Origin of the sequence: Cobetia sp. 5-25-4-2, from assembly GCF_013374075.1 — a bacterium.
In the GTDB taxonomy this organism is placed as follows: domain Bacteria; phylum Pseudomonadota; class Gammaproteobacteria; order Pseudomonadales; family Halomonadaceae; genus Cobetia; species Cobetia marina.
On sequence record NZ_BLWK01000002.1, the window covers coordinates 228,158 to 343,500 of the forward strand.

98 protein-coding genes and 5 tRNA genes (2 of these 103 running past the window's edge) are annotated in these 115,343 nt (G+C 63.1%); 42 read left to right on the forward strand and 61 right to left on the reverse strand.

Features of this window, described 5'->3' with window-relative positions; all coding sequences use genetic code 11:
• The 3 genes from HXS65_RS05855 to HXS65_RS05865 form a co-directional block, all read left to right on the forward strand.
• Positions 1-1,736, forward strand: partial view of a biotin carboxylase N-terminal domain-containing protein gene (locus HXS65_RS05855; protein WP_176493441.1) — the 3' portion only. Its footprint begins 526 nt before the window's first position; only the last 1,736 of its 2,262 coding nucleotides appear in the window; its start codon lies off the left edge, out of view; it ends in the stop codon at positions 1,734-1,736.
• A 6-nt stretch (positions 1,737-1,742) separates the two neighbouring features.
• Positions 1,743-2,654 carry a hydroxymethylglutaryl-CoA lyase gene (locus tag HXS65_RS05860; RefSeq protein WP_176493442.1) on the forward strand — a complete coding sequence of 304 codons (912 nt, stop codon included), beginning with the start codon at positions 1,743-1,745 and terminating at the stop codon, positions 2,652-2,654.
• A gap of 198 nt (positions 2,655-2,852) precedes the next feature.
• Positions 2,853-3,188 (forward strand): zinc ribbon domain-containing protein YjdM, encoded by a 336-nt coding sequence (locus HXS65_RS05865; protein ID WP_077374863.1) that lies wholly within the window; start codon positions 2,853-2,855, stop codon positions 3,186-3,188.
• Between the two features lie 164 nt (positions 3,189-3,352).
• Here HXS65_RS05865 and HXS65_RS05870 read toward each other — a convergent pair whose 3' ends face one another.
• Positions 3,353-3,718: a hypothetical protein gene (locus HXS65_RS05870; protein WP_077374866.1), complete on the reverse strand. Its 366-nt coding sequence runs from the start codon at positions 3,716-3,718 to the stop codon at positions 3,353-3,355.
• A gap of 467 nt (positions 3,719-4,185) precedes the next feature.
• On the opposite strand from HXS65_RS05870, the gene HXS65_RS05875 reads away from it, so the two are divergent.
• Positions 4,186-4,956, forward strand: a complete 771-nt coding sequence (locus HXS65_RS05875; protein ID WP_176493443.1) for an SDR family oxidoreductase — start codon at positions 4,186-4,188, stop codon at positions 4,954-4,956.
• Between the two features lie 129 nt (positions 4,957-5,085).
• On the opposite strand, the gene trxC is transcribed toward HXS65_RS05875, so the two are convergent.
• The 3 genes from trxC to HXS65_RS05890 all read right to left on the reverse strand — a co-directional run bounded on the left by trxC (position 5,086) and on the right by HXS65_RS05890 (position 8,550).
• Positions 5,086-5,523 (reverse strand): thioredoxin TrxC, encoded by a 438-nt coding sequence (trxC, locus tag HXS65_RS05880; RefSeq protein WP_136938735.1) that lies wholly within the window; start codon positions 5,521-5,523, stop codon positions 5,086-5,088.
• 256 nt (positions 5,524-5,779) lie between these two features.
• Entirely contained in the window at positions 5,780-6,751 is a 972-nt protein-coding gene (locus HXS65_RS05885; RefSeq protein WP_255304433.1) for a YeiH family protein, read from the reverse strand.
• Between the two features lie 155 nt (positions 6,752-6,906).
• On the reverse strand, positions 6,907-8,550 hold the full coding sequence (locus HXS65_RS05890; protein WP_176493444.1) for a GMC family oxidoreductase: 1,644 nt from the start codon (positions 8,548-8,550) through the stop codon (positions 6,907-6,909).
• A gap of 342 nt (positions 8,551-8,892) precedes the next feature.
• Between HXS65_RS05890 and HXS65_RS05895 the strand changes: the two genes are divergently transcribed.
• The 4 genes from HXS65_RS05895 to HXS65_RS05910 all read left to right on the forward strand — a co-directional run bounded on the left by HXS65_RS05895 (position 8,893) and on the right by HXS65_RS05910 (position 12,927).
• Complete coding sequence (locus HXS65_RS05895; RefSeq protein ID WP_170877391.1) at positions 8,893-10,119, forward strand: TRAP transporter substrate-binding protein; 1,227 nt, start codon at positions 8,893-8,895, stop codon at positions 10,117-10,119.
• Entirely contained in the window at positions 10,119-10,700 is a 582-nt protein-coding gene (locus HXS65_RS05900; protein WP_077374878.1) for a TRAP transporter small permease, read from the forward strand. The genes HXS65_RS05895 and HXS65_RS05900 overlap by 1 nt, the downstream gene beginning before the upstream one ends.
• 10 nt (positions 10,701-10,710) lie before the next feature.
• Complete coding sequence (locus HXS65_RS05905) at positions 10,711-11,988, forward strand: TRAP transporter large permease (protein WP_077374881.1); 1,278 nt, start codon at positions 10,711-10,713, stop codon at positions 11,986-11,988.
• A gap of 180 nt (positions 11,989-12,168) precedes the next feature.
• On the forward strand, positions 12,169-12,927 hold the full coding sequence (locus tag HXS65_RS05910) for an IclR family transcriptional regulator (protein ID WP_136938738.1): 759 nt from the start codon (positions 12,169-12,171) through the stop codon (positions 12,925-12,927).
• A 202-nt stretch (positions 12,928-13,129) separates the two neighbouring features.
• Here HXS65_RS05910 and HXS65_RS05915 read toward each other — a convergent pair whose 3' ends face one another.
• The 4 genes from HXS65_RS05915 to HXS65_RS05930 all read right to left on the reverse strand — a co-directional run bounded on the left by HXS65_RS05915 (position 13,130) and on the right by HXS65_RS05930 (position 16,744).
• Positions 13,130-13,606: a universal stress protein gene (locus HXS65_RS05915; protein ID WP_136938739.1), complete on the reverse strand. Its 477-nt coding sequence runs from the start codon at positions 13,604-13,606 to the stop codon at positions 13,130-13,132.
• 48 nt (positions 13,607-13,654) lie between these two features.
• A complete protein-coding gene (locus HXS65_RS05920) occupies positions 13,655-14,998 on the reverse strand; it encodes a TRAP transporter large permease (RefSeq protein WP_205632734.1) in 1,344 nt (447 codons plus the stop codon).
• Positions 14,995-15,561 (reverse strand): TRAP transporter small permease, encoded by a 567-nt coding sequence (locus HXS65_RS05925; RefSeq protein WP_077374890.1) that lies wholly within the window; start codon positions 15,559-15,561, stop codon positions 14,995-14,997. Before HXS65_RS05925 ends, HXS65_RS05920 begins: the two co-directional genes overlap by 4 nt.
• Before the next feature lie 118 nt (positions 15,562-15,679).
• Positions 15,680-16,744 carry a TRAP transporter substrate-binding protein gene (locus HXS65_RS05930; RefSeq protein WP_255303130.1) on the reverse strand — a complete coding sequence of 355 codons (1,065 nt, stop codon included), beginning with the start codon at positions 16,742-16,744 and terminating at the stop codon, positions 15,680-15,682.
• A 451-nt stretch (positions 16,745-17,195) separates the two neighbouring features.
• On the opposite strand from HXS65_RS05930, the gene HXS65_RS05935 reads away from it, so the two are divergent.
• A complete protein-coding gene (locus HXS65_RS05935) occupies positions 17,196-18,698 on the forward strand; it encodes a PLP-dependent aminotransferase family protein (RefSeq protein WP_176493445.1) in 1,503 nt (500 codons plus the stop codon).
• 118 nt (positions 18,699-18,816) lie between these two features.
• On the opposite strand, the gene HXS65_RS05940 is transcribed toward HXS65_RS05935, so the two are convergent.
• From HXS65_RS05940 to thiO, 3 genes are all read right to left on the reverse strand, one after another.
• Positions 18,817-20,280 carry an FAD-binding oxidoreductase gene (locus HXS65_RS05940; RefSeq protein WP_084208080.1) on the reverse strand — a complete coding sequence of 488 codons (1,464 nt, stop codon included), beginning with the start codon at positions 20,278-20,280 and terminating at the stop codon, positions 18,817-18,819.
• Between the two features lie 117 nt (positions 20,281-20,397).
• Positions 20,398-20,784, reverse strand: a complete 387-nt coding sequence (locus HXS65_RS05945) for a nuclear transport factor 2 family protein (RefSeq protein WP_077374898.1) — start codon at positions 20,782-20,784, stop codon at positions 20,398-20,400.
• 219 nt (positions 20,785-21,003) lie between these two features.
• The gene (gene thiO, locus HXS65_RS05950) at positions 21,004-22,143 is read right to left on the reverse strand and encodes a glycine oxidase ThiO (protein ID WP_176493446.1); all 1,140 of its coding nucleotides are present in this window, start codon (positions 22,141-22,143) and stop codon (positions 21,004-21,006) included.
• 194 nt (positions 22,144-22,337) lie between these two features.
• On the opposite strand from thiO, the gene HXS65_RS05955 reads away from it, so the two are divergent.
• The 3 genes from HXS65_RS05955 to HXS65_RS05965 all read left to right on the forward strand — a co-directional run bounded on the left by HXS65_RS05955 (position 22,338) and on the right by HXS65_RS05965 (position 27,354).
• Entirely contained in the window at positions 22,338-23,423 is a 1,086-nt protein-coding gene (locus HXS65_RS05955) for an AAA family ATPase (protein WP_255304434.1), read from the forward strand.
• On the forward strand, positions 23,420-25,189 hold the full coding sequence (locus tag HXS65_RS05960; protein ID WP_176493447.1) for a cobalt chelatase: 1,770 nt from the start codon (positions 23,420-23,422) through the stop codon (positions 25,187-25,189). Before HXS65_RS05955 ends, HXS65_RS05960 begins: the two co-directional genes overlap by 4 nt.
• 191 nt (positions 25,190-25,380) lie before the next feature.
• Positions 25,381-27,354 carry an ATP-binding protein gene (locus tag HXS65_RS05965; RefSeq protein WP_176493448.1) on the forward strand — a complete coding sequence of 658 codons (1,974 nt, stop codon included), beginning with the start codon at positions 25,381-25,383 and terminating at the stop codon, positions 27,352-27,354.
• Between the two features lie 140 nt (positions 27,355-27,494).
• On the opposite strand, the gene pta is transcribed toward HXS65_RS05965, so the two are convergent.
• Together pta and xsc are read right to left on the reverse strand one after the other, a co-directional pair.
• Positions 27,495-28,499 carry a phosphate acetyltransferase gene (pta, locus tag HXS65_RS05970; RefSeq protein ID WP_176493449.1) on the reverse strand — a complete coding sequence of 335 codons (1,005 nt, stop codon included), beginning with the start codon at positions 28,497-28,499 and terminating at the stop codon, positions 27,495-27,497.
• 153 nt (positions 28,500-28,652) lie between these two features.
• Positions 28,653-30,473 (reverse strand): sulfoacetaldehyde acetyltransferase, encoded by a 1,821-nt coding sequence (xsc, locus tag HXS65_RS05975; RefSeq protein WP_255304435.1) that lies wholly within the window; start codon positions 30,471-30,473, stop codon positions 28,653-28,655.
• 253 nt (positions 30,474-30,726) lie between these two features.
• Between xsc and HXS65_RS05980 the strand changes: the two genes are divergently transcribed.
• Positions 30,727-31,578 (forward strand): IclR family transcriptional regulator, encoded by an 852-nt coding sequence (locus HXS65_RS05980; protein WP_176493450.1) that lies wholly within the window; start codon positions 30,727-30,729, stop codon positions 31,576-31,578.
• 152 nt (positions 31,579-31,730) lie between these two features.
• Positions 31,731-32,615 carry a DMT family transporter gene (locus HXS65_RS05985; protein WP_176493451.1) on the forward strand — a complete coding sequence of 295 codons (885 nt, stop codon included), beginning with the start codon at positions 31,731-31,733 and terminating at the stop codon, positions 32,613-32,615.
• A gap of 136 nt (positions 32,616-32,751) precedes the next feature.
• Here HXS65_RS05985 and HXS65_RS05990 read toward each other — a convergent pair whose 3' ends face one another.
• The 5 genes from HXS65_RS05990 to HXS65_RS06010 form a co-directional block, all read right to left on the reverse strand.
• Positions 32,752-34,641, reverse strand: coding sequence for a dihydroxyacetone kinase subunit DhaK (locus HXS65_RS05990; protein ID WP_176493452.1), 1,890 nt, complete (start codon positions 34,639-34,641; stop codon positions 32,752-32,754).
• A gap of 253 nt (positions 34,642-34,894) precedes the next feature.
• The gene (locus HXS65_RS05995) at positions 34,895-36,082 is read right to left on the reverse strand and encodes a diguanylate cyclase domain-containing protein (protein WP_176493453.1); all 1,188 of its coding nucleotides are present in this window, start codon (positions 36,080-36,082) and stop codon (positions 34,895-34,897) included.
• A gap of 260 nt (positions 36,083-36,342) precedes the next feature.
• Positions 36,343-37,047 carry a glutathione S-transferase gene (locus tag HXS65_RS06000; protein ID WP_141392127.1) on the reverse strand — a complete coding sequence of 235 codons (705 nt, stop codon included), beginning with the start codon at positions 37,045-37,047 and terminating at the stop codon, positions 36,343-36,345.
• Positions 37,048-37,132: 85 nt separating this feature from the next.
• Positions 37,133-37,420, reverse strand: a complete 288-nt coding sequence (locus HXS65_RS06005) for an HlyU family transcriptional regulator (protein WP_307722815.1) — start codon at positions 37,418-37,420, stop codon at positions 37,133-37,135.
• Between the two features lie 356 nt (positions 37,421-37,776).
• Positions 37,777-39,039, reverse strand: a complete 1,263-nt coding sequence (locus HXS65_RS06010; protein WP_255303132.1) for an argininosuccinate synthase — start codon at positions 39,037-39,039, stop codon at positions 37,777-37,779.
• Between the two features lie 302 nt (positions 39,040-39,341).
• On the opposite strand from HXS65_RS06010, the gene rnt reads away from it, so the two are divergent.
• Positions 39,342-40,037, forward strand: coding sequence for a ribonuclease T (gene rnt / locus HXS65_RS06015; protein WP_077375652.1), 696 nt, complete (start codon positions 39,342-39,344; stop codon positions 40,035-40,037).
• 142 nt (positions 40,038-40,179) lie between these two features.
• Here rnt and grxD read toward each other — a convergent pair whose 3' ends face one another.
• A complete protein-coding gene (gene grxD / locus HXS65_RS06020; RefSeq protein WP_077374932.1) occupies positions 40,180-40,512 on the reverse strand; it encodes a Grx4 family monothiol glutaredoxin in 333 nt (110 codons plus the stop codon).
• Between the two features lie 350 nt (positions 40,513-40,862).
• Here grxD and argF point away from each other — a divergent pair, with 350 nt between their 5' ends.
• Both argF and HXS65_RS06030 read left to right on the forward strand, forming a co-directional pair.
• Positions 40,863-41,780 (forward strand): ornithine carbamoyltransferase, encoded by a 918-nt coding sequence (argF, locus tag HXS65_RS06025; protein WP_077374935.1) that lies wholly within the window; start codon positions 40,863-40,865, stop codon positions 41,778-41,780.
• A 149-nt stretch (positions 41,781-41,929) separates the two neighbouring features.
• Complete coding sequence (locus HXS65_RS06030; RefSeq protein WP_176493454.1) at positions 41,930-43,009, forward strand: ABC transporter ATP-binding protein; 1,080 nt, start codon at positions 41,930-41,932, stop codon at positions 43,007-43,009.
• Between the two features lie 181 nt (positions 43,010-43,190).
• Here the strand turns inward: HXS65_RS06030 and HXS65_RS06035 are convergent.
• Both HXS65_RS06035 and HXS65_RS06040 read right to left on the reverse strand, forming a co-directional pair.
• Positions 43,191-43,266, reverse strand: a tRNA-Ala gene (locus HXS65_RS06035).
• Between the two features lie 73 nt (positions 43,267-43,339).
• Positions 43,340-43,415: transfer RNA gene (locus tag HXS65_RS06040), tRNA-Ala, on the reverse strand.
• Between the two features lie 221 nt (positions 43,416-43,636).
• Between HXS65_RS06040 and uvrY the strand changes: the two genes are divergently transcribed.
• From uvrY to HXS65_RS06080, 8 genes are all read left to right on the forward strand, one after another.
• A complete protein-coding gene (gene uvrY, locus HXS65_RS06045; RefSeq protein WP_077374938.1) occupies positions 43,637-44,302 on the forward strand; it encodes a UvrY/SirA/GacA family response regulator transcription factor in 666 nt (221 codons plus the stop codon).
• Positions 44,303-44,689: 387 nt separating this feature from the next.
• Positions 44,690-46,642: an excinuclease ABC subunit UvrC gene (gene uvrC, locus HXS65_RS06050; RefSeq protein ID WP_077374942.1), complete on the forward strand. Its 1,953-nt coding sequence runs from the start codon at positions 44,690-44,692 to the stop codon at positions 46,640-46,642.
• 244 nt (positions 46,643-46,886) lie between these two features.
• Entirely contained in the window at positions 46,887-47,435 is a 549-nt protein-coding gene (gene pgsA, locus HXS65_RS06055) for a CDP-diacylglycerol--glycerol-3-phosphate 3-phosphatidyltransferase (protein ID WP_077374945.1), read from the forward strand.
• Between the two features lie 205 nt (positions 47,436-47,640).
• A tRNA-Gly gene (locus tag HXS65_RS06060) sits at positions 47,641-47,715 on the forward strand.
• 109 nt (positions 47,716-47,824) lie between these two features.
• Positions 47,825-47,898, forward strand: a tRNA-Cys gene (locus HXS65_RS06065).
• A 385-nt stretch (positions 47,899-48,283) separates the two neighbouring features.
• Positions 48,284-48,368, forward strand: a tRNA-Leu gene (locus HXS65_RS06070).
• Positions 48,369-48,683: 315 nt separating this feature from the next.
• Positions 48,684-49,514 (forward strand): formate/nitrite transporter family protein, encoded by an 831-nt coding sequence (locus tag HXS65_RS06075; protein ID WP_176493455.1) that lies wholly within the window; start codon positions 48,684-48,686, stop codon positions 49,512-49,514.
• 158 nt (positions 49,515-49,672) lie between these two features.
• On the forward strand, positions 49,673-50,104 hold the full coding sequence (locus HXS65_RS06080) for an STAS/SEC14 domain-containing protein (RefSeq protein ID WP_167592971.1): 432 nt from the start codon (positions 49,673-49,675) through the stop codon (positions 50,102-50,104).
• A 40-nt stretch (positions 50,105-50,144) separates the two neighbouring features.
• Here the strand turns inward: HXS65_RS06080 and HXS65_RS06085 are convergent, their stop codons facing one another.
• Complete coding sequence (locus tag HXS65_RS06085; protein WP_176493456.1) at positions 50,145-51,575, reverse strand: hypothetical protein; 1,431 nt, start codon at positions 51,573-51,575, stop codon at positions 50,145-50,147.
• A gap of 293 nt (positions 51,576-51,868) precedes the next feature.
• Here HXS65_RS06085 and HXS65_RS06090 point away from each other — a divergent pair, with 293 nt between their 5' ends.
• Both HXS65_RS06090 and HXS65_RS17655 read left to right on the forward strand, forming a co-directional pair.
• The gene (locus HXS65_RS06090) at positions 51,869-53,599 is read left to right on the forward strand and encodes a proline--tRNA ligase (protein WP_176493457.1); all 1,731 of its coding nucleotides are present in this window, start codon (positions 51,869-51,871) and stop codon (positions 53,597-53,599) included.
• Positions 53,600-53,763: 164 nt separating this feature from the next.
• Positions 53,764-54,633, forward strand: coding sequence for a lytic transglycosylase domain-containing protein (locus HXS65_RS17655; protein ID WP_308483174.1), 870 nt, complete (start codon positions 53,764-53,766; stop codon positions 54,631-54,633).
• A 121-nt stretch (positions 54,634-54,754) separates the two neighbouring features.
• On the opposite strand, the gene HXS65_RS06100 is transcribed toward HXS65_RS17655, so the two are convergent.
• The 4 genes from HXS65_RS06100 to HXS65_RS06115 all read right to left on the reverse strand — a co-directional run bounded on the left by HXS65_RS06100 (position 54,755) and on the right by HXS65_RS06115 (position 59,018).
• On the reverse strand, positions 54,755-56,314 hold the full coding sequence (locus HXS65_RS06100; RefSeq protein ID WP_077374959.1) for a phosphoenolpyruvate carboxykinase: 1,560 nt from the start codon (positions 56,312-56,314) through the stop codon (positions 54,755-54,757).
• 485 nt (positions 56,315-56,799) lie between these two features.
• A complete protein-coding gene (gene hslO / locus HXS65_RS06105; protein ID WP_176493583.1) occupies positions 56,800-57,726 on the reverse strand; it encodes an Hsp33 family molecular chaperone HslO in 927 nt (308 codons plus the stop codon).
• Between the two features lie 210 nt (positions 57,727-57,936).
• Complete coding sequence (locus tag HXS65_RS06110) at positions 57,937-58,329, reverse strand: RNA-binding S4 domain-containing protein (RefSeq protein WP_077374962.1); 393 nt, start codon at positions 58,327-58,329, stop codon at positions 57,937-57,939.
• Positions 58,329-59,018 (reverse strand): HAD-IA family hydrolase, encoded by a 690-nt coding sequence (locus tag HXS65_RS06115; RefSeq protein ID WP_077374965.1) that lies wholly within the window; start codon positions 59,016-59,018, stop codon positions 58,329-58,331. The genes HXS65_RS06110 and HXS65_RS06115 overlap by 1 nt, the downstream gene beginning before the upstream one ends.
• 215 nt (positions 59,019-59,233) lie before the next feature.
• Between HXS65_RS06115 and nudE the strand changes: the two genes are divergently transcribed.
• Positions 59,234-59,863: an ADP compounds hydrolase NudE gene (gene nudE / locus HXS65_RS06120; RefSeq protein WP_077374968.1), complete on the forward strand. Its 630-nt coding sequence runs from the start codon at positions 59,234-59,236 to the stop codon at positions 59,861-59,863.
• 170 nt (positions 59,864-60,033) lie between these two features.
• Here nudE and HXS65_RS06125 read toward each other — a convergent pair whose 3' ends face one another.
• Positions 60,034-60,393: a hypothetical protein gene (locus HXS65_RS06125; RefSeq protein WP_065392586.1), complete on the reverse strand. Its 360-nt coding sequence runs from the start codon at positions 60,391-60,393 to the stop codon at positions 60,034-60,036.
• A gap of 637 nt (positions 60,394-61,030) precedes the next feature.
• On the opposite strand from HXS65_RS06125, the gene HXS65_RS06130 reads away from it, so the two are divergent.
• From HXS65_RS06130 to HXS65_RS06135, 3 genes are all read left to right on the forward strand, one after another.
• Entirely contained in the window at positions 61,031-62,626 is a 1,596-nt protein-coding gene (locus HXS65_RS06130) for a helicase HerA-like domain-containing protein (protein ID WP_176493458.1), read from the forward strand.
• Between the two features lie 245 nt (positions 62,627-62,871).
• The gene (locus HXS65_RS17555) at positions 62,872-62,994 is read left to right on the forward strand and encodes a hypothetical protein (protein ID WP_255304436.1); all 123 of its coding nucleotides are present in this window, start codon (positions 62,872-62,874) and stop codon (positions 62,992-62,994) included.
• 281 nt (positions 62,995-63,275) lie between these two features.
• The gene (locus HXS65_RS06135; protein WP_084208060.1) at positions 63,276-64,841 is read left to right on the forward strand and encodes a sensor domain-containing diguanylate cyclase; all 1,566 of its coding nucleotides are present in this window, start codon (positions 63,276-63,278) and stop codon (positions 64,839-64,841) included.
• Positions 64,842-65,017: 176 nt separating this feature from the next.
• Here HXS65_RS06135 and ilvD read toward each other — a convergent pair whose 3' ends face one another.
• A complete protein-coding gene (gene ilvD / locus HXS65_RS06140; protein ID WP_136938759.1) occupies positions 65,018-66,862 on the reverse strand; it encodes a dihydroxy-acid dehydratase in 1,845 nt (614 codons plus the stop codon).
• Between the two features lie 402 nt (positions 66,863-67,264).
• Between ilvD and HXS65_RS06145 the strand changes: the two genes are divergently transcribed.
• Positions 67,265-67,606, forward strand: a complete 342-nt coding sequence (locus HXS65_RS06145; RefSeq protein WP_077374980.1) for a YegP family protein — start codon at positions 67,265-67,267, stop codon at positions 67,604-67,606.
• 119 nt (positions 67,607-67,725) lie between these two features.
• Here the strand turns inward: HXS65_RS06145 and lon are convergent, their stop codons facing one another.
• From lon to nrdR, 9 genes are all read right to left on the reverse strand, one after another.
• Positions 67,726-70,176, reverse strand: a complete 2,451-nt coding sequence (gene lon, locus HXS65_RS06150) for an endopeptidase La (protein WP_077374983.1) — start codon at positions 70,174-70,176, stop codon at positions 67,726-67,728.
• A 321-nt stretch (positions 70,177-70,497) separates the two neighbouring features.
• Positions 70,498-71,778 (reverse strand): DUF945 family protein, encoded by a 1,281-nt coding sequence (locus HXS65_RS06155; RefSeq protein WP_077374986.1) that lies wholly within the window; start codon positions 71,776-71,778, stop codon positions 70,498-70,500.
• Between the two features lie 65 nt (positions 71,779-71,843).
• Positions 71,844-72,317 carry a phosphatidylglycerophosphatase A gene (locus HXS65_RS06160; RefSeq protein WP_077374989.1) on the reverse strand — a complete coding sequence of 158 codons (474 nt, stop codon included), beginning with the start codon at positions 72,315-72,317 and terminating at the stop codon, positions 71,844-71,846.
• Positions 72,314-73,342 carry a thiamine-phosphate kinase gene (thiL, locus tag HXS65_RS06165; protein WP_176493459.1) on the reverse strand — a complete coding sequence of 343 codons (1,029 nt, stop codon included), beginning with the start codon at positions 73,340-73,342 and terminating at the stop codon, positions 72,314-72,316. The genes HXS65_RS06160 and thiL overlap by 4 nt, the downstream gene beginning before the upstream one ends.
• A gap of 1 nt (position 73,343) precedes the next feature.
• On the reverse strand, positions 73,344-73,859 hold the full coding sequence (gene nusB / locus HXS65_RS06170; protein WP_077374995.1) for a transcription antitermination factor NusB: 516 nt from the start codon (positions 73,857-73,859) through the stop codon (positions 73,344-73,346).
• A complete protein-coding gene (ribE, locus tag HXS65_RS06175) occupies positions 73,856-74,338 on the reverse strand; it encodes a 6,7-dimethyl-8-ribityllumazine synthase (RefSeq protein WP_043331374.1) in 483 nt (160 codons plus the stop codon). Before ribE ends, nusB begins: the two co-directional genes overlap by 4 nt.
• 111 nt (positions 74,339-74,449) lie before the next feature.
• Positions 74,450-75,598, reverse strand: a complete 1,149-nt coding sequence (gene ribBA, locus HXS65_RS06180) for a bifunctional 3,4-dihydroxy-2-butanone-4-phosphate synthase/GTP cyclohydrolase II (RefSeq protein WP_077374998.1) — start codon at positions 75,596-75,598, stop codon at positions 74,450-74,452.
• Between the two features lie 169 nt (positions 75,599-75,767).
• Positions 75,768-76,970 carry a bifunctional diaminohydroxyphosphoribosylaminopyrimidine deaminase/5-amino-6-(5-phosphoribosylamino)uracil reductase RibD gene (gene ribD / locus HXS65_RS06185; RefSeq protein WP_176493460.1) on the reverse strand — a complete coding sequence of 401 codons (1,203 nt, stop codon included), beginning with the start codon at positions 76,968-76,970 and terminating at the stop codon, positions 75,768-75,770.
• A gap of 77 nt (positions 76,971-77,047) precedes the next feature.
• A complete protein-coding gene (gene nrdR, locus HXS65_RS06190; RefSeq protein ID WP_077375003.1) occupies positions 77,048-77,536 on the reverse strand; it encodes a transcriptional regulator NrdR in 489 nt (162 codons plus the stop codon).
• Between the two features lie 306 nt (positions 77,537-77,842).
• Here nrdR and HXS65_RS06195 point away from each other — a divergent pair, with 306 nt between their 5' ends.
• Positions 77,843-78,091: a GlsB/YeaQ/YmgE family stress response membrane protein gene (locus HXS65_RS06195; protein WP_077375006.1), complete on the forward strand. Its 249-nt coding sequence runs from the start codon at positions 77,843-77,845 to the stop codon at positions 78,089-78,091.
• Positions 78,092-78,309: 218 nt separating this feature from the next.
• Entirely contained in the window at positions 78,310-80,184 is a 1,875-nt protein-coding gene (locus HXS65_RS06200; RefSeq protein WP_254696543.1) for a sugar phosphorylase, read from the forward strand.
• Between the two features lie 118 nt (positions 80,185-80,302).
• On the opposite strand, the gene HXS65_RS06205 is transcribed toward HXS65_RS06200, so the two are convergent.
• The 10 genes from HXS65_RS06205 to HXS65_RS06250 all read right to left on the reverse strand — a co-directional run bounded on the left by HXS65_RS06205 (position 80,303) and on the right by HXS65_RS06250 (position 92,734).
• Positions 80,303-81,514, reverse strand: coding sequence for a glycosyl transferase (locus HXS65_RS06205; RefSeq protein ID WP_077375009.1), 1,212 nt, complete (start codon positions 81,512-81,514; stop codon positions 80,303-80,305).
• Between the two features lie 41 nt (positions 81,515-81,555).
• Positions 81,556-82,452 (reverse strand): mannosyl-3-phosphoglycerate phosphatase, encoded by an 897-nt coding sequence (locus tag HXS65_RS06210; RefSeq protein WP_164850270.1) that lies wholly within the window; start codon positions 82,450-82,452, stop codon positions 81,556-81,558.
• Positions 82,453-82,755: 303 nt separating this feature from the next.
• Positions 82,756-84,057 (reverse strand): TRAP transporter large permease subunit, encoded by a 1,302-nt coding sequence (locus tag HXS65_RS06215; RefSeq protein ID WP_077375014.1) that lies wholly within the window; start codon positions 84,055-84,057, stop codon positions 82,756-82,758.
• Positions 84,057-84,698: a TRAP transporter small permease subunit gene (locus tag HXS65_RS06220; RefSeq protein ID WP_077375017.1), complete on the reverse strand. Its 642-nt coding sequence runs from the start codon at positions 84,696-84,698 to the stop codon at positions 84,057-84,059. The genes HXS65_RS06215 and HXS65_RS06220 overlap by 1 nt, the downstream gene beginning before the upstream one ends.
• Positions 84,699-84,853: 155 nt before the next feature.
• Positions 84,854-85,918, reverse strand: coding sequence for a TRAP transporter substrate-binding protein (locus HXS65_RS06225; protein ID WP_141392135.1), 1,065 nt, complete (start codon positions 85,916-85,918; stop codon positions 84,854-84,856).
• Between the two features lie 99 nt (positions 85,919-86,017).
• A complete protein-coding gene (locus tag HXS65_RS06230) occupies positions 86,018-86,905 on the reverse strand; it encodes a FadR/GntR family transcriptional regulator (RefSeq protein WP_084209624.1) in 888 nt (295 codons plus the stop codon).
• 221 nt (positions 86,906-87,126) lie between these two features.
• On the reverse strand, positions 87,127-87,420 hold the full coding sequence (locus tag HXS65_RS06235) for a DUF6506 family protein (RefSeq protein WP_084208052.1): 294 nt from the start codon (positions 87,418-87,420) through the stop codon (positions 87,127-87,129).
• Between the two features lie 252 nt (positions 87,421-87,672).
• Positions 87,673-88,935 (reverse strand): serine hydroxymethyltransferase, encoded by a 1,263-nt coding sequence (gene glyA / locus HXS65_RS06240; RefSeq protein ID WP_077375029.1) that lies wholly within the window; start codon positions 88,933-88,935, stop codon positions 87,673-87,675.
• A gap of 219 nt (positions 88,936-89,154) precedes the next feature.
• Complete coding sequence (locus tag HXS65_RS06245) at positions 89,155-91,878, reverse strand: ABC transporter permease (RefSeq protein WP_176493584.1); 2,724 nt, start codon at positions 91,876-91,878, stop codon at positions 89,155-89,157.
• Positions 91,879-91,921: 43 nt separating this feature from the next.
• Positions 91,922-92,734, reverse strand: coding sequence for an ABC transporter ATP-binding protein (locus HXS65_RS06250; RefSeq protein WP_176493461.1), 813 nt, complete (start codon positions 92,732-92,734; stop codon positions 91,922-91,924).
• Positions 92,735-92,826: 92 nt separating this feature from the next.
• Between HXS65_RS06250 and HXS65_RS06255 the strand changes: the two genes are divergently transcribed.
• Both HXS65_RS06255 and ppk2 read left to right on the forward strand, forming a co-directional pair.
• Positions 92,827-93,570: an arylesterase gene (locus HXS65_RS06255; protein WP_176493462.1), complete on the forward strand. Its 744-nt coding sequence runs from the start codon at positions 92,827-92,829 to the stop codon at positions 93,568-93,570.
• 219 nt (positions 93,571-93,789) lie between these two features.
• Positions 93,790-94,689, forward strand: coding sequence for a polyphosphate kinase 2 (ppk2, locus tag HXS65_RS06260; protein WP_176493463.1), 900 nt, complete (start codon positions 93,790-93,792; stop codon positions 94,687-94,689).
• 36 nt (positions 94,690-94,725) lie between these two features.
• On the opposite strand, the gene HXS65_RS06265 is transcribed toward ppk2, so the two are convergent.
• Positions 94,726-95,646: a DMT family transporter gene (locus tag HXS65_RS06265; RefSeq protein ID WP_084208049.1), complete on the reverse strand. Its 921-nt coding sequence runs from the start codon at positions 95,644-95,646 to the stop codon at positions 94,726-94,728.
• A gap of 139 nt (positions 95,647-95,785) precedes the next feature.
• Between HXS65_RS06265 and HXS65_RS06270 the strand changes: the two genes are divergently transcribed.
• Positions 95,786-96,805, forward strand: coding sequence for a zinc transporter ZntB (locus tag HXS65_RS06270; protein ID WP_077375044.1), 1,020 nt, complete (start codon positions 95,786-95,788; stop codon positions 96,803-96,805).
• Between the two features lie 18 nt (positions 96,806-96,823).
• On the opposite strand, the gene HXS65_RS06275 is transcribed toward HXS65_RS06270, so the two are convergent.
• A complete protein-coding gene (locus HXS65_RS06275; RefSeq protein WP_077375047.1) occupies positions 96,824-97,156 on the reverse strand; it encodes a SelT/SelW/SelH family protein in 333 nt (110 codons plus the stop codon).
• Between the two features lie 372 nt (positions 97,157-97,528).
• On the opposite strand from HXS65_RS06275, the gene HXS65_RS06280 reads away from it, so the two are divergent.
• The 5 genes from HXS65_RS06280 (at position 97,529) to HXS65_RS06300 (ending at position 103,449) form a co-directional block, all read left to right on the forward strand.
• On the forward strand, positions 97,529-98,830 hold the full coding sequence (locus HXS65_RS06280) for an MFS transporter (protein ID WP_176493585.1): 1,302 nt from the start codon (positions 97,529-97,531) through the stop codon (positions 98,828-98,830).
• A 219-nt stretch (positions 98,831-99,049) separates the two neighbouring features.
• Positions 99,050-99,490, forward strand: a complete 441-nt coding sequence (locus tag HXS65_RS06285) for a PAS domain-containing protein (protein ID WP_077375053.1) — start codon at positions 99,050-99,052, stop codon at positions 99,488-99,490.
• 244 nt (positions 99,491-99,734) lie between these two features.
• Positions 99,735-99,980, forward strand: coding sequence for a PA3496 family putative envelope integrity protein (locus tag HXS65_RS06290; RefSeq protein WP_077375056.1), 246 nt, complete (start codon positions 99,735-99,737; stop codon positions 99,978-99,980).
• A gap of 213 nt (positions 99,981-100,193) precedes the next feature.
• On the forward strand, positions 100,194-101,855 hold the full coding sequence (gene ettA / locus HXS65_RS06295) for an energy-dependent translational throttle protein EttA (protein WP_077375059.1): 1,662 nt from the start codon (positions 100,194-100,196) through the stop codon (positions 101,853-101,855).
• 217 nt (positions 101,856-102,072) lie between these two features.
• Positions 102,073-103,449, forward strand: a complete 1,377-nt coding sequence (locus tag HXS65_RS06300; RefSeq protein ID WP_127734649.1) for a DUF2254 domain-containing protein — start codon at positions 102,073-102,075, stop codon at positions 103,447-103,449.
• Between the two features lie 142 nt (positions 103,450-103,591).
• Here the strand turns inward: HXS65_RS06300 and HXS65_RS06305 are convergent, their stop codons facing one another.
• From HXS65_RS06305 to ispF, 12 genes are all read right to left on the reverse strand, one after another.
• Positions 103,592-103,753 (reverse strand): DUF1328 domain-containing protein, encoded by a 162-nt coding sequence (locus HXS65_RS06305; RefSeq protein ID WP_084208047.1) that lies wholly within the window; start codon positions 103,751-103,753, stop codon positions 103,592-103,594.
• Between the two features lie 471 nt (positions 103,754-104,224).
• Positions 104,225-104,608: a hypothetical protein gene (locus tag HXS65_RS06310; RefSeq protein WP_084208046.1), complete on the reverse strand. Its 384-nt coding sequence runs from the start codon at positions 104,606-104,608 to the stop codon at positions 104,225-104,227.
• 8 nt (positions 104,609-104,616) lie between these two features.
• Positions 104,617-105,534, reverse strand: coding sequence for an LpxL/LpxP family Kdo(2)-lipid IV(A) lauroyl/palmitoleoyl acyltransferase (gene lpxL / locus HXS65_RS06315; protein ID WP_077375072.1), 918 nt, complete (start codon positions 105,532-105,534; stop codon positions 104,617-104,619).
• Positions 105,535-105,594: 60 nt separating this feature from the next.
• Positions 105,595-106,728, reverse strand: a complete 1,134-nt coding sequence (gene alr, locus HXS65_RS06320) for an alanine racemase (protein ID WP_176493464.1) — start codon at positions 106,726-106,728, stop codon at positions 105,595-105,597.
• 376 nt (positions 106,729-107,104) lie between these two features.
• Positions 107,105-108,475, reverse strand: a complete 1,371-nt coding sequence (locus HXS65_RS06325; protein WP_077375077.1) for a TolC family outer membrane protein — start codon at positions 108,473-108,475, stop codon at positions 107,105-107,107.
• Positions 108,476-108,909: 434 nt separating this feature from the next.
• Positions 108,910-109,884: an RNA polymerase sigma factor RpoS gene (gene rpoS, locus HXS65_RS06330; RefSeq protein ID WP_077375080.1), complete on the reverse strand. Its 975-nt coding sequence runs from the start codon at positions 109,882-109,884 to the stop codon at positions 108,910-108,912.
• Positions 109,885-109,945: 61 nt separating this feature from the next.
• Positions 109,946-111,193, reverse strand: a complete 1,248-nt coding sequence (locus HXS65_RS06335) for a peptidoglycan DD-metalloendopeptidase family protein (RefSeq protein WP_255304437.1) — start codon at positions 111,191-111,193, stop codon at positions 109,946-109,948.
• Entirely contained in the window at positions 111,186-112,139 is a 954-nt protein-coding gene (locus HXS65_RS06340; RefSeq protein ID WP_240499669.1) for a DUF368 domain-containing protein, read from the reverse strand. Before HXS65_RS06340 ends, HXS65_RS06335 begins: the two co-directional genes overlap by 8 nt.
• Positions 112,136-112,870, reverse strand: a complete 735-nt coding sequence (locus HXS65_RS06345; protein WP_084209621.1) for a protein-L-isoaspartate(D-aspartate) O-methyltransferase — start codon at positions 112,868-112,870, stop codon at positions 112,136-112,138. The genes HXS65_RS06340 and HXS65_RS06345 overlap by 4 nt, the downstream gene beginning before the upstream one ends.
• 194 nt (positions 112,871-113,064) lie before the next feature.
• Positions 113,065-113,811 carry a 5'/3'-nucleotidase SurE gene (gene surE, locus HXS65_RS06350; RefSeq protein ID WP_136938778.1) on the reverse strand — a complete coding sequence of 249 codons (747 nt, stop codon included), beginning with the start codon at positions 113,809-113,811 and terminating at the stop codon, positions 113,065-113,067.
• A gap of 58 nt (positions 113,812-113,869) precedes the next feature.
• Entirely contained in the window at positions 113,870-115,045 is a 1,176-nt protein-coding gene (gene truD, locus HXS65_RS06355; protein WP_307722818.1) for a tRNA pseudouridine(13) synthase TruD, read from the reverse strand.
• Positions 115,038-115,343, reverse strand: the 3' portion of a protein-coding gene (ispF, locus tag HXS65_RS06360) for a 2-C-methyl-D-erythritol 2,4-cyclodiphosphate synthase (protein WP_169477230.1). It continues 201 nt past the right edge of the window; only the last 306 of its 507 coding nucleotides appear in the window; its start codon lies beyond the right edge, outside the window; the stop codon is at positions 115,038-115,040. The genes truD and ispF overlap by 8 nt, the downstream gene beginning before the upstream one ends.

Sequence of the window (115,343 nt, forward strand, 5' to 3'; positions counted from 1 at the left end):
GCGCCGGCGGTGGCGGCAAGGGCATGCGCGTGGTCGAGCAGGCACGGGAATTCCAGGCAGCGCTGGACAGCTGCCGACGCGAATCCCGCGCGGCCTTCGGCGACGAGCGCATGCTGATCGAGAAATACCTGACCCAGCCGCGCCATGTCGAGGTGCAGGTGTTCTGCGACAGTCATGGCAGTGGCGTCTATCTGTTCGAGCGCGATTGCAGTGTCCAGCGTCGTCACCAGAAGGTGCTGGAAGAAGCCCCGGCGCCCGGCCTGACACCGGCACTGCGCCGCGAGATGGGCGAGGCCGCGGTACGCGCCGCACGGGAAATCGGCTACGTCGGCGCCGGTACCATCGAATTCCTGCTCGATGCCCCGCAGCCCGGCAGCGAAAGCCATGGCGCCTTCTACTTCATGGAGATGAATACTCGTCTGCAGGTCGAGCATCCCGTTACCGAGATGATCACCGGCGAGGACCTGGTCGAATGGCAACTGCGCATCGCGCGTGGCGAGCCACTGCCCCGCCAGCAGGATGAGCTTGAGCTCAAGGGTCACAGCTTCGAGGCGCGGCTCTATGCCGAGGACCCCGACAACGACTTCCTGCCTGCCACCGGTCTGCTGGAACGCTTCCGACTGGATCTCATCGGCGCCGGACTTGCCGGTGCCGAGGTCGAGAGCGGGCAACAGGCCTCCGGCTCGACGGCCCTCAAGGTGCGTCTGGACAGCGGCGTCGCCGAGGGCGATGACGTCTCGATGCATTACGACCCGATGCTGGCCAAGCTGATCACCTTCGGCCCGAGCCGTGAACAGGCACTCGATGCGTTGCTGCGTGCCCTGGCGGCGCTCGAGATCCGTGGTGTCACCACCAACCGTGCCTTCCTGACGCGACTGGCGGCGCATCCGGATTTCCGCGCCGCCCATCTGGATACCCGCTTCATCGAGCGTCACCACGCCAGTCTGTTTCCGACGCCTGAGCTGGACCCCGGCACGCTGGCGACGAGTGCCCTGCTGGCCCTGGCACGCCTCAGTGACAGCGATGACGCGTCTGGCTCGTCCGCGCCGACCCAGCCTGTCAGCCCCTGGCAGCGCCGTGATGGCTGGCGCAATGGCACGCCCCACCAGGTGACGTTGGCGTTCTGCCTGCCCGGGGACGCCGAATGCGAGGAACACAGCGACAAGGTGGCCCAGGTCATCGCCCGCCGCCCGCGTGCCTCGGGCGGGCCCGCGAGCGTGAACGACGCCCCTGTGCCTGCCTCGGGCTGGCAGCTGGAAGTGAGCACCCACTCTCACGGGAAGCGCCAGACGACAAGCCTTGAAGGCCACCTGTCGCGTCTTGCCGGCAATGCCATCGCCGTGACGCTGGACGGGCACCGTCGTCGCTATCAGGCCAGTCACGCCCCGGCGCGTGGCGGCGAGCTGCTGGTGCTGACCTGCGCGCAGAGCAGCGACGCACTCCCGTCCGAGTCACGCCTGCTGTGGCGCCGCGCGGACGCCGTCGACCACGCGCAGCATGAGACCCAGGCGACCCTCAACGCCCCGATGAATGGCACCGTGGTCGCCCAGCTGGTCGAGGCTGGCGTCGCGGTAACGGCCGGCACGCCCTTGATGGTGATGGAGGCCATGAAGATGGAGCACACCATGAACGCGCCCGCCGATGGTCAGGTCGCGCAGTTCCACTTCCGTGCCGGCGACAGCGTCACCCAGGGTGACGTGCTGCTGGAATTCACGGCTGACGACGCCAAGGAGTGAGTGAGCATGCACATTCCTGACAGCGTACGCATCGTCGAGGTCGGCGCGCGTGATGGCCTGCAGAACGAGCCCGCCCATGTCGATACGACGACCAAGCTGGAACTGATCCGGCGCCTTGCCGACTCGGGCCTGCGCCATGTCGAAGCCGCCAGTTTCGTCTCCCCCCGCTGGGTACCCCAGATGGCGGACCATCGCGAGATCATGCTGGCACTGGCCGAGCATGACACCCGTGGAGTGACCACTTACTCCGCCCTCACTCCCAATCTCAAGGGGCTGGAGGCGGCGCTTGAGTGTGGCGTGCGTGAGGTGGCGGTGTTCGGTGCGGCCAGCGAGTCCTTCTCGCAGCGCAACATCAACTGCTCGATCGCGGAATCTCTCCAGCGCTTCGCCCCCGTGATGGCGCGTGCAGCGGCAGCCGGCGTGCGTGTGCGCGGCTACGTGTCCTGCGTGCTGGGCTGCCCCTATGAGGGCGAGATCGCCCCTGAGCAGGTCGCGGCGGTCGCGCGTGAGCTGCGTGACATGGGCTGTCATGAAGTCTCGCTGGGGGACACCATCGGCACCGGCACCCCGCTCAAGGCCAAGCAGATGCTGGAGCGCGTCAGCCGCGAGGTGCCGGTCGAACGCCTCGCCGCCCACTTCCACGACACCTATGGGCAAGCGCTTGCCAACCTCTACGCGGTAATGGAAGAAGGCATCGCGGTGATCGACAGCTCAGTGGCCGGGCTGGGGGGCTGCCCCTATGCCAAGGGGGCCTCGGGCAATGTCGCCACCGAGGATGTGGTCTATCTGCTGCAGGGAATGGGCATCGACACTGGCGTGGATCTGGCACGCCTGGCCGCGACCGGCGACTGGATCAGCCGCAAGCTCGGGCGCCCCAATGGCTCACGCGTCGGCCAGGCCCTGATGGCGAACGGCTGATGGCGAGCGGGGAAGGTTGCCGCCGGAATTGCGACCAAGCGCCGCAGCAGCGGGCCATCTGCCCGCAATCGGTGTAGGCTTGCCGGCTTCCGCGCACCGCTTGAGCCCGATGCGCGCCTTTCCATCGCATGTCCTTGCCTTGAGCGCCGCGCCCCCGCAGGCGCACGACACAAGCGGGACAGACTTCAGGACACCGAGATGAGCGCCCTCCCCAACTGCCCGGCCTGCAATTCCGAATTCACCTACGACGACGGCATGCAGTTCGTCTGCCCGGAGTGTGCCCACGAGTGGTCCAAGGAGGCCGTCGTCGAGGACACCGGGCCGGTCTATCGTGATGCCAACGGCAACGAGCTGGTGGATGGCGACACCGTCACCGTGATCAAGGACCTGAAGATCAAGGGCACCTCCTCCGTGGTCAAGGTCGGGACCAAGGTCAAGAACATCCGCCTGATCGAAGGGGACCACGACATCGACTGCAAGGTGGATGGCGTCGGCCCGATGAAGCTCAAGTCCATGTTCGTGAAGAAGGCCTGAGCGGTTCGAGTGCCTCTGGCGACACCAGAGAAGCGTCATGGGCCATGAGCCATGAACCATGAGCCATGAGCCATGAAGCATGAAGCCCCGCCAGAGTCTGCTCTGACGGGGCTTCATGCGCTGATGCTCCAAGACACCCGCTCTCGCCGGGGGTCCGTGAGCACTCACTGCTTGGGAGTCGGCTTGTCCAGGGGCGTGACGTTGGAAATCTCGATCAGCCGTTGCCCACCCACCTTGAATTCGAAACGACCGCTGATCTGGACCTCGCGCCCGAGATAGGCACCGATGCGTTCGGGGGGATGCAGCTCGATACGCTGCTGCCCGGCGCCTTCCAGCCAATAGCGCTCCGGCACCTGCTCACTGCGTATCCTGCCCTGCACGGCCACCTGCTCGCCCTGCCAGGCCTCCGAGTGCTCGAGCAGCGTGGTGACACTGGCAGGGCGCGGCGCACCCAGCTCGTCACAGCCGCTCGCCAGCGCCAGCAGCATCGCCACGCCCACCATCAGTCCGCGTTGCCTGTGATCCTTCATGTTCGTTCCTCATGTCGCTGCCCATTTCCCGTGATGGGCAGCGCTCCTGAAAATTCGGGGATGGCGTCTTTCAGGCAATCCTGTCGCGCAGGGGTTCCCGTCCCCTGACACGGCCAGACGACGGATCACCACTCGCGAGGGGGTAAATGCGAAGTTCCGAATACTTCAGTGCCAAGTGTGACAGCTGTTAGACGAAGCGATAAGTCGCCAAGGCGGACAGACCAACAGAATCAGCCAGTCTCATCAGGTCGTCGCGTCTGCCACGGGGCACTCGACCAGTAGCTGGCATGATGGCAATGTCTCGTCACGTCATGCTTTCGCATGCCCCGCTTGTCATCCTCTCGATCAGGACACAGGTCAGGGTCGCCATGTCGAAGGCCGGCGCCACGTCGGAAACGACGTGGCAGACCCGGCAGGACGAGAGACCATGAGGGACATTCCCCACCCAGAACGCAAGAGACTTCACGATGATGACACGCAAAGTGGCCTATATCACCGGCGGTGCCCAGGGAATCGGACGCGGCATCAGTGACTACCTGCTCGCCCATGGCTGGCGAGTCGCGGTGGTGGATATCGACGCCCGGGCGGGCGAGCAGTATCTGGCGAGTCACGCCGCGACCCACGGCGAGCCGGACAGCCTGCGCGTCGAGGCCGTGGATGTGCGCAATGAAGACGCCGTCGCCGCCAGCATCGTGACCACCTGCCAGGCCTTCGGGCGCCTGGACGCCGTGATCAACAACGCCGCGATAGCCGACCCCTTCCAGGGCAAGCTCGAGGGACTGTCCCTTGAACGCTGGCATCAGGTACTGGATACCAGCCTGACCAGCAGCTTCCTGACCGCCAAGCACGCCGCGCGCCATCTGCGCGAGACCGGCGGCAGCATCGTCAATCTGGCCTCCAGCCGCGCCCTGCAATCCGAGCCGGATACCGAGGCCTACGCCGCCAGCAAGGGCGGAATCGTCGCCCTCACCCACGCCATGGCGATGAGCCTGGGGCCGGAGATTCGCGTCAATGCGGTCAGTCCAGGCTGGATCGATGCAAGCCACCTGCAGAAGGACGGTGAGGCGGAGTCGCTGAGTGACGAAGACCACGCCCAGCATCCCGTCGGACGCGTCGGCCATGTCGATGACATCGCCGCGCTGGTGGCCTTCCTCATCTCGGAAAAGGCCGGCTTCATCACCGGTCAGAATCATGTCGTCGATGGCGGCATGACCCGCAAGATGGTTTACGCCGACTGACACGAAATGGCCTGATACGACAAGGCCCGATACGACAAGGCCTGATACGACAACGCCTGGCGCATAGTCGCGTCAGGCGTTGTCCGTCCACTTCCTGCCCCCGCCTTCAGCGCGGCGGAGAGATTGCCATCACACCGCGTGCGGTGCCAGCCACTGCTTGAGCTGACCGGCCTGCATCACGCCGGATTCGCGCGCGAGCTCCTTGCCCTGCTTCATCACCAGCAACGTCGGAATGCTGCGGATGCCGAAACGACCAGCCAGCGTCTGCTGGGCTTCGGTGTCGATCTTGGCGAAACGCACGCGGGTACCCATCTGCGCCGCGACCTCATTGAAGATCGGCCCCATCATCTTGCACGGACCGCACCAGCTGGCCCAGAAGTCGATCACCACCGGCATCTCGCTACGCGTGACCAGTGCCTCGAAGTTGGCGCTGGTCAGTTCCAGCGGCTCCTGGGGCAGCACGGCGGCGCTGCACTTGCCGCAGACGGGATTGTCATCCAGACGCGCGGTGGCCACACGATTGAGGGCAAGACATTGCGGACAGGCCAGCACGAGGGATTCAGACATGATCGGACTCCAGAAGAATGGGGATGCGGCGCGCTGCGCTGACGGCTCAGCGTCAGACACGTACCGATAGCGCAGATCATACGACTCGTGGGCCGATAAGCAATTGAGGCATCTTATCGCCCTGATTGCCTGGCTGTATCAGCCGCTCACGGGCTGACATCTGCCCCCTCGGGACCCTCCCTCATCAGCGACACGGGCCCTGCCAGTCATGGCAGGGCCCGTGTCGTTCATCCCCCGTGCGCTCCATACCGTCAGGTCACACGCTGGCCAGCCCGAACTTGATGCACAGCGTCACCAGCACCAGCAGGAAGAGGGTTTCCACCACCATCAGGATCACCGGCTTCCAGCCCACCACCGCCAGCTTCTGGAACGACGTCTTGACGCCCAGCGCGGCAATCGCCGCCACCAGACACCAGCGTGAGAGGTCGGTGAAGCCTTCCACGGCGACGCTCGGCACCCAGCCGAGGCTGTTGATCAGCACCAGAGCCACGAAGGCGATCAGGAAGGTGGGGAACATCGGCACCTTGCCCCCCTCATCGCCATTGGCCTGGCGTGCACTGCGAAACAGCAGCATGAAGACCATCACCGCCGGTACCAGCATCGCCACGCGCAGCAGCTTGACGAAGGTGGAGACATCGCCGGTGTGCTCGGAAATGATGTAGCCCGCCCCCACCACCTGGGCCACGTCGTGGATGGTGCCGCCGAGGAAGATGCCGGCCTCGGTATCCTCAAGCCCCAGCAGTCTGACGATCAGCGGATAGGTGATCATCGCCACGGTCGAGAGGGTCGTCACCCCGACCACGGTCATGATGGTGTGACGCTCACTGGTGGCGTTGCGCGGCATCACCGCCGACAGCGCCAGCGCCGCCGAGGCTCCGCAGATGGCCACCGAGCCACCGGTCAACAGCCCCATCACGCGCGCCAGCAGCGCGCCGAACACGATGGTCGCCACCACCCCGAGCACCACCGTGATCACCGGGCCAACACCGAGACTTGCGACCTGCTCCAGCGTGATGCGCACGCCCAATAGCGCCACGCCGAGGCGCAGTACCGTCTTGGAGGCGAACTCGATCCCCGCCCTGCAGGGTCCGTCCTCGGAGAGAAAGTGCAGCGACATGCCGAACAGCAAGGCATACAGCAGCGTCGGGCCGCCGTAGTGATCGGCGATGAAGGTGGTCGCCAGCGCGATGAGGATGCAGATCAGAAGGCCCGGCATGATGATGCGCACGCGCCCTTCCAGATTCCGCAATAGACGGGTAGGCGGTGTCGATGTGTCGTGAAGTGATGAGCTGTCGTGATTGGCCACGCGAATATCCCATGAAAAGGCAAGCAGGATGGCAGGGCCTGAGCCCTGCCCTGGAAGATGACAGATGCCGGTGCCTGCTAGCTCGCCTGCGCCATCTCGCGCTGAGCCGCCTTGATCATGTCAGCGGCCTTCTCGGCGATCATGATGGTCGGGGCATTGGTGTTGCCCGAGACGATCACCGGCATGATCGAGGCATCGACCACCCGCAATCCGTGCAGGCCATGCACTCGCAGCGCGTCATCCACCACCGCCAGCGCATCGTGGCCCATCTTGCAGGTCCCCGCCGGGTGATAGATGGTCTGGCTGAACTGGCGCGCGGCCTCCAGCAACTCCTCGTCACTCTCGTACTGCACGCCGGGCACGTACTCTTCGCTGATCACGGCGGCCAGCGGTGCCGCCCGGGCGATACGCCGCGCCACCTTGATGGCGTCCACCACCACGCGGCGATCTTCCTCGGCACTGAGGTAGTTGGGCTGGATGGAGGGATAGACGCTGGCATCCGCGCTGGTGATGCGCACATGGCCGCGGCTGTGCGGGCGCAACTGGCATACGGACGAGGTGAACGCCGAGAACGGATGCACGCCATCGGCGGGCTTGTCGGCACTCAGCGGCTGCATGTGGAACTGGATATCCGGGCGTGTCAGCCCCTCGCGTGACTGGGTAAAGGCACACACCTGGCTGGCCGCCAGGGTCAGCGGGCCGGTGCGTGTGAAGAGGTACTGGGTGCCGACCGCCAGCTTCTTGATCGGGCTGCGCACTTCATCATTGAGGGTGCGGCACTGGGTCTTGAACACCAGCCGCACCTGCAGGTGGTCCTGCAGGTTTTCCCCGACGCCCGGCAGCGCATGCAGGCATTCCACCCCGACACTGGCCAGATGCTCAGGGTCCCCGATGCCGGAGCACTGCAGGATCTGCGGACTGCCGATGGCGCCGCTGGACAGCACCACTTCGCGCTCCGCCCGCGCCGAGCAGACATTGCCCTTCACCTCGTACTCGACCCCGACCGCGCGCTTGCCTTCCAGCAATACCCGACGGCAGTGAGCATGCTTGACCAGCGTCAGATTGCTGCGCGTGAGCGCCGGACGCAGGAATGCCTTGGCCGTGCTGCAGCGCAGGCCCCGATACGTGGTCTGCTGAAAATAGCCCACCCCCTCCTGACGCTCGCCATTGACGTCCTGGTTGAGCGGAATCCCCGCCTCCACCGCTGCCTGGATGAAGCGCTCGGCGATCTCTCGCTTGAGGCGCAGATCCGAGACATGCAGTGGGCCATCCGCCCCATGCCACTGGTTGGCCCCCCGCGCCTGGCACTCCGACTTGCGGAAATATGGCAGGACAGACTGATAGTCCCAACCTTGATTGCCCTCGGCGGCCCAGTCGTCGTAGTCCTCGCGCTGGCCACGAATGTACAGCAGGCCATTGAGCGAACTGGACCCCCCCAGCACCTTGCCGCGCGGCCATTGCAGCCGACGACCATTGATGCCGGCATCCGGGTCGGTCAGGTAGCACCAGTCGGTGGCGGGGTTGTGCATGGTCTTGAAATACCCGACCGGCACATGGATCCACGGATTCCAGTCCGAGCCACCCGCTTCGAGCAGCAGCACCTTGATGGAAGGGTCTTCGGTGAGACGATTGGCCAGTACGCAACCGGCGGAACCCGCCCCGATCACGATGTAGTCATAGAAGGCTTTGGCGTCTGCATTGGCGTAACGTGTTGTTTTCATTATTTTCTCAACCATATTGAGACATATTGTCTCGTAATCATGGTATCGAAAGCATGTTTCGTCAAATACGAAACAAAACGTCTCGTTTATTTTGCCAAAGCACAAGAACTGCCCTACATTGAGATTTGTCTCGCGCCGGTAAGGGAGGTGAAACGCCCCCCCCGAAGCCGAAGCGGAACCGAAGCGGAGCCCAGTCACACGCTCGCTTTCGTCACGTGTGAAAAGACACCACAAGAAAAAGACGCCATCAGGTGTCATGACGCCAGGGAACACCAGATTCCACTGCGTTCAGCCCAGACTGCATCCCACCACAAAAGCAAACACAACACCGGGAGCACTACCATGCCAACGCCACTCAGCAAGTTGTCACGCCGTGACTTTCTCGACATCTCGGGCCGCTTCGGTCTGACCTCGACCCTGCTGGCCGCCACCGGCCTCGGCGCAGGTCTTACCGCGTCCACGCTGGCGCGCGCCGCCGATCAGGAGCAGCAGAAACGCTACAAGACAGCGCCCAAGTTCCAGCTGCGCTTCGGTGCCTCGGGCTTCAACGAGCGCAATCTCGATATCCAGAAGTCCGGCCAGCTGTTCTTCGCGCGGGATCTGGAAGAACGCACCAACGGCGCCATCCGCGTCGAATTCATGGGCAGCAACGAGGTCTGCAACCAGCTGGACTGCGTGGCCAAGACCCAGCAGGGCATCGTCGACATCTACTCGGCCTCCACCCAGAATTCCTCGGGCAGCGCGCCCTACCTGAACGTGCTCGACTTCGCCTATCTGTTCCCCACCGTCGCCTCGATGTTCCACTTCTTCTATCACAGGAAGAGCGAGCAGCTGCTGCGTGAACCCCTGCGCCAGCGCCACAACCTGCAGTTTTTGTTCACCCACTGTGACCTGCGCGGCATCATGCTCGGCCTCAAGTGGCAGGACAAACCGCTGGTCACCAGCATCGACCAGCTCAAGGGCACCAAGAACCGCGTCACCGGCACCCAGATGGGCCGGATCGCCATGGAGCAGCTGGGCCTGAATCCGGTGCCGGTCGCCTGGGAAGAGACCCTCGATGGCCTGCGTCAGGGCCTGCTGGATGGCGCCGAGACCTGGATGAGCGCCGTGGCCTACGCCGGCATGGCCCCGGTGGTCTCCCAGGCCGTCGACCTGCGCTTCTTCGCCGGCACAGAGCACACCGGCATGAGCCTGCCCAAGTTCGACAGTCTCGGCGCAGAACTGCAGGACCAGGTGATGGAGTCCGCCTACTGCGCACAGATCTTCACCCAGGGCATGAACGAGGCCGGGCGCTTCGAGATCGTCGGGGCCACCGAGCACCCCGCCCCCGGCACCGTCTTCGCCGAGAACAACGTGCGCGTGGCACCGCTGTCGGATGCCGAACGCTCACGTGCCGAACAGATGTGCTCGCCGGAATTCAATCCCGAGCCGTGGGAGCAATGGCGTGAGCGCCTCAACAAGTGGTCCGGCGGTCTCGACATCTATCAGGAAATCCATGCCGTCGCGCGTGAGATCTCCCGCGACACTGCCGCCGTCAACGTCAAGCCGCAGCGCTGGTGGAGGGGGTAATGGGCGATACCACCATCTTCAGCCAACCGACCAAGCACCCCGCCATCAAGAAGGCCGCGCCCTGGGCGCGTCCCTTCCTGTGGCTGGATGCCCATCTGGAACAGGTCGTCATCCTGATCGCCTATTCCGGCATGGCCGGCATCATCTTCGTCGAAGTCATCCGGCGCTTCTTCTTCGGCCTGCAGGCCCCCTGGAGCACCAGCATTCCGGTGCTGCTGTTCCTGTGGCTGACCTGGTTCGGCGCCTCGCTCAACGTCAAGAAGCGCACTCACCTGAGCCTCAACGAGATCCGCATGAAGCTGCCCCGCGGTGGCCAGTTCGCCTGTCTGATTCTGGATGCCGTGCTGTGGATCGGCTTCGGGCTGATGGTGATCTACTTCACCACCACCCAGGTGACGCTGGCCTATGACAACTACGCCATCGTGCCGGGCACCGACAACGTCATGCAGTGGTGGTTCTACCTCGCCACGCCGCTGGCGTGGGTGATGATCATCTATCGCGTGCTGCAGAATCTCTACGCCGACTGGGCGCGCTATCGCCGCGGCGAGTCCTTCAACCTGCAACCGTCCATCATGGACTGAGGAGGTCATCATGACTGACAGCATCTGGATCTCCCTGATCACGGCGGGCGTGACGGCCTTCTTCCTGCTGGGGGTGCCCATCTTCCTCGTCATCGGCCTGTGGGTGGTCGGCACCAGTCTGGTGATCGACTTCACGCTGGCCAATGTCGGGGTCACCCTCTTCCAGGGCCTGAGCTTCTTCGGCCTGCTGGCACTGCCGCTGTTCATCCTCACGGGGGACCTGATCAACGCGGCGGGCATCGCCAAGCGACTCTCCGACTTCGCCTACTCGACCCTGAGCTGGATGCGCGGCGGCATGGGCATGTCGACCCTCGGCGCCTGTGGTCTGTTCGCGGCGATTTCCGGCTCCAACGCCGGCACCACCGCCACCATCGGCTCGATCATGCAGCCCGAGATGGTCAAGAATGGCTATGACGAACGCTTCGCGGCCGCCACGGCCGCCTCCGGCGGGACCGTGGGCATCATCATTCCGCCCAGCATCATCTTCATCGTCTACGGCTTCATGATGAATCTGTCGATCAGCGACCTGTTCATCGCCGGCATGGTGCCGGGCGCCCTGATGGTCATCGCGATGATGGTCGCCTGCTATCTGGTGGCCCGCCAAAATGGCTGGGGTCAGCTGCAACCCTTCAAGGCGGGCGTCAGCGCGAGGCTGGCACGCAAGGCCTATCTGGGCTTCGCGACCATCGGCGTGGTGGTCTACGGCATCTACTCGGGCAAGTTCTCGCCGACGGAAGCCGCCGCCATCACCGTGGGCTTCACCATGATCGCGGGACTGCTGATCACACGGGAAATCAGCCTGAAGAAGCTGCCGACCATCATGCTGCGCTCAGGCCAGATCGCCGGCATGCTGGCACCGCTGATCGCCATCTCGGTGGTCATGCAGCAGCTGCTGTCGGTACTGGGAGCCGGTCAGGCGCTCAGCGACATGCTCAGCGGTATCGACAACTACTATCTGACGCTGGGCACCTGCATGCTGATCATCCTGCTGGCCGGCATGATTCTGGAAAGCCTGCCAGTGACCATCATCCTGGCGCCGATTCTCGCCCCCATCGCCCAGCAGGCCGGCGTGGACCCGATCCACTTCTCGGTCATCTTCCTGGTCGGTGCGGCCATCGGCTTCGTCACGCCCCCCTTCGGGCTCAATCTGTATGTCGCCAGCAGCATCACCGGCATCTCCTACGTCAGACTGGTGAAGTACGTGATTCCCTACTTCATCGCCCTGATGGCCTGCTGGCTGGCCATCTGTCTGATTCCGTCTCTTTCCCTGTTCCTGGTAAACCTGTAACACTAGCCTCATCGACAGCCCCGCGAGGGGCTGTCTTCGTCTCATTGCCGCTGCGGACACCCCCTTCCCGGGTGACGTGATGAATCGATGCACTGACGCCCTGCCAACCTGCACCTGACGGCCGACATGTCCCTTGAGACCTTCCGCGACATGCACCGACAGGCAGGATGAGGACACTAGATGAGCAAGGACACTCCCACGAATTCGACGCTCTTTCGCGCGCTGGGCCTGCTGGAAGAGGTCGTCACCGCTCAGCACCCCATCAGCGCCGCGGATCTCGAGAAGCGCTTCGAGATTCCCAAGCCCACCGTGCACCGTCTGCTCAAGCAGCTGGAAGAACAGCAGCTGATCAGCCGGGATCTGGATGGCCGTCACCTGTTGCCCGGCCAGCGTTTCCGGCGCATGTCGCTGGGCGCACTGGCCAATGAGGGTCTCAAGGCGCCACGCCGCGTGCTGCTGGAAAAGCTGGCCGGGAAGGTCGGCGAGACCTGCAACCTGACCCTGCTGGATGGCCACGAGGTGATGTACTACGACCGCGTGGAAACCAACTGGCCGGTGCGTATCCAGCTGGCCCCCGGCTCGCACCTGCCCTTGCACTGCACCGCGAGCGGCAAGCTGTTTCTGGCACTGATGCCGCTGCACCGTCGCCGCGCGCTGCTGCAGAGTCTCGCGCTCGAGGCCCATACACCCTGCACGCTGACCTCGCGGGCTACGCTGGAAGAGGCACTCGACACCGTGGTGCGCAATCAGCTGAGCACCGACGACGAGGAGTTCATCCAGGGCATGGTGGCGATTGCCGTGCCGGTCTTCGATGAGGTCGGCCAGATCCAGGCCACCCTGGCGATCCATGCGCCGCGCCTGCGCCACTCCATCGACTCGCTGCTGGAGTGGGCACCGCTGATGCGCCAGATCGCCACTGAACTGGAAGGCACGCTCTAGCCCGTGGCTTCCCCGCTGCATCGCCCGAAAGACATCGCCCGACTGGCATCGCCCGAAAGGCATCGCTCGACTGGCATGACACCCAAACAGCTCGCCCCCGCAGACAGTCTGCTGTCCTGTGGGGGCGAGCTGTTTCATATGCCGTCTTGCTGCCTCCGCCTGTTTCCAAGGCGTCTCTTTCGGGGCGTCTCTCCCCCTGGGCTCAGGGCGTCGGTACCACCACCACCGGAATGCTGGCGCGCTTGATCACCCCCTTGGTGACCTTGCCCGCGTAGGAGGCCACGAAGCCGCGCTTGTTGGTGGCCATGATGATCATGTCGCAGTCATGGCGCGTGGCGTAGCGGATGATCTCCGAGGCCGGATAGCCCTCCACCACATTCAACCCGGCGATCACCGGACGTGGATCGCCGTCGTCATGGGTGCTCCAGAAGTCCTCCATCATCTTTTCCAGGTTCTCCCTCGCCTGATCGAGCCGTTGCTGCATCAGGCCCTCCAGCGTCGGTTTGTGACGGATGTTGACCTTGAGGGTGTTCATCACGTCATCCGACAGCGCCTTCACCGCATGCAGCACATGCAGCTCGGCGCCCGTCGCGCCCGCCAACCATACCGAGCGCGCCAGTACCCGCTCACAGTCTCCGCGCAGGCCCACACAACACAGGATTCGTCTGACTGCCGGCATATCCACTCTCCTTGCCGTTGATGAGAGGCATCAGGTGCCGATGGCCTTTCAGTAACCCATCACCCTGGGTAGCCACAGCGAGATCTCAGGCACATAGGCGATCAGGAAGATGGCCGCCACCGACCCTGCCGCAAAGGGCAATGCCTTGAGCGAAATCTCCTCGATGGAGGCCCCGCCTATCCCCGAGGCCACGAAGAGGTTCTCCCCCAGCGGTGGCGTCTGGAAGCCGATGGCCAGCGCACAGACCACCACGATGCCCACGTGCACCGGGTCCATCCCCAGCATGTACATGATCGGCAGCAGCACCGGGGTGAGAATCATGATCGCGGCCAGCGTCTCCATGAACATGCCGACGAACAGCAGGAAGACGATGATCATCGCCCAGATGAGATAGAGGTTGTCGGTCATCGCCAGCATGCCCTCGGCGATATGGGCCGGCACGCGTTGCTCGACCAGCAGCCGCCCGAACACCGTCGCCGTGAACAGGATCAGCAGCACGCGACCGGTGATCCAGGTGGTGGTTTCCAGAGTGCGCAGCGTCGGCTTCCACTTGAGTTCCTTGTGCAGGAAGATGCCGACGATCAGGGTGTAGACGATGGCGACGATGGCGGATTCGGTCGGCGTGAACAGGCCGCTGTAGATGCCGCCGAGGATGATGAAGGGCGCCAGCATCGACCAGATCCCCTTCCTCAAGGTGGCGCGGATATGTGTCCACGACCAGCTGTTGGTCAGCCCGCGATAGCCGCGTTTCTTCGAGATCACGTAGTTGATCATCAGCAGGAAGCCGGCGATCACCACGCCGGGCATGACGCCCGCGATGAACAGCTTCGGGATGGAGAGTGTCTGGAAATCGCCATGCAGCGCCACCGCTTCGGGAGGTGGCTGCAGCCCCATGCCGGAAATCCCGAAGATCACCATCGGGATCGAGGGCGGAATCACCACGCCAAGTCCACCCGAAGACGCCGTGACCGCCGAGGCATATCCCCGGTCATAGCCGCGCTTGGCCATCGCCGGAATCATCAGCATGCCGACCGCCGCCGTGGTGGCAGGTCCGGAGCCGGAAATCGCACCGAAGAACATGCAGGCAAACACCGTGGCAGCGGCAAGTCCCCCGGTCACCGGGCCGGCAAAGGCCTCGGCGATATCGACAAGACGACGCGAGATGCCGGCGGCCTCCATCAGCGCCCCGGCCAGAATGAAGGCCGGCAATGCCATCAGCGGGAAGGCGCCCACCGAGGTAAAGGCGATCTGCACGAAGGCCATCGGGTTCTCGCCGATGCTCAGGTAGGTCGCCAGTGCCGCGACCCCCAGCGAGACGGTGATCGGTGCGCCAAGCACCAGCAGCAGGAAGAAGACGCCAAACAGGATATAGATGATGGTGGAATCGATCATGGTGTCCCGCTCCCGCGCTTGTCGTCATCATTGACGGATGGTCCTGTCTGCTTCAGCTCCTGCATTGCCTGGGAATCCGGGTCCACGATGTCTTCCTTGCGCACGAACTTGAGATAGTTGGTCTGGAGAATGCGCACCGTCATGGCGGTAAAGGCCAGCGGCAGAATCAGATAGAAGTACTTCATCGGCACGCCCATCGTCTGCGACTTCCAGAACAGGTTCATCTTGTTGAACACGAAGTCGTAGCTGTAATAGATGAACACCGCATTGAAGGCGATCCAGATGATATCGGTGAGTACGCCACAGGCGGTTTCCACCCAGCGCGGCAGAAAACGGAACTGGAAGGTCACGCGGTTGTGCGCCGACATGCGGGTGGCATAGACCGCCCCGAGATAGGCAAACCACACGAAGGCATAGGTCGCCAGCTCGTCTCCCCAGGGAATCGAGTAGCTGAAAAGGTTACGCAGCATGATCTGCGCAAAGAGAATGATGACGAACACCACCAGCAGGAACTGGCAGAGATAATTCTCGAGATTGTCCAGACACTTCAGAAATATCCGCATGCAGATACGTCTCCTGACATCGATGGCGTTCGCCACCCCCTGCCTGGCGCCCTTCGCAGGACGACAGACAGGGGAATGACGGACGGGCCGTTGAAAGCCTCAGCAGCTCAGCGCGTCATCAGGGAGCGGTGGACGGATCACGCCCGAGTGTCTCGAGCACTTCCACCAGCTTGTCGCGCCCACCGATGCTGTCGTAGAAGTCCGGCCAGATGCTGGACGCCTTGGCGATCCATTCCTTTTCGTCATTGGCGGGCTGGGTGATGGTCATGCCGTGCTCTTCCACCAGTGATTTCTTGATGGAATCCTCGGTGGCCAGCAGGTAGTCGTAGCTGTGGGACGTCGCCTCTTCACCCGCCGCCAGCACCAGCGTCTGCTGCTCTTCGCTCAAGCTCTGGAAGGTGCCTTCGCCCATAATCAACGGTTCCATCGAGAACACGTAACAGCTGTCGGTGACGTGGTTCTGCACTTCATAGAACTTCATGGCATCGATGGTGATGTAGGGATTGTCCTGGCCATCGACGACACCCTGTTGCAGGGCGGTGAAGGTCTCGGACCACGCCAGCGGGTTGGGATTGACGCCCCAGGACTGGTAGGAGGAGATCATGATCTCGTTCTTGGGCACGCGGATGACCATGCCGGCCAGGTCCTCGGGTGAGGCGACGGCCTGCTTGGAATTGGTCAGACGACGGCAGCCGGAATAGGCCCAGCCCAAAATGCGGATACCGGAATCGCGCAGGGTATTGTCACGCAGCTCATCGCCGATCTTGCCGTGGGTCAGCGCCTTGGCATCGTCAGGGCCGTGGATGACATACGGCAGGGTCAGCACGCCGACGGTCGGCGAGAAGGGCGTCAGGTTGTTGATCGCCACCACTGACAGATCCACCAGGCCCATGCTGGCGTTGTTGACGGTGTCCTGCTCGCTGCCCAGCTGGCCGTTGGGGAAGAGGTCAACCTTGATGTCACCGCCGGACTTCTCTTCCACCAGGCTTGCGAAGGTCTTGCCCAGCTCGTACTGGGTGCCACCGGCGGCGTCCCCCAGGGCCATCTTCCAGGTCGCGGCATTGGCGCCCCCGGCCATGGCCAGACTCGCGGCCGTCACCGCGACGGCCAATGACGCCTTGAGCGCGCTGGCGCCAGAGAAGTCGCGGAGGTCTGCTGATTGGGTCTGTGTCGAGTCGATCATCTTGTCTGTCCCGTCGTTATTGTTGTTGCGGGCTCCTGACGGCTGCGTGTGACCGCGAGCGTGGCACTGCACCGGCACTCGTCAATGACGCCCTCTCTGCCTCCCACCTCCAGCAGTGTCGGTCTGTCATTCACGAGGTCCATCACACACTCATCTGCAGCCCTCAAGAGAGGGAGTGGGAAGTCGCGTCGTGCTGTCACTGTTCTTGCCACTTCACTTTCTTCCCCTGCGCCAGACCTCCATAGAACCAGTCCACTCCCATCGATGGGGCCAGTCTCGCCAGGCGCTTGCCCTGCCCCGCGCCGTCTGCCTCAATGAGGGCATTCCCGACGCATGACGAGGCGATCAAGCTCACCGCCCGCCCTGGACATGACGGGACAGGCAGGTATGAAAAATGCATGAAAAACGGGGACTTCCACGAAGATCCCCGCGACAACAACAGAGAAGATGCATGAGCCACCCGCTGTTTCACCTCGATGCCTCGCGCAAGGAAAGTCTGCAGTTCCAGATACGCGAGCAGATCTCGCAAGCCATTCTCGAGGGCCATCTGCCCCGCGATGAGGCACTGCCCTCCAGCCGCAAGCTGGCCCGCGAGCTGAATGTCGCGCGCAATACCGTGATGCTGGCCTATGACCAGCTGCTGGATGACGGCTTCCTGATCGCGCGCCAGCGCAGCGGCTATTTCATCAACCCCGACATTCTCAAGGGCCGCGCCGACACGCCGGTACGCCTCAATGACATCGACGCCGACAGCCTCGACTGGGATGAGCGCCTGGCCATCAAGCCCTCCGTGCAACGTGCCATCGAGAAACCCGGCGACTGGCACCAGTACGACTACCCCTTCCTGTATGGCCAGCTGGACCCGGAATTCTTCCCCACCCAGCACTGGCGGGAATGCAGCCGGGACTCGATGAGCGTGCCGTCGATCCGCAGCTGGTCGGTGGACCACATCAATCATGATGACCCGTTGCTGGTCGAGCAGATTCACCAGCGGCTGTTGCCACGCCGGGGGGTCTGGGCAAGCCCGGAGGAGATCCTGATCACGGTGGGGGCACAGCAGGCGCTGTGGATCAGCTGCATGCTGCTGCTCAAGCAGGGCCAGCGCTTCGCGATGGAAAACCCGGGCTACGTCGACATGTACAACATCGCGCGTACCTTCACGGACGACATCCAGCTGCTGCCCATCGACGGCAAGGGCCTGCAGCCGGTGGAATCGCTCAAGGACTGCCGGCTGGTGTTCGTCTCGCCCAGTCACCAGTCGCCCACCGGCGTGACCTTGCCGCTGGAGCGCCGCCGCCAGCTGCTGGACATGGCCGAGACGGGCAATTTCCTGATCATCGAGGACGACTACGAGAGCGAGAGCAACTACGCCGACAACCCGACGCCAGCGCTCAAGAGTCTCGACCGCCACAAGCGGGTCATCTATGTCGGCAGCCTCTCCAAGACCCTCGCCCCCGGCCTGCGTCTGGGCTACATGGTCGCGCACCCCACGCTGATTCGTGAGGCGCGTGCACTGCGCCGCCTGATGCTGCGACATCCGCCGACCAACAATCAGCGCGCGGTGGGACTCTTCATCGCGCGGGGCTATCACGACAGCCTGCTCAACCAGATGCATCAGGTGATGCAGCGCCGCTTCCTGGTGATGCGCGACGCCATCCTGCGTCACCTGCCGATGATGAGCACGCCCTCCACCTATGGCGGTTCCTGCTTCTGGATGCACGGGCCGGCCAGCCTGGACGCCCATCGACTGGCCGCCCTCGCCCGCCAGCAGAGCATTCTGATCGAGGTGGGCGATCTGCATTTCTTCTGCGATCGCGATCGTCATCGCCACTACTTCCGCCTCGGCTTCTCGGCGATTCCGGAATCGCATATCGAAGCCGGCATCATGAAACTGGCCGAGCTGGTGCCACTGGCGATGCAGGCACCCGAAAGAGTCACTGACATGAGCGCCTGATTCTCGACAGGCACTAATGGCAAATGATTATCCTATAGCTAAAAAAAAGACTCCCTGACTGGCCAAAAAACTTGGCAATCAGGGAGCCTCTTGTCCTTCAGGCAACCTCACTTGCAGGCTACTGCGCCTCGTCCTTCATCGCATACCAGCGATACAGGCAACGCTGGCCAGTACGGCGGAATGGCGCGAACAGCGGCGACTCCACCTTGTTGAGCACATTGGGATACGGCAGGCGCGACTGGAAGATCGGCAACACCAGGTCCGCCGCGTCCCTGGCGATCCACTGGGCGAGACGCTTGCCCGCCTGGGCGGAATACATCACGCCGTTGCCGCCATAGCCCATGGCGTAATAGACGCTCTGCTTTGGGTCCGGCTGATGGATGCGCGGCATCATGTCGTGACTGACATCCACCCAGCCCCACCAGGAGTAATCGACCTCGATGCCGGTCAGCGCCGGGAACTTGCGATGCATGTCGGCGATCAGCAGCTGCTCGTATTGCGCCTTGGGCGCGTCACGGCCTGACACGGCACTGCGGCTGCCGATCTGCAGGCGGTTGTCCGGCAGCAGGCGGTAGTAATGGCGCAGCACGCGAGTGTCGGTGAGCACCTGGTGGGTATGAAAGCGTGTCGCCTCGATTTCCTGCGCCGTCAGCGGGCGCGTCACCAGCGAGTTGGAGAGCACCGGCATCAGGCGCTTGTCGAGCTCCGGATGCAGCTTGCCGGAGGTGTAACCGCCGGTAGCCATACCCACCGAACGCGCCTTGACCACGCCACCCGGCGTTCTCAGATAGTGAACGCCATCGCGGGTCTCCCAGCTCTCCACCGGGCTTGCCGGGTGTACCTTCACCCCCAGACGTCGCGCCTTGCGCAGATAGCCGAAGGCCAACTTGCCCGGGTGCACGCCGATGCCTTCCGGCTCGTGCATCGCGCCGCAGGCCTCTTCATCCCCGACCCACTCGTTGCGCACCGTGGCGCCATCGATGATGCGGGCATCGTAGTGGAAGGTCTCGCGCAACAGGCGCGCCTCCTTCTCCAGCCCCGGCATCATGCGCTCGCGGTGGGCGATGTACAGATGGCCGCCCGGCTGCGGATCGCAGTCGATGTCCTTGATCAGTTCCTTGAAATTCTCCATGCCCTCGACGCACTCGCGATGCAGGCCATGGGCGGCCTCGAGACCATAACGCTCGATCCACTGCGAACGCTTGAGGCGACCGGTGGCGCACTGCGCCTGGCCGCCATTGCGGGTCGAGCAGCCCCAGCTGACCCGATTGGCCTCCAGCACGGTGGCCTTGATGCCGTATTTCTCGGCCAGCACGATGGCGGCGGTGAGTCCGGTGAAGCCGGAGCCGACGATCACCACATCGGCGTCGATATCACCCATCACCGGGCCATCATCCTGCGGCGGCTCACCGGCGGTGGCGACCCAGTAGGTCGGCGCGTAGTCGCGCCCTTCGCCGGGGGTGGCGCTCACCAGCGGGTCATAGGCCGGGTCATACGGCTGAGAAGCCTGAGTGGCCGGGCGCTGCTCTGACTCACTGCCCACCTCATCTGGCCGGGCGCCGTGCTGCACGATAGTTTCCATCTCGAACACCTCCTCTCACCCGCAGGGCGCGCATGCCATGACCTGACGCCATAACGTGCTGCCCCGGGGCAAAGACAGCTTCAGAAACCGCTTCCCTGATCGATGCGCCGCTGGCGCTCAGACATTGACGGGCGGACGATTCTTGCGGAAGGCGTTCTTGATCGCGATCTTGCCGTCACGCAGCGTGAAGGCATCGATCATGCGCGCTTCGCTGCGCGCGCCATCGGCGGTGGTGCCGGTGTAGGTGCTGATGACGAAGCCACGCTCGCCATCGGCGAAGATTTCCGCGTCGATCCACTGGGCATCCGGCGCGTTCTGCCAGGCAGCGGAGAGGCCCGCGCGCACTGCGTCCTGACCGGCGAAGGTCTTGCCTTCGAGTTCCGGCCCGGCGATGGCGAGGAATTCGCAGTCATCGGTCATCATCGACAGGCAGTCGTCGATGTCGTGACGGTTGAGGGCATCGCAGAAGGCACTCAGCAGTTCGATGGTGGCTTGGTGGGTCATGGGTCGGGCTCCGCAGTCTTGTTGTTGGGCTTGTTGGTCGAGCGTGTCGTTTGAGCAAGGGCATCAGCGATCGCTGCGCCATACCCCGAGACTACGCCCCTGCCATCACTGCCCTTTAGCACCAGTTGGCGGCCAGCGATTGGGCCAGTTGGCGCCATTGCGGCGTGCCTGGTGCCAACTGGACCCATCGTCCCCGCAAGCCCGCACGAGACAGCGGGGTCAACTCGCCAGAGCGGTGGCGATCTCGACTCCCGGCGGCGTGAAGGCCTGAGCCGACATGAAGCTCTCGCGGCCCAGCAGAATGTCACTGAGCAGACGCGTGGCAGCCGGCGCCAGCACCAGGCCGTTACGGTAGTGGCCCGCATTCACATAAAGCCCTGCAAGCCCCGGCACCGCGCCGATGAAGGGCGTGCCATCCGGCGTGCCCGGGCGCAGGCCCGCCCAGTGATGCTCCGGTTCAAGCTCGCCGAGTGCTGGCAGAATGCTCGCGGCGCTGGCATGCAGTGACTCGCGTGCCTCTAAGGTGGTGGACTTGTCGAAGTCCTGATGCTCCAGGGTCGAGCCGATCAGAATCCGCCCATCGGCGCGCGGAATCACGTAGCGCCCATCGCACAGCACCACCCGCGACAGCAGCGGGTCTTCCACGCGGCAAAGCCCCGCCGCCACCGGGTTGAACACCATCATCTGGCCCTTCACCGGGCGCACCGGCAGCAGTACACCGGCTGCGGCCAAGAGCCTGCCGCTCCAGGCGCCGCCACATACCACGACGTTGTCTGCGCTGACGGTCTCATCAACCAGCCGTGCGCCCGTGACGTGGTGATCCGCGCCGATCATCAGCTCCTGCACCTCGCAGCCTTCGCGCACCTCGACACGCACATGCGCCAGCAGACGCGCGCGCAGCGCCTGTCCGAGGCGCGGATTGCGGATACTGCCCAGCGTCGGCATCCACAGCGCCTGCTCATGGCCCGCCGCCAGATGCGGCTCGCGCGCGTAGAGCGCCTCCCGCTCGATCACCTCCAACGGCTTGTGCTGGGTGCGTGCCCAGTCCAGCGCCAGTGCCTCATCCTCCACCCGCAGGTAGATCAGGCCCTTCTGGCGGTATTCGGGGTCGATGCCGGTGGCCTCCTTGAGCGCCTCGGCAAGCCTGGGGTATTCGCCTTCTGACCAGCGTGACAGCGACGAGATGGCACTCGAGTAGCGCCACGGATACAGCGGCGAGACGATGCCGCCCCCGGCCCACGACGCCTCGCGTCCGCATTGGCCGCGCTCCAGCAGCGTGACCGTCTGGCCGGCCTCGGCCAGCTGCCACGCCATCATCATGCCCATCACGCCGCCACCAATGATCAGGGTATCGCTCATCTGCCTTGCTCCTGCGGGGGAATGAATAATCACAAATCTCATATTTCGATACGATTTGCATTATTTTTAGAAACAAAGCTATATTCAAGCCATTGCCGCTGCCCGGTTTCCTGCGTCTCCGCGACAGGTCTGCCGACCTCCCCGATACAGGTCTGCCTGGCAGCCACCGACAAGAATGACGAGGGAGACACCCCGTGAGCGACGCCACCACGATGCATCATGCCAGCGCCGACCCGCGCAATGACCAGGCCAATGCCGAGCAGCCACTGCCCGCCGGTCAGTTGCAGCCCACTGAGCTGCGCGGCGTGCGCGAGCTGTTCGGCATCGACAGTGATCTCAAGGTGCCGGTCTTTCTGGAGCGCGACGCCCACGTTCCGGAAATCGATACGGCTTATCGCTTCAATCCCGATGTCACCCTCGCCATCCTCGCCGGCTTCACCAACAACCGTCGCGTGATGGTTCAGGGCCTGCATGGCACCGGCAAATCGACCCATATCGAGCAGATCGCCGCGCGCCTCAATTGGCCGTGCCTGCGCGTCAATCTCGATGGCCATGTCAGCCGGCTGGATCTGGTCGGCAAGGACGCCATCGTGATTCGCGACGGCGTGCAGGTCACCGAATTCCAGGAAGGCATCGTACCCTGGTCACTGACCCGCCCCATCGCACTGATCTTCGATGAGTACGATGCTGGCCGCCCGGACGTGATGTTCGTCATCCAGCGCATTCTGGAGCGCGACGGCCACTTCACGCTGCTGGATCAGAACCGCGTGATTCGCCCACACCCGCAGTTCCGGCTGTTCGCCACCGCCAATACCGTGGGGCTGGGCAATCAGGATGGGCTCTATCACGGCACCCAGCTGCTCAACCATGCGCAGATCGACCGCTGGAACATCGTCGCCAAGCTGGATTACCTGCCGCGTGATGAGGAAGTGAAGATCGTGCTGGCCCGCGTGCCGGCCAAGGACAACGAGCGTGGCCAGGCGCTGATTCGCGCGATGGTCGCGGTGGCGGACCTCACCCGCAAGGGCTTCGCCAATGGTGATCTGTCGAGCCTGATGTCGCCGCGTACCGTGATCACCTGGGCGGAGAACTGCGAGATCTTCCGCAACCCGGCGCTGGCCTTCCGCCTCTCCTACCTCAACAAGTGCGATGAGCATGAGCGCCCGCTGGTCGCCGAGTTCTATCAGCGCTGCTTCGCCAGGGAGCTTGAGGAATCCGCGGCACTGATGGAGAGCGATCTGATGAGTGAACAGGACATCGACAAGGGAGCGCGGGCATGAGTGCGGCCCAGCAGTTACGCCGTCGTCAGCAGTATCTCGAGGAGCTTGCGGCGGCGAGTCTCGGGGCACTCAGCGGCCAGGCCGGCTGGGCCTATCGGGGGCGGCGCCTGAGTCGGCATGCGCAGGCGCTGCCATTGCGCACGCCGCATCTGCGCCTTGAGGAGGATGACTGCACGCTCGACAACTATCGCGCGGTCAGCGATGCCATCGCGCTGCGCCTGCTCCACACCGACGAGGCGCTGCATCTGGCGGCGCGCCCGGCGCTGCCGGAAACCCGCCTGATCTATGACCTGCTGGAACAGCTGCGCGTCGAGGCGCTGGTCGATCCTGACATGCCCGGCGTGAAGGAGAATCTGGCGCGGCGCTTCACCGACTGGTGCCTGGCCTTCTATCACGCGGGCCTGACCGAGACGAGCAGCGGCATTCTGATATACAGCGTCATCCAGTCGTGCTGGTCGCGCCTGATGGCCTGTGCGGTGATCCACGAGACGGAGGATTACATCGAGACGACGCGCGCCTCCTTCTATCAGGCGCTGGGCGCTGACATGGCGGGACTGAGACGCACGCGTTTCGATCAGGCGGCCTATCAGCAGCACGCGCTGAACATCAGCCTGTGGCTGGAGCAGGAACTGGCCGAATCGCTGGAGGAGCAGGACGGCGAGGAAGATGACGACTCCGATGCCAGACAACGCTTCGCGCTGTTTCTGGAAAACGAGGATGAAGAAGCGAGTCTGCTCGAGGAGCAGGCGGCATCGCCGCTGCTGAGTCATCGGCGTGGCGCGCCGGAGGAATTGCTACCCTATCAGGTGTTCACCACGGCCTATGACCGCGAGCTGGAACCGGCCAGGCGCATGCGCGCCGCGCTGCTCGATGAGTATCGTCAGGCGCTGGATACGCGTCTGGCGGAACAGAAGATCAACGTGCGGCGCCTGGCACGTCAGCTGGCGCGCCATTTCAGCTCGCCACAGCGTGAGGGGTGGCACTTCGGTGAGGAGGAAGGAGTCATCGATGGGCGGCGGCTGAGTCAGGTGATTTCCTCGCCGGCCGAGCGGCGGGTCTTTCAGCGCGAGCGCTGGGTGCCCGAGGCCAGTGCCCAGGTCAGCTTCCTGATCGACTGCTCCGGTTCGATGAAGGTGCATGGCGAGGCGGTGGCGATGCTGATCGAGATTCTCACCCGCGCGCTGGACATGGCCGGTGTGCCCACCGAGGTGCTCGGCTTCACCACTGGCGCCTGGAATGGTGGCCGCGCGCTCAAGGACTGGCGACGCGCCGGCAAGCCCGTGCGTCCGGGTCGCCTGAATGAAGTGCAGTATCTGATCTTCAAGCCCGCCTCACTGGCGTGGCGACGTGCGCGCCGCCACTTCGGCGCCCTGCTCAAGGCCGATCTCTACCGCGAAGGCGTGGATGGCGAAGCCGTGCAATGGGCCTGCTCACGTCTCGCCGACCATGCCTCTGCGGGGCTAACCGGAGCCTCTGCCGACGAAGGCGCGCGCCGTCTGCTGGTCGTCATCTCCGATGGCAGCCCCTGCGACAGCGCCACCAACACCGCCAATGACGAACAGTACCTCGACAGCCACCTCAAGCAGGTGGTCGCGCAACAGACCCACTCCGGCCGCCAGGCCATCCTCGGCCTCGGCGTCGGGCTGGATCTCAGCGCCTACTACCCCAACCAGCTGATCATCGATCTCGAACGCACCCTCGACAACGCCCTCGCCGATGAAATCGTGTATCACATGGCGATGGCGTGCCGGCATCAACGAGTGTAATGAGCTGGCAGCTTTGCTGGCCATCTATATACTTGGTTTGGAGACAGTCATCTTTGTTAACATAATCTTTAATCCTAATCGGTATATGTGTTAATCTGAGAAAAATTTATATCCTCGTATAAAATTTTTGTATTATCAAAGGTTAAGCCACATCAAAACTTCTCATTAACCTAAATAAGGCACAACTTTTTATGTTTGAAAACTTTGATCCCTTACGTATAAATGATATTCAGCAAACAGATGAGAGCGCCTTAACTAAGCGATATAAGCGCAGCATCCACTCTATATTACATTCATATGTAGGGTGGTATGACCCATTCGCTGAACTAATACAGAATGCTTTGGACTCCGTAGAAAAACAATACAACCTAGAGAAATATGATAAAAAAATAAGAGTAATAATAGATGAAGAAAAACTACAATTAACTGTTACTGATAACGGAATTGGCTTAGATAAAGCTTCTTATCAAAAATTTCTAGCACCTCATGAATCATTTAAGGATGGCGGAGAAAGGGGGAGCAAGGGAGTAGGTGCTACTTATCTCGCTTATGGTTTCAACTTTATCAGAATTGATACAAAAACTAAACATTTCAACGCGTGTGGTGAGATGGAAGGTGCCCGCCGCTGGTTACATGATGAAAATGCCAGCGCTAATCCGGAAGTGTACTCTACAGATAATCCACATATCGACGATGAGTTTTCAAACTTTAAACATGGTGTATCAATTACAATTAATTTCGACAATACAACAAAGCCATATATGCTATCTTGGCCTGGATTAAAAGATGCAGAATCATGGTATGTTGCCTTGGCAGTAAAAACCGCCATTGGAGCTGTATTTAAGTCAACAGATGTAGATATAACTATTACCCATATAAGCGCATCTGGAAAGATAACAGAACATATCACTCATAAAACCGGCTATATGCTACCGCACTTACACTTCTCTAAAATAGTTGAATATGGGGAAGTAATGCACATCATGGAGAATAACTTTAAGCAACACGGAGCTTCAACTAAGCTACCAGCTAGAATTAAGAACTTAGATGCTGTTTTCTTTGATTGGAATCAAAGCGAAATATTACACTATGTTGAGAAGCTCACTCCGGATGAAATAAACAGAGTAAAAGATCACAATATAAAAATCATTGGTTCCTTTATGTTTGGTGCTAAAGCATGGAAAAGGATAGCGGAGGAGAAGGTAGAATACAGAAAAACAGCAAATATTTACTCTGCCGGAATCCAGATGGCTGCCGACAATATGCCGCAAGGAGAATTAATTCAAATTCCACTAGATCGCTACATTGGCCGTCAAAATCAAGTTCATATCGTAGTTCATTTCAGTAATTGTGTTGTTGACTTAGGAAGAAAAGGATTTGATCGCGAGTTAGTAGATATAGCCAAGTCAATAGCTAAAAAAATTGTTGAGAAAAATTTCACAAAAATCCGTGACTGCTTACGCAACGACGATGTAAAAAATAAAAGTATTATCCATGGTGAGAAAGTCGATTCATGGAAGAAGTCTCTCGAGAATCACGAAAAAACATCTCCCTTATCCTTGGTTAATGAGAATTTCTTTATACCAGTCAATGAAATTTCTATTTCATCAGAACCATCCAGAGAGCAAGATGTAATTGCTCTATTCAACCAATTAGTAGCGGGTGGCGTAATAAGAGGTCTCACTGTCGTCGCAACGAATGAAATGAGCACGTACGATGGTGCTTTTAGAATACGCATTGGGCCAAATTATGAAAACCATGTTTACGATGAAAAAATAAATCCTTTAGGAATTTCAGAAGAAATCATTTCAGACTACAGAGACGAACATCCTGATGGAATTATATCTTCAAAGCTAAACATATTAGAATACAAGTATACACTCAACGGACTAATATCTGACATAACAACTGGAGATAAAAAAGCAGCTGATATAGACTTAGCTATTGCATGGGCATCAGGAAATGACTATAAAAAATTGTTCACTATATCGTCTCTTCTATTAACAGGTGGAAGTGAAGACAGGACTTTCCATGGAATAACACACATGCTATTAGATGAATATGGCAATAAGGTAATGGATCTAATACTACTTCGTGATTTAATCGGACACTTGAATGACCCTATTGTTGAAAGCTCTAAACAGCAACAGTACAGCGAAGATTGATACACTAACCCTCTAAAATAGCTAGGGCTTTTATTAATAAGCCCTAGCTCTATAAATCTAACCGCCTTATTAATTCTCTCATCGACTTAAAGCCAATCAATGCCGGCACGCGACCTTTTACTCATTACACAACTGATAAATTAATGCTGTGCCTGCACGACAGTCACCGCAATGACATTGAGGATGTCGGCGGTGGAGCAGCCGCGCGAGAGGTCGTTGGCGGGTTTGGCGAGACCCTGGAGCAGCGGGCCGATGGCTTCTGCGCCGCCGATGCGTTCGGCGAGCTTGTAGCCGATATTGCCGGCTTCCAGATTGGGGAACACCAGCACGTTGGAGGTGCCCTTGACCCGTGAGGTGGGCAGCTTGCGCTCGGCGATTTCCGCCACGATGGCGGCGTCGAGCTGCACGTCTTCATCGATGGCGATCTCCGGGCGTTGCTCCCGCACGAGATGCGCGGCCTGAACCACCTTGTCCACCGAAGCGTGATGCGCGCTGCCATTGGTGGAGAACGACAGCATCGCCACCCGTGGGTCTTCCCCGAGCAGGGCCTGAGCGCTGTCGGCAGCGGCCAGCGCGATCTGCGAAAGCTCTTCCGCGTCGGGGTCGATCACCAGCCCGCAGTCCGAGAAGATCATGCCGCCCTTCAGGTTGTGGAACGGCTTGCACAGCATCATCAGAAAGAAGCTGGAGACCAGCTTGCTGCCCGGCGCCAGGCCCAGTAACTGGATGGCGCTGCGCACCACATCGGCGGTGGTATTCACCGCCCCCGCCACCGAGCCATCCGCCAGCCCTTCGCGCACCAGCATGTTGGCGAACGTCAGCGGATCACGAATCTTCTCGGCGGCCTGCTCCGCCGTCATGCCCTTGGCCGCGCGATGGGCGTGCAGCGCCTCGGCAAGCCTGGCGGTGTGCTCGGAGGTGGCGGGGTCGATCAGCTCACAGCTTCCCAGCGAGCCATCCTCGAGCCCGGCTTCTCTGGCGGTGGCGGCGATGACGGTCGGGTCGCCCACCAGCATCACCTGCGCCAGGCCCTGCTCCGCCGCGCTCACCGCCGCCTGCACCACCCGCATGTCCTGCCCTTCACAGAGCACGATGCGACGCGGGTCTGCCTTGGCCCGCGCCAGAATGTTGTTGAGTGCCTTCATGTCTGTCTCCTCGCTGCCCCTGCAGGCAGCCGACACATCCAAAAAGCCCCGGACATCAGAAATGGCCGGGGCAAGGGAGAGGTTCCGTCTAGCTTGCGTGTTGCGCCATGTTCGCTTGCGCGCCTGTCCACTCAGGCGCGCAAGGGCCGGGCGTTACACGTAATCCTGATACTTCTCGAGCAGACGCACCGGCTTCTTGAGGGCGTCGCGGCGGAACGGGTCGCCCAGTTCACGCGTACACATCACCTCGATGACGCAGGTCTTGCCGTCGTTCATCTGCATGTCGATGGCCTTCTTGAGCGCCGGGCCCACGTCTTCGAGACGGTCGACGGTGATGCCTTCGGCCCCCATGGAGCGCGCGATCTCGGCGAAGCTCTGGTTGTCCAGCTCACCGGCGACGAAGCGACGGTTGTAGAACTCGACCTGGTTCTTCTTCTCGGCGCCCCACTGACGGTTGTGGAAGACGACGGCGGTGACCGGAATGTCGTGACGCACGGCGGTCATGATTTCCATCAGGCTCATGCCCCAGGCGCCGTCACCGGCGTAGGCGATGGCCGGACGTTCCGGCGCGGCGGTCTTGGCACCCATGATGGTCGGCAGAGCGTAGCCGCAGTTGCCGAAGCTCATCGGGGCGAAGAAGCTGCGCGGCTTGTCGAAGCGCAGGTAGCTATGGGCCACGGAATTGATGTTGCCGATGTCGGTGGAGACCATGACATCTTCCGGCATGGCCTTTTCCAGCTCGCGCAGGACCTGACGCGGGTGCAGGTATTCTCCGCCGGAGAACGGCTTCTCGTCCTTGGCCTCGTCGATGGCGTCGAGGCTGAAGGCGTCCTTCTCGTGGGTCCACTCGTCAAGCTCAGCTTCCCAGGCGGCCTTCTCTTCGCGGATGGTGCTGAGACGCGAATCCTTGGTGGCATCGCACTCGAGATTGCGACCGGACAGGCGCTCGGTCAGGGCGATGGCCGCTTCACGCGCGTCACCGCAGATGCCGACGGAGATCTTCTTCACCAGGCCCAGCATCTTGTGGTCGGCGTCGATCTGGATGATCTTCGCGTCCTTCGGCCAGTAGTCCATGCCGTGCTGCGGCAGGGTACCGAACGGCCCGAGACGCGTGCCCAGCGCGATGACGACATCGGCCTGGGAGATCAGCTTCATGCCCGCCTTGGAGCCCTGATACCCGAGCGGGCCACACCACAGCGGGTGGCTGGCCGGGAAGGAATCGTTGTGCTGGTAGCTGTTGACCACCGGCGCGCCGAGACGCTCTGCCAGTGCCTTGCACTCCTCGACGCCATCCGCCATCACCACACCGCCACCGGAGACGATGACCGGGAACCTGGCGCTGGCCAGCAGCTCGGCTGCCTCATCCAGACTCTTGCTGCCACCCGGGCCACGGTCCACGCGTGCCGGCTTGGGAATCTCGCACTCGATCTCGCCGTAGAAGTAGTCACGCGGAATGTTGAGCTGGGTCGGGCCCATCTCGGACATGGCGCGATCAAAGCAGCGGCCGGTGTATTCCGCCATGCGCGACGGGTGGGTGACGTGGCCCTGGTACTTGGTGAATTCCTGGAACATCGGCAGCTGCTTGCATTCCTGGAAGCCGCCCAGGCCGATGCCGGTGGTGCCGGCTTCCGGGGTGACGATGACCACCGGGCTGTGCGCCCAGTAAGCGGCCGCGATGCCGGTGACGCAGTTGGAGATGCCCGGGCCGTTCTGGCCGATGACCATGCCATGACGACCGGAGACACGCGCATAGCCGTCGGCCATGTGAGCGGCGCCCTGCTCATGCACCACCGGGATCAGACGGATGCCGGCCGGCGCGAAGATGTCCATCGCATCCATGAAGGCGGAACCCATGATACCGAACATGTCGGTGACGCCATTGGCGACCATGGTTTCCACGAAAGCCTCGGAGGGCGTCATCTTCTGCTTGCCCTGCACGACCTTGCGGTTGTCTGCGCTGTCTTGAGTGCTCATGGCGTCTCCAACTATCAATTTTATGTTTATTGGTACATTTAGTTCCGATTACCGAAACATGTGACCAAAATTAGCCCTCACCATGGCGCCCGTCAAGCTAGATTTCATAAAATGATAGAAAACGTGTCTTTTTTAGAAACTTCTTCCGTCCTATGGAGTACTGTTAAAGTAGGCACAGCAACGCAAGGCACTGACGGGCCGAGCGTTTCGGCGCCACACTGCCCAGCGCACGGATTGAAGGAGGGAACAGCCCATGAACAGTGCCACCCAGCCCCAGGCAAGCCTGCCGCGTGCCAGCAAGGACGCTGACAGGGACACCGGCAAGGAAGGCAGCAAGATAGAGGGTGATACACCTGCCCAGCGCCTGCTGGCGCTGCTGGAGGTGATTGCCGCCAAGGATCAGTTCTTCACGCTGCAGGGACTGGTGGAAGAGACCGGCCTGCCCAAGCCGACGCTGCATCGCATGCTCCAGCAGCTGGAAGGCAGCGGCATGCTGCAGCGCGAGGCGGACAACCGCCATTACAGCAAGGGCAGCCGGCTGCGCCGTCTGGCGGAGAACCTGCTGCTCAACGATACCGTGCAGGGCGCGCGCCACGGCGTGCTCAGCCGGTTGATGGAAGAGGTGGGGGAAAGCTGCAACATCACCGCGCTGTCGGGCAGCGAGGTGCTGTATCTGGATCGCGTCGAGACCCAGGCGCCGCTGCGCTTCTATCTGCATCCCGGTTCACGGGTGCCGGTGCATTGCTCTGCCAGCGGCAAGCTGTTTCTGGCCCAGATGCCGCCCGCCCAGCGCCGCCGCCTGCTCAAGGGCACACCGCTGAACGCGATGACGCGCAATACCCTGACCGACATCGACTCCGTCGAGGCCGAGATCGAGCAGGTCCGCCGGCAAGGCTATGCACTGGATGATGAGGAATTCCTGCCCGGACTGGTGTGCATCGCGGTGCTGGCACCCAACCCGGACGGGCCGTCCAACATCGGCGTGGCGATCCAGGCGCCGGTGATGCGTCAGTCGCGCGAGGACATGCTCAAGCATCTGCCGGCACTGGAACGCGCCGCCCGGGACATCGCCGCCATCCAGCGTGGGGCGATACCCTCCGCCTGAGGCCAGCGGGCTGGGCTTGGGCTGATGCTGGCTGGGGCTAGGCTGAAGCTGGGCAGAAGCTGGGCAGCGACAGATACAAGGTCGTGCTTCCCGTGATGCGCGTGAGGGGCTAGCCTAGCGGACTGCCTTCCACACGCCACGTCGAGAACACCATGTCCGCCAGCGATGCCTTGCGTCTTGTCCTGCTTTCCACCCTGTGGGGCATGTCTTTCATCTTCATGCGCGTGGCCGCGCCGGAATTCGGCCCAACCACATTGATTCTGCTGCGCATGGGCATCGGCGCGCTGGTGCTGGCCCCGCTGCTGCTGGGCGCAGGCCGCCTGAAGATGCTGTGGGAACACAAGGGCTCGCTTGCGGTGCTGGGCCTGACCAGTCAGGCACTGCCCTTCTGCCTGCTGGCGCTGGCCACCACCCAGCTGGAGGCCGGCTTCACCTCGCTGATCAACGCCACCACGCCGCTGTTCACCGCGCTGCTGGGCATGGCGCTGTTCGCCACGCCGATCCAGAAGCAACAGTATCTGGGACTGGCCGTGGCCTTCAGCGGGGTCTATGTGCTGTCGAGTGACCGCCTCGATTTCCAGCTCGGCGGCGATGGCTGGTTCATCCTCGCCGCCCTGGGGGCGACCTTCTGCTACGGCTTCGCCTCCAATTTCTCGCGCCAGCGCCTGAGTCACCTGCCCTCACCGGTGCTGGCCGCGGGCAGCTCGCTGATGTCGTCCCTGCTGTTGCTGATTCCGGGCCTGTGGATGTGGCCGCAGGCCAGCGTCAGCCTGGAGGCCTGGGGCAGCGCCATCGCGCTGGCGGTACTCAGCACCAGCCTCGCCTTCCTGATCTTCTTCCGCCTGCTGGCCAGCGCCGGCGCCACCGCGACCACTTCCGTCACCTTCCTGGTACCGGTCAGCGCCCTGCTGTGGGGCAACATGCTGCTCGATGAAGTGATCGATGCGCGCATCCTCACCGGCATGGGCATCACCCTGCTGGGCACCGCCATCGCCACGCGTCTGATTCGCCTGCCGACTCGCCAGAAGGTCGCCTGACGGCTGCCGCGCAATGCCAGAAGGCCCGCCCCTGAACGTGAGGTTCATGGGCGGGCCTTCCGGTTTTAGTGCTTTGTGGATCTGGGGAGCTCAGACGCGGGTCATTCGGGTCAACCGGCTCAGCCGGTCAATCGAATCAGCCCGCCGCTTCCTCGGCGGCGTCCGCCAGCGCTTCAAAGACACGCGCCACGGCTTCCGCGCCCGGGTCGTTGTGGCCGACCAGATGGGCGGCGGGCACATAGGCGGAGCGTCCGGCCCGTGCCTTGGCCATCTCCGCGGTGGCATCCGCCCCTTGGCGGGCGGCGCGTGCCATCGCGGCCCAGTCGATGCGCTCGCCCTGCACCGACGCCTGCTGCTCACCCTGCACCGACGCCTGCAGTGCGTCCAACGCCGGCAACAGCGCATCCAGCAGGCTGCGGTCCCCGCGCACGGCGCCGCCGTAATGCTGCATCCGCCCCACACCGTGATCGAGCGCCTCATGCCAGCGCTGCCCCAGCGAGGCAGGTGCACGGGCGTCTGCCTCGCTGGCTTGCGTCTTCCACCGCGTCGCCGCCGCGGTGAACAGGGTCGAGAGCAGCACGCCACTGGAACCGCCCATGCCGTAGGCCAGCTGCTTGCCGATGGAGGTCATCAGCTCGCCACTGTCACCACAGGCCAGCTCACAGTCCTCCAGCGCTTCCAACACGGCACGGGCACCGCCGGCAAAGGTGGTGCCGGTATCCCCGTCCCCGCTGATGGCATCGAGACGATCGAGATCCACCTCACTGGCCAGCAGGACTTCCAGCACAGCACGCAGCCGCTGCTCGACCTGAGGGTCGCCCGGAAGCGCTACCCTCGCCCGGCCTTCCCGGGCAGCACGCGCCTGGCAATCGGCCTTGGCTCGGGCGCGCTCGGCAAGCGTGGAGGCGTCTTGAACAGCGCGTCCCCCCTCCTGACGAGGCGTGAAATGCGCCAGCGGCACCACCCGCTGAACACCGGGCCAGGCACGCGGCGCACAGCGGGCGTCCAGTGCCTCTTCCAGCAAGCCGTCCAGCGGCAACAGCGTCAGCGAGAAGCCGTGCATGTCCAGTGAGGTCATCAGCGGCTGGGGTCCCACCACGGCGTGAATGCCCAGCGCCTTGAGCGACGGATGCGCCAGCGCCTCGTCGAGCAGGACCGCGCGCTCCAATGCCGAGCAGCCACCCAGATCATTGATCATCAGCAGATGGCCGGTGGCGGGCAGGTCACCCCCGGCCTCCTTGCGCGAGTGCCCCTGTATCAGCGCCGCCACTACCTGATCCATCAGGGCATGCACGTCGCAATCTCCGGCGTGGCTGCCGAACTCCAGCGTGGTGGCGCCCGGCTCGCCATGAATGCCGAGCCCCAGCTCCGGCGCGCGTGGCTCACGCGGCTTGCCGGGATGACGCCCGACATCGAGCGCCATGCCCAAGGTCGAGCAGCTGTCCGCCACCCGGCGCGCCACGGCGGTGACCTCCTCGAGATCCGCGCCGCCTGCCGCCAGTGCCCCGGCGATCTTGTGGACCAGCAAGGTGCCAGCCAGCCCGCGCGGCTGTGGGTTGTCAGGCAGCGCCACATCATCGGCGACGATGACCATCTCGACCTTGAGCCCTTCCTGACGTGCCCGTTCGGCCGCCAGACCGAAATTGAGGCGGTCTCCGGTGTAGTTCTTGACGATCAACAGGGTCCCCGCGTCACCGGTCACCTCTCTGAGCGCCGCGAGCACCGCCTCCACCGTCGGTGAGGCGAACAGCTCACCACATACCGCCGCGGTGAGCATGCCGGCCCCGACAAAGCCGGCATGCGCGGGCTCATGTCCAGAACCGCCGCCGGAAATCAGCGCGACCTGATCGCGCTGCCAGTCATCGCGCACCACCAGGCGCATGCCGCTGTCCGGCGCGGACAGACGCAGGCCGCTGCCATCGGGATGCTGCAACTGGGCACTGCCGGAAAGCGCCGCGCCGATGATATCGCCCGACTGATGGAAGAACTGATTGACGCACTGTCGGCCTGTCTCGTTGTGACTCATCCTTCACTCCTTGAGGACCCTCGCCCTGCTGGTGACATGACGCCTGTCATCTCTCTGCCAGTGTCAGTCAACCATTGCCCATGCGGGATTGCCATCCGACATGACGATCAGTCCCGAGGCAGACAGAGATGACAGGACGATACCGAGCTGACAGAAGCTCCGAGCTGATAGAAGCTCCGAGATGACAGAAGTTCTGAGAGGCAGTGATAGCACAAGCACATGGCAATGCGGCGTCAGCCTGCCATCCGCGCTGTCACTCGTCGATGACCGGGCGGGTGGCGGGGTCACGCGCAGGCGTGAGGGGGGTGGCGCTGTCTGCGCGTGTCGCGGCGGAGGCCTGGGCCAGAGTGTCCAGCGGCGAGGCGACGGGAATCTCGGGAGGCAGACGCGGGGAGGTGCCGGCGGCGTGACGCGCTCTGGAGGGAGAGTCCTGCAAAGCGCTGACGCGGGGCGCCTCGCCATGCCGCAAGGGGGCATGCAGATGGTAGCCGTGCTTGCCGCTGCGCTTGACGCGATACATCGCCTGATCGGCATATTCCAATGCGGTCGCGAAGTTGCCGTTGGCGTCTCGGCCGAAGCAGACCCCGATGCTCAGGCCGATGCTGGCCTGTCCCGTACTGATCTCGAGGGGCTGGCCGAAGCGTGCCAGCCAGCGCCGCACGATCATCTCGATACGCGCCGGTGTCATGCGCGGCAGCTGGAACAGGAACTCATCCCCGCCGAAGCGCGCGGCCAGATGATGATGGACGCCCAGATGATGCAGCTCTTCATTGAGACCGTGGGCGAGCAATACCAGCACTTCATCGCCAGCACGATGTCCCAGCGCATCATTGACCTGCTTGAAGCCATCCACGTCGATGAACAACAGCGCACTGTCGTCCGCCAGCTGACGCTTGAACCAGCCATTGATGGCCTGGCGATTGGAAAGTCCCGTCAGTGCATCGGTGCTGGCCAGGGCATTGAGGCGAGTCTCGTAATCCTTCTCGTGGCTGATGTCGGTATGGGTGCCCAACAGCCGCAGCGCCTTGCCATTCGCGTCACGTTCGACGACTCGTCCCCTGTCCGCGACCCAGGTGATGCTGCCGTCTCGGGCCAGCATGCGATGCACCACCTGATAGACTTCGGTGCGCCCGGCGAGATGGTCCTCGAGATTGGCGAGCACCTCGTCGCGGTCTTCCGGGTGGAGGTGATCTCGCCAGACATCGAAATGAGCGTTCAACTCGCCGGGCTGATAACCCAGCATGCGCCCCCAGCGATAGTTGAAGATGGTGAGCTTGCCGGTGGGAACTTCCAGCTGCCAGAGACGCAGACCCGTGCCGTCGAGGGTCGACGACAACTTCTCCTCCAGACTCGCGACACGGCGCTCCAGACGTGCCTTGTCGCGCTCCATCTGCTGGATCGTGGCCTCAAGCGACTGCTCACGTAGACTCTTGCGTGTCATTCCCTCGTCCCCGGTTGACTCCCTGTCCCGCTACCCGTCACCCCCCCGGATAGCCTCGCGGGGGAATCACATTCCCGATCCCCCGCGTGATGGCCCAGGCGACATCCCGATGTCGCACCACCTCGGCCTTTGCTGCCTGCATGCCGGTCTGCATGCCCTGTTCACACGCCCTGTTCACACGCCCTGTTCACACGCCCTGTTCACATGCCCTGTCTGCGCAGGGGGTGCAGGGGCGACGTGTCGCTCCGGTCGCTCGGGGATCAGAGGGCCAGTTCGCCACCCTTGTCCACGGCGCGCTGGAAGGCGGCGCGCGCCCGGATGCGCGCCAGCCAGTCCTGGATGTTCGGATGATTCTTGAGCCCCTGACGCGTATCGAGCGCCTGGATCGGGAAGCTCATCTGGATATCGGCACCGGTCAGGGCGTCACCGGCAAGCCAGGGGCGACGTTCGAGACAGGTATCCATGTAGGTGAGGTGCGCCTTGATTTCCGGGCTGATGAACTTGTCATTGACTCCCTTGGCCAGCAGGCGGGCGATCGGACGGAACAACCACGGCACCGGTGGCTTGTCGAGACGCGAGAACACCAGCCTGAGCATCAGCGGCAACATGGCGGAGCCTTCGGCGAAGTGCAGCCAGAAACGGTAGTCGCGCTCGGCCTGAGTCCCGGGGGCTGGCCTGAGGTGGGCACTCTCCCCACTGCCCTGCGAGCCATAGACATCGATGAGGTATTCGATGATGGCGCCGGACTCCGCGACCACGACAGGCGCTCCCGTGTCACCGGACAGCGTGGTGTCGGTGATCACCGGCGCCTTGCCCAGCGGGTGGATGTCCTTGAGTGCCCGGGGCGCACGCATGCTCCCGGCGTCACGGGCATGGATTTCCAGGCGGTATTCCAGATTCAGCTCTTCCAACAGCCACAGAATGCGCTGCGAGCGTGAGTTTTCCAGATGGTGCACCGTGATCATGTCGTCTCCCTGAATCGTGCTTCCTGAACGCAGGCTTCGATGCCGAGTTCGACGAGGATACCCGCCGGGTACCCATCACGTCGGCTCAGCGTTCGAAGATCGTGTCGCCCAGATCATCGATGGTGCGTTTCGCCTTGAGCACGGTCAGCTCCACGGCGCCGTCTTCTCCCGGCACGGTGTCGGAGCGCTCGAAGCGATGCTCCAGCGTCTCGCCCCCTTCCAGTGGCTTGCGAATCACGCCGGAGACCCGGTACTGCCCTTCGTGCTTCTGCGGCATGGCGACGATGAGGTAACCATTGTATTCGACGGCCTCCGGTTCCTTGACCGGCGCAGGCTCGCCTGCGGAAAACAGTTTCTTGAGCATTCCCAGCATGTTGAAGGATCCTTCGGTGGCCGGCCTCTAGTGTCACCGGCATTCACCTGGAAAAAGTGAAAGAAATGAGAGTTTATGATGAGACCCTCAGCATGCCACGCCCCCGTGCCGGGGGAAATGCGACCTTCCCACCAGACACTAAGCCGCATGCCATCCAGGACACGCGCACGGGCATCGCGCTGGCCGCTTGCATGGCGCGGCTTGCATGGCACGACTTGCATGGCACAGATGGCAGAACGCCGGCCCCGTCAGCAGTCCGGGGACTGCCACCAGGGCCGGCGTCTTGATGACCCGACAGACATCGTCATCGGGTCAGATGGGCAGGCGATCTCTCAGCATGCGCATCCGGTGATGCCTTACTCGATGCCACGTCCCTTGCTGGCCGCGATACGCAGGCGCAGGGAATTCAGCTTGATGAAGCCGGCAGCGTCTTTCTGGTCGTAGGCGCCTGCATCGTCCTCGAAGGTCGCGATGGAGGCGTCGAACAGTGAATCCTCGGACTGACGACCCACGACGATGACGTTGCCCTTGTAGAGCTTGAGGCGCACGACGCCGTTGACGACCTTCTGGGACTCATCGATGGCCGCCTGCAGCATGCGACGCTCCGGGCTCCACCAGTAGCCGTTGTACACAAGCTCAGCGTACTTGGGCATCATCTCGTCCTTCAGGTGAGCCGCTTCGCGGTCCAGGGTGATGGATTCGATGGCACGATGAGCACGCATCATGATGGTGCCGCCCGGTGTTTCGTAGCAGCCACGGGACTTCATGCCGACATAACGGTTCTCGACGATGTCGAGACGGCCGATGCCGTTGGCGCCGCCGACCTTGTTCAGGTACTCGAGCACTTCGTGAGCGGCCATTTCCTTGCCATCGATGGCAGTGATGTCGCCCTTGGTGTAGGTCAGGTCGATGTAGGTCGCCTCGTTCGGCGCCTGCTCCGGGCTGACGCTCCAGCGCCACATCTCTTCTTCGCACTCGGTCCACGGGTCTTCCAGCACGCCACCTTCATAGGAGATGTGCAGAAGGTTCGCGTCCATGGAGTACGGCGACTTCTTCTTGTTCTTGGCGTAGTCGACTTCGATACCGTGCTGCTCGCAGTATTCCATCAACTTCTCGCGGGAGTTCAGGTCCCACTCACGCCACGGCGCGATGACCTGGATGCCCGGCTTCAGCGCGTAGGCGCCCAGCTCGAAACGCACCTGGTCGTTGCCCTTGCCGGTCGCACCGTGGGAGATGGCGTCAGCGCCGGTCTCGTTGGCGATCTCGACCAGGCGACGCGCGATCAGCGGACGTGCGATGGAGGTGCCCAGCAGGTACTCGCCTTCGTAGATGGCGTTGGCACGGAACATCGGGAAGACGTAATCGCGGACGAAGGTCTCGCGCAGATCCTCGATGTAGATCTCCTTCACGCCGAGGGCTTCCGCCTTGGCACGCGCCGGCTCGACTTCCTCGCCCTGACCGAGGTCAGCGGTGAAGGTCACGACTTCACAGTTGTAGGTTTCCTGCAGCCACTTGACGATGACTGAAGTGTCCAGGCCGCCGGAGTAGGCGAGAACGACCTTTTGCACGTCGGACATGCTTGACTCCTGAGTTGATGCTTGTAGTTCCCGCGATGCCACCGCCCGAGGACGGGGACGCAGGTGGGGATGGATCGTACGGTCGCGAGGAAGGCCTGCCCAGCAGGTGGCCGCCCGTTGCCACTCGAATCACGATGTGGGGCCGATTATAGCGAGGCTGGCACCTCACCGATACTGCTGACAGGCGCTGTCATGGGCAGAACGGAACCTGGCGTCCCCCTGCCGGGGCCGCCCTGACGCCTGCGCCGCGACGTGTCCGTATCGCCCTGCTACAATTGCTCTCCTTGAGCGCCGGCGAGACGCACGGCGCAGCACGAGACGCAATGACGGGATTGGAGATCTTGATGACCCAGGCGAGCGAGCGCACGCTGATGGCACAACGCTTCCGTGGCTTCCTGCCAGTGGTGGTGGACCTCGAGACAGGTGGATTCAATGCCGCCGGAGATGCACTGCTCGAGATCGCTGCCGTCACGCTGACCATGGATGACGACGGCAACATGGTGCCGGATGCCACCTACGCCTTTCACGTGGCGCCCTTTGAAGGGGCCAATATCGAGCAGTCGGCACTGGACTTCACCGGGATCGATCTGGACAACCCGGTACGCAAGCAGGTGGCCGTGGCCGAGAATCAGGCACTGGGCGAAATCTTCAGCCCGATACGCAAGGCCATCAAGGCACACGGCTGCACACGTGCGGTGCTGGTCGGTCACAACGCGGCCTTCGATCAGGGCTTCCTGAACGCGGCGGTGGAGCGTTGCGGTATCAAGCGCAATCCGTTCCACCCGTTCTCATGCTTCGATACCGCCTCACTTGCGGGTCTGGTCTACGGCCAGACGGTACTGGCCCGCGCCTGCCGCGCCGCCGGCATCGAGTTCGACAACGCCTCCGCCCACTCGGCGCGCTATGACACCGAGCGCACCGCGGAGCTGTTCTGCGCGATGGTCAATCGCTTCAAGGATCTGGGCGGCTGGGATCTGGCGATGAAGGAACAGGGCATGAACGACGAGGTGCCCGCCTCGCTCGAGACGCCTGCCACCTGACAGCCAGGGACTTGCCCGGCCCGGCCGTGCATGACAGCCCTGCGAAATCGCCACACGAAAACGCCCCCGCAGCCAGGCTGCGGGGGCGTTTTGTCTGACAGGCTCCGCTCAGATCAGAACATGTCTGACCCGGGAATACCGATCACTCGGCAGCCGCTTCCTGAGCGGCCTGCTTGATCATCGGCTCCAGCTCGCCGTTCTGGTACATCTCGACCACGATGTCGCAGCCGCCGACCAGCTCGCCGTTGATCCACAGCTGCGGGAAGGTCGGCCAGTTGGCGTACTTCGGCAGCTCCGCACGGATGTCCGGGTTGTCCAGGATGTTGACGAAGGCGAAACGCTCGCCGCACGCCATCACGGCCTGGACGGTCTGGGCGGAGAAACCGCACTGCGGCAGCTGCGGCGTGCCCTTCATGTACAGCAGGATGGGGTTCTCGCCAATCTGCTTCTCGATCGATTCGATGGTGGTGCTCATGTGCAATCCTCGGACGGTGGGCGCAAGGCCCGTGAGTGTCATTCCCTCATTCTACTGAGGGTGAGCCACGAATTCAGCCCCCGATATTGCCCCAGGGCGAGATTGGTGTCTGCAGGGCAGGCCGGCGATGTCGCTGTCGGCAGGCTGACCGGCGCACGCGCGGGGCGAGGCAAGGGCTCTCGATGCCTCGCGAGACGCCTCGGCGTTGCGCCCGCCCGCTCAGCTGGCTAGGATGGCTCTTTTGACAGGCAGCGCCAATCGGGCGCCGTGATCGTCGGCGACTTCCTTCCCTCCGACGCATGGCGCCCTTTTCGATGGTGCTGCCCGAGACCCTGACAGGAGCCCGCTCGATGGCCACCCGGCACTTTCTGACTCTGCTTGACCTTTCTCCGGAAGAACTCGATTACCTGATTCAGCGCGCCATCACCATCAAGGATGGCTTGAAGAAGGAAGGTCCGGTCTACACGCCGTTCGCCAACCGTACCCTGGCGATGATCTTCGAGAAGTCCTCCACGCGCACCCGTGTGTCCTTCGAGACGGCGATGGCCCAGTTCGGCGGCCATGCCCTGTTCCTGTCGCCGCGCGATACCCAGCTGGGCCGTGGCGAGCCGATCGGTGACACCGCGCGCGTGCTCTCCGAGATGGTGGATGGCGTGATGATCCGCACCTTCGCGCACTCCGATATCGAAGCCTTCGCCGATGCCTCCAGCGTGCCGGTCATCAATGCACTCACCGATGACTACCACCCGTGCCAGCTGCTGGCTGACGTGATGACCTGGACCGAGTGCCGTGGCTCCGTGAAGGGCAAGACAGCGGTCTGGATCGGCGATGGCAACAACATGTGCCATTCCTGGATCAACGCCGCACGCCAGTTCGACTTCATCCTGCGCATCTGCTGCCCGGAAGGCTACGAGCCGGACAGCGAGATCGTCGCGGCAGCCGGTCAGCGCGTCAGCATCCACCGCGACCCGCAGGAAGCCGTCCAGGGCGCGGATCTGGTGACCACCGATGTCTGGGCCTCCATGGGCCAGGAAGAGGAGCAGCTCAAGCGCGAAGCCGACTTCGCCGGCTACCAGGTCGATGAAGCCATGCTCGACAAGGCCGCCGATGACGTCATCTTCCTGCACTGCCTGCCGGCACACCGCGGCGAAGAGATCAGCATGGGGCTGCTGGATGACCCGCGCGCCGTCGTCTGGCAGGAAGCCGGCAACCGTCTGCACGCCCAGAAGGCATTGCTCGAATTCCTGATGCTGGGTCGTCAGGACTGAATCAGTCCTGCCTGTCGCCGCCTGCATCCATGCCGGCGGCGACATCGTATGCACAGACAGGCGGGCGCGTGAGCTCAGCGCCCGCCCCTGATGCCCTCGCCGGCTGTTCCACTCGCTGCCCTTCTCGTTTTCTGGACCGACCCGCCATCATGCAACCGCTCCTGCAGATTGATTCTCTGGAATGTCGCTACGACACCACCGTGGTGACCCGTGACATCAATTTCTCTCTCAACAAGGGGGATATCGCCTGCCTGCTCGGCCCGTCCGGCTGCGGCAAGACGACCCTGCTGCGCGCGATCGCCGGCTTTGAACCGGTGGCGGTCGGTGAGATTCGCCTCGAGGGAGAAGTGCTCTCCAGCGCCACCCAGCTGACGGCGCCGGAAGAGCGACACGTCGGCATGGTCTTTCAGGATTACGCCCTGTTTCCGCACCTGAGCGTGGCGGACAACGTGGGGTTTGGCGTACGCCGCATGCCGAAGGCCGAGCGCAATGCCAAGGTAGCGGAACTGCTGACGCTGGTCGGTCTGGGGCATCTGGGCGAGCGTTTTCCGCATGAACTCTCGGGCGGACAGCAGCAGCGCGTGGCCCTGGCACGCGCGCTGGCGCCGGAGCCACGCATCCTGCTGCTCGACGAGCCGTTCTCGAATCTGGACGTGGAGCTGCGCCGTCAGCTGAGCCAGGAGGTGCGCCGGATTCTCAAGCACCTCGGCATCAGCGCGGTACTGGTCACCCATGATCAGAATGAAGCCTTCGCGATGGCGGACCAGATCGGCGTCATCCATGCCGGGCACCTGCAGCAATGGGATACGCCGTTCAATCTGTATCACGAGCCGGCCACGCGCTTCGTCGCCAACTTCATCGGTCAGGGCTACTTCATCCCCGGCACGCTGGCGGACAACGAAAGCGTCTCCACCGAACTCGGGGTGATCCGCGGCAACCGTGCCTATCCGTATGAAGCCGGGACACCGGTAGACGTGCTGCTGCGTCCGGATGATCTGGTGCTGGCTGAAGGAGAGGCGGAAACCAGTGATCTCAAGGCGCGCGTGCTCAGCGCGACCTTCGCCGGTACCAGCACCCTGTATCGCCTGGCCTTGCCGTCAGGTCGTGAGGTCGAGGCGGCCTTCAACAGCCATCACGACTATCACCCGGGGGAAGACGTCAGTCTGCGCATTCAGGCCGATCACCTGATCCTGTTCGAACGACTGGAAGACAGCGACGCGGGAATGTGAATGCTTGACCGCCATTCGCCGTGGCACTGACACGGCGAATGGCTCGGGCGAGCGCTGCTGATGCCTGCGTTACCGCAGGCGGCCGACGGCGGCCGACGACGGGGGTGGCCCTGTGAAGGGCAAGAGGCAATGAACCAAAAAAAAGCGGCCACCCCGAAGGATGGCCGCTTTTTCAATATTCTGGTGGAGCCTAGCGGGATCGAACCGCTGACCTCAACACTGCCAGTGTTGCGCTCTCCCAGCTGAGCTAAGGCCCCACTGCGCGCTCAAGTTGCGCGCCATACTTCGCAGAGTTGACCCTGCATGCCGGTATGCTGGCATCTCGTGACATGGTGGAGCCTAGCGGGATCGAACCGCTGACCTCAACACTGCCAGTGTTGCGCTCTCCCAGCTGAGCTAAGGCCCCGTGCTCACGATGCAGCGAATACTACAGACCACATGACAAGCCGTCAACCCCTTATTTTTGCAGCGATTTCCCGCGTTCACCGTCACGAAGCACGCTGATGAAGGGTGGTCATCTTGCATGCGACGCACGGGATGACAGTGGCATCGACAAGCCCATGGCCAATGGGTACATTGAAAGCCATACTAACTAACACGCCTGATGACATCTTTACTGGAGCCGCCTTGATCAAGGTTCTTGTCGCTGATGACCACCACCTGGTGCGTACCAGCATCGTCCGTACCATTGAGCTAGAGGATGGGCTCAAGGTGATTGCAGAAGCCTCGGATGGCGAAACCGCGATCAAACTCTGCCGTGAGCACAGTCCGGATATCGTGCTGATGGACATTCGCATGCCCGGCGTCGATGGACTTGAAGCCACGCGCAAGATCGTTCGCAGCCTGCCGGAAGTTCGCGTGATCGTCCTGACCGCCTATCTCGAGGAATCCTTCGCCAAACGCCTGCTGGAAGCAGGGGCCTTCGGTTTCATCTCCAAGGGCACGCCCTTCGATGAAATGATTCGCGCCATTCGCCGAGTCGCCGGTGGCGAACGCTACCTGACCCCGGAGATCGCGCAACGCCTGGTGTTCTCGGGCATGGACACCGGATGCAGCAATCCCTTCGAGCAACTCTCGACCCGCGAGATGCAGGTGGCGCTGATGATCGTCAACTGTCATCGCGTCAACGAGATCTCCGACCGCCTTCACCTGAGCCCCAAGACCGTCAATACCTATCGCTATCGCATCTTCGAGAAGCTGGGCGTGACCAGTGACGTCGAAATGACGCATCTGGCCATGCGCCATCAATTGCTCGACGACTATGCTCTCGAGGCTCGGCCACTGTCGGATTGAGCCACGCAGGCGACAGCGAAGTGATTCGCTGACGGGAAAGCCCACGGCCCGATGACACCATCCCTCAGGGGAGGCATCATCGGGCCGTGGGCTTTTTTCCGATCGTCTTGCTGGCCTTTCCTTCTCTCCACTGGCATCTCTCCACGGGCATCGCTCGCCTGGCATCTCTCGATGGGCATGGCGGCGCCCGACATCACCGGGCATCCCACCCCGCCGCGTCTCCTGCCCCCTTGCTGCGCGGGACACCCGCCCCAATCTGATCTGTTTGCCTGCCGATGCGCATTGCCCCTGAAGACAGCCACGGCACCTGAAGATGGACATGCAGCTCCCTTGATCGGGCCTTCGGCTTGTTTGATAGACTGGCGACATCTCCGAACGAGGAACCCCATGGCCAAGCAGCATCCCGATTCCACGCCACCGGAATCCGCCAACGAGTCCAACGCGAACCGCGAGCGCAGTGACGCCGCTCGGGTGTCCAGTCGTCTGATCACCAGCGATGCCTCCGCCCCGGCGGCCGAGGCGAATGATTTCGATCCGCGCCACTTCCTCAAGCATGTCAGTGATGCGCCCGGTATCTATCGCATGCTGGATACCGCCGGCGAGGTGCTCTATGTCGGCAAGGCAAAGCGCTTGAAGGCACGCCTCTCCAGCTATTTCCGCAATACCGGCCTGAATGCCAAGACCCAGGCACTGGTCGGGCGCATCGCGGATGTCCAGGTCACCATCACCCGCAGCGAAACGGAAGCGCTGCTGCTTGAGCAGACCCTGATCAAGGAGCTGCGCCCGCCGTACAACATCCTGCTGCGCGACGACAAGTCCTACCCTTACGTCTTCATCAGTCAGCATCACGACTATCCGGCGCTGGAGTTCAAGCGCGTGCGCCACAAGCGCAACGATGGCCGGTATTTCGGCCCCTATCCCAGCAGCGTGGCAGTGCGGGAATCGCTGACATTGATGCAGAAGATCTTCCGGCTGCGCAATTGCGAGGATTCGGTATTCGCGCATCGTGAGCGTCCGTGCCTGCAATATCAGATCAACCGCTGCACTGCGCCGTGCGTCGATTACATCAGCAAGCAGGATTATCGTCGCGACATGGAACACGCGGTGATGTGCCTGAACGGCCAGAGCGATCAGGTCACCGATGAGCTGAGTCGGGCGATGGAAGATGCCGCCATGCGCCTAGAATTCGAGGAGGCGGCACGCCTGCGCGATCAGGTCGCTCAGCTGCGTCGGATGCAGGAGAAGCAATATGTCGATACCGGCACCGGCAATGCCGACATTCTGGCACTCGCCGAGCGCCCGGGCGGACTGTGCATCAGCGTGCTGTCAGTCCGCCAGGGGCGCATGCTCGGAGCGCGTCATTTCTCGCCGGGCAACGGACTGGACCTCACCAGCAGCGAGCTGTTGACCGGCTTCGTCAGTCAGTACTACCTGGGTCAGGATCGCGAGATGCCCGATGAGGTGCTCACCTCACTGGCACTCGAGGATGCGCCGCTGGTGGAAGGTGCACTGAGCGAGAAAGCCGGTCGCCGCGTTCGCGTGGCGCACCAGGTACGCGGCCATCGCGCCCAGTGGCTCACGCTGGCACAGACCAACGCCGAGCAGTATCTGGCCACTCAGCTGGCCAGCCGCCAGCAGCTCTCCAATCGCTTTCTGTCATTGCGCGATGCTCTGGGGCTTGCGGAAGTGCCCAAACGCCTGGAGTGCTTCGACATCTCCCACAGCCACGGTGAGGCGACCGTGGCCAGCTGCGTGGTGTTCGATCACGAGGGCCCCATCAAGTCGGATTATCGACGCTTCAACATCGAGGGAGTGACGGCCGGTGATGACTACGCCGCCATGCAGCAGGCGCTGACGCGACGTTTCAAGCGTCTGCAGGAGGGAGAAGGCAAGCGCCCTGACATCCTGCTGGTCGATGGCGGCAAGGGTCAGCTCAACATGGCGCGTGAGGTCTTCGTGTCGCTCGGCGTGACCGACATCATCCTGCTCGGGGTCGCCAAGGGCACCACGCGCAAGGCCGGCCTGGAGACGCTGTTCATCGAGACGGTGCATGACACCCTGGATCTCGACAGCCATTCACCGGCGCTGCACTTGATCCAGCATATCCGTGATGAATCGCACCGCTTCGCGATTGCCGGCCACCGCGCCAAACGTGACAAGGCGCGCCGCACCTCGAGTCTCGAGGGCATCGCGGGGGTCGGGCCCAAGCGCCGCCGGGAACTGCTCAAGTTCTTCGGGGGACTCCAGGGGGTCAAGCAGGCCTCCAAGCCGGAACTGGCGCGGGTGCCCGGCATCAGCGAATCCCTTGCCGAGGTGATCCATCAGGCACTGCACGGCTGACCGATCATGCAGCAGGGGATACATCGACACCCCACGCCGACCTCTGTCACCCTCAGCCTGCCGCACAGGCAGGGGTAACGGAAGTCGGCTTGAATATCCTGCGGTTTGGCATGGCTGAATACCTCACCGGCAGGCTAGAATAGACGACTTGTGCGGCGCTAGCGGAGCGATCTGCCCTTTCGGGGCGTCGCCCTTGATTTCGCCCAGCCACCCGACGCTTCATGCAAGGACTCGTGCCGTCACGATGAGCATTCCCAATATCCTGACTCTGATCCGCATCCTGTTCATTCCGCTGCTGGTGGTGTGCTTCTATCTGCCATATGACTGGAGCCTGCCCGTCACCGCCCTGCTGTTCGCCCTGGCGGCAGTGACCGACTGGTTCGATGGCTATCTCGCGCGACGCTGGAATCAGACGACGCCCTTCGGCGCCTTCCTGGACCCGGTGGCTGACAAGCTGATGGTCGCCGTGGCATTGGGGCTGTTGATCGAACGCTACGACAGCCTGTGGATGACGATTCCCAGCTTGATCATCATCGGTCGCGAGATCGTCATCTCCGCACTGCGCGAATGGATGGCCGAGATCGGCAAGCGCGGCAGCGTGGCAGTCTCATGGGTCGGCAAGCTGAAGACCGCTGCCCAGATGCTCGCCCTGTTCATGCTGCTGTACTTCTCCCCAGGCAGTCTCGGGGGCGATGCCGGCCTCGGCCTGCTGTATATCTCCGCTGCCCTGACGTTGTGGTCGATGATCAGTTACCTGCGTGCGGCATGGCCGGAACTGATACGTTCCGTCTGACACGTGGCACATGTTCAGCATGACGAATGCTCAGCACGACACGGGCCCAGCAAATTGCCCGACTGGCAGAGGCCAGTTCTCGAGACGCCCACCCGCCCTTTCGGCAGGTGGGCGTCGTCGTTTCCGACCACCAGGTCTGCGAGACATTTTTTCATTAACTGTTTGACAGCATGGGAATTATCCGTATAATTCGACCTCGAGTTCAGCGGGAATAGCTCAGTGGTAGAGCACAACCTTGCCAAGGTTGGGGTCGCGAGTTCGAATCTCGTTTCCCGCTCCAATGAAACAGGTGGCCTTGACGGCACTTCGACATTGACTCAATTCTCTTGCGCAACGCGCAGAGAAACCTCGGATCAGACATCAGTTTCGACTGACATCTCGATCATTGAGGCTGGATGGCAGAGTGGTCATGCAGCGGACTGCAACTCCGTGTACGCCGGTTCGATTCCGACTCCAGCCTCCATTTCAGAACGCCTGACATCCCCTGTCCTGCACTGAAATGGACAAGACACCTTCCCTCCTGGTCGTCTTGCTTTTCTACTTTATCCATCTCGTTTCATCTGTTGAATCACTGACACTCCCTGTCGGTCTTCTCTGATTTTCGCCTTCAGTACCTGCATCATTTCCCGCTGGTCTTTTCATTCCTCATCCTTGCCTGAACCCCTGTCGCACACGTCTTGTGCAGAGGATTCATTGCGCCTGTCCGCTCTGATGCCCGAACGCGCGTCATGTGCACCACTGCCCTCAGTGATGAGGCAAAGGGATTGCAGAACAATCAGTTAACCCTCGTATGTCACGCATTAAAGTTGACCTTGTTCTGAAATATGCTAAGTTATGCGCCAGTCTGCGCGGCCATGGTGGAATCGGTAGACACCGGAGACTTAAAATCTCCTGCCTTCGGGCGTGCCGGTTCGAGTCCGGCTGGCCGTACCATCGCTTCAGGCAGCACCACGCCAAGCAAGACAGACTCAAGCAGCATTCAAGAGCGTCGCCATGTCATGTTCATCATGTCCGGGCGGCGCTTTTTCATGCCTGTCGTGCAGAAACCTCGCCAGACGCCACCTCCTGCTGAGCTGCCATTACCTGCTCGATACTCACCGCCAGGTGCCCTGTGCAATTGAATTGGCTTCTCTGCTCCCCAAGGTCTATTTCCTCTGAGCCCACGTGAGTGTGCATCATCTCATTGCCGCCCCACCTCATTGCCGCCCACCTCATTGCCGCCTCATGAAATGGCCGAAGGAACTCCCCATGTCCGACGATTCGCCCCACCGCCCTGCCGCCCAGTTCATCGCTTCCCGTGATGTGGCACAGGAAATCTGTCGAGAAGCCTGCGAACACATCCATACCCTGTCAGCCCCCCGCATTCTGGTACTGGCCATGCTGGGCGGCGCCTTCATCACCATGGGGGCGCTGTTTTCCATCCTGCTGTCGACCGGGGTCGAGACACATGGCTTGCAGCTGCTGCTTCAGGGGGTCGGGTTCTCGGTCGGCTTCTTCCTCGTCATCCTGACCGGCGCCGCCCTCTTTACCGAGGCCAATGTCATCCTGCCGGTCAGTGCGCTCAACTGCTCCCGCAGTGACATGCTGCGGCGCGGCCTGAAGTTCTGGGTACTGGCCTGGATAGGCAATCTGCTCGGCACGATGCTGACAGGCTGGGTGATCTCGGTGGCACAGGTCTACTCCCCCCAGCACTATCAGCTGCTGGCCGAACTGGTGGCGAAGAAGATGCACTATCAGCAGACAGGAGGTGCCGAAGGTTGGTTCTCGCTGGTGCTGTCGGGAATGCTGGGCAACTGGATGGTCGGGATGGCGGCATTTCTCGCCGTGATGGGCAGGACCATCATCGACAAGTTCGTGCCCATCGTGCTGGCCGTCAGTCTGTTCGTGGCAGGCAACTTCCAGCACAGCCCGGCCAACATGGCCTATTTCTCGATGATCATGCCGACGGGAGAAGGCCCCGGCTGGTGGGACGCCATGCGCTGGAACATCCTGCCGGCAGGCATCGGCAACCTGCTGGGCGGCAGCCTGCTGGTCGCGCTGCCATTGTGGTACGGACTGCGTCCGAAACGGTGTGAGTGACAGGCCGGGGTACGCCGTCATGGCGCTCTCCCCATGATGCTGGCGCGCAGATGCGCCTGCTGCGATGGCTACATGCGACTACACTGAAATGTGTCACATCGCTGTCAGAGTGGCTGTGTGACCCACTCCCCCACCACGCTCACGTGCAGGAGCCCAACATGCTGACATTGCTCAAGAGTCCCGCTGATCACGTCGTCGCCCTGCGGCTGGAAGGCAGCATCGATCAGGCGTCGCTCGCTCCCGTGATCCGCGAATGTGATGAGCGCCTCGCGCGCCATGAGCGCATCTCGTTGCTGGTGGAAATCGAGCGCTTCGGGCTGATCACGCCGGCAGCGCTGCTCAACGATATCGGCTACGCCCTGCGTCATCTTGGCGACTTCGAACGCGAGGCCATCATCAGTAAGGCCGAGTGGTTGCGTCACGTCACCGAATTCAGCAAGCATCTGGTGCGCTCCATCGAAGTCCGCCACTTCTCGCCTGCCGAGCGAGAAGCCGCCTATGCCTGGGTGGCCGAGTCACCCCGTGGCAGCACTCCGAGCACCGATCCGCACGCCTCGGCAGAAGCCCGCCATCAGCACGACGAGGCCTGACAGCCTCCAGTCCGCACCTTGCTCCCTCGCCCTGCGGCTTTCAGGGCAAGGTGCGGGTCAGCACCAGTCCCGCCAGCAGCATCACTCCCATCGCCATGGCCCACAGCGTCATCGCGCGCTCCACGGCGGGACGCTCAGGCACACGCAGCAGCTGGTACACAGTGATCAACGGCAGCATGTAGCGCGTCTCGATCAATTCCCGCGTGCAGATCATCAGCGCGAGCATCACCAGCAGCAGCCCACCATGCCCCAGTCTCAACGGTGCTCTCAGCCACCAGAAGGCCACGCTGGTGGACATCAGCAGGGTGATCCAGCGCGCGACCGGGTGCTCGTTCCACCACATCAGCCAGACATTGCGAATCGTCCAGCGCTGGAAGTTGTAGTCATGGGTCAGCTCGAAGCTCATTGCCAGCACCAGCCACAGGCCGACCGCCAGCAGCAGCAACAGCATTTCTCGCCGCCATCCTTCCCGCGAACATGCACGCTTCATCCCCTGCCATTGACGCGGCAGGTCCGAAAGCCACAGCGGCAGGAACACCATGCCGATCACCGCCAGGTAATAGCCGAGATTGCCGGTGTGCCAACCGGCCTGATGGCGCGTGGTGTCTCCCATGGCGATGCCGCCATTCCAGAGAAGGAAGCCGAGAAAGGCGACCACCGGTAGCCCGAGCACCCACCACCAGTTGATGAACAGTGCCCACCAGGTGGAGAGCCGAGAGAGCGGCGCGCGCAAGGGAGTCGCCAGTCCTGCCATCCGCGCCTCGCTCACGGCCTTGTGATGGGTCAGACACAGCAGCAGGCCGCCCCACAACCCCAGCAGCACGATGCTGTCCTGACGCAACCCCAATCCCGCCATGATCAATACCAGCAGCAGCAGACGCTGTTCTCGCACCAGTGCGACGAGCTGCAACGCGACCAGCGCGATGATCCAGGGGTCGGTATACACCAGCGCCAGATAGGGAAAGATGATCGGCAGCCACAGCCACTGCCAGCACTGACGGCTGGCCTGGTGACGAGCGTCGTGCGCCTCCAGCGAAGGAGCGAGACGCCGGTAGCCCTGCGGCAATGCCCGCCAGAGGAGGAACGCCATGACGCTGAAGCCCACCAGCGAAAGACCGCGCACCCAGTCCACCGACGGCATCTGTGGCCAGCGTCCCGTCATGGTGGCTGTCGCCAGCGGCAGATTCAGCCAGTCCCCGAGCGTCTGAAGCGTCATCAGTACCAGCGCCATGCTGGCGTGATAGAGCGTCAGCGTGGTCAGCTTGGGATGCTGATGCCAGTCGCCCTCCAGAAACTGGCGGATCTGCGCGAAATGGACTCCCTCATCGACGAAGGGAATCGGCAGATGGCGGCTCACCAGCCACAGGGAAAGCCCCAGACATGACACCAGCACCATCAGCACCAGAGCGGTCCGCCACCGCGGGTGTCGTCTGACGGGCGCGCATCCTGCGTGATGATCCTGTGACGCCATGTCCACCTCTCCTTGTGCGACCCTCCCCGTCACCTGACGAGGCAGTCTTCGTCCTGCAGTGCCCTCACGCCTCTGACACAGGACGCCCTGCGCCCTGCACCAGTATCGGCAGGCCGGCGCACTTTTTTCCAGTCTGTCGCAGCACTTTGCCCCACAAAGCCTCGCGGCAGTACAATGCCCCCAGTCTGCTTCGCTGATACGCCCGCCGTTGGCGTGCCGAAGTCCTGCCTGTTCTTGCTTCGCGATTGCGAAGCGTACCGATCAAAGCGACAAGTCGAGGGATCGCTGAGCCCATGCGTGCCAGTCAACTGCTGATTTCCACTCTCAAGGAAACCCCGTCCGATGCTGAAGTCATAAGCCACCAGCTGATGCTGCGTGCCGGCTTCATTCGTCGCCTGACCTCCGGGCTCTACACCTGGATGCCGCTGGGTCTGCGCACCATGCGCAAGGTCGAGCGCATCGTCCGTGAAGAGATGGACCGCGCCGGTGGCCAGGAAGTGCTGATGCCCGCCGTGCAACCTGCCGAGCTCTGGCAGGAATCCGGTCGCTGGGAACAGTACGGCCCGGAGCTGCTGCGTGTCGTTGATCGTCATCAGCGCGACTACTGCGTCGGCCCGACCCACGAGGAAGTCATCACCGACCTCGCGCGTCGCGAGCTGAACAGCTACAAGCAGCTGCCGGCCAACTTCTATCAGATCCAGACCAAGTTCCGTGACGAGATTCGTCCGCGCTTCGGTGTGATGCGCTCCCGTGAGTTCATCATGAAGGATGCCTATTCCTTCCACCTGAGCGAAGACTCGCTCAAGGACACCTATCAGGTGATGTACGACACCTACGTGCGCATCTTCACGCGCCTGGGTCTCGACTTCCGCCCCGTCATTGCCGACAACGGCTCCATCGGTGGTACCGGCTCCCACGAATTCCACGTGCTGGCCGATTCCGGAGAAGACGCCATCGCCTTCTCTACCGGCTCCGACTTCGCTGCCAACATCGAGAAGTGCGAGGCTCTGCCCGCACCGCTGGGCGAGACGCCGCAACGCGCCGCACCGACTCAGGACATGCAGCTGGTCGATACGCCGAATGCCAAGACCATCGCCGCCCTCGTCGAGCAGCATGGCCTGGCCATCGAGAAAACCGTCAAGACGCTGATCGTCAAGGCAGCCGAAGGTGTCGAGGGAGGGCTGGTCGCGCTGATGGTACGCGGTGATCACGAGCTCAACGAGATCAAGGCCGAACACCTGCCACAGGTCGCCGAGCCGCTGACCATGGCCAGCGACGAGGAAGTGCGTGCCGCCGTCGGCGCTGGCTTCGGCTCGCTGGGTCCGGTGGGACTCGAGATGCCGATCATCATCGATCGCAGCGTCGCTCTGATGAGCGACTTCGGTGCCGGTGCCAACATCGAAGGCAAGCACCACTTCGGCCTCAACTGGGAGCGCGACCTGCCGCTGCCGGAAGTCGCCGATATCCGCAATGTCGTCGCGGGTGACCCGTCACCGGACGGTCACGGCGTGATCGACATCGCGCGCGGTATCGAGGTGGGTCATATCTTCCAGCTGGGCACCAAGTACTCCGATGCCATGAACGCCACCGTGCTCGACGAGAACGGCAAGGCCAAGCCGCTGTGGATGGGCTGCTACGGCATCGGCGTGACCCGCGTGGTGGCCGCGGCCATCGAACAGGGCAACGACAAGGGCGGCATCGTGCTGCCGGAAGCCATCGCGCCCTTCCAGATCGCCATCGTGCCGATGAATGCCCACAAGTCCGTGCGCGTCAGCGAGACCTCCGAGCGTGTCTATCAGGCGCTGACCGCCGCAGGCTACGATGTCCTGCTGGATGATCGTGATCTGCGTCCGGGCAACAAGTTCGCCGATGGCGAACTGCTGGGCATTCCGCATCGTCTGGTGATCGGTGATCGCGGCCTCGACAACGGCGAGTATGAGTACAAGGGCCGCACGGACGCGGACGCGACCATGGTCCCCGTCGACAACCTGATGGACTTCCTGGCCGAGCGCAGCAGCAAGTAAGCCTCAGGCGCCGCCCAGGGCGCTTCCTTGACGCGAAGCACGACAGCCCGCTCCCCTCTCGGGGGCGGGCTGTCGTCGTTTCAGGCGGCTGATTGACTGGGGCATTAACGTCAACGCCGCGAACACGGCATAATGCCGGCATGACCGATACGCAGGGACTGCGCATGACCACACCACGCCCCGAAGGCGCTCGTACTCCACACCACCAACGCCTGCTCCGCCACCTGGCGGGAGCAGCCTGTCTCGTGGTGGGCAGCATGGTAGCCATGCTGCAGAGCGCGCCCCTCCATGCTGCGGCCGCCATCCCCGAGCACGGCCTCTCTCCGGCACTGCGTGAAAGCCTGAGAGAAGCGCTGGCAGAGCCTGAAGCCTTCGACGACCCCATCGATGCCCTGCACTGGGTACTGAGCATGCAGCAGCGTCTGGAGCGCTACATGCCCGATCGCGCCGCCCGGATCGACCTGCTGCGCAAGATCCGCCGCGAAGCCACCCGCACGGGGCTGGCACCGGAGCTGATTCTGGCCGTGATCCAGGTGGAAAGCGCCTTCAAGCCGACGGCGGTATCCCATGCTGGCGCACGAGGGCTGATGCAGGTGATGCCATTCTGGAAGCGCGAGATCGGCGAGCCGGGTGACAACCTGCTCGACCAGGACACCAGCCTGCGCTACGGCGCCACCATCCTCGCCCACTACCTCAAGCGTGAGAAGGGCGACATCACCGATGCACTGGCCCGCTACAATGGCAGCCTCGGCAAGACCTGGTACCCGGAACGGGTGATGCGCGCCTGGACCACCCGCTGGTGGTATCAGGCCCCCGCTCCCTTCGTCGCCGAGCGCCTGCCGGACAATGAAATGCCCGGAGAGAACACGCCCGAGCTTCCTGATACGACCCACGACGAGCGCAGGATGGCAACACAGGACGCCTTGGCGACGGAGGCCATCCTGAGCGCCAATACCACCGGCAACCCGCTGTCAGACGAAGAGGCGCTGGATGCGCCTGCCAGTCGCTCTCTGGCCGCCGGTGGCAGCCCCTGAGTCACGCCATGTCGCAGCCGTGATCCCAAAGCGGTGTCATCGCTGTCCGGACATGAAAACGCCTCGCTCGGTCACCCGAGCGAGGCGTTTTCATCTGGCGTATCGCGAGAACGGTGGTCGATCAGACCAGCGTCGGGCCCGCCGCGATGATCGCCTCATCCACTCCGGCGAACTTCTTGAAGTTCTCGACGAACTTGGCGGACAGGTCACGCGCCTTGCTGTCATAGGCAGCGCGGTCTTCCCAGGTCTCGCGCGGGTCGAGCAGGCTGGAATCGACGCCCGGCACACGCACCGGCACATCCAGGTTGAGCACGTCGATGTGACGCGTCTCGATATCGGCGAGTGCGCCGTTCTGGATCGCGCTGATGATGCTGCGGGTGGTCGGGATGGAGAAGCGTGAGCCGCCCTCTCCGTAGGCACCACCGGTCCAGCCGGTGTTGACCAGATAGACGCGCGAGCCGAACGCCTCGATGCGCTTGATCAGCAGATCCGCGTACTCACGCGCCGGGCGCGGGAAGAACGGCGCGCCGAAGCAGGTGGAGAAGGTCGCCTCGAGACCGGCGGTGGAGCCCATCTCGGTGGAGCCGACCTTGGCGGTGTAGCCGGACAGGAAGTGATAGGCGGCCGCCTGCTTGCTGAGCACGGACACCGGGGGCAGCACACCGGACATGTCGCAGGTCAGGAAGACGATGGCATTCGGCTCACCGGCACGATTTTCCGGCACGCGCTTCTCGATGTGCTCCAGCGGGTAGGCCGCACGCGAGTTCTGGCTGAGAGTGTCATCGCCGTAATCCGCACCGCGACGGTCGTCCAGCACCACGTTTTCCAGCACGGCGCCGAACTTGATGGCATTCCAGATGACCGGCTCGTTCTTCTCGGAGAGGTCGATGCACTTGGCGTAGCAGCCCCCTTCGATATTGAAGACGGTGCCTTCGCCCCAGCCGTGCTCGTCATCGCCGATCAGATGGCGCGCCGGATCGGCGGACAGAGTGGTCTTGCCGGTGCCGGAAAGACCGAAGAACAGCGTGGTCTCGCCGTCATCACCGACATTGGCGGAGCAATGCATCGGCAGCACGTCCTTTTCCGGCAGCAGGAAGTTCTGCACCGAGAACATGGCCTTCTTCATCTCGCCGGCATAGCGCATGCCAGCCAGCAGAACGCGACGACGTGCGAAGTTGATCAGCACCACGCCATCGGAGTTGGTGCCATCGCGCTCGGGCTCACACACGAAGTGCGGCGCGTTGAGGATGGTCCACTCGCTCTTGTCCTTGGCATTGAAGCTGTCCGGACGCACGAACATGGTACGCGCGAACAGGTTGTGCCACGCCGTTTCCGTGGTGACACGAATCGGCAGGTAATGCTCGAGATCGGCGCCGACGTGCAGTTCGGACACGAAGCTTGTCTGCGCACCGAGGTAGTCCTCGACCCGGTCCCACAGCGCGTCGAAACGTTCAGGGCTGAACGGGCGGTTGACGCTTCCCCAGTCAATGGCGTCCGAGGTGGACGGCTCATCGACGATGAAGCGGTCGTTCGGGGAGCGACCACTGCGAGCCCCCGTCTCCACGACCAGCGCGCCGTTGTCGGCCAGACGTCCTTCGCCGCGAGCCACTGCCAGCTCGATCAGCTCTGCGCTGCTGAGATTGGTGTGAGTGGTCACCGCACTGTCTTGATGCTTGCTCATTCGCGTCTCCGCGGCTCAGGGCCGCCCTCTCTCTTGATGGCTCTTGCCAGATGCCGGCGGTACATGCCGCAGGCTTATTTTGGGGTATCGAACGATGCTGCCGGAATCGACCATGGCCTAAAGGCCATGTTGCCGCAACGGAGCGTCCAGCCCCGTACTGGCAAGGCATTATGGCAAAAAGGGACTCGGGCGGAAACGCTGATTGCTGCAACGCCCGACAGCGCATTGACTGACACTCGAGACGCGAAATGTCCGACAATTTCACCTCGCTCGGCTGCCCACCCCTGCCGCTGGCCTCATGATGGGCGTCCCTCCTGCACTCCTGCCCCTCCTGCCCGTCGTCGACAGCACCTGCCCATCGACAGCACCTGCCCATCGACAGCTGCTGCGCATCGACAGTCTCCGCCCGAGACTCCGGCCAACACTGCCCGAGCTGACGCAAGGCAGGCCAACAGGCCGCGCTGGCGCCAGCGCGATTGCTGGACTCAGTGGACGATCGGGCTGCCTGCGGCCGGGTCTTCGATGATGGCTTCAACTTCCGCGGCATTGAAGGAATACCGGGTATGGCAGAAGTGGCATTGCGTGGCCAGCTCACCATGTTCAGCGACGATCTGGCGCAATTCGTCCGCGGCGATGCTGTGCAGTGCCGCGCCGAGACGCTCACGAGAACAGGTACAACCGAAACGCAGCGCCTTGGGTTCGAAGATGCGCACGGTCTCTTCGTGATAGAGACGGTGCAGCACGTCCTGCTGATCAAGCACCAGCAGTTCTTCGGCCTTGAGGGTGTCGGCGAGATGGACGACTCGCTCCCAGGCATCGGGGTCCTTGTTGGCATCGTCGTCAGGCAGCTGCTGGAGCATCACGCCACCGGCACGCTGTGCATCGGCCATCAACCACAGACGCGTCGGCAGCTGCTCGGACTGACTGAAGTAGCTTTCCAGGCAGCCGGCGAGGCTGTCCTGATCGATCGCCACGATCCCCTGGTAACGCTTGCCGTCACGCGGGTCCAGCGTGATGACGATCTGCCCCTGCCCCACCAGGGCCTGCAGCGTGGCTTCATCGGTCGGCAGCACGTCCTCGTCACTGAGACGGGCAATGGCACGCAGCTCACCGCCGGGATTGGACTCGGCCATCAGCTGACGCACGATCCCCGTGCCGCGCACTTCCAGTGTCATGGTGCCATCCAGCTTGATGGTCTCGGTCAGCAGCGCCACCGCTGCCAGCATCTCGCCCAGCTGGCGCGAGATGGCCTGGGGATAGGCATGACGATCAAGGACTTCGGCATAGGCCTTGTCCAGGGTGACGATCTCGCCGCGCACATTGGTGGCGTCGAACAGGAATCGCTGGATCTGATCGAAATTCGGCGCCGTCTCTTCGTGGGCGTCGCCGGCTTGCTTGTCAGGGTCTTGCATGTCGTGATCACTCATTGGGGGCTCCTCGAACCGAGCCATCGCGGCCATCAGCTCGTGGACCACGAGCGACGGACCGCGATGAACCTCGGCGACGACGCAGGCCTGCCTCGGCTTCGGCACCGAAGGCCGGGCCGTGCGTCATGAATTGGGTAAGTATCAACGTGACGTCCACAGGCTTTCCCCCCGCAAGGGTGGCGAGAGCCTGTGTCGTCAGCTTTCGGAATCCTGGCGCTGGAAGCGATGGATGCTGCGCCGCTGCTTCTTGTCGGGACGTCCCACGGGCGGGCTCATGCCCTGATTGCCAAGGCGACGCACCTCGGCCTCCCGTTCGCGGCGCGCACGCGACTCCTGCGTCTCCTGATAGAGTGCCTGCGCCTGGGGGGCGCCACGGCGCTGGTCGCTGAGTGCCAGCACTTCGACCACCAGCCGATCCCAACCTTGCGGCACTTCGATCAAGGCGCCGACCTCGACGGTCTTGGACGTCTTTACCTTGCTGCCGTTGTACTGGATCTTGCCACCTTCAATGGCTTTCTTGGCCATGCCGCGCGTCTTGAAGAATCGCGCCGCCCATAGCCACTTGTCGATGCGTACCTGGTCACTCATCAAGACTCCTTGCGCTCCTCGTGTTCCAGATGAAGGCCGCCACCCGCCGTCAGCACGGCAAAGCCGTCCAGTCCGTGCACGTGCTCGAAGTCACGCGCTTCGCGCTTCGAGTCCGGCTGACGCACGCCCAGCAGATGCGCGATACCGTAGGTGCGCGCACTCTCCAGCACCTGGGGATTGTCATCGATGAACAGGGTACGTGCCGGCTCGAAGGGCTCGATCTCGTTGAGCCGATGCCAGAAGGCCTGCTCCTCCTTGGCGTGTCCGAGATCCGCCGAGGAGACGACGGCATCGAAGTAATCGCCCATGCCGGTCAGACCGAACTTGAGCTCGATCCCGTGACGGTCCGCGTTGGTCGCCAGTACCACGCGCTGCGGTTGATCCCGTAGCCAGGCGAGAAAGTCCTCTGCCTCGTGGCGATACCCGATCAGATGCTGCACCTCACGCTTGAGCGCGACAACATCCAGCTTCAGCTCGCGGCTCCAGTAATCGAGGCTGTACCAGTTGAGCGTGCCGGATTCGCTGATGATGCGCGCCTTGAGGTCCGCCTGCAGCGCGCTATCGAGACGATGCAGCTCACAGTAGCGGCGTGGCAGGTGCTCCAGCCAGAAGTGGCTGTCGAAATGCAGGTCCAGCAAGGTGCCATCCATGTCGAGCAGCACGGTGTCGATCGTGGTCCAGTCAATCATCGGTAGTCTGTCAGCCGGCGGGGAATTTGGGGTTGTATAGTGTAAAGCATGGTCCTGCGCTGCGCATGTGCCCACATGGGACATCAGCGATGCCGGCAAGCTCACGACAATTGCCCTGCCCGGCACAGCCTGCCACGATGGGCGCGACAGCTTGAGGCTCGGGCATGACCGCCTGCCCGGCGCCCGCTTCTTGATCTCTGCCTTGAGGACTTCCGATGGATGATGCGCCACGCCCCGATCACTCGACCATCGGGCACTACGCCGATGGAGACGCGCTGACACCCCCCCGTATCGACTCGCGACGCGAGGTGGCTCGCTCGCGGCTGTTTACCGTCGAGGCGCTGGAACTGACCTTCTCGAATGGCGCGACGCGCAGCTTCGAGCGTCTCAAGAGTGGTGGCCATGGTGCGGTGATGATCGTCGCCATGCCAGACCCGGATCACGTACTGCTGATCCGTGAATATGCCGCCGGGCCGGAGCAGTACGTGCTGACCCTGCCCAAGGGGCTGATCGACCCCGGCGAAGACCCGGTGACCGCCGCCAACCGTGAACTGATGGAGGAGTGCGGTTTCGGCGCTCACGACATCGAGCCGCTGGCCGAACTGAGCCTGGCGCCCAACTACATGGATCACCGCATGAACGTCATGCTGGCGCGTGACCTGTACGAGAAGCGTCTGCCGGGGGATGAGCCGGAACCTCTGGTCGTCGAGCGCCACCGCCTCGACGAGCTGCCGGCATTGCTGGCACGCGAGGACTTCCACGAGGCGCGGGCCATCGCCGCCCTCTTCATGGCCAGGGAACGCCTGCTGGCCGGCGAGGAGCTCCATAGCCCCGACTGGTGGTAAGGCGTCGGCCCTGCCCTCTCGCGCTGTTCTTCAGACAACGACAAGCCCCCGCCAATGGCGGGGGCTTGTCGTTTCACCCGTGATGTCAGTGGACGGATCGTGCTGGCGACCTGCCCGGACACACCACGAGATCATGCCGTACCCGAGTCATCCTCGGGATCAGAAGACGTTCACTCGGTCTTCATGCTGCCATCGGCAGTGTTGGCCGAGCCGGACTCCGGGCTCACACCCATGTGGTCCTCGCCTTCGTCCATCACCTTGCCGTGCTTGGCGGATTCAGACTGTGCGGTCCCACCTTCCACCATCATGGAATCCTTCTTGGTGTTGGCAGAACCACTTTCGGTATTGCGTTCGGCATCGTCTTGCACCATGCCACCTTCATGGCCAGCGGCAGTGCCACCCTCTACCTTGGTGGAGTGAGCACCGGTATTGGCGGAACCGGTGTTGCTGGATTCGTGGTGATCGGCATAGGCAGCGGCGGTCGGCAGTGCAAAGGCAGTTGCGATGAGTGCAGCAGTCAGCTTGTTCATGATCCATCCTCCAGTAGCGGTCTGATGCAAAAGACGAGCAGATGATTCACTCGACCGTTGCCGTTGAGCCGCGGCATGCATCGGGATCGAAGTGATCCTCTGTCATCCGGGCCAGGCAAGACGACGGGCGAGCGATTCACCTGCGTCTTGCGGATAAGGGTTGCCAAGACATCCTGTCGTGACATCGTCAGAGCTCGTGATCACTCGAAAACCGTCACTAGAGTTGTACCGTGAAAGCGTGACGAGCTGGCGAGTGATGACATTGATCTAATTGAGCGTGTTCCATCACACAGCGTCTGATGCCTAAAGATATGGAACTACTTGGGCTGAGTTTCAAGCACAGGAAGGAAAGAAAAATGATCTGCCAGAGAATTACTTGTACAAGAGTGAATTGTCGCGTCGCGTTTAATTAGCGCACACCCCGCTCCAGGACAGCACGGCAGCAGGCTCCAGCCCGACGATGCAGCCATCCAGTGCGATCGGATGCCCAGGATTCGCTTGCAGTATTTTACTCAACGAAACATTTTGTAACTCTGTTTGAGAAGCAAGGACACTTCCTCGCGGCCACTCGCAGTGCACAGCACCATCCTCTCTACGGGCACCGCCACCGACATGCTGACCACGACAGGAGAATCACATGCCAGATGTGCTGATAGGGGGCCGCGCGGGACAAGGTTCGGCAGGCCACATCACGCTGGACGCAGCATTGGCCAATCGCCATGGGCTGGTGGCGGGCGCGACGGGCACCGGCAAGACCGTCACCCTGCAGGTACTGGCCGAGGAATTCTCGCGCATGGGGGTGCCGGTGTTCACTGCCGACATCAAGGGTGATCTTTCCGGCATCGCTGCCGCCGGCACTCCCCATCCTCGCATCGATGAGCGCTTGAACAGCCTGGGGATCGATGATTGGCAGCCGCACGCCGCCCCCGTCAGACTATGGGACCTCCATGGCAAGAGCGGTCACGCGGTTCGCGCAAGCGTGGCATCGATGGGGCCCGAGCTGATGGCTAGTCTGCTGGAGCTCAACGAGACCCAAGGCGGCCTGATGCATCTGGCCTTCGATCACGCCGAGCGTGAGGGTCTGGAGCTGGTCGACCTCAAGGACCTGATCAGCCTGCTGAAGCACATCGAGCGCGAGCGTGACAGCTTCGAGGCACGTTACGGCAGCGTCAGTCCCCAGAGCCTGGGGGCGATGCTGCGTCGGGTCCACGTCCTGGCCACGCAGGGCGGCGAACGCTTCTTTGCCGAACCGGCACTGGATATCCACGACATGCTGGCGACGCGCGGGCATGCAGAGCAGGCCCGTGGCTATATCAATCTGCTCGACGGTCGCGAGCTGATGCAGAGCCCTCGTCTCTACACCACCTTCCTGCTGTGGTTCCTGTCCACCCTGTTCCGCGAGCTTCCCGAGCGCGGGGATGCCGACCGGCCAGTACTGGTGTTCTTCTTCGATGAAGCGCACCTGTTGTTCGATTCAGCCCCCAAGGCACTGCTGACGCGTCTGGAGCAGACGGTCCGCCTGATTCGCTCCAAGGGCGTCGGTGTCTATTTCGTGACCCAGTCACCCGCCGACATCCCCGATGAGGTGCTCGGTCAGCTGGGCAATCGCATCCAGCATGCGCTGCGCGCCTTCACACCGCGTGACCAGAAGGCCGTCAAGACGGCCGCCGACACCTTCCGCCCCAATCCGGAACTCGATACGGCGCAGGTGATCACGGAACTGGGCGTAGGCGAAGCTCTGGTCTCGGTACTCGATGCCAACGGCACACCGACGCAGGTGGAACGCACGCTGATCGCCCCGCCGCGAGGACGCATCGGTCCATTGAGCGACGCGGAGCGTGCCACGCTGCTGGCCGACTCCTCCCTGGCCGGGCGCTACGACGAGCGCGTGGATCGTGAGTCCGCCCATGAGCGACTGGAGGCGCGACTTGCCGCCCAGGCGCAAGCCTCACATGCCACGAACCCCCGTGAGCCTGACAAGACTAGGCCCGGGGAGGCAGACCGTGACCCAAGCCAGCGTCCATCGGAAGACGTTGATCCTGAAGACGCCCGGCCTGAAGGGGCGCAAGCCACCCGGCCGCCCGCTGCCGCCAGGCCCTCTCGGGACACCGGCAGTGGCCGCAAGCGCCAGGGCGTCATGGAAACCTTGCTGAAATCGGTGATGCGCGCGCTGGGGTCGCAGCTGGGACGCTCCCTGATTCGCAGCCTCCTTCGCTCATTCACACGTCGTTGACGCGCTGACCGGGCAAGACGATGACCGCCTCGCCTTTCCAGCTGCCACGAAGGGCTGCCCACGCTTCGGCATGGGTAGGCATACATGGTCAATGTCCTGCAGGTTTGCCTGTCTTTGACTGACATCAAGGCATCACACGATCTTCACTCGCGTCTTCCCGGAACCAGCCATACTGGAGAGTGCTGCTTACCGGCAGCACACCCATACACTCAATGGCTCGCCAACACTCTCGGGGAGGCTTCACGATGTGCATGAACGAAGAAGTGATCGACCACTGGCTTGACAGCAACTGGTTCAGTATCGAACTGGCACTGGAAGACCTGGAAGCTCAGCAGCAGCCGGCACCACCGCTGGCCGAGGCGGCCTGACTCCCGCCCACGACTCGTGAGCAGTACCAGCAGACCGCCATCAACGTCCTTGCGAAGACACGCCAACCCATGGCGAAGGCAAGGAGCCCTCATTTCGGAGCCCCTCATCGAGACCCTCGCTGAGGGGCTCTGCCCTTGTCAGCCTGTAAAGACTGCCCGCTGCGTTTGCGAAAGGTTGAGACAATCGATTTCCTCGCCTGTCACGTCTCACGGCAAGTCGTATATTGAGGTGTGGTATGGAAAGCCTCCCTCTCCTGCAGCATGTCAGATAAGGATATCGCATGATGCCAAGCTCATTCTCTGCCGTGCCCTTGCCTTCGGGCAACGCCGGACACCCCCATGATTCCCTGCTGCCAGAGCACCTGCAGGCACTGCTGGCGCTCAGCCTGACACCTGAGCCCTCCCACGAACGCCACGTGGAAGCCCATCTGGATGCCGGTTGCCGTCTGCTTGGCATGACCACCGCCATCCTCGGACATGCAGAATCCAGTCGCTATGAGATCATGGCGGCGGTCAATCCCCCTGCTGGGCGAGAAGTCGGAGGCGAATGCCCACTGGAAGAGACCTGGTGTTCCAGCGTCATCGCGCAGGCTGCCTGCGTGGCTCATCGCCACATCAGCGCTGAAGAAGACACTCGCGCCCACGCTGCCTATTCCTGCATGCCCTTTGAAAGCTATGTGGCAGCGCCACTCTGGTCTGAAGGTCGCCTGACCGGCACGCTGTGCTTCGGCGATGAAACACCGCGCCAACAGGACTTCACCGCCAGTGAGCGAGCCCTGGTGGAGACGCTTGCCACGGCACTGGGCCAGCTGCTGGATGTCCAGCGCGCGAAAGAGCGCACACGCAGTGAGCTCGACAACCTGCGTCTCGCCTACCAGAAAATGGAAGGACTGTTCTCCCATTGCAGCCTGCCCATGGCCCTGATGGACTTTCATGGCCACTGGACCCGCATGAATCCGGCCTTTTCCCGACTGCTGGGCATGGAGCCAAAGGAACTGACATGCAGTGCCCTGGAAGACATCTCGCACCCACAGGACATGCTGACGTGCCGCGAGGCATTGAGCGCCATGCGGACGGGCGACATCAGCGAATATCGGCAGCCACACCGTTATCTCGGGCGTCATGGCCAGATGATCGACGTGATGCTGGAGCTGAAGGTGATCGACAGTCGCGCCGGGATCATTCTCTCCCAGCATGAAGACATCAGCGAGCGCCGTGCTCATGAAGCGAGCCTGACCAAGCTGCGCCACCAACTGGAAACTCGCTCGCCTGCCGCTGGCCGGCTCCCCGGCTCGACACTCGACAAGCTGATGCCGTTCGAATTGATCGAGCAACAGCTGGACAACGAGATCGCGCGCAGTGCACGCCATGGCCAGCCATTGTGCATCCTGATCCTCAGCGTGGATGACCTTGAGGATTACACGCGCGAATATGGCCACGTGGCGGGAGAACGCCCTCTGCAGCAGGTGGCATCCATCCTGCGCAACGCCAGCCGCAAGAGCGATCTCCTTTGCATGCGTGAGGACAACTCCTTGATGGCGATCCTCACCAGTACCGATGCCAGCGGCGCGATCATCCTTGCCGAACGCGTCCGCCATGCCGCCGCCGAACTGTCAGGGCTGGATCGGCCGATCACCTGCAGTGTCGGCCTGACCGGCTATCATCCGGCCCCCGATACCATGAGACTGGCCAATCGACTCGAGTTGATGGACCGTGCCCAGCAGGCGCTCAAGAAAGCCCAGCGCCAGGGATGCAACCGGGTACGGTTTCTCGACCCAGACCCGGTCATGCCGCTTGACGCCGGTACACTGACCAACCTGCCGCCAAAGCCTGCCGGTACTGACTGACTCAGGGCCCGAGGAGGCTGAAATGCACGGCAACCACTTCGAATGCCAGACATGCAAACGGCCACCCCTCGGGGTGGCCGTTTGCATGTCATTGGCGTCCTGCCTGGTGATCAGTGCTGCCGGTCTTCAACAGGCACTGACCGCCAGCACCTTCACGGCGGCACTGGCGGACGGTATCAATCCAGCTTGCTCAGATCACGCACGGCGCCCTTGTCAGCCGAGGTCGCCAGCAAGGCATAGGCCTTGAGCGCGGCGGAGACACGACGATTGCGCTGGATGCTCGGCTTCCAGGCATCCTTGCCGCGCGCATCCATCGCTTCACGACGCGCATGTAGCTCGCTATCGCTCAGCTGGACATTGATGGTGCGATTGGGGATGTCGATCAGGATAGTGTCACCATGCTCGACCAGGCCGATGGCGCCACCCGCCGCCGCTTCCGGAGACGCATGGCCGATGGACAGGCCAGAGGTACCGCCGGAGAAACGACCGTCGGTGAGCAGCGCGCACGCCTTGCCAAGTCCCTTGGACTTGAGATAGGACGTCGGGTAGAGCATTTCCTGCATGCCCGGACCGCCCTTCGGCCCTTCGTAGCGGATGATCACGACATCGCCTTCCTTGACCTTGTCGGCCAGGATGTCTTCCACCGCCTGATCCTGAGATTCGCAGACATAGGCACGGCCTTCGAAGACGAGGATGGAGTCATCGACGCCCGCCGTCTTCACCACGCAACCATCCAGTGCGATGTTGCCGTAGAGCACGGCCAGGCCGCCCTGAGTGGAGAAGCAATGGTCGTAATCGCGGATACAGCCCTGGGCGCGATCACCATCCAGGCTTGGCCAGCGCGCGCTCTGGGAGAAGGCGGTCTGGGTCGGGATCCCGCCCGGACCGGCACGATAGAACTCGATCACCTCATCGGTGGGCGAGCGCATGATGTCCCACTCTTCCAGCGCCGCAGACAACGAGTCGCCATAGACGGTCGGCACCGAGGTATCCAGCACGCCGGCGCGGTCCAGCTCGCCCAGAATCCCCATGATGCCACCGGCACGGTGCACATCCTCGATGTGATACTTCTGGGTGTTCGGCGCCACCTTGCACATCTGCGGCACGCTGTGGGACAGCTTGTCGATGTCGGACATGGTGAAGTCGACACCGGCCTCCTGAGCGGCGGCCAGCAGGTGCAGGATGGTGTTGGTCGAGCCCCCCATGGCGATATCCAGCGTCATCGCGTTGGCAAACGCCGCCCGTGAACCGATGGCACGCGGCAACAGGTGCTCTTCGTTGCCTTCGTAGTAACGGCGTGCCAGCTCGACGATACGATGCCCGGCGTTCTCGAACAGACGACGACGATCGGAGTGAGTCGCCAGCACCGTACCGTTGCCCGGCAACGCCAGACCCAGCGCTTCCATCAGGCAGTTCATGGAGTTGGCCGTGAACATGCCCGAGCAGCTGCCACAGGTCGGGCAGGCACTGCGCTCGATCTCGGCGACCGTCTCGTCGTCGACGCTGTCATCGGCCGCGATGACCATCGCATCGACCAGGTCGAGACCGTGGTCCAGTAGCTTGGTCTTGCCGGCTTCCATCGGGCCGCCGGAGACGAAGATGACCGGGATGTTGAGGCGCATGGCGGCCATCAGCATCCCGGGGGTGATCTTGTCGCAGTTGGAGATGCACACCAGCGCATCCGCACAGTGGGCATTGACCATGTATTCGACGCTGTCGGCGATCAGGTCACGCGACGGCAGCGAATACAGCATGCCGTCGTGCCCCATCGCGATGCCATCGTCCACCGCGATGGTGTTGAATTCCTTGGCGACACCGCCGGCCTTCTCGATTTCGCGCGCTACCAGCTGCCCCATGTCCTTGAGGTGGACGTGGCCGGGCACGAACTGGGTGAAGGAGTTGGCAACGGCGATGATCGGCTTCTGGAAGTCACCATCTTTCATGCCGGTGGCGCGCCACAGGGCGCGGGCGCCGGCCATGTTACGACCTGCGGTGGTCGTACGGGAGCGATACTCTGGCATGGTGTCCTCGTCAATGATGCTTGGCCACTCTCCTGTGCAGAACGATCGACGGAGAACATCCCCTAGCGCGGGGCTTGTCCGGGTGATCCTTCGCACGGGAGTGGCTTCTGTTTTGATCAGGCTGCGCTTCTCTTGTGAAAAGACGCAGACCTAGTGTCCAGTGGAGATGCGGGGCATGTGAGCCACCGCTATCTGCCTGAGCTCAATTCTGTCATGTCCCGCCCCTGCTTGCCTACCAGATAGCATCGCATGTACACGGCGGCAGCGTGAAAGACGCCGCGATGGCTCCCGAACGTTGAATGCCGCAACTCCTAGCGTGGGTTTCCCACGAGAGGCGCTGTTTACACTAGAAGACGACATATCAGGCAGTGTCAGACATCCCTCAAGGAACAGGAGTCATCCATGGCCGGAAAATTCGTCATCACCCGCGGCAAGGACAGCAAGTTCTATTTTGCGCTCAAGGCCGGCAACGGTGAAAAGATCCTCCAGAGCCAAGGCTATGCCGACAAGCGCGGCTGCCTGAACGGCGTGGAATCCGTGCGCAAGAACGCCGCCGAGGAAAAACGCTTCACGAAGGAAGTCGCCAAGGATGGTCGCTTCTATTTCACGCTGCTGGCCGCCAACAGCCAGCAGATCGGCCGCAGCCAGATGTACAAGTCGGAATCCGGCCGCGACAACGGCATTGCCAGTGTCGGACGCAATGCACCGGAAGCCGCCGTGCTGGAACAGCTCGATACCGCCTGAATGCCCGCGAGCGTGACGTCTGCATGCACACGACGCCCCACGGAAAAGCAGAAGCCCCGCCGGTTGGCGGGGCTTCTGCTTTTCGTCGGATGTCGCCATCCATTCTGCGCCGTGCGTTGTCAGTGGCGCTGCGCGTTGTCGCTGTCAAAGACCACTCGTGCCACATCCGCGTAGCGGGCCGCGAAGTGGACGATCATGCCCTCCTTCAGATAGTCCGGCAGCTCATCATAATCCCGCTGGTTGGCCTGTGGCAGGATCAGTTCGAAGATGTCACTGCGGCGTGCGGCAATGACCTTCTCACGGATACCGCCCACCGGCAGCACCTGCCCGGTCAATGTCAGCTCACCGGTCATCGCCAGTCCCTTGCGCGGCGCCTGATGCCTGGCCAACGACATCAACGCCGTGGTCATGGTCACGCCAGCGCTCGGGCCATCCTTGGGCGTCGCCCCTTCCGGCACGTGCAGGTGAATGAAGGACTCATTGAAGAAGTCAGCCTCGGCATCGTAGGCCTCAAGATTCGCCAGGGTATAGGAATAGGCGATATTGGCCGATTCCTGCATCACTTCCCCAAGCTTGCCGGTCAGCTTCAAGCCACGCGTCAGGCCGTGCACACGTGTGGCCTCGATGGGCAGGGTCGCGCCGCCCATGCTGGTCCAGGCAAGCCCGGTCACCACGCCTTCGCCGGCCAGGACCTTCTCGCGACGGAAGATTGGCGCCCCCAGGAATTCCTCGAGATTCTTGACCGAGACCTTGACCGTCGGCAGGTCCTCCTCGAGCAGCTTGACCGCCGCCTTGCGCACGATGCGGTGCAGCTGCTTCTCCAGCTGACGCACGCCCGCCTCGCGAGCATAGCCCTCGATCACCTGACGCAGCGCGGCGTCACTCAGATTTATACGCTTCTTGGGAATGTTGTCGCGTGTCAGCAGCTTCGGCCACAGGTGATGCTTGGCGATCGCCATCTTCTCTTCGGCGATGTAACCGGAGAGGCGTATCTGCTCCATGCGGTCCAGCAGCGGCCCCGGGATGCTATCCAGCGTGTTGGCGGTACACACGAACAGCACCTTGGACAGATCGAGGCGCACGTCGAGGTAGTGATCGAGGAAGTCGACGTTCTGCTCCGGGTCCAGCACCTCGAGCAGCGCCGAGGCCGGATCGCCCTGGAAGGACTGCCCCAGCTTGTCGATCTCATCCAGCATGATCACCGGGTTCTCGACCTTGACCTCCTTGAGTGCCTGCACCAGCTTGCCGGGCATGGCACCCACGTAGGTACGGCGATGGCCCTTGATCTCCGACTCATCGCGCATGCCGCCGACCGAGAAGCGATAGAACTCGCGCCCCAGTGCCTGAGCGATGGAGCGCCCGATCGAGGTCTTGCCCACACCGGGCGGGCCCACCAGCAGCAGGATCGAGCCACCGACATCGCCCTTGAAGGTGCCTTCGGCCAGGAACTCGATGATGCGTGATTTCACGTCATCCAGCCCGTCATGGTCGCGATTGAGCACCTTGCGCGCATGGGCGAGATCCAGCTGGTCGGTGGAGGTGATGCCCCAAGGAAGCGAGGTCAGCCAGTCCAGATAGTTGCGCGTGGTGCCGTACTCCGGCGAGCCGGTCTCCAGCACCGAGAGCTTGTCGAGTTCGTCGTCGATGCGCGATTGCACCCGTTCGGGAACCTTGAGCTCATCGAGGCGACCGCGGAAGGTATCCACATCATTCTCGCGATCATCCTTGGAGATGCCCAGTTCACGCTGGATGACCTTGAGCTGCTCACGCAGGAAGAATTCACGCTGATGCTTTTCCATCTGCGCGTTGACCTGCTGAGAGATCTCGGTCTGCAGCTGGGCGACCTCGATCTCCTTGCGCAGCAGCGGCAGTACCTTCTGCATGCGCTCCATCACCGGCAACGATTCCAGCACCTCCTGCAACTCCGGCCCCTTGGCCGAGGTGATGGCAGCGGCAAAGTCGGTCAGCGGGCCGGGTTCATGCGGGCTGAAGCGATTGAGGTACTGCTTGAGCTCTTCGCCGTACAGCGGATTGATCGGCAGCAGCTCCTTGATGCCATTGATCATCGCCATCGCGTAGGCACGTGCCTCGTCGCTCTCGGCATCCACCGGCTCGCGCGGGTAGGTCACCTCGACCAGATAGGGCGGCTTGCGTGACAACCAGCGGGTGATCCGGAAGCGGCGCAACCCTTGCGCGATGAACTGGACCTGATCCTGGCCATCTTCGGGCTTGTGGACACGCACTGCCGAACCGATCTCGGGAAAATGCTCAGCCCCCATCTCGTCGACTTCGACATCACCGACGAAGGCCAGCCCCACTGCATGGTGTGGCGTGTTGCCGACCCGCTCCATGGTCTCTGCCCAGCGCTGCTTGTTGATGACCAGCGGCTGGACCTGAGCCGGAAAGAAGGGACGATTGTGGATCGGCAGCAGGTAAAGGCGCTCAGGCAGCTGATCACCACTGGGTACCAGCCCACCAGCCCCCGGGGAATGCTCAGGCTCTTCCTGACTGGCATCTTCAAAACCGGACAGAACGTTGTCGTGATCGGAGGTATCTTCGTGACGTGACATGCAACCCTCGTGAAACCGGGCCTCGGTTGAGGCGATCATCTTCACCAATGTGGTCTGTCGTGCACTTTATCAAGTACTGTCGGGCACTTGTCTGACGGGATGCCTGTCTATCGGCACCGGTTCGCCACCTGCCGACGGATACGACAAGGCCCGCCAGAAGGCGGGCCTTGTCAGCTGTCCAGCACGATGGCAGACAGAAGGGTACGGTCAGATCCGAAGGTGGCTCAGCCACCTGTGAAAGACAGGCCGGCTCAGTCAGACCGGCTCAGTCAGACCGGCTCAGTCAGACCGGCTCAATCTGACCGGCTCAGTCAGGCTGGCTCAATAGATCGGCTTGCCATTGACGAGCAGCGCATCCCCATCGATGGTCAGCACCAGGTTCTTGTCAGCGGAGTCCGGCGGGATGCCCGCCATCATCGCCAGCATCGGCGGCACATTGCGGAATTCGAAACGTCCACTCATGCGATCCAGGAAGGCACGCTGCCCTTCGATGGTCTGCAGTTCGGCGATGCTCAGATCGGTCATGCCGGCCCCATCGAGAATCAGCTGCCCCTCACCCTGCATGTCGACACCGAAGACTTCGCTGCGCGCCTTGAGGGACTCCAGCGTCAGACGAGGAGACGTGCTCAGCATGGTGAACAGCGGCGCCTCGACCTTCTCGAGCATGGCGACCTGCTGATCTTCCGTCAGCTCTTCAAACGGCTTGCCGGCCTCTTCCAGCAGGCCCTGCAGCTGAGTGATGAAATCATAGACCGCCGCGCCCTGAAGACGGTCGATCGACAGCGCCAGACTGCCGCTGGCCATCTGCTGATCACCGGCACTCACGTCCTGCACGGCCAGCTTCATCAGATAGCGAAGCTCGGTCGGGTCGAGCCGCGTCTCGCCGGAATAGCTGATATCGGTCGCCACCACCGGCGGCTGCCCCATGCCATTGTCGATGGTCAACGTATCCAGCTCGATCTTGTCATCCTGGCGGAAGTCGTTGTCCGCACCACGATAAAGACCGTTCAGGCTCAGGGTACCGACGCTGATCTTCTCGTCACCATTGGTGATCTCGAAGGGAGAGACCTCGCCGTCGACGGTGATCTCGGGAGTATCACCGCCATCATGTGACGCCGTCAGCTCGCCGCCCTTGAAGTCGAAGCGCGTGCCGCTTTCCGGGTCCTGCCATTCAAAGACAGGCAGTGTCACCGTGGTATCACTGGCACCGCTGAAATTGTCGACGCTGCCATCGAAGGCGATGGCCTTTCCATCCCCGATGACCTCGGAAAGCACATCGCGGGCCGGTGTACCGTACTGCAGCTTGATGTTGCCCTTCATGCTGGTGGAGAGCAGGCCATGACCGGCTTCATAAGGCAGCACGACACGCACGGGCCCTTGCTGCTCCCCCGTGGCAAGCTCCATCTTGAGTCGACCGCTCGAGTCGAACCAGCCGCTCTGCACGTCATCGCGGCTGGCCTTGATGTCGGCGCTGCTGTCGAGCTCCGCCACCATTCGCGCCATCTCGTCTTCGAAACGCTGACTGGAATACGCCACGCCACCGACATAGCCGGCAGCACCGATGACGACGACAGCCGCCGCAGTTACGAGTCCCTTGCCCATCGTTGTTATCCCTTGTTTATCATTGTTGAAGCGTCACACCCACCACGCAGTGCCTCGCTTCCTGTTCAATGCAGCCACAGCCATAGATGCATGGTCGACCAGGCGAAGATGCCGGCGAAGATGTCATCGAGCATGATGCCGAATCCCCCCGCCACGCGACGGTCAGCCCAGCGGATCGGCCATGGCTTGAGAATGTCGAAGACCCGGAAGACCACGAACCCCCAGAGGGCAGCCTGCCATGAAAACGGCACGGCGACCATGGTGATCCAGTAGCCGACGAATTCATCCCAGACGATGCCGGAATGATCGTGGACGCCCAGATCCTTCGAGGTGCGATCACAGATCCAGATCCCGAGAACGGAGGCGGCCACCACGATGGCGATGTAGGGCCAGAGCCCCAGTCCCGCCATCATCCAATAGAACGGAATGGCGGCCAGGGTGCCGAAGGTGCCGGGCGCGAAGGGCGCCGTGCCACTGCCGAGCCCGAAGGCCAGGAAATGGACGGGACGACGCCAGACACTGGCAGGTGCACGATTCATGAGCTCACCTCCGTGGCATCCGCCGGCGGGAAGTGCTGCCAGCTGCGTCCCGCGGCGGCCTGCTCGACCCCTTCCTGCTCGAGGATGACACGCGGCTCGCTTCCCTCCACTGCCTGCATGCGCCCGATGACGCTCAAGGACAGATTCAGGGGGCGCAGCGCGTTGATGGCGCTCTCGAGATGCTCTTCCGGCATCGTCAACAGCAGCTCGTAATCATCACCGCCATTGAGGACCGCCTCGCGCGCGCCCTGCTCGCCCAGCGCCGCCATCAGCTCCGGCGCCAGCGGCAGTTCGCCAAGCTCCAGCGCCGCCGACAGCTGACTGGCACGACAGATGTGTGCCAGGTCACCCATCACGCCATCGGAGACATCCAGGCCCGCACTGGCCAGCTGGCGCAGTGCGAGGCCCGCCTCCACACGCGGCTCCGGACGCAGATAGGCGGCCAGACACGGGTCCAGCACATCCCGCGTGCCGGACTGCCATGCCTTCAGACCGGCATGCGCCATTCCCGGTGCGCCCGTGATGACCACCAGGTCGCCTTCACGGGCACCATCACGTCGCAGGATGGGGCGGGATACGCTATCCGGATGGACTGCATCCTCCAGCACCAGCGGCAGCTCGCCATGCACGGTGATCGTGATGGAGAGCGGGCCGCGTGTGACATCGCCCCCGACCAGGGCGATGCCATGACGTTCGGCCAGCGCATGGAAGCCGGCAGCGAAGCCATGCAGCCAGTCCTCGTCGACCTCCGGCAGCGTCAAGGCCAGCAACGCCCAGCGCGGCGTCGCCCCCATGGCGGCCAGATCGGAAAGATTGACCGCCAGGGCGCGATGCCCGATCGAGGACGCCGGAGCATCCGGCGGGAAGTGAACGCCCGCCACGGAGGTATCGACACTGATCGCCAGCTGCATGCCATCACCGGCGGCGAGGAGCGCACAGTCGTCACCCGGCCCCAGCAGTACGCCCGGTGCCCCGGACAGATCGCGCTGGAAGTAGCGGGCGATCAACTCGAATTCGCCCGGCATGTCAGCGCAGGCGGGCCTGGGTCACCTCGGCGCTGCGCAGCTTGACTGCCAGCTTGTCGAGGATCCCGTTGACGTACTTGTGACCATCGGTGGCACCGAAGGTCTTGGCCAGCTCGACCCCTTCGTTGATGGCGACACGGTACGGCACTTCCATGCGCCTGGAGAGCTCGTAGGCGCCCAGACGCAGGATGGCCAGCTCGATCTCGTCGAGATCCTGAAGACGACGATCCAGCAGCGGGCTGATGCTGGCATCCAGCTCTTTCTGGAAACGCGGCACGTTGTGCAGCAGCTCATGGAACAGCGCCTGGTCAGCGATGCGCATCACCTCGACCCAGTTCTCGTGCAGCTCGACATCGTCATCGACCTGCTGACCGCGAAACTCGGCTTCGATGGTGGTCATGCTCTTGCCGGTCATCTGCCACTGGTAGATGCCCTGGACCGCCAGCTCACGCGCGGCACGGCGTGCCTGCTGCTGCTTGGACGGCTCACGCTCGGAACGTTGCTGACGTTCGCTCATGCATCACCTCCCATGGCCTTGAGCAGCGAGACCATTTCCATGGCGGCCATCGCGGCTTCAGTGCCCTTGTTGCCGGCCTTGGTGCCCGCACGCTCGATGGCCTGCTCGATGGAGTTGACCGTCAGCACGCCATTGGCCACCGGCGTGTCGAACTCGAGCTGCAGACGAGACAGGGCGGAGTTGCATTCACCGGCGACATATTCAAAGTGCGGCGTGCCACCACGAATCACCGCGCCCAGCGTGATGACGGCGTGCGGCTTGACCTTGGCCAGCACGGCCTTGACGGCCAGCGGGATTTCCCAGGCGCCCGGCACGTGGATCAGGTCGATGTTTTCCTCATCGACGCCGTGGCGTACGAGGGAATCGACCGCGCCTTCCACCAGGCTATCGACGACGTGGTGGTTGAAACGCCCGACGACGATGACGTAACGGCCATCGACATTGGTGAAGGTGCCTTCGAGTTGAGCAATCGGTTGCATGGTCAGTCCACAATGCTAGCGCCCCGGCGAACCGGGGCGGAGATATCAATCATACCGGGAGCGACGACCGCGACTGGTCCCCGCTCCCGCCATTTGGGTAGTGCCGGGGCCTTATGCACCCACGGTGTCTGTGCCACTGGCCGCGTCATCACTGCCGATCAGCTCGACCACTTCGAGGCCGAAACCGGACAGCGCAGAGAACTTCCACGGCGAGCTGAGCAGACGCATCCGGCCGACGCCGAGATCCCTGAGGATCTGGGCACCGGTACCGGTAGTCAGATAGTTGCCCGCACCATCGGATTCGTTGGTGCGCGGCGTACGACGTCGTCCGAGGAAGACATCGAGACGTTCCTTGTAATCCTGTGAATCACTGCCGGTGTCCAGCAGCACCAGCACGCCCGCATCAGCGGCAGCGACCTGTGACAGTGCATCATGGAGCGCCCAGCTGCTGCTGCCCGGCTGACGCAGGGTCAGGAGGTCACGCATCGGGTCCTCCACATGCACACGCACGGTGGTCAAGGCGTCAGGCGTCGGCGTGCCCTTGACCAGCGCCAGATGGTGACGGCCCTGGATGCGATCGCTGAAGCAGTGCAGCGTCAGCTCGCCGAAAGCCGTCTCGACCTGCTCGCTGTCCAGCACTTCCACGGTCTGTTCGTTGTGGATGCGGTATTCGATCAGGTCCGCGATGGTGCCGACCTTGAGATCATGCTCGGCGGCAAAGCGCTCGAGCTCCTCACGACGCGCCATGCTGCCGTCGTCGTTCATGACCTCACAGATCACGCCGGTCGCGCCAAAGCCCGCCATGGAGGCCAGATCACAGGCCGCCTCGGTGTGGCCGGCACGACGCAGCACGCCACCCGGTTCCGCCATCAGCGGGAAGATATGCCCCGGCTGGACGATATCCTGCGGACGGGCGTTGCGGGCGGCAGCCGCCTGCACGGTACGTGCGCGATCAGCAGCGGAGATACCGGTGGTGACGCCTTCGGTGGCTTCGATGGAGAGCGTGAACTTGGTGCCGAAGCCGGAACCGTTGGCCTGCACCATCAAGGGCAGCTGGAGCTGCTCGCAATGCTCACGCGACATCGGCATGCAGATCAAGCCACGCGCATGACGCGCCATGAAGTTGATGTGCTCGGCTGTCACGGCTTCCGCGGCGATGATGATGTCGCCTTCGTTCTCACGATCCTCGTCATCCATGAGGATGACCATCTTGCCCTGCCGGATATCCTCGACGAGTGCTGCGATGCCTGATAGCGCCATGCTTGCTCCACATTTCGGACCGCGCCGACGGTTGCCCGGCCCACGCGTGTTATCAAAAAGTCGGGCGTCAGGGTACCCCGCCACCCGGTTTTGCGCCAGCGCCCCGCGACGCCACTGTCGCCAGACAGCGGCAAGTCCTTGCGCTGGCAGGCAATTTCTCTCAGTCAGTTCAGCCGACAGGCTCGCCGTTGTCGGGCACTGCCGTGATGCGCCAGTCGCGCCCCACGGCACGAATCTCGCGGATCTCGACCCGCCGCTGCTGCGCCATGTGCTCGAGTCCGGGCAGGGCCAGCAACGGACGCGCCTCCCCGCCCAGCAGCGTCGGCGCCATGAACAGCTGCATCTCATCCACCAGCCCGGCACTGAGCATGGCACCGGCAAGCACCGCACCGGTCTCCAGCAGGACCTCATTGGCCTGCTCATGCTCGGCCAGATGGCGCAACAGCGCCTCGAGATCCACACGTCCCTCCGGGCCCGCCGGCAGCGCCAGCACCTCGGCGCCGGCCGCTTCCAACAGTCTGCGCCGTTCTGCCTGAGCCGCTGTCTCATCCGCGACACAGACCACCAGGGTTCTGCCGTCCTGTTCAAGGATTCGCGCCGCCAGTGGCAGGCGCAGATGCGTATCCACCACCACGCGCAACGGCTGACGCGCCACCAGCGCTTCGAGCCCCAGCGGATGCGACTCCAGCCCCAGCTGCTCGGCGCGCACGTTGAGGCGCGAATCATCGAAGATGACCGACTCGATACCGCTCATCACCACGCTGGAGCGTGCACGCAGTCGCTGAACGGCGCTGCGCGCTTCCGGGCCGGTGATCCACTGGGATTCACCGGAGGCCATCGCGGTGCGACCGTCCAGACTCATGGCCTGCTTGAGACGCACGAAGGGGCGCCCGCGCTCCATGCGCGACAGGAAGCCGGGATTGAGCGCACGCGCCTCCTGCTCCAGCACGCCCACCGTCACGGCGATGCCAGCGCCCTGAAGCATGGCGATGCCACGCCCGGCCACCTGCGGATTCGGGTCCCGCATGGCGATCACCACTCGCGAGATGCCCGCCGCGATCAAGGCGCGTGAGCATGGTCCGGTTCGCCCGGTGTGCGAGCAGGGCTCCAGCGTCACGTAGGCCACGCAGCCCAGGGCTTGCTCACCGGCGGCGGCCAAGGCGTTGACCTCGGCATGCCCTTCCCCGGCGCGCACATGAAAGCCGGTGGCGATCACCTCATCAGTGACGGGGTCGACCAGCACGCACCCGACCCGTGGATTGGGATGGGTGGTGTAGCTTCCCAGGCGCGCAAGGCGCAAGGCATGCGCCATGTGGCGAATATCGCGACCAGGCTCCTGGCCGACTGCGGTGTCATGAGAGGTGAGGGACATGCAATACCTATCGGCGTGTGACGACAACATGGACCGGCCCGACAGTCGGACTGCAGGGCGGTCGGGCGATGCGCGGATCAGGAGCGGCTGTCTTCCTCGCCGGGCAGGAAACTGGGCTCCTGGGCGAGGCGGTCGATCTCGGCACGGAATTCGTCCAGATCCTGAAACCGGCGATAGACGGAGGCAAAGCGGATATAGGCGACCTGATCCAGCCGCTTGAGCTGCTGCATCACTTCGTCGCCGATCCGGCGCGCCTCGATCTCACGCTCCCCCGTGGCGCGCAGACGCTGACGGATACGCTCGACAGCCGCCTCGATCAGCTCCGAGGAGACAGGACGCTTCTCCAGCGCGCGCAACATGCCTGCCCGCAGCTTGTGCTCATCGAAGCTCTCACGGGAACCGTCACCCTTGACCACTCGCGGCATGACCAGCTCTGCCGTCTCGTAGGTCGTGAAACGCTCGCCGCAGGCCGCGCACTGGCGACGACGACGCACCTGGTCACCCTCGACCACCAGCCGGGAATCCGTGACCTTGGTTTCATGAGTTCCACAGAAGGGACAGTGCATTGTTGGGAGCCTGCTTGAGTGCGAGGTGGCGGCGTTGCGTACTTCGGCCTCCGGTACTGCCGAGCAGCGTCGGGCCACGGCAGCACAGCCGAAAGACATGGAATGGGCGCCATTGTAACCGTTAAGACTCGTGCACGGGAGCCTATGTCAGTCAGATCCTATCTGCGTTAGCCTTGAGGAGCGGAAGAGGAATCCGCATAGACTCCCGAGAACCGAGGCCGGCGAGAAACTCCCACAAGGATGCTCGCCACATGAGTGAATGATCTTCACGACCAAGTGCTTACTAATGACGCAAGGAGACGCGACATGGGAATCATCGCCTGGATCATCTTCGGACTGATCGCCGGCATCATCGCCAAGGTCATCATGCCCGGCAAGGACCCCGGTGGCATCATCGTCACCAGCATCATCGGCATCCTGGGTGCCGTGGTAGGGGGATGGATCGGCACGCAGCTCGGCTTCGGAGATGTCACCGGCTTCAATCTGGCAAGCTTCGTCATCGCCGTGCTCGGTGCCATCATCCTGCTGATCCTGTATCGAGTCGTTCGCAGGTAGCCCGCGACCCGCTCGCAGGCACTTCGCAGGCACTTCGCAGGCACTTCGCTAGCAGTGCGGGTGGGCCTGATCGGCTCCATAGCCTGACAGGAGCTGATCACATGGCTTTCCCCGCCGGTTTCAACCGCCATGACTCGACGACGGCCAGCCTGCACCAGTGGGCTGGCCGTCGTCTTGCATGGTCAAGTCACATGCACTGATGACTTCGAGGACCGCTCATGCCCGACATGCCACCTCCCGATCCTTCCACCTCTTCCTCACACGCCGCTCGACCGGGCCCACGCTCCCTGTCACACCCGCTCTCGAACGATGCCTTCGCCCGCCACGCCGAGACGCTGCTGGCGGTGATCTATCCCGAGCGCAAGGATGAGGTGCTGCGGCGTCTCGAGACACTGATGGAGCTGCATCGTTCGCGTCTTGCCCCCCGGGTTCCCGAGGGCGAACCGCTGTGGAGCGAACGCGATCAGTGGCTGATCACCTACGGCGACAGCGTGCAACAGGAAGGCGAGGCCCCGCTGGCCACCCTGAATGACTTCCTCGCGAGCCGTCTGGGTGACTGCCTCTCCGGGGTGCACGTCCTGCCCTTCTTCCCCTGGAGCAGCGACGACGGCTTCAGCGTCATCCACTACCGTGAGGTCAATCCGGCCCTCGGCGACTGGCAGGACATCCAGCGTCTGAGCGAGCAACGTGACCTGATGGCGGACCTCGTCATCAACCACTGCTCGCGGGAATCGCTGTGGTTCGCCGATTATCTGGCCGGCGTGCAACCCGGCCGCGATTACTTCATCGAGATGGACCCGGAAACGGACGTCTCCAGCGTGGTGCGACCACGCCCCTCGGCCCTGCTCACGCCGGTGCATACCCGTCGTGGCCTGCGTCATCTGTGGGCAACCTTCTCGGATGACCAGATCGACCTCAACTTCGCCAATCCCGACGTCCTGCTGGAGTTCATCGGTATCCTGCTCTATTACCTCGAGCAGGGCGCGCGCATGATCCGCCTCGATGCCGTGGCCTTCCTGTGGAAGCGTCTGGGCACCTCCTGCGTGCATCTGCCGGAGACGCATGCCGTGGTCCGCCTGCTGCGCGCCATCGTGGATCATCTGGCCCCCGGCAGCCTGCTGATCACGGAAACCAACGTGCCCCACGCCGAGAACATGTCGTATTTCGGCCTCGACCGCCTTTCCGAGCAGGACCTGACCTCCCTCGAGGGCAGCGCCCAGGCCGATGAAGCCCACATGATCTATCAGTTCACGCTGCCGCCGCTGACTCTGCATACCCTGACCTCCGGGGATGCCAGTGCACTGACCGAGTGGGCCGCCAGCCTGCCCTCTCTGCCGGCGGGATGCAGCTACTTCAACTTCACGGCCAGCCACGATGGCATCGGCGTGCGTGCGCTGGAAGGCCTGCTGCCGGACCATGAGCGCGATACCCTCGTGCGACTGGTGCACGACTTCGGTGGCTACGTCAGCATGCGCGCCAACCCGGGACGCGCCGACACCCCCTATGAGCTGAACATCAGCTATTTCGATGCCCTCAAGGGCACGCGGCGTGGACGGGACCCGTGGCAGATCGAGCGCTTCATCGCCAGTCAGACCCTGATGCTGAGCCTGCAGGGCATTCCCGGCCTCTATCTTCATTCACTGACCGCCACCCCCAATCACCAGGAAGGGGTCGAACGCGACGGGCATCTGCGCGCCATCAACCGCCGCAAGTGGCAGCGCGATGAACTGGAAGCCCTGCTGTCCAGTCCCAACACCGCGACCCATGAGGTCTTCCATGCCTTGAAGCGTCGCATGACGCTGCGCCGCGAGGAGCCGTGCTTCCACCCCGATGCTCATCAGCAGGTGTTCGACCTGGGGCCGGACTTCTTCGTCTTCGAGCGCGTCACCCACGAGGGACGCCGCCTGCTGTTCGCCCTCAATGTCACCGACCAGCCGCGTGTGCTGCCCTTGCCGGAAAGCTGGCAGGGCCTCGCGTTGACCGACCACCTGTGTCATGACAAGGCCTTCGACCCCGCCATGGCGCGCCGCCCCTATCAGGCAGCCTGGCTGATGGAGCAGTCGGTGCGCCCACCGGCCATCGAGGTCGTCTGACCTGACGACGTGCCCGCCAACGACAACGGGGCTGCCAGTAGCAGCCCCGTTGTCGTTTTACCTTCCCGTGTCTGCCGCAACGTGCGTGACCCACGTGAGCGGTTGGTGAAAGGTGTCGTTACTGGTTGTCCAGCTCCACCGCTTCATGCATGCGCTCGAGCAGGTCCGGCACCGCGGACTGCACCCGGTTCCAGCTCGGAATGAAGGGCTTGTCACGCGGGTTGTCGAGGAAGGCGCTGCCGGCATCCATGATGTTGGCGGCGAACAGCTCCACTGCCGCTTCCTCGCTGTGACGATCCACCGTCAGGCCATTCATGACGGCGTCGTTGTAATAGGTCTCGATCAGATCCAGCGCGATGCGATAGTAGGTCGCCTTGATGGTGCGGAAAGTCTCGCCATGAATCTCGACCCCCAGCGTCGCCAGCTTGCGATACATGGCCTTGGCGATATCCAGACTCATGCGATTGAGGCCGCCCAGCGCATCTTCCTCGGACAGCGGCTGATGCTTGTGATCATAGGCATCGGCGATGTCCACCTGGCACAGACGCTTGGTGGAATAGTTGCGATGCACCTCGGACAGCACGCCGATCTCCAGCCCCCAGTCGCTGGGGATGCGAATGTCCGCCAGCACGTCGGTGCGCATCGAGAACTCACCGGACAGCGGATAACGATAGCTGTCGAGATAATCCAGATACGGCAGCGGGCCATAGACCTTCTTGAGCGCACGGATCAACGGCGTGACCATCAGACGTGCCACGCGACCATTGAGCTTGCCCTGGGCGATGCGCGAATAGTAGCCCTTGCAGAATTCGTAGTTGAACTGCGGATGGGCGACCGGGTAGATCAGACGCGCCAGCAGGCCGCGATCATAGGTGACGATATCGCAGTCATGCAGTGCCACCGCCTCGGCGATGCCTGATGACTGCACGTAACCGGAGCAATACCAGACGTTGCGCCCCTTGCCGGCCTCCATCGGTGCCAGACCATGCTCGGTCAGCTCTTCATCCAGTGCACGCAGGCGCGGCCCGTCGTTCCACAGGATACGGTGATGCTGTGGCAGGTGAGAGAAGAACTCCTTGGCATGCTCGAACTGGTCGCGGTCGGCACGATCCAGCCCGATCACGATCTCGCTGAGATACGGCACCTGCGCCAGCTCATCGACGATGTGCTTGAGCGCGGGGCCTTCCAGCTCGGAATACAGCGAGGGCAGAATCAGGCTCATCGGCCGCTTGCGGGAGAAGCGCATCAGATCCGCTTCAAGGTCCTCCACCGGACGGTCGGTCAGGTTATGGAAGTTGGTGATGATGCCATTCTGGTAAAAATCGCTCATGTCAGCTCCTTGTCATACCGAAGACACGCATCAGGCAGGCGTCAGGCGCGCAGGCCTCTGGATGTCCATTCTTCCGGCTGGCCATTGGCCAGCCAGTGACGTAATCCCTCGACCCATCCCTGCGGCCCGGGGTGATTGGCGCGAAAACAGCGGCGTTCATCCGCCAGTAGCGGATACTCGGCAAGCTCCCGATCGCGCTGTGAGGTATCACCGACGCTGGGGATCAGGACAGCGTTGTCGACCGCGGCCAGCAATGGCAGATCATTGGCGCCATCACCGAAGCCCAGTGTCCAGGGACGCACCCGCTCACAGAGCCGGTAGCGCGCGATCAGATAGCGCGCCGCCACCCCCTTGTCAGTGTCGCCCGTCACATGATGGAAACGCCCGCCCCGCGTCAGCTTGAGGCCATGGCTGGCCAGGCGCGTGCGGAACTCCTCGAGGCGCTCCGGCGCGTCCTGCCATACCAGCGGTTCACTGGCATCACGCTCCCCCGCCAGCGCCGCATCCGCCTCTCCCAGCCCCGTCAGCTCGCTGATTCTTGCCACCGACATCGCGGCAAAGCCTTCAAAGGCGAATTCCTCGCTCAGTCCCTCCAGCACCTCGAGAATCGCGCGGCGCGGCATGGCCACCGCGATACGGCACAGGCCGTGCGCATCCGGGGCACTGGCCTCCTCCAGTGGATAGGCACTGAGCCAGGAGGCCGGCAGCGCCACGACGCCTCCGTTCTCGGCGATCCAGGGCTGACCCGCCAGCCCCAGCGAGCGCATCAAGGGCGTGAGTTCAGCCGCGGTCTTGGAGGTATTGGGCACGACCCAGGCGCCGCGAGCACGCAGGCGGGTCAGCCAGCTGCGCGCCGGACCCGGCGAGTAATCGTGATGGTCCAGCAGCGAGCCATCCAGGTCGGTCAGCAACAACAGCGGTGCTTGAGTCTCTGACATGTGAACTCTCCTCATGAAGTGCTGCAGCGTGCCAGGCATCCCCGCGGTGCGGTCTCGTTGCGCCAGGCAAGCCTGCCAAGAGCATTGCAGGGAATGTGCCAAGATGGTGCAGTCGCAATGACAGTCTGGCCTCTCAACTCTCAACTCTGATTCACCGCCGGCTTGCTTGCACCAACAATGAGCACAAATCCCCTGATGCATGTCGCGTCGCCACATTGCAGCGCAAACCTGTCGTCACGAACGACGACGCCCTCGCATCTGCGAGGGCGTCGAGTCTTCGGCCATCAGCAACATCTGTTGAGACTAGACCAGCCACAGTGACAGTTGCGGCCACAGCAGCAACATCGCCAGCACGCACAGCTGGATGGCGATGAACGGCAGCAGCGAGACGAAGATATCCTTGAGACTGATGCCTTCCGGTGCCACGCCTTTCAGATAGAAGGCGGCAGGCCCGAAGGGAGGCGACAGGAAGGACACCTGCATGTTGACCGCGAACAGCACGCCGAACCATACCGGGTCATAGCCAAGTTGGATGATGATCGGCACGAAGATCGGCAGGGTCAGCATCGCGATGCCGATCCAGTCGAGGAACAGCCCCAGCAGCAGCAGGATCGCCATCATCACCATGATGATCGCCAGCGGCGGGATATCGAGGCCGAGAATCATGCTCGACACGAAGCGGTTGCCGCCCATCAGGTTGTAGACCCCGACCAGCGCCGCCGCCCCGATACCGATCCAGATGATCATGCCGCAGGTGTTCATGGTCTGGGACAGCGCACGCTGCATCAGGGTGATGGAGAATTCCCCCCGCAGCATCACCGCCACCAGCACGCCGAAGCTGCCCATCGCCGCTGCCTCCGTCACCGAGGCCACCCCACCATAGATGGAACCCAGCACCAGTCCCGCGATGATCGCCGGCACGCCGACGGCCTTGAGCAGCTCACGCTTGCTCTGGAAGCTGGCACGCCGCTCCTCCTCGGGCATCACCGGCCCCAGCGCGGGATTGCGCAGGCAGCGGATCAGCACATAGAGGATATAGCTTGCCATCAGCACGATGGCCGGGGTGATCGCCGCGGTGAACAGATCGGCAATCGACTGGTTGGCGATCAAGCCATAGATGATCAGCACGATGGAGGGCGGCATCATGGTGCCCAGCGAGCCCCCGGCACACACCACGCCGATGGCGATGTGCTTGTCATAGCCGAGCCGGAGCATCTGCGGCAGCGCCAGAATCCCCAGCAGCACGATCTCGCCGCCGATGATGCCGGACATCGCCGCCAGGAAGAACGCCACCACGATGGTCTGGATCGCCACGCCACCGGGCAGGCGACCTGCCATCACGCGCATGGCATTGAACAGGTCCTTGGCGATGCCGGAGCGATCCAGCAGCGAGGCCATCAACACGAACATCGGCACCGCCACCAGCGAATACTCGGTGACGAAGCCATAGACACGACTGGTGACCAGCGGCAGCGCCATCGGGCCGAACCAGCCGAAGGTGTAGGCCAGCGCGACCAGGCCGGTGACGAAGGCCAGCGGCAGGCCGGTGACCAGCAGCGCGAAGATGCCGCCGACCAGCAGCATGGTAGCCGTTGCGATATCCATCAGCGCTGCTCCTTGTCTGACGTGGTACGCGTCTCTTGTGCCGGGTGGGCAGCGGCGTCACTTTCCCCTTCGGGCGGACGGGGAGAGAAGAAGGTCTGGTAGAGATGCCACAACGCCTGCAGGGTCATCACCGCCAGCGCGAACAGGATCACGCCCTTGGTCAGCGCTGGAAACGGCGGGTTCCACGAGGTACCGGAGCGCTCCAGCTGCCATTCGCCCAGCGGGCTGTGCGAGGCGCGCCAGAACATCACCCAGCCTGCGTAACTCATCGCCATGCAGAACACGAGCGTCATCACGTCATTGAAGCAGTCCAGCACGTAGCGAAAGCGCGTGCCGACCAGGTCGTAGAGCACACGCACGCGAATGTGGCGGTTGTTGGCCAGCGCCGCCGGCCCGCCCAGCGCGAAGCTGGTCGCGACCAGAAAGATCACCGTCTCGTGGACCCAGGAGGTCGGCGAGTCGAGGCCATAGCGCATCACCACCTCGAACACGCTGATCGCCATCGCCAGCAATACCAGCCACGCCGCGGCGCGGGTGCCCTTGCCGACCAGTCGGTCCAGCGGCGTGCGCGTGCCCAGATTCGGGTCGTGGTCATCCGACGCCTCCGGCAGGCCCGGCGACGCCACATCATGTTCTGCCATATCGAATTCCTTGCTAACTGGCTTGCTCAAGGAGGATCGGCGCGCCCAGTGAGCACGCCGATCATCATCTCCCGCGTCTTTCCTGATCGTCTTGATCCTGTCGACGTCTCGCCCCGGCGACTCTTGTCACGCGGCCGATGACAGCGAGTGGACGCTTACATCAGGTTGCGGTCGGTGAGGAAGGTGACCACGGACTCGTAGACCTTGCCGGTCAGCTCGTTCTTCTCGGCCCATACCTTCCATTCCTGCTGGGCGATGCGACGGAACTTGGCGCGTTCTTCCGGCGCCATGTCGATCACCTCGATATCCGGATTGGCTCGCGCCGCGCTCACCGCCTTGAGGTCACGCGCCTTGAGAGTGAAGACCATGTCGTAGGCCATCGAGTCAGTCGCGGTCTCCATGATCGCCTTGAGATCCGCCGGCAGGCCGTCCCAGATGTCCTTGTTCATCGACACCGCCACCATCGGCAGCGAGTGGAAGCCCGGATAGGACGGGTACTTGGCGAAGCTGTGCAGGCCCTGGTCATCATTGGTGGCGAACACGGTGTAATCCGCCGCGTCGATCACGCCCTTCTCGAGACCGGTGTAGACCTCGGAGCCCGGCAGGTTGACGGGGGCTGCACCGGCCTTCTGGAAGATGTTGTAGACCATGCCTTCCGGCGCACGCACCTTGAGGCCCTTGAGGTCATCGACGGTACGCACCGGCTTCTTGGAGACGAAGGACTCAAGCCCGGTGGCGCCTGCGCCGATCAGATGCACGCCGTAGGGCTCGACCAGCTCGTTGTAGAGCGCCTCACCACCGCCGTGCTGCATGTACTCGAGATATTCCAGCGGATCCCCCCAGGCACCCACCAGGTTGCCCAGCATGCCGAAGGCCGGATTCTGGCCCGAGAAGTAGGACGGGTCCGTCAAGTGGCCCTGCAGGATGCCGGCGCTGACGGCGTCCAACGTCTGGTTGGCCTGTACCACGGCATTGACCGGCAGGATCTCGATGGCGATGCGTCCATCCGACATGGTCTTGATGTTCTCGGCCCAGGCCTTCTTGACCTCGAACTGCGGCTCACCGGCCGTTTCCGAGGTCTGGAAGGTCCATTCGTACTCGGCCGCCCAGCTGGGCGCGGCCATCGCACTGGCGGCCAGCGCCGTGGAAAGGGCAAGCGCCTTGAGCGCGAAACGCCCGGAGGCGAGGGACGGACGTTGGGACGTGGTGGAATGCGGCATGGTGGAACTCCTGGCGTGTTGTTATGACGTGTTATGACGTTCTTTGGCGGAGGGAAGACGTGCAGACACTTCCCGGCGTGGCGACGCCCAGGGCGCGGGTCACTCTCTTGACAGAGGGGCGGAGAGACTGGGCAGCTGACCGAAACGACGTAGCAGCTCCAGCGGCTCCTGGGCGCGCCCGACACCGTGCGGCCCATCGGCCACCTCGGGCATGGCGAGCCCGAGATCGCGCCCGGTGCGATCCAGCACATGCAGGGTCGCGGCATGGGCCGCCTCCGGCTGGCGCAGACGAATCGCCTCCATCACCGCACGATGGCGACCGAGACTGTCGCCCAGCTCCGAGGCATTGTGATTGGAAGTCGCCACCAGCAGGCTGATCGAGGGCTTGAGCACATGGCCGAGCTGCGCCCAGATGACGTTGTGGGTCGCGGCGAAGATGGCGTCATGGAAGGCGATATCGGCGCGATCGAACTCCTCCATGGCGCTGCCGCCATGCACCGCCGCCGCCATGCCGTCGTAGGCCTGCTCGATGGCGGACAGGTCCTGGGCGGTGGCCTCGGTGGCCGCCAGTGCGGCAACGAAGGGTTCGATGGAAATGCGGAAGGCGTAGATATCCCGTGCCAGCTGCGGATGCGGCATCGCATAGCGTGTCATCCAGCCGGTGACGCGTGGGTCGAGCAGATGCCACTCGCTGAGCGGATTAACGCGCGTGCCCTGCCCGGTGGTGCGGGTCAGGATGCCGGCATTGACCAGACTCTGGATCGCGGTGCGTACGGTGGCGCGGCTCTGGGCGTGCTGATCGCAGAGATCCAGCTCACGAGGGATCAGACTGCCCGGCGGATAACGATTCTCGAAGATGGCCTGCGCCAGCCATTCCGCCACATCGACACGGGCGGTGGTCGACGATTCACTGGCGGACGCTGACGTTGGGGATGACGTGCTGGCACGCGGGTGGCCGCCTGCAGCACTCCTGGGTGGCGTGGGCATGATCGAACGTTCCTTGATGGCGTGGCGCGTCAATTGTGGCTCGCTCACCTCCCTCGCAGGATGGGTCGCGGTGCGCTCTTGTCCGTCAAGGAATAGCCCATGTCAGACATGCCAACAAGACACCTTAGACCAAGGGTGAGACCCGACTTTGGTCACACCTTTACGCAACTCCATGTTGCGCAAGGATTATTCAATTTCACCAGACTTCGCGCCATCTTCGCTCATGTCGCGAACCGGACACGACCGATCATCACCGTTCGCTCGGCGCCGCTGTCGGCCACCACCGTTCTCACCGCGGCCTCGCCTGCCGCGCCGAAGCTTGCCGAGAGCTCGATCTGACTGACCCCCTGGGCGATAAGCTCACTGACCAGTCGCTCGGCCGCCTTGAGCGAGCCCAGTGTCGCGACGGAGAGTCGCATCTCCCCGCTCCCCTGGCTGCTCAGCGAGGTATTGCCACTGTGCTCGACCAGAATCAGGAAGGCATGGTGCATAACGTCGTGCGTCTTCACGGCCATGACAGTCTCCTCACCACGAGATGGATCACGCATCAAGAAGCCTAGCGTGTCCCCGCGAGCATCAGGACTGATCTTTCTGAGCGCTTGTGGACCACGGATCAACGACATGTCGTCCTATCTGGACGTGAGCCGGGCACAAAAAAACGCCTGCCGCTTTCGCGACAGGCGTTCTCGAGCACCTCACTCCGAACCGATGGCCAGCTCCCTCATGATGCGAACATCATGTGTCGGCGAGCGCCATCCGTCAGGAACTCAGGCGTAGACCGGCAGACGTGCACAGACCTCGGAGACCTTGGCCTGTACCTCGGCTTCGGCAGCGGCGGAATCGCCAGCGACCATCGCCTCGAGGATGTCGCAGATCCAGCCCGCCAGATCCAGACACTCCTGCTCCTTGAAGCCGCGCGTGGTGACGGCCGGGGTGCCGATACGCAGACCGGAGGTGACGAACGGCGACTGCGGGTCACCCGGCACGGCATTCTTGTTGACGGTGATGTGGGCACGGCCCAGTGCCGCATCAGCGTCCTTGCCGGTCAGGCCCTGCTTGACCAGTGACAGCAGGAACAGGTGATCCTCGGTGCCGCCGGAGACGACTTCGAAGCCACGCTCCAGGAACACGGACGCCATGGCCTGGGCGTTCTTGACGACCTGCTGCTGGTAGGTCTTGAAGGACGGATCCATCGCTTCCTTGAAGCAGATCGCCTTGGCCGCGATGACGTGCATCAGCGGACCACCCTGGCCACCCGGGAAGACGGCGGAGTTCAGCTTCTTCTCGATGTCGGCATTGCCTTCGGCAGACAGGATCAGGCCGCCACGCGGACCGCGCAGGGTCTTGTGCGTGGTGGTGGTGACGACGTGGGCGTGGGGCAGCGGGCTCGGGTAGACACCGGCGGCGACCAGACCGGCCACGTGGGCCATGTCGACCAGCAGGTAGGCACCGACTTCGTCGGCGATCTTGCGGAACTCGGCCCAGTCGATGATCTGGGAGTAGGCGGAGAAGCCGGCGATGATCATCTTCGGCTTGTGCTCACGCGCCAGACGCGCGACTTCGGCGTAGTCGATCAGGCCGTTCTCGCCCAGACCGTACTGCACGGCGTTGTAGTGCTTGCCGGAGAAGTTCGGACGTGCACCGTGAGTCAGGTGACCACCCGCGTCCAGGCTCATGCCCAGAATGGTGTCGCCCGGCGAGACCAGCGCCTGGAAGACGGCACTGTTGGCCTGGGAACCGGCGTGCGGCTGAACGTTGGCGTAGGTGGCACCGAACAGTTCGCAGGCGCGATCGATGGCCAGCTGCTCGACCTTGTCGACGAACTCGCAACCGCCGTAGTAACGCTTGCCCGGGTAGCCTTCCGCGTACTTGTTGGTCAGCTGGGAGCCTTGCGCCTGCATGACGCGGGGGCTGGCGTAGTTCTCGGAGGCGATCAGCTCGATGTGAGCTTCCTGGCGAACGACTTCGTCGTCCATGGCGCTCAGGAGCGCATCATCAAAACCGGCAATCTGCATGTCACGGGTGAACATCGGGTGTCCTCGCCTGAAGGGTGATGACGACAGCGAATTCCGGCGCGGCCGGATCGCCATCTAGGGGTAAGATCAGGACCAGCATGATACCTCAGCCGGCGGTCCGATTCACATGAATCAGCATCATTGTTAACGCAAGATGGCCTCACGATCGACACGACGATCCCGAGGCCATCCTGCGGCGGCGTCATGCACTGCGCTGATGCTGCCTTTCCGTGCTCACTGCAGGGCGCGCAGCCCTGCCATGGGCGGCTGGCGGCGCACTTCCCGCGACAGCCAGAAGCCCAGCCCGCCGACCAGCACAGCGCCGATCAGCGGCAGGCCGAGCCACAGCCACGGATGCAGCACCACCGGTAGGCCCAGCCAGCCGGAATAGAGCCCGACCGCCGCGCCTTCCGCCAGCATCGCACCCAGCAGACCGCTCAATGCCCCCAGCAGCACGAACTCGGCAGCCTGCAGACGGGCCAGCAGGCTCTGCCCGGCACCGAATACCTTGTAGAGCGCGCCTTCGTGTTCTCGTGCGGGGCGGCTGGCCACCAGGGCCGCGTAGAGCACGCTGGCACCGGCCAGCAGTACCAGACCGAGAATCAGCTCGACGGCCCGCGAGACCTGGGCGATCAGCTCCTGCACCCGCGTGAGAATCGCGTCGATGTTGATCAGGGACACGCTGGGGTAATCGCGCACCAGCGGTGCCAGCGCTCCCTCCTCCTCGAGATGAAACGCCGTCATGTAGCTGTGGGCGAAGCTCTCGAGCGCCCCGGGCGGGAAGATGACATAGAAGTTGGGCATGAAGCTGTCCCAGTCCACATGGCGCAGATTGACCACCTGCGCCTTGAGGGTCTCGCTGCCGATGGTGAACGACAGGCTATCGCCGATGGACAGTCCCATGCGCTGCGCCAGGTCTTCCTCCATCGAGACCGGCACCCCCTGCGCCTCGGCGATGGCCTGACGGCGCGAGGGTTCGGCATCCGCGAAGTCCTCGAGCGGCGCCCAGTCACCTGCCGTCACGCGGTTGTGATCAGGCAGATCACGATGCCAGGTGAGGTTGAGCTCACGCTGGGGCACGCCGCGTGAGGATTCAGCCTCCCCGGTGCCTTCCTGCATGCCACCGGCCGCCTGCTCCGTGTCCGGCTGACGTTCACGGGTAGCGGCATTTTCCAGCGCCCGCTGCTGTGAGCGACCCAGCAGGGATTCGCCTTTCAGGGCGGTGATGCGCCCCCGCACCATCGGATAGAGCTCACTCAGGCCGTCTTGGGTCGACTCAGCCCCTTGCGCCTCCACGATGGCCGACAGCTCCTCGCCGAAGGCCTGCTGCTGGCCCGGCTGGATGTTGATGGCGAAGTGGTTGGGGGCATTGGCCGGAATCTGCGCCTGCCAGCGGCTGATCAGATCACCACGCACCAGCGCGATCAGTGCCACGGCCGCGAAGGTGACGGCGAAGGCCACCAGCTGACCGAGACTGGCGCCGCGACGCCGCGCCAGCAACCCGCCCGCCAGACGGACCGGCCGACTCCAGCCGCCCTGTCCCCGCGTACGCGCCACCACCTTGACCATCAGTGACAGCAGCAGCTGCCCCACCACCAGCAACAGTCCCAGCCCGATGATGCCACCGACCAGCAACCCGGCCGCCAGCATGAGATCGCCCGAGTAGAGCCACATCAAGGCGCCGAACACCAGACTGGCCATCGCCACCACCACCCAGGCCGAGGCCGGCAGCGGGGCCAGTTCACGCCGCAGCACCTTGAGCGCACTGACCTGACGCAGGCGCAGCAGCATCGGACCGGCGAAGCCGGCCAGCACCGCCAGTGCCGTCAGAATCCCCAATGCCAGCGGCAAGGGGCCCGGCGCCGGCAGCTCCAGCGGCAGGAAGCGCTCCAGCAGTGCCACCAGCCCCATCTGCCCCAGCAGCCCCAACACGGCCCCCAGGGTGCTGGCCAGCAGCGCCAGCCAGCCAAGCTGAGCGGCAAACAACCGTGACAGCTGACGCTGGGAAGCCCCGAAGCAACGCCATAGCGCGGCACTGTCCAGATGGCGTTCCACATAGCGGCGCGTCGACATCGCCACCGCGACCCCGGCCAGCAGCACCGCCACCAGCCCGGCCAGACTCAGATACTTGTCGGCACGCTCCAGTGAGCGCCCCAGTCGCGGGCGATCCTCGCGCACGTCCTTGAGGCGCACCTCGGCATTGTCGGCACTCGTCAGCAGCGGCGCGATGGCATCGCGCGCCTGCTGCACCGCCGCCGGATCGCCAGCGGCCAGCAGGCGATATTCCATGCGTGAACCGGGCTGGATCAGACCGGTCGCCTCGAGATCCGCCATGTTGAACATCAGGCGCGGGCTGAATTCGGAGAAACCACCCTGCTGGTCCGGCTCACGAGTGATCAGACCGGTCAGGGTCAGGGTCTTGCGTCCCACGGTGAGGGTATCCCCCGGCGACACTCCCAGCGCCGTGGCCAGGCGTGGCACCAGCCAGGCCTCCCCGGGTGGCGGGATGGCGGGGCGCGTGGCGGCTCTCTCGCCATCAGCCGACCCGTCGTCGGCAGGCTTGCCGTCCGCCCCCGCGATTCGGGTCTCGGGCGTATCGGAGGCAAGCTCGACCTGCCCCATCAGCGGATACCCCGGCGAGACTGCCTTGAGGCTCGAGAGCACGAAGCTGTCGCCATGCGAGGCCATCGAGACCATGCCCAGCTGCGGCGACAGCTCGAGCCCGGCCTCCTCGAAGGCCTGCCGGAAACGCGGGTCCAGTGGATTGCTGGACTCCAGCACCAGATCTCCCCCCAGCAGCTGTCCCGCCTGGCGCGTGAGACCACGATCCAGACGATCCAGAAAGAAGCCGATCATGGTGGTCGCGGCCACCGCCAGCATCAACGCCAGAAACAGCGCCCGCACATCGCTGGCACGCAGGTCCCGCAGCAGGCCACGCAACGCAAGCGGCAGACGCATGGCGCCCCCGCGCGGCGATCGCGCGTCAGATGTCATGCTGGCATCAGTCATGCTGCCCTCCTTGCGGTTTGGCCACCGCAGGTGCCGTGGCATCGTCCCGCCATTCGACCAGCTTGCCGGCTTCCAGCGTCAGACAGCGATCACAGCGCTTGGCCAGGGTCAGATCATGGGTGACCAGAATCAGCGTGGTGCCGCGCTCACGGTTGAGCGTGAACAGCAGCTCCGCGATGCGATCACCGGTAGCGGTATCCAGATTGCCGGTGGGCTCATCGGCGAACACCAGCCCCGGCCCCGCCACGAAGGCGCGGGCGATCGCCACCCGCTGCTGCTCACCACCGGACAGATGACGCGGCAAGTGATCAAGACGCTCTCCCAGCCCCACTCGCGCCAGCCAGTCGCGCGCCCTGGCCTCGATATCGCCCCGGGGCGCCAGCTCCAGCGGCATCAGCACGTTCTCCAGCGCCGTCAGGGTCGGCAGCAGCTGGAAATTCTGGAACACGAAGCCCACCTGCCCCGCGCGCAGCGCCGCACGCCCGTCTTCATCCAATCCGGCAAGCGAGGTGCCGAACAGGCGAATATCGCCTTGGGTCGGACTGTCCAGCCCCGCCAGCAACCCCAGCAGCGTAGATTTTCCGGAACCACTGGCCCCGATGATCGCCACGCTCTCGCCGGCTGCCACGGCAAGCTCTAGATCTTCAAGAATGGTCAACTGGCCGTCACCGCTGGCGACACGCTGGGTCAGACCCGTGACATTGAGGACTGCCGTCGGCGCCTGCGGATTCGCTGCTGACGGTGCCGCGACTGACGCATGATCCGACGCAAAGGGGGCGTCGTTAATGGAGGCGTTATGTGACATCGTGTCTGCTCGCTTATGGTAGTGAACGGGATGGCCATGAACGCCAGTCCCCGAAACGGATGTGAAACGTGTGCAGATGATGGAGATGAGGAATGCAGAGATGGCTGGTGAATCGCCGTGAAACGCAACGTCTGTCCCGAGTCGCCGAACCGCGCGTCACGCGCAAGACTGCCGGACTCACGCGGCTGCGCAATGCGCTTGCCAGTACGGCACTGACCCTTGTGGCCGTGCTGGCGCCTCAGGTGGCGCTGGCAGAGGCGCCGGCTCCCTGGCTGGTGGTCGGCGACTCCCTCTCGGCCGGCTACGGCATCGACAGCAGCCGGGGTTGGGTCGCGTTGCTCGACGAGCGCCTCGAGGACACCCTGGGCAACGATGCGCCGGAGGTCATCAATGCCAGCATCAGCGGCGATACCACCGAAGGCGGCCTGAATCGCCTGCCGGCACTGCTCGACCGACACGACCCTTCGCTGGTGATGATCGAACTGGGCGGCAACGATGGCCTGCGCGGCCTGCCGCCTGCGCGCATGCAATCCAATCTGGCCAGCATGATCGATGCCGTGGAGGATGCCGGCGCCCAGCCCGTGCTGCTGGGGATCGAGATCCCGCCCAACTATGGCCCGGCCTATACCGACGCCTTCCGCCAGGTCTATCGAGACCTGGCCGACGAATACTCCGTGCCGTTGGTGCCCTTCATTCTCGAGGGCATCGCCACGGCGCCGGCCGGCCAGAAACTGATGCAACAGGACCGTATCCACCCGACGGCCAAGGCCCAGCCGAGGTTACTGGACAACATCTGGCCGACGCTCAAGCCGCTCGCGCTACCTGCCACACAATGACCCTGCACGTGTCTACCTTGCCTGAACATGACATGGGGCATCCCGGTCAGAATCAAAGGTGACGGTGGTTTCCCGAAGGGCGTGTCCTCTCGATGCGCCCTCTCGATACGTCCTCCCGACAAGCCCTCTTGTCATGCCCTGCCGCCACGCTTTTCATCACGCTCGTCCATCGTGCCCCGCCCGGGGCGCTTCGCCCTTCAGAGCACTGAGGATTCCACCATGAGCAAGTCCCGCAAGGCAGCCCCCGGCAAGTCAGCCCCCACAGCGACACCCGCGCATGCGGCAACCGGGCAGCCCCCGCCGGCCCCCGAGACTCCTCACATGACGCTCGGGCCGGTCTCCAGCGACGCCTACCCTTACGACAAGCGGCTCAAGCGCAAGGTCTACGAGGCCGAGAAGCGGGCCCTGCAGATCGAGCTGCTCAAGGTCCAGCATTGGCTGCGTGACAGTGGCGAGCGGCTGGCCATCGTGTTCGAGGGGCGTGACGCCGCCGGCAAGGGCGGCACCATCAAGCGCTTCATGGAATACCTCAACCCGCGTTTCGCGCGCATCGTGGCACTGGACAAGCCCAACGAGACGGAGAAGGGACAGTGGTACTTCCAGCGCTACGTCTCGCGCTTTCCCACCAGTGGTGAAGTCGTGCTGTTCGATCGCAGCTGGTACAACCGTGCAGGAGTCGAGGCGGTGATGGGCTTCGCCAGCCCTGACGAGGTCGAGCGTTTTCTCATCCAGGTGCCACAGCAGGAGCGCCTGTGGGTCGAGGATGGCCTGCATCTGGTCAAGCTCTATTTCTCGGTCTCCCGGGAAGAGCAGTCCAATCGTTTCGCCAAGCGCGCCGCCGACCCGCTGACGCGCTGGAAACTGTCACCGATGGACGCCGTGGCCCAGGAGAAGTGGGACGACTACACCACCGCGGCCGAGGCGATGTTCGCGCGTACCCACAGTCGCCACGCGCCCTGGACGCTGATTCGCTCCGATGACAAGCGTCGTGCTCGCATCGGCGCGCTGCGCCATGTGCTCAGCCAGCTCGACTACCCCGGCAAGGATACACGGCTGATCGGCACGCCGGACCCATTGATCGTGGTGGATGCCGGCCGTCTGATCCTGCCCACGGACTAGTACGCCCCTGAGGATGCAGACGCGGGTGGAGCACGCTCATGTCGTGTGTGACAGTGTCTCCGGCGCCTTCTGCAGCTGCTGCAGGCCCAGGCCTGCCAGAATCAGCACCAGCCCCGCGAGTGTCGAGGTCAGAATCGGCTCGCCGACGATGAAGTGCAGCAGCGTCAACGACACGGGGGGAGACAGGAAGATCAGATTGGAGACCTTGGCGGTACGCGACACCTTGTGGACCGCCAGCTGCCAGAGCACGAAGGCGATGCCCATCTCGCACAGGCCGACATAGAGCCCGGCCATCAGCGCCTGAGGATTGGCGTCTTCCCCGATGAAGTTGCCAAACCCCGGCCCGATGGCCACCAGCAGCGTCAGCACCGGCAAGGCGACGCTGAAGTTCTGCCACTGGGCGACCAGCGGGGCGCGGGCATCCCGCGCGTTCAGCAGCCAGTAGAGGGCCCACAGCAGGGTCGAGCCCAGCGCCAGCCCGACGCCGAGGGGGTCGGCGAAGGCGACATCGAACACCTGCCCGCGGGTGGCGATGGTCCACACCCCGGCGTAGGCGATCAGCCCCGCCGCGACATCGATGCGCGTCAGGCGCTGCGCGAGGATCGGCACGGCAAGAAAGGCCATCGCCAGTGCCCAGGTATAGTTGAGCGCCATGGCCTCCTGCCCCGGCAGACGTGCATAGGCGCCGAACAGCACCAGATAATAGCCGACCGGGTTCATCAGTCCGGCCCAGGCCGCTGTCCGCCAGCCGCCTTTCCAGCCGCTGGCGAGCGCCTCGCGCAGCCGACCCTGACGCCACATCAGCACGCCGATCAACAGCCAGGAGACTAGCGCTGCCAGCCACACCAGCTCCAGCGGCGACATCTGCGCCAGCGCCAGCTTGAAGGCCGTTGCCACGGTCGACCACAACCCGACCGCTCCCAGACCATAGAGCATGGCCTCCCTGTCCTGACTCATGGCATGCTTCCTCGCAATTCGGATACCGCCATCCTGGCGGTGTCGACCTGACGCCCATGCCCGCCATGCGCGTCGCAGGCTTGAGCATCGCGCGCGTGGCGTGCAGCTGCAAGCCCGTGTACGCAAAGGACGCTTTACGATGACCACCAGCCCCTCCTCGCAGCTACCGCACGCCAACCCGCAGCCCGACCCCCCCTCCACGGCGCTGGTCAGCGCCTACCGTCTCGACGGCAAGGGCAGCGCGACCCTCTTGAGCGATGATGAGCTGCGCCAGGCCTGGCAGGAGCCGGAGGCCTTGATCTGGATGCACCTCGATTACACGCGAGGCGACGTCAATGATTATCTCGCCGGCATCGCGCAGCTGGATGATCCCAGCATCGAGGCCCTCACCGAGCTGGACACACGCCCACGCGTCGCACGTTTCGGCGGCGGCATCGTCACCACCCTGCGCGGCATCAATCTCAACCCGGGTGCCGCGCCGGAAGACCTGCTGTCACTGCGCCTGTGGATGAGCCCGACTCGCCTGATCACCCTGCGCCGACGCCCCTTCCAGTCGATCACCCAGGTACGCGAGCAGCTGGAAGCCGGCCAGGGAGCCGAAAACATCTCCTGGCTGCTGGCGATGATCAGCGATGCGCTGGTCGATCGCGTCGCCGAGCTCAGCCACCGCCTTGACGATCAACTGGCGATCCTCGAGGAGGATCAGCTCAATGACGTGGAGATCGATCCCGACGACATCACGCGGCTACGCCGCCCGTTGATCACCCTGCGGCGCTTCATGGGGCCTCAGCGCGACTGCCTGGCCCAGCTGGCTCAGGGGCCCTTGTGGATCGATGAGCAGGCGCGATTGGACCTGCGCGAGATCGCCAACCAGCTGTCGCGTTACGTGGAGGACTTTCAGGCCATGCAGGAACGCGCCCTGATCCTTCACGAGCAGCGCATGAGTGAGCACAACGAGCAGCTCAACCAGCGCATGTACCTGCTCTCCGTCATCACCGCCGTCTTCCTGCCGCTGGGCTTCCTCACCGGACTGCTGGGCGTCAATGTCGGCGGGATTCCCGGCAGCGAGAGCCCATGGGGCTTCACGCTGTTCGTCGGCATGACGCTTGGGGTGGTCGCGATGCAGATGTGGCTGCTCAAGCGCAAGAAATGGTGGTGACGCGGATCGGGGCATCCGTCACGGTGTCGGGGTGCCCTGTTCGCGGCTGGCGCGGTCGATATGACCGAGATCGCGCTCCGGGTCGAGCACATCACGCACGCGTTGCTTGAGGTCACGGCTGTCCGGGAAGCCGCCATCCCGCTTGCGCTCCCAGAGCACCTGCCATTCGGCGTCAGGCGCAGGCTGGCAGAGCACCTCGAAGTGCCCGCCGTGACTGGGCGCGAGAGCGACCTCATCCAGCGCTTCCCCGAAGGTGGAGAGCAGTTCCTGGGCATACCAGGCCGCGCGCAGCAGCCAGTTGCAGCCGGTGCAGTAGTGAATGCGAATCTTGAGCGTGGACGGTTGATCCATGAGAGCGAGCGTTCCAATCGTGAATGATGAGTTGCCGTTCCCACTTCACTGCAGCGAGGCGTTCGGGTCAATGCCGAAATGCGTGCAGGGATGAGAGCGTCGACAACTGGCACTGGGCATCCCCGCACGGGCACGGAATAATGAGGATTCAGCCGCCGACCTTCGGAGCCATGCATGTCAGACCCGTCATCGTCCTCGTCCCCATCGTCTCCCTCCTCGCGCTCGGCCTCAAGGCCCTCGTCAGATGCCTCGACGGAGGCCACGACGACAGGGACGCCTGCCCCCCAGAAGGAGCACGCCACGGGACAACGCCCGGAGCAGGCCCAGGTCAAGGACACCACCAGCGGCGCCCAGAGCCGCTTCTTCGAGCGCATGACCGGCGATGAAGACTCGCGCATGTGCAAGGATATCTCCGAGGATGCCTGCCATCAGCAGCCCGGCAATGTCTGGCGTCATCTGCTGGCCTCGCTGGGGACCAAGCTGGCCGACGAGCTGGCAAGTGCACGCCTGGTGCTGCCGTGGCTGCTGGGATTGATCGGCGCCCCGGTGTGGATGGTGGGGCTGCTGGTGCCGATTCGTGAAGCCGGCGCCCTGCTGCCGCAACTGGTGGTGGCGGGCTTCATCCGCCCGCTCCCGCGGCGCAAATGGGTCTGGGTCGCGGGGTCCGTGCTGCAAGCGCTGATGGCCCTCAGCCTGGTGATCATCACGCTGCTCTCTCGAGGCGACGGTGACAGTGGCCTGGGCGGCAGCCTGGCCGGTGGCCTGGTGCTGGGGTGTCTGGTCGTGCTGTCACTGGGGCGTGGCGTGGCCTCCATCGCCACCAAGGACGTGCTGGGCAAGACGATCGCCAAGCAGCGCCGTGGCCGCCTGATGGGATGGAGTGGCAGCCTGGCCGGCGCCATGACGTTGCTCGCGGGGGGTGTTCTGATGCTGCTGGGCGAGCAGCCCGGTCAACAGGTGCTTGCCACCCTGATGGCGATCGCGGCACTGGGCTGGAGTCTGAATGCTTTCTGCGCGGCGCTGATCAAGGAAGATCGCGGCGCCACCAGCGGCGGTGCCAATGCCTGGGACACCGTGCGCCAGGGGTTCAGCCAGCTGCGCCATGAGGCCGCCTTCCGCAATTTCAATCTGGCGCGTGCGCTGTTGCTCTCAAGTGCCCTGGCCCTCCCCTACATCGCGCTGCTGGGCCAGCAGCAGAGTGGCGAAAGCCTCGGCGGACTCGGGGTACTGGTGGTCGTGTCAGGCCTGGCGGGCATGGTCGCCAGCCCCATCTGGGGCAAGCTTGCCGATACCTCGAGTCGGCGCGTGATGCGCAACGCCGGCGCCGGTGCCGCCGTGTGCTGCGCGCTGGCCGGCAGCATGGTGTGGTGGCCCGGAGCGCTTTCCGACAGCGTCTGGAGTTATGCCGTGGTCTACGGGTTGCTGGTGATCGCACATTCCGGCATTCGTCTGGGACGCAAGACCTACGTGGTGGATCTCGCCAGCGCTGACAATCGCGCGCTCTACGTGGCTCTGTCCAACACCCTCACCGGCGTGCTGATGCTGGTGCTGGGTCTGGCCATCGGCGGTCTGGCCCAATGGCTGGGCAGCGAGTGGCTGCTGCTGATTCTGGCCGGTGTCGCCACGGCGGCCGCCCTGTGTGCGCAACGTCTGCCGGAAGTGGAAGACGACTGATACCGGACAGAGCGGTCTGCCAAACCTCGCGACGGGGGCCCGGGACAGGCGCTGGCCCCCGACACATTAGCGGCTGCGATTGCATAAGCCGCGTCTCCCCGCCATAGTGAAACCGATGATGGTGCTGGAATGTCCGGGCACACGGACAGGCACCCGATACCCGTACTCTCGGGCTCGGTCACAAGGGCCGGGTTCTTTAGCCGCAAGGATCAGTGCCAGATGAAAAGACCCCACATGATCAGCCCCGAGCTGCTCGAGAGAGTGGTGAATGCCTCGGACGATGGCATCGTGGTGGCCGAACAGGAAGGTGACGAGAACATCCTGATCTACGTGAATCAGGGCTTCGAGCGCCTTACCGGTTACAGCGCCGACGAGATTCTCTACCGCGATTGCCGTTTTCTGCAGAATGACGACCGTGACCAGCCACAGCTGGACAACATCCGTGCCGCGCTGCGCGACAAGCGCCCGTGCCGCGAGATACTGCGCAACTATCGCAAGGATGGCAGCCTGTTCTGGAACGAACTCTCCATGACACCGGTCTTCGACGAGCACGACAATCTCCAGTACTTCGTCGGAGTCCAGAAGGATGTCACCAGCCTGATGACCGCGCATGAGGAGCTGGAGCGCCTGCGGGAAGCCCGCAAGAGCGATGTCGAGTGACCACTGACACGCTCCCCTCCTTTCGGCCATGAACGACTCGCCAACGCCCACCACCCGGTGGGCGTTGGCGTTCGTGCGCAGACGAAAACTTCCCCGCGACCCACCAGAGCATGCTTCCACGCACACAGGACTTGTCATCGAACTTCTCCAGCGCTATATAGCGAAGGAGCCTTCGGCAGGTCGCCGCAGGCGGTGTCTGACGCCTCGCGTCTGGCAGACTGATTCATGATCGGGAGGTCCGCCCATGGCCCGCGAACAATTCCTCGACGATATCGATGCTACCGCCCTGGCGGAGGAAGCCACCAACGACGTGGACTTCGAACTGTCTTCCAGCTCCACCCCCGCCAGGCCCCAGCGCAGCGACTCGCGCCAGCGCCTCGAAGCCCTGCTGGAAGAACGTGCGCTGGCACGCTCCATCCGTGAAGGCTGGGACGATGAAGCGGATGATGATGACCTGCTGGACGCCAGTGACTGGGGAGAGGAGGAGTGAGCGCCTCGCGATGAGGCCGGGGCTGGCCTCGAGATGCCCCTTCAGGGAAGGTTCGCTACACCGCTTCCCTGTGAAGGCCAGGGGGTTCAGCCCCGTCAGCGAACCGGCCATGGAATGGCCGCCGTCACGCCAACGATGGCCCTGACTGGTCAAGCGTGACCACGGGCACTATCATCAGCGCGTCATTCCATTCTCCAACCAAATTGGGATTCCATGGCGCAATACGTCTATACCATGAACCGGGTGGGCAAGGTCGTCCCCCCGAAGCGCGAGATTCTCAAGGACATCTCGCTGTCCTTCTTCCCGGGTGCCAAGATCGGTGTGCTCGGTCTCAACGGCTCGGGCAAGTCCTCGCTGCTGCGCATCATGGCCGGCGTGGATCAGGACTACAACGGCGAAGCGCGTCCCATGCCGGGCCTCAATGTCGGCTACCTGCCCCAGGAGCCGGAGCTCGATGATTCCAAGAACGTGCGCGAGTGCGTCGAGGAATCTCTGGCCCACATCAAGAATGCCCAGGCGGAGCTGGATGAAGTCTATGCCGCCTACGCCGAGCCGGACGCCGACTTCGACGCCCTCGCCGCGCGTCAGGCCAAGCTCGAGGACCTGATCCAGGCCTCAGACGCCCACAACCTCGAGCGCAAGCTGGAAGTGGCCGCCGAAGCGCTGCGTCTGCCGCCGTGGGATGCCAATGTCGGCGTGCTGTCCGGTGGTGAGCGTCGCCGTGTCGCCCTCTGCCGTCTACTGCTCTCGAGCCCCGACATGCTGCTGCTGGATGAGCCGACCAACCACCTGGACGCCGAGTCCGTCGCCTGGCTGGAGCGCTTCCTGCACGATTACGCCGGCACCGTGGTCGCCATCACCCACGACCGTTACTTCCTCGACAATGTCGCGGGCTGGATTCTCGAGCTCGACCGTGGCCAGGGCATTCCCTTCGAAGGCAACTATTCCTCGTGGCTGGAGCAGAAGGACGCTCGCCTGCAGCAGGAAGCCAAGCAGGAAGCCTCACGCAACAAGGCCATCCAGCAGGAGCTCGAGTGGGTTCGCCAGAATCCCAAGGGTCGTCAGGCCAAGAGCAAGGCGCGTCTCAACCGCTTCGAGGAAATGCAGTCCGGTGATTTCCAGAAGCGCAACGAGACCAACGAGATCTACATTCCGCCGGGACCGCGTCTGGGCGACAAGGTCATCGAGCTGCACAACGTCACCAAGCGTTTCGAGGACAAGCTGCTGTTCGACGACCTGTCCTTCACCATTCCCCAGGGTGCCATCGTCGGTATCGTCGGCGGCAACGGTGCGGGCAAGTCCACGCTGTTCAAGCTGGTGACCGGCAAGGAAACCCCGGACAGCGGCGAAGTGGTGCTGGGCGAGACCGTCAAGATCGCCTACGTCGAGCAGCTGCGTGATGGCCTGGAAGACAATCAAACTGTCTGGGAAGCCGTCTCCGGTGGCCAGGACATGCTCAACATCAATGGCCATGAAGTCTCCTCGCGCGCCTATGTCGGCCGCTTCAACTTCAAGGGCACGGATCAGCAGAAGCGTCTGTCTGATCTGTCCGGTGGTGAGCGTGGTCGTCTGCAGCTGGCGCAGACGCTCAAGCAGGCCGCCAACGTGCTGCTGCTGGATGAGCCGTCCAACGATCTGGACATCGAGACCCTGCGTGCACTGGAAGAGGCGCTGCTCGCCTTCCCGGGCTGTGCACTGGTCATCTCGCACGACCGCTGGTTCCTGGATCGCATCGCGACCCACATCCTCGCCTACGAAGGGGACTCCAACGTGGTGTTCTTCGAGGGCAGCTACAGCGAGTACGAAGAGGATTACCATGCGCGTGTCGGCAACGATGCGCCCAAGCGCATGAAGTACAAGCGTATCGATGCCTGATCCGGTGATCTGAACCGCTGGATTGACCAGGACGCCCTTGCCGCTGACGCCGCAAGGGCGTCCTGCGTTTGAGGCAAGCCTCACAAGGGCGCTCCTGCTTCGCCTCTGGCACTTGCAGTCAGGCCGAACACGGGAGATAACGGAGCGAATGCTTGCCGTCACTCACGGCCGTCCGTCGCACACGCCGTCGCGCCACTCACAGGATCAGGAATTGCCCATGAATCGCTGGCTGCAACAGCCGCTGATGTGGTTACGCACCTTCACCACCAGCATCGCCTATCTGCCAAGCCTGCTGGCGACGCTCTATATCCTGCTTGGCTTGATCTCGGTGCTGCCTTCCGGCCTCCCCGAGCCACATGAACTGCCAGCCAGCGAGATGCTGAATGCCCTGACCTTCAAGGAGCACGACACGCCGCGCACTCTGCTGGCGGCACTGGTCGGCGGGCTCATTTCGCTGATGGTCTTCAGTTTCACCATGGTGATGAGCGTGCTGACCCAGGCGGGCGCACAGTTCTCCCACAAGCTGCTGCTGGGGCTGGTGACCGAGCGTCACCATCAGCTGGTGCTGGGACATTATCTGGGCAGTCTGCTGTTCCTGCTCATCAACCTGATGGTACCCAATACCGGCGATTCGCCAACGCTATGGCGCTCCATCGCGGTCTATCTGGGCGTGTTGATGATGGTCAATTGCCTGGGGATGTTCATCTACTTCATCCACCAGGCATCACAGTCCGTGCAGATCAATGCCGTGGCTCGCCGCCTGTCCGGGCGCACGCGGGTCTCGCTTGAACGACTGCGAGAGCGCAATCGCCACGACGGTTTCGGCGAGCGCCAGATCACTCGCGACACGTCACGCTGCCAGCTGCTGAGAGCAAAGCGACGCGGCTATGTGCAGCAGGTCGATTTCGCGGCCCTTCGCCAGCTGGCCATCGACCACGACATGATCGTGCACCTGGACTTCGCGCTCGGGGCCTTCATCGTCAGTGGCATGCCGCTGATGCGCATCGAATGGCCTGCGGGCCTGCCCGAAGGCGTCTCGGCGGGTGATGAGCTCGATGAGCATCATCAGGCAGGACTGATCAAGAAGCTGCGCGCGGCACTGGGCTATCTGGATGGGGAATCCGTCGATGACCTTCACGAGCACGGCCTGACCCAGCTGATGGAAGTCGCCATCAAGGCGCTGTCCCCCGGCATCAATGATCCGGGCACCGCACGCCTGTGCCTGCATCAACTCACCGAACTGCTCAGTGAGCGCATGCAGCTGCCCCTGTGCAACTGCTGCGTGGATGAGGAAGATCACATACGGGTCAGCTGGGAGATGGAGAGCTTCGACAGTCTGCTCTACCGCAGCATCTCCCCCATCCTGCACTATGGTCGTGATGACCTCTCGATCTGTCTGGCACTGCTCTCGCTGCTCAAGACACTGTCACTGCTGGGCAGCGATGACGCGCAACTGGCATTGCTGCAACAACATGCCGACAAGGTGGTGGAGGCCATCCTTGCCCAGGCACAGTTCGAGGTGGACAGGCGCTTCATCGAGCAGGGCCTCAAGGCCGGGCATCATCGTCTGACGCTGCCAGGTACCCCGTGGTGACGTGCTGGCCTGATGACTTGCTGCTGGCCTGATGACTTGATGGCTTGCTGACCTGAAGGCCTGATGGCCTGTTGAACACGCAAACGCCCGCAGCGGTCGCTACCGTCTGCGGGCGTTTGCGTCGTGATGAAAGCCGTCCGTATCAGGGCTTGCGACGCCCCTTGAAGAACGACACCAGGAACAGCACCAGGAAGACGACGAACAGTACCTTGGCGATGGTGGCCGCAGTACCTGCGATACCGCCAAAGCCGAGTACGGCGGCAATCACGGCAACAATCAGAAAGATGATGGCATAGTTGAGCATGGCAATTCCTTATGTCATGGAGAACCGGTAGTGGGCGACGACCGCAGCGGCACGACGACTGCCTCTGCATGTGGCGCCTCATTCGACGCGCTCGCCCTTCGCTCATCAGGTGTGGCTGCTGACGTGATTGCCAGAGGGCGGAGTCACGACAGACCGCTTGATCACCTTGTCCATGTGAAGATGGTAATCAATACAAGTAAAGTCAAGGCCATGTCTCGAATCGGTAAAAGATTTTCCCGCGCGGTTGAAAGCCTCCCTCATCATCCGCAGGTCTATTTTCAGGCACACGGCAGGCGGCATCCGGTTGGCCGCACGCATGCAGCTCGGACAAGTGGCGCTGCTTGTCGGGTGCCGCCTGATCTCCATCGAAAACGCCCCGCCAGGAAGTTCCTGGCGGGGCGTTTTCGATGATGCCCATGCGTGTCGCGTCACGGCAGATCTCGTCGGCTCACACATGGGCTCAAGTGACGTTTACAGCGCCGCGATCATGGCCTCAGCATAGGCGATGAGCTCCGGCTCGCTCATGACCTCGACCCGATTCAGGCCACTGTCCACGCTGGCAGGCCGCCCTTCCTTCACCAGCAGCGTACGCGGATAGCCCGCCCCACCGATGCGCTCGCTCAGCTGCGCATGTGCCTCACTCAGATAGACTCCGCGAGTCTCCTGCACGCACAGACTCACCAGCGGCAGACCACCTCGCGCCAGGGCCGCCTCGAAGGCCGGCAGCGCCGGACGCTGACGCACGGTGCAGTCCGGGCACCACTGCGCAATCTGATTGAGGACGAAGGTATCGCCGGCCGCCAGGCGTGCTTCGACATCGGCCAGAGTGGCGAGAGAAGACGTGTCATTGCTCATGGTTCACCTCAATACAGGGACGGATCGGATTTCTCTGGACGAGTCTTGAAACGGCGATGCAACCACAGGTACTGCTCGGGATGCTTACGGATCGCCCCCTCGATGAAGGCATTGATGCGCGTGGCATCCGCGACATCATCGCCACTCGGGAAGTTGTCGAGTGCCGGGAGATACTCCAGCGTATAGGTACGATTGTCCGGATTGCGGTGGAACATCAAGGGCATCACCGGCGCCCCTGTCATGCGGGCGATCTTGGCCGTCAGCTTGATGGAGGCGGCATCGATACCGAAGAACGGCGCGAAGACGCTGACGTCCCGACCGAAATCCTGATCCGGCGAATACCACACGCCATGCCCGCTCTTGATGCGGCGCACCACACCCCGCAGGTCATGACGGTCGATGGCGGTGCCGAAGATGCCATTGCGCGCGCGCGTCATGAAACGCTCGAACAGCGGGTTGTCATGCGGGCGATAGACGACATCGGCCGGGAAGAACAGCGAGTGCAGTGCGCCACCGAGATCCAGTGTCGAGAAATGGATGCCCACGATGAGCGCGCCCTTGCCCTGAGCCATGGCGCGCTCCATGTGCTCCTGACCCTTGAAGGTCACGCGGTCGCGCATGTGCTCCGGGTCTCGACACCACCCCGTGGCGGTCTCGAAGATGCCGATACCGTTGGCATGGAAGGTCTTGCGTACCTGACGCGCACGCTCCGCTTCGCTCCATTCGGGGAAGCACAGCTTGAGATTGGTGTCCGTGATATGGCGACGACGCTTGCCGAAACGCCATGCCAGCTCACCGATGCCGCGCCCCAGCCACAGCTTGGCGCACCAGGGCAGGAAGGCCGAGGCCTTCATGGCCCCGATTCCCAGCCAGGCCGGCCAGTAACGGGGATGCGCAAAACTCTCGGGGTAGGTCTTCTTGGCCATGACTCTCTCGTTCAACGGGCAACGGCGGCCATTGTAGACCGCCCGAGCCCTGCCGTCAGGTCAGGCGCACGTATCCACTGCCTGAGAGGCCATCGGGTCCGCCTCGCGTGCCTGACCACCGTGATAATGCTTGGGAACACGCGGCAGGATCCCTGTCAGCAGGGTATAGCTGATGGTGTCACAACTGGCGGCCACGCGATTGACCTCCAACCCCTCGCCCCACAGCACCACGCGAGAACCGACGCCCGCTTCCGGCAGGTCGGTGATATCCACCGTCAGCATGTCCATCGACACCTTGCCGGCCAGCACGGTTTCCTGGCCATCGACCAGTACGGGGGTCCCGTCCACCGCATGGCGATCGTAGCCATCCCCATAGCCACAGGCGACGACACCGATACGTGTCGGACGCGTCGCCACGAAACGTCCGGCATAGCCCACCGGCTCGCCGATGGCGATCTCGCGTACGGCAATGATGGCGGAAGACAGGGTCATCACCGGCTTCAGACGGCGGCTGGCATCATTGGCCCCTTCCAGCGGGTCCGCGCCGTACAGCATGATGCCGGGACGATTCCAGGCGGCATGCGATTGCGGCCAGGCAAGCGTCGCCGGGGAGTTGGCCAGACAGAGTGGCAGGGCAAGCTCAGCGGCCAGCGCTTCCACTGCCGCCATCTGATGCTGGAAATAAACGGGCGTCAGGCTGTCGGCCGTGGCGAAATGCGTCATCAGGTGAAGGTCCTGCGCCTTGCCACTCGCCACCAGGCGTTCCTTGACCGCCCTGGCCTGCTCGGCATCGAAGCCGAGACGATGCATGCCGGAATCGAACTTGATCCAGCAGGATATCGGCCCGGGGAGCGTTGCCGCCTCCAGGGCGGCCAGCTGCCATTCACTGTGGATGGCACACCAGAAGTCATGCTGCGCCGCCAGCTGGTATTCCGATGCCTCGAAGACACCTTCGAGCAATACCACCGGATGCGTGATACCGCCTTCCCGCAGCGCGAGCGCTTCTTCGATGGTCGCGACGGCAAATGCCGGTGCCAGATCTGCCAGCGCACGGGCACATGCCACGGCCCCGTGGCCATAGGCGTCTGCCTTGATCACGGCGAGCGAGCGGGAATTCGGCGCCAGCTCACAGGCCAGCTGATAATTGTGGCGCAGGGCATCCAGATCAATATCAGCACGCAACGGGCGGGACATGAGGCAACTCCAGACAATGAGAAAGAGGGACAGACACGACGAATCACGCACGGGTGACGCAGCAAGTTGGGACCTGCCAACGAGCGAGCAAGGCACGCACCATGAAAAGGAGGCGGCCAACCGGAGCAGGCGTTCTCCAGCCATCAATTATTTTCCATCATCGCGCCAAGGTCACGGTGAAAACCACCAAACATCAAGCCAACTTCTTGACGTTATCTCTGGTTTTCATCAAATCAATGGCATATTCCTCCAGACAAGCATCACAGCTGTTGTCATTCACGCTTCACGGCGAGATTTCTGCCCCCCGATACGCGAACACCCCCACCGGCAATGGCCGATGGGGGTGTCAGGAGAAGCCGGTCAGGCCAGTATCAGATCACTGGGCCGGGCCATCCAGCTCGGTGTCGTCTTCGTCCTGCAGAACCAGTGATACCTGACGATCGCGCTTGAGGCTCTCGTTCAGATCGCGCACGGTGTTGACGTCGATGATGCCCGCCGCCTGGCGCAGGTTGAGCAGATCCAGCACGTAGGTGTAACGCGAGGAGGCATAGTCCGCCAGGGCTTGATAAAGCGCCTGCTCGGCATCCAGCACATCGACGATGTTACGGGTACCGACTTCATACCCCGAGCGCGTGGCTTCCAGCGCGCTGCGGCTGGAGACGATGGCCTGCTTGCGCGCCTTGACCGTCAGGACGTCGCTGCGGACCTGACTGTAGAGCGAACGCACGCTCTGGGTGGTGGAACGCTGCTGGTCCAGCAGGTCGTACTGGCTCTGCTCCAGCAGGTGCGTGCTCTGGCGTACCTGCGCGGATGTGCGACCACCGGTATAGATCGGCAATGACGCCTGGATACCGATCTGGTTGTATTCCTGATATCCCCCGGAGGATGCGACGTCGGTTTCATCATAGGAGTAGGTCGCGAAGGCACCGACTTCCGGCAGATGACCGGCACGCGAGGTCTTGACGTCACCCTTGGCGACATCGACACCCTTCTGCGCGGCACCGATCAAGGGATTGTTGACCAACGCCATCTCGACCCACTTGCCACGACTGGCGGGCACCGGCGCTTCGATGGCGAGATCCTCTTCCAGCCCATCGATGGAATCGTATTGCTGGCCGGTCAATTGCTGAAGTGCCTCGAAGCTGACCTGCAGGTCGGCTTCCGCGGCAATCCGCTGGGCGCGTGCGTCATCAAAGGACGCTCTGGCCTCCTGGACATCGGTGATCGCGATCAGCCCGACCTCGAACTGCTGATTGGCCTGATCCAGCTGACGGGAAAAGGCCTTCTCCTGCGCGATGCGCGCATCCAGCACATCCCGGTTGTTGAGGATGGTGAAGTACGCGGAGGCCACATCGTACAACAGCTGCTGCTGATCGGAATCCAGCAGCAGTTTCTGCTGCTCGGTACTGTCCTTGCTGGTCGCCAGCTCATACCAGTCGGCAGCGTCGAACAGCTGCTGATTCACGTTGAGCACGATGTTGCTGTCGGTGTAATCCCCTTCCACACCGCTCTGGGAATTGCCCGTGACATCGGTGCGTGACACGGTGCCGGTGGCCGAGATCTGTGGCAGCAGATCCGAAAGCTCGATCCGCTCGTTGTCCTCGACGCTCTGATACAGAGAGCGAGAGGACGACAGGCTGGCATTGTGGGTCAGCGCATCACGGGTAATGTCGAGCAGATCGGCAGCCTGGGCCTGGGTCGCGAAACCCATCGCCAGCACCAGAGGCAGTATGCGTATGTTGGCCATGTATGCGTATTCCTGATCGGTAACAGTCAGTCGTGACCTGCATGATGCGCCAAAGGCACCAAGGCAAGGGGAGATAAGGTCGTTTCACGGGCCGGCTGATGACGGCATCAGCCCCTTCGGGGGCGGGTCGTGGAAAAAGGACTCAGTCTAATCGTCGCCTTGCAAGGCGTCCAGTTAGTTGGCTAACTTCATTTGCCTTACAGCGTTTCCATCCCAGCAACAATGCAACACGGCCCCAGTGTCGAATCATATGCACCGTCATCTTTCTGCCAACCCCATAGCCTGCCAAACCAATGCTCAGAAAATATGAAAACGGCCCGCCCGCAAGCGGGGGGCCGTTTTCATGTCGTGTTGCGTCCACTATCCAGCAGGATGTCACGGATATCGGGCCAGACGATGACAGCTGCCAGTCCCTTCGATGACATGTCAGCGAATCATTCGAAGATGGATTCCAGCGACAGGCCCTGTTTCTCGAGCATGCGACGCAGTTTCTTGAGCGCCTCGACCTGAATCTGACGCACTCGCTCACGCGTCAGACCGATCTCCTCGCCGACCTCCTCCAGCGTGGCGGCTTCGTGACCCCGCAGCCCGAAGCGGCGTACCACCACTTCCATCTGCTTGTCGGTCAGCTCCGCCAGCCACTCATCGACATGTGCCTTGACGTCGACATCGACCAGACTGGACTCGGGGCTGGTGTCATTTTCATCGGCGATCGTCTCGATCAACGGCTTGTCACTCTCGCCGCCCATCGGATAGTCCACCGAGGACACTCGCTCATTGAGCCCCAGCATCTTCTTGACCGTCTCCACCGGCTTGTCGAGGAAATCGGCGATTTCCTCGGCCGTCGCCTCGTGGTCAAGCTTCTGCGTCAACTGGCGAGCAGCGCGCAGATAGATGTTGAGCTCCTTCACGACATGAATCGGCAACCGGATGGTGCGCGTCTGATTCATCAACGCGCGCTCGATGGTCTGACGGATCCACCAGGTGGCGTAGGTCGAGAAGCGGAAACCGCGCTCGGGGTCGAATTTCTCCACCGCGCGTATCAGGCCCAGATTGCCCTCCTCGATCAGGTCGAGCAGTGACAATCCGCGATTCAGATAGCGCCGCGCGATCTTGACCACCAGACGCAGGTTGGATTCGATCATGCGCTGCCGGCCGGCAGGGTCTCCCGCCTGCGCCAGTCGCCCGAAATAGACTTCCTCTTCCGGTTTGAGCAATGGCGAGAAGCCGATCTCGTTGAGGTAGATCTGCGTTGCATCCAGGCTCTGGTAGTGCTTGCGCTCTTCACGGTTCAGGGCGCGTTCGAATGCCGCCTCTTCCGCTTCAGCCTCAAGCGTATCGTCTTCCTCGACATCATCGAGGGACAGCTCCACCTCGGCCTGATCGATATCCTTTTCCAGCATGCTCATGTCGATACCCCGTTGTCTCTGGTCTGGTGCCAGGAACTTCTTGTTGTGGCAGCGGTGGACGTCAGCGCTTGGGCAGGAACTTCAAGGGATCCTTCGGCTGCCCATCCTCGCGGATCTCGAAATGCAGCTGCGCACGTTCGGCGTCAGTGGCTCCCAGAGTGGCGATTACCTGTCCGGCCTCGACAACATCATTCTCCGAGACGCGGAGGCTGTCGTTGTGGGCGTAGGCACTCAGATAACGGTCATTGTGCTTGAGGATGATGAGGTTGCCGTAACCGCGCACTCCACTCCCCGCGTAGACCACAATCCCCGGCCCTGCTGCCTTGACAGGTTGCCCCTTTTGACCAGCGATATCAATGCCGCCCGTCACACTCTCGGACTCACCGAATTTGCCGATGATCTCGCCTTGCGTAGGCCACTGCCAGTCAACGTTTTTTACCGGCACATAGGTTTTCTTGGCCGGTGCCGCCTCGGGTGTGGCGCCCGCAACGTTGGTGCCCTTTTCAACCTTGTCGGAGGCACTTTTCACGTTTGCCGCCGCCTTGTCACGCTCGGCCTTGGCCGCTGCCAGCTGCTCGGCCTTCTCGCGAGCCGCCTTCTCCTGCGCCGCCTTGCGAGTAGCAGCCTCGGCCTCACTCGCCCTGGCCTGGGCATTGCTGCCGGCACTCTCCAGTGCCTCGCCGGCTCGGGAGGCTTCGTCCGCGGCCTGTGCACGCGCAGACTCCGCCAGCGCCTCTTCACTGCCTTCCTGATACACGGGCCCCGGGCCGACGCCCGCAGCAGCGGCCGCGCCCGTGGCAGCCGCCGCGACGCCGCCGCTACCGGTGGTCAGGGACTGCGCCTGGGAAGCACGCTGCTTCTGCTGAGCAATGGCCGACTCATCCGGAGCCAGCCAGTCCGGCACCTCGCCGCCGCTGGCGATGGCGTCATCGCTGCCGCCAAGCCCGGTCGCCACCACGCCCGTGCCTGATGCCGACCCCGATGCCGTGCCGGCCGTACGGGAGTTGCCGGCATTCGCGGGCAACGGTGCCTGAGGGTCGAGGCGCAGAGTCTGCCCGGGCTGCAAGGTGTAGGGCGGGCGCAGGCCATTCATGCGCGCCACGTCACGGAAGTCCTGGCCACTCTGCCAGGCGATGCCATAGAGCGTGTCACCGCGCTGGACCGTATAGCTGTCTGCAGTGATGCGTGTCGTACCACCACTGAGATCCTGGATCTGCGGACGCGTCGTGGCGGTACTGCACGCCGTCAGAGCGCCCAGCGCCAGACCCGCCAGCGCCAGCTTGAATCCCTTGTCCATCATGTCAGGCATGTTCCTGCTCCTTGCGGGAATCACTGGAAGAATCATCCGGTCCTGAGCGCTCACCCGCGAACCAGACCAGCAGGATACCTGCCAGCATCAGGGCAAGCGCCGCCCACAACTGGGCAGGCTCACCTGTCACGCTGGTATAGGTCTCCGGCATCATGAATTGATAATCTAGCGGTACCTGCTCCCCCTTGGGCCCCAGTCGATAATCGGTGATCGTGCGCCAGGGCCACAGCACCGGCAGCGAGCCGAGGATGAAGCCGACCAGCAGCATCAGTGTCGCGGTGTGATGGTGACGAAACAACCATGACAGTACACGCGAGAAGGTGAACAGTCCGATGGCGCAGCCACTTCCGAACAACAGGATCAGCGTCAGATCGAAGCTCTTGATACCTGTCATCACGGTGCCATAGAGGCCCATGGTCAACAGCAGGAAGCTGCCGGAAACGCCCGGCAGCAACATGGCACTGATGGCGATGGCCCCCCCGGCGACGATGACCCAGGGCGCATCAGTGCCCGCTGGCAGAAGGCTGGGCAGCTGACTGGCCAGTACCAACCCCAGCACCAGCCACACCAGATACCCGACCCTGAAGCCGGTAATGCGCCGCGCCACGACCACACCGGAACACACCACCAGACCGAAGAAGAAGGCATTGAGCAGCAGCGGCTGCGCCTCCATCAGCCAGGTGACGAGGTGCGCCACGCTGATCAGGCTGGCGAGAATGCCGGCGGCAAGCGGTAGCAAGAACGCCAGATTCAAGTGCTGCCATAACGCCTTGACGCCCTGTTGACGCCAGACACCGATGGCGGAAGGTCCGAAGCGCTTGATGGTTTCGATCAATTCTTCATAGATGCCCGTCACGAAGGCTATCGTGCCTCCCGAGACGCCGGGCACGGCATCGGCAGCGCCCATGCCCGCCCCCTTGAAGAACACGCTCAATGCTCGTTTCACCTGATCACTCCCTCGAGCAACGGCACGAAGCGCACAGCCTCGAGCCGCTGAATATCCTGAGTGTCGCCGACGTGGCGCACTCGTGTCAGCCATTGACGATCACTGCCGTCTTCCGCCAATGGCACGATCATCACTCCCTCCGGTGCCAGCTGCTGGAGCAATGCCTGTGGCAAGTGCGAGGCACATGCCGTCACCACCACCAGATCAAACCCCGGCAGGGTCACCGACTCCTGTGCGGCCGTCTCACGCGCCGTGGTCTGCCAGCCGTGCCCGCCATCGGCGTGACGCAGCTGGACATTGTCCAGCCCGAACCACTCAAGCCGCTGCCGGGCACGCAGATGCAACAAGGCGATGCGCTCCAGCGAGGCCACCTGACCGAACAGCCGCGCCAGCAGCAGGGTCTGGTAGCCCGAACCGGTGCCGACCTCCAGCACCCGACACTGCTCGCGCGGGCGCGGTGCCGAGGCCAGAGCCAGCTCCGTCATGCGGGCATGCATGTAGGGCTGCGACAATGTCTGCCCCTGCCCCAGCGGCAGGGCGGTATCCTCATAGGCGCGATGCGCCAGCGCCTCATCGAGAAACAGATGGCGCGGTTCCGCCGCCATCAGATCCAGTACCCGCTCGTCCTGGATGCCGGCCTCTTCCAGTCGCGTGACCATGCGATCACGCGTTCGTTGAGAGGTCATGCCGATACCGCTCAACTGCGCGGCATTCGGGCGCTCCAGGCGCATGGGCACCGGTGGCGATGAGGTTCGAGTGGCCGACGAATCCGCCATGGCTTGCCCACTCTCAGACTGCACTGCGGGAAAACCGTTCTGATACACGTCCTTCATGACATCGAATTACATCCTGTCGACCGACGCGCCTGCGCCGGCTTGCTGATCGATCCCCGACACCCCTGACCGCCAGGTGGTGGCGCGCGAGGTCAACTCAGTGCTTCCAGCCACTGCTCCACATCCTGACGCGCCGCATGGGAGGTCAGGTCGGTCATCAACGGCGTGATGGACACATAGCCGGCCGCGATGGCCGCGAAATCGGTGTCCTCACCATCGTCGACTCCGTCCCCGGCCAGCGCAATCCAGTACCGGGTGCGCCCGCGAGGGTCCTGCACGGCGATCGGCGCACCCGCCGGACCACGATGCCCCTGGCGCGTGACGCGAAATCCGCGGATCTCGTGCCAGGGAACATCCGGCACATTGACGTTGAGCAGCGAACGCGGCGGCAAGGCCAGCGTCTCGGCCGCGCCGACCAGACTCGCCGCCACACGCCCTGCCGTCTCGAAATGGGTCTTGCCACACAGCGACATCGCGATCGCCGACATGCCCAGCGAGCGGCCTTCCATCGCCGCTGCCACAGTGCCGGAATACAGCACATCGTCTCCCAGGTTGGCACCGTGGTTGATGCCGGAGATCACGATATCCGGTTTCTCGTCCCAGACACCGTTGACCCCCAGATAGACGCAATCGGCAGGGGTGCCGTCGACACTGTAGAAACCGTTGTCCATCGCGGACAGCATCAGCGGGCGACTCAGGGTCAGGGAGTTGCTGGCACCCGAACGATCACGGTCCGGTGCCACCACGCGAATTCGCGCGTGATCACACAGCGCATCATGCAGGGCCTTGAGCCCGGGGGCATGTACCCCATCATCATTGGAAAGCAGAATCTTGCGCATCGTCTCACCTGTTCATGTTCATCGCGGTGTCATGTCGTGGCGCACGCTAGGTAGGCCGCTACAGCAGCGGGTGGGCAATCAGCTCACGCAACAGGCCGGTGGCGAAGCTGCCGCGCGGAAGATCGAAATGCAGCCACGCACTGGCCGCAGTCGCCTCGGCATCGGCCTGGGTCGGCGTGATGGCCCACTCCAGGCGGGCATTGGCAGGCATCAGGCGCAGTGGCCGACGCTCGGCCTTCACGCCAGCCTTCTCGAGGCCGTCACAGAGCTGGGGCCAGCTGGACGCCAGCACCTGCTCAAGCGCCGCGACCTGCGCATGGGACTCGCCACGGCCGGTGCCCCACAGCGGGCCCGTGGGGTGGATATCCCCGTCGGCAAGGCGCCGGGTCAGCGTCTCGACAGCTTCGCTGCCATCGGTGACGAAGCGCGATCCCGTCCCGTCGAGCGCGAACACCTCACCGCTCAACGCCGTCGCCCAGCAGCCTGCCTTGAGGCGCGCGGCCAGCACTTCGTTGAACAGGAAGCTGCGCGCGGTGGACAGCAGCATGCCGCTGCGATCATCACGCTTGCGCCAGCCACGTATCAGTACGGCGCGTGCACGCCCCAGGTTATGCCCCTGGTGCCCGAAACGCTGCGGACCGAAATAGTTGGGCACCCCATCGCGTATCAATGTCTGCCAGCGAGTCTCGAAATCCGGATGGGCCACGGCCTCGCCGCTCACCCGCAGCGCAAAGCGATTGCCGCGATGCACGCCACGCTTGAGCTTGCGCGGGTGCCGCACGCTGGCCAGCACGCGGGCCCCCTTCTCGGCCAAGGCCTCACTCAGATGCTCAGGGGCTTCACGCCCCGGCAACCATACCGAGACCCACTGCTGGGTAATCGCCTGCTTGTCCTTGAGTCCCGCCACGCCAATGTCACGCGGTGCCACGTCACAAAGACCTGCCAGTTCGCGGCACAGCTCGTCAGTGGTCAGACCGCGCTTCTCGATCCAGAGCCACTGGTGCTCCCCATGACCTTCGGGCACGAAGTCCATCAATTCCGTGACGCGAAAGTCTTCCGGCGTGTGTCGGAAGTCACCTGCGCCCAGCGGGCCGCCATGGGCATGCGGCCAGCGCTGCATCAGCTCGGCTTCCTTGACCCATGGCTCGCTGCCGGCGGCTTCCAGTGCCGTTCGCGCCGCGACAGACAGCGCATCGGACTCGGGCGGCTCAGACATGGCATTCACTTCAGACATGCTCGGCTCCACCCGCGGCGGGCAGCCTGCCAAGCACCGCCACGGCCTCGGCGGCGATGCCTTCCTTGCGACCGGTGAAACCGAGACGCTCGGTCGTGGTGGCCTTGACGTTGACGACCGCCACCGGCACACGCAGGTCCTCGGCGATCACCTCACGCATCGCCTGGATGTGCGGCGCCATCTTGGGGGCCTGCGCCATCACGGTGAGATCGACATTGCCGACCCCGAAACCAGCGGCATTGATCAGCCCGACGACGTGGCGCAGCAGGCCGCGACTGTCCGCCCCGGACCACTCGCT

What these genes read in the sequence shown, in the direction of transcription:
- HXS65_RS06230 (WP_084209624.1), bottom strand. Translation starts at nt 86,905, where the DNA reads ATGCCCACGCCACCCAGGAGTGCTGCAGGCGGCCACCCGCGTGCCAGC.
- ppk2 (WP_176493463.1), top strand. Translation starts at nt 93,790, where the DNA reads ATGAGCAAGTCCCGCAAGGCAGCCCCCGGCAAGTCAGCCCCCACAGCG.
- HXS65_RS06155 (WP_077374986.1), bottom strand. Translation starts at nt 71,778, where the DNA reads ATGGGCAAGGGACTCGTAACTGCGGCGGCTGTCGTCGTCATCGGTGCT.
- HXS65_RS06235 (WP_084208052.1), bottom strand. Translation starts at nt 87,420, where the DNA reads ATGGCCGTGAAGACGCACGACGTTATGCACCATGCCTTCCTGATTCTG.
- HXS65_RS06145 (WP_077374980.1), top strand. Translation starts at nt 67,265, where the DNA reads ATGGCCGGAAAATTCGTCATCACCCGCGGCAAGGACAGCAAGTTCTAT.
- HXS65_RS05905 (WP_077374881.1), top strand. Translation starts at nt 10,711, where the DNA reads ATGACTGACAGCATCTGGATCTCCCTGATCACGGCGGGCGTGACGGCC.
- HXS65_RS06075 (WP_176493455.1), top strand. Translation starts at nt 48,684, where the DNA reads ATGTCCGACGATTCGCCCCACCGCCCTGCCGCCCAGTTCATCGCTTCC.
- HXS65_RS06005 (WP_307722815.1), bottom strand. Translation starts at nt 37,420, where the DNA reads ATGCTGGGAATGCTCAAGAAACTGTTTTCCGCAGGCGAGCCTGCGCCG.
- uvrC (WP_077374942.1), top strand. Translation starts at nt 44,690, where the DNA reads ATGGCCAAGCAGCATCCCGATTCCACGCCACCGGAATCCGCCAACGAG.
- argF (WP_077374935.1), top strand. Translation starts at nt 40,863, where the DNA reads ATGGCCACCCGGCACTTTCTGACTCTGCTTGACCTTTCTCCGGAAGAA.
- HXS65_RS05890 (WP_176493444.1), bottom strand. Translation starts at nt 8,550, where the DNA reads ATGAAAACAACACGTTACGCCAATGCAGACGCCAAAGCCTTCTATGAC.
- lon (WP_077374983.1), bottom strand. Translation starts at nt 70,176, where the DNA reads ATGTCACGTCACGAAGATACCTCCGATCACGACAACGTTCTGTCCGGT.
- hslO (WP_176493583.1), bottom strand. Translation starts at nt 57,726, where the DNA reads ATGCAAGACCCTGACAAGCAAGCCGGCGACGCCCACGAAGAGACGGCG.
- HXS65_RS06290 (WP_077375056.1), top strand. Translation starts at nt 99,735, where the DNA reads ATGGCCCGCGAACAATTCCTCGACGATATCGATGCTACCGCCCTGGCG.
- nusB (WP_077374995.1), bottom strand. Translation starts at nt 73,859, where the DNA reads ATGAGCGAACGTCAGCAACGTTCCGAGCGTGAGCCGTCCAAGCAGCAG.
- ribD (WP_176493460.1), bottom strand. Translation starts at nt 76,970, where the DNA reads ATGTCCCTCACCTCTCATGACACCGCAGTCGGCCAGGAGCCTGGTCGC.
- rnt (WP_077375652.1), top strand. Translation starts at nt 39,342, where the DNA reads ATGACCCAGGCGAGCGAGCGCACGCTGATGGCACAACGCTTCCGTGGC.
- HXS65_RS17655 (WP_308483174.1), top strand. Translation starts at nt 53,764, where the DNA reads ATGACCACACCACGCCCCGAAGGCGCTCGTACTCCACACCACCAACGC.
- HXS65_RS05920 (WP_205632734.1), bottom strand. Translation starts at nt 14,998, where the DNA reads ATGATCGATTCCACCATCATCTATATCCTGTTTGGCGTCTTCTTCCTG.
- HXS65_RS06085 (WP_176493456.1), bottom strand. Translation starts at nt 51,575, where the DNA reads ATGGCGTCACAGGATCATCACGCAGGATGCGCGCCCGTCAGACGACAC.
- HXS65_RS06250 (WP_176493461.1), bottom strand. Translation starts at nt 92,734, where the DNA reads ATGTCACATAACGCCTCCATTAACGACGCCCCCTTTGCGTCGGATCAT.
- HXS65_RS05980 (WP_176493450.1), top strand. Translation starts at nt 30,727, where the DNA reads ATGAACAGTGCCACCCAGCCCCAGGCAAGCCTGCCGCGTGCCAGCAAG.
- ettA (WP_077375059.1), top strand. Translation starts at nt 100,194, where the DNA reads ATGGCGCAATACGTCTATACCATGAACCGGGTGGGCAAGGTCGTCCCC.
- HXS65_RS06100 (WP_077374959.1), bottom strand. Translation starts at nt 56,314, where the DNA reads ATGAGCAAGCATCAAGACAGTGCGGTGACCACTCACACCAATCTCAGC.
- HXS65_RS06255 (WP_176493462.1), top strand. Translation starts at nt 92,827, where the DNA reads ATGCAGAGATGGCTGGTGAATCGCCGTGAAACGCAACGTCTGTCCCGA.
- grxD (WP_077374932.1), bottom strand. Translation starts at nt 40,512, where the DNA reads ATGAGCACCACCATCGAATCGATCGAGAAGCAGATTGGCGAGAACCCC.
- HXS65_RS06270 (WP_077375044.1), top strand. Translation starts at nt 95,786, where the DNA reads ATGACCACCAGCCCCTCCTCGCAGCTACCGCACGCCAACCCGCAGCCC.
- HXS65_RS06345 (WP_084209621.1), bottom strand. Translation starts at nt 112,870, where the DNA reads ATGCGCCTGGAGCGCCCGAATGCCGCGCAGTTGAGCGGTATCGGCATG.
- HXS65_RS05965 (WP_176493448.1), top strand. Translation starts at nt 25,381, where the DNA reads ATGTTTGAAAACTTTGATCCCTTACGTATAAATGATATTCAGCAAACA.
- HXS65_RS06215 (WP_077375014.1), bottom strand. Translation starts at nt 84,057, where the DNA reads ATGGATATCGCAACGGCTACCATGCTGCTGGTCGGCGGCATCTTCGCG.
- HXS65_RS06245 (WP_176493584.1), bottom strand. Translation starts at nt 91,878, where the DNA reads ATGCGTCTGCCGCTTGCGTTGCGTGGCCTGCTGCGGGACCTGCGTGCC.
- HXS65_RS05895 (WP_170877391.1), top strand. Translation starts at nt 8,893, where the DNA reads ATGCCAACGCCACTCAGCAAGTTGTCACGCCGTGACTTTCTCGACATC.
- HXS65_RS06210 (WP_164850270.1), bottom strand. Translation starts at nt 82,452, where the DNA reads ATGTCAGAGACTCAAGCACCGCTGTTGTTGCTGACCGACCTGGATGGC.
- HXS65_RS06220 (WP_077375017.1), bottom strand. Translation starts at nt 84,698, where the DNA reads ATGGCAGAACATGATGTGGCGTCGCCGGGCCTGCCGGAGGCGTCGGAT.
- HXS65_RS05995 (WP_176493453.1), bottom strand. Translation starts at nt 36,082, where the DNA reads ATGACACGCAAGAGTCTACGTGAGCAGTCGCTTGAGGCCACGATCCAG.
- HXS65_RS05935 (WP_176493445.1), top strand. Translation starts at nt 17,196, where the DNA reads ATGAGCCACCCGCTGTTTCACCTCGATGCCTCGCGCAAGGAAAGTCTG.
- HXS65_RS17555 (WP_255304436.1), top strand. Translation starts at nt 62,872, where the DNA reads ATGTGCATGAACGAAGAAGTGATCGACCACTGGCTTGACAGCAACTGG.
- alr (WP_176493464.1), bottom strand. Translation starts at nt 106,728, where the DNA reads ATGTCCCGCCCGTTGCGTGCTGATATTGATCTGGATGCCCTGCGCCAC.
- rpoS (WP_077375080.1), bottom strand. Translation starts at nt 109,884, where the DNA reads ATGAGCATGCTGGAAAAGGATATCGATCAGGCCGAGGTGGAGCTGTCC.
- HXS65_RS06225 (WP_141392135.1), bottom strand. Translation starts at nt 85,918, where the DNA reads ATGCCGCATTCCACCACGTCCCAACGTCCGTCCCTCGCCTCCGGGCGT.
- lpxL (WP_077375072.1), bottom strand. Translation starts at nt 105,534, where the DNA reads ATGGCCAAGAAGACCTACCCCGAGAGTTTTGCGCATCCCCGTTACTGG.
- HXS65_RS06205 (WP_077375009.1), bottom strand. Translation starts at nt 81,514, where the DNA reads ATGAGCGATTTTTACCAGAATGGCATCATCACCAACTTCCATAACCTG.
- nrdR (WP_077375003.1), bottom strand. Translation starts at nt 77,536, where the DNA reads ATGCACTGTCCCTTCTGTGGAACTCATGAAACCAAGGTCACGGATTCC.
- surE (WP_136938778.1), bottom strand. Translation starts at nt 113,811, where the DNA reads ATGCGCAAGATTCTGCTTTCCAATGATGATGGGGTACATGCCCCCGGG.
- ribE (WP_043331374.1), bottom strand. Translation starts at nt 74,338, where the DNA reads ATGCAACCGATTGCTCAACTCGAAGGCACCTTCACCAATGTCGATGGC.
- HXS65_RS06305 (WP_084208047.1), bottom strand. Translation starts at nt 103,753, where the DNA reads ATGCTCAACTATGCCATCATCTTTCTGATTGTTGCCGTGATTGCCGCC.
- pta (WP_176493449.1), bottom strand. Translation starts at nt 28,499, where the DNA reads ATGAAGGCACTCAACAACATTCTGGCGCGGGCCAAGGCAGACCCGCGT.
- HXS65_RS05900 (WP_077374878.1), top strand. Translation starts at nt 10,119, where the DNA reads ATGGGCGATACCACCATCTTCAGCCAACCGACCAAGCACCCCGCCATC.
- trxC (WP_136938735.1), bottom strand. Translation starts at nt 5,523, where the DNA reads ATGTCTGAATCCCTCGTGCTGGCCTGTCCGCAATGTCTTGCCCTCAAT.
- HXS65_RS05870 (WP_077374866.1), bottom strand. Translation starts at nt 3,718, where the DNA reads ATGAAGGATCACAGGCAACGCGGACTGATGGTGGGCGTGGCGATGCTG.
- truD (WP_307722818.1), bottom strand. Translation starts at nt 115,045, where the DNA reads ATGTCTGAAGTGAATGCCATGTCTGAGCCGCCCGAGTCCGATGCGCTG.
- HXS65_RS06300 (WP_127734649.1), top strand. Translation starts at nt 102,073, where the DNA reads ATGAATCGCTGGCTGCAACAGCCGCTGATGTGGTTACGCACCTTCACC.
- HXS65_RS05910 (WP_136938738.1), top strand. Translation starts at nt 12,169, where the DNA reads ATGAGCAAGGACACTCCCACGAATTCGACGCTCTTTCGCGCGCTGGGC.
- ilvD (WP_136938759.1), bottom strand. Translation starts at nt 66,862, where the DNA reads ATGCCAGAGTATCGCTCCCGTACGACCACCGCAGGTCGTAACATGGCC.
- HXS65_RS05945 (WP_077374898.1), bottom strand. Translation starts at nt 20,784, where the DNA reads ATGACCCACCAAGCCACCATCGAACTGCTGAGTGCCTTCTGCGATGCC.
- HXS65_RS06195 (WP_077375006.1), top strand. Translation starts at nt 77,843, where the DNA reads ATGGGAATCATCGCCTGGATCATCTTCGGACTGATCGCCGGCATCATC.
- HXS65_RS05925 (WP_077374890.1), bottom strand. Translation starts at nt 15,561, where the DNA reads ATGCGGATATTTCTGAAGTGTCTGGACAATCTCGAGAATTATCTCTGC.
- HXS65_RS06275 (WP_077375047.1), bottom strand. Translation starts at nt 97,156, where the DNA reads ATGGATCAACCGTCCACGCTCAAGATTCGCATTCACTACTGCACCGGC.
- HXS65_RS05865 (WP_077374863.1), top strand. Translation starts at nt 2,853, where the DNA reads ATGAGCGCCCTCCCCAACTGCCCGGCCTGCAATTCCGAATTCACCTAC.
- HXS65_RS06030 (WP_176493454.1), top strand. Translation starts at nt 41,930, where the DNA reads ATGCAACCGCTCCTGCAGATTGATTCTCTGGAATGTCGCTACGACACC.
- nudE (WP_077374968.1), top strand. Translation starts at nt 59,234, where the DNA reads ATGGATGATGCGCCACGCCCCGATCACTCGACCATCGGGCACTACGCC.
- HXS65_RS06080 (WP_167592971.1), top strand. Translation starts at nt 49,673, where the DNA reads ATGCTGACATTGCTCAAGAGTCCCGCTGATCACGTCGTCGCCCTGCGG.
- HXS65_RS06200 (WP_254696543.1), top strand. Translation starts at nt 78,310, where the DNA reads ATGCCCGACATGCCACCTCCCGATCCTTCCACCTCTTCCTCACACGCC.
- pgsA (WP_077374945.1), top strand. Translation starts at nt 46,887, where the DNA reads ATGAGCATTCCCAATATCCTGACTCTGATCCGCATCCTGTTCATTCCG.
- HXS65_RS05985 (WP_176493451.1), top strand. Translation starts at nt 31,731, where the DNA reads ATGTCCGCCAGCGATGCCTTGCGTCTTGTCCTGCTTTCCACCCTGTGG.
- glyA (WP_077375029.1), bottom strand. Translation starts at nt 88,935, where the DNA reads ATGTTCACCCGTGACATGCAGATTGCCGGTTTTGATGATGCGCTCCTG.
- HXS65_RS05860 (WP_176493442.1), top strand. Translation starts at nt 1,743, where the DNA reads ATGCACATTCCTGACAGCGTACGCATCGTCGAGGTCGGCGCGCGTGAT.
- HXS65_RS05960 (WP_176493447.1), top strand. Translation starts at nt 23,420, where the DNA reads ATGAGTGCGGCCCAGCAGTTACGCCGTCGTCAGCAGTATCTCGAGGAG.
- HXS65_RS06310 (WP_084208046.1), bottom strand. Translation starts at nt 104,608, where the DNA reads ATGAGCAATGACACGTCTTCTCTCGCCACTCTGGCCGATGTCGAAGCA.
- HXS65_RS06335 (WP_255304437.1), bottom strand. Translation starts at nt 111,193, where the DNA reads ATGCCTGACATGATGGACAAGGGATTCAAGCTGGCGCTGGCGGGTCTG.
- HXS65_RS05940 (WP_084208080.1), bottom strand. Translation starts at nt 20,280, where the DNA reads ATGGAAACTATCGTGCAGCACGGCGCCCGGCCAGATGAGGTGGGCAGT.
- HXS65_RS05915 (WP_136938739.1), bottom strand. Translation starts at nt 13,606, where the DNA reads ATGCCGGCAGTCAGACGAATCCTGTGTTGTGTGGGCCTGCGCGGAGAC.
- xsc (WP_255304435.1), bottom strand. Translation starts at nt 30,473, where the DNA reads ATGAGCACTCAAGACAGCGCAGACAACCGCAAGGTCGTGCAGGGCAAG.
- HXS65_RS06325 (WP_077375077.1), bottom strand. Translation starts at nt 108,475, where the DNA reads ATGGCCAACATACGCATACTGCCTCTGGTGCTGGCGATGGGTTTCGCG.
- HXS65_RS06125 (WP_065392586.1), bottom strand. Translation starts at nt 60,393, where the DNA reads ATGAACAAGCTGACTGCTGCACTCATCGCAACTGCCTTTGCACTGCCG.
- HXS65_RS05930 (WP_255303130.1), bottom strand. Translation starts at nt 16,744, where the DNA reads ATGATCGACTCGACACAGACCCAATCAGCAGACCTCCGCGACTTCTCT.
- HXS65_RS05875 (WP_176493443.1), top strand. Translation starts at nt 4,186, where the DNA reads ATGATGACACGCAAAGTGGCCTATATCACCGGCGGTGCCCAGGGAATC.
- HXS65_RS06285 (WP_077375053.1), top strand. Translation starts at nt 99,050, where the DNA reads ATGAAAAGACCCCACATGATCAGCCCCGAGCTGCTCGAGAGAGTGGTG.
- HXS65_RS06135 (WP_084208060.1), top strand. Translation starts at nt 63,276, where the DNA reads ATGATGCCAAGCTCATTCTCTGCCGTGCCCTTGCCTTCGGGCAACGCC.
- HXS65_RS06090 (WP_176493457.1), top strand. Translation starts at nt 51,869, where the DNA reads ATGCGTGCCAGTCAACTGCTGATTTCCACTCTCAAGGAAACCCCGTCC.
- HXS65_RS06280 (WP_176493585.1), top strand. Translation starts at nt 97,529, where the DNA reads ATGACCGGCGATGAAGACTCGCGCATGTGCAAGGATATCTCCGAGGAT.
- ribBA (WP_077374998.1), bottom strand. Translation starts at nt 75,598, where the DNA reads ATGGCGCTATCAGGCATCGCAGCACTCGTCGAGGATATCCGGCAGGGC.
- HXS65_RS06130 (WP_176493458.1), top strand. Translation starts at nt 61,031, where the DNA reads ATGCCAGATGTGCTGATAGGGGGCCGCGCGGGACAAGGTTCGGCAGGC.
- HXS65_RS06000 (WP_141392127.1), bottom strand. Translation starts at nt 37,047, where the DNA reads ATGATCACGGTGCACCATCTGGAAAACTCACGCTCGCAGCGCATTCTG.
- HXS65_RS05990 (WP_176493452.1), bottom strand. Translation starts at nt 34,641, where the DNA reads ATGAGTCACAACGAGACAGGCCGACAGTGCGTCAATCAGTTCTTCCAT.
- HXS65_RS06160 (WP_077374989.1), bottom strand. Translation starts at nt 72,317, where the DNA reads ATGAATCGTGCACCTGCCAGTGTCTGGCGTCGTCCCGTCCATTTCCTG.
- HXS65_RS06110 (WP_077374962.1), bottom strand. Translation starts at nt 58,329, where the DNA reads ATGAGTGACCAGGTACGCATCGACAAGTGGCTATGGGCGGCGCGATTC.
- thiL (WP_176493459.1), bottom strand. Translation starts at nt 73,342, where the DNA reads ATGCCGGGCGAATTCGAGTTGATCGCCCGCTACTTCCAGCGCGATCTG.
- HXS65_RS06265 (WP_084208049.1), bottom strand. Translation starts at nt 95,646, where the DNA reads ATGAGTCAGGACAGGGAGGCCATGCTCTATGGTCTGGGAGCGGTCGGG.
- thiO (WP_176493446.1), bottom strand. Translation starts at nt 22,143, where the DNA reads ATGAGCGATACCCTGATCATTGGTGGCGGCGTGATGGGCATGATGATG.
- HXS65_RS06115 (WP_077374965.1), bottom strand. Translation starts at nt 59,018, where the DNA reads ATGATTGACTGGACCACGATCGACACCGTGCTGCTCGACATGGATGGC.